Source organism: Mucilaginibacter sp. P2_A5 (assembly GCF_056404995.1).
Map to the genome: position 1 here is coordinate 115,343 of NZ_JBFUCY010000003.1, position 115,343 is coordinate 230,685.

The window sequence follows — 115,343 nt, forward strand, 5'->3', positions numbered from 1 at the left end:
ATAGCCGTCAGCTTTTTATCCGGGTACAATCTTTTTACTGATGATATACAAGCCCTCAATTCCTCAGGATGATGCGCGTAATCATCAATATAAATATGTTCGGGCGTTTTCACGATGTATTCAAACCTACGTTTAACCCCCCTGAATGAGCCAAGCGCCTCTTTAATTGATTCGGCCGGGATATCCAGCCTCAGAACGGCTTCAATGGCTGCTACAGCGTTTTCGATATTGTGCGTACCTGCAATACCCATTTTTATGTTGGGGATGCTGATATCGGCGTTGATAAAATCGAAATAAAAGTCGCCCCCCTCAATACGGATGTTGGCTGCATGCGCATCGGCTGTTGCATCTTCCAGCGCATAAGTATAACCTGTATCTAAAGGCAGGCCTTTTTTGTGTACCAGTGTACCGCCGCTTTTTATCTGCGATGCAAATAGCTTAAACGATTCTGTTAAATGTTCATGGTCGCCATAAATATCCAAATGATCGGCATCCATGGATGTGATGATGGCCACATCGGGGAACAATGTTAAAAACGAACGGTCATACTCATCAGCCTCCACAACCATTACATCGTTTTTGCCATACAGCACATTGGTTTGATAGTTGGATGATATGCCGCCCAAAAAAGCCGAACAATCATTGCCCGATGCCTTCAGCAAATGGGCCACCATGGTTGATGTGGTGGTTTTGCCATGTGTACCTGCAACTGCTATGGTGAAAGAGCTTTTGCTGATTAAACCCAAAACCTGCGAACGTTTAAACAACTCAAATCCGTGATTTTTGAAATAATTCAGCACTGCCGAATCCTTGGGAATGGCCGGTGTATAAATAATGAGTGTATCTGCAGATGGTTCCTGGAAGCTGATTGGGATACAATCGGCATTATCCTCAAAACAAATCTGGATACCCTCGTTATGTAAATCGTTGGTGAGGTCGGTAACTGTTTTATCGTAACCGCAAACAATACAACCCAAATGCTGGAAATAGCGGGCCAGGCCGCTCATCCCGATGCCGCCTATACCCACCAGGTAAACCCTTTGTATGTCGCGTAGTTCCATTTTAATGTTTTTAAAAAAGGCCCTCCCCTTTTTGGGAGAAGGAGGGCCATAACTTTAATTGTTATTTTATTATTTGTAAAAGCTCTTTTGCTATCACCTCATCAGCATTTGGCATAGCCATTTTACCTATGTTGGTGCTTAGTTTTCTTTGTAATGATTTGTCGTTCAATAATTCAATCGCCCTATCCACCAGTTTCTCTCCGGCATCCCTATCGGCTACAAAAACGGCAGCATCTTCCTGCACCAGTGCCAAAGCGTTTTTTGTTTGATGATCCTCGGCCACATTTGGCGATGGCACCAGGATAACCGGTTTTTTCACCACACATAATTCGGCAATGGTGCCGGCTCCTGCCCTCGAGATAATGATATCCGCGGCAGCGTACGCCAGATCCATCCGGGTTAAAAACTCCCTTACTTTAATATCCGGGTGATAATCTTCGCCCAGTTTTTCGATGATCGTTTTATAATAAAACTTGCCGGTTTGCCAAATGATCTGCACATCGGCAGCTATCAGCTTATCCAAACCAGCCATAATGCTGTTATTTAATGTACGTGCGCCAAGGCTGCCACCGGTTATCAGTATAGTTTTTTTAAAGGTTGATAACTTGTACAACTCCAATGCCTGCATATGCTTACCGGCAATATTTACCGAATCTTTACGGATAGGGTTGCCTGTTTTGATAATTTTACCGGCAGGAAAAAACTGCTCCATATTATCAAAAGCTACACATATTTTTTGAGCCCCTTTGCCCAGCCACTTATTGGTAATACCCGCGTAGGAGTTTTGCTCCTGTATCAGGTATGGTATTTTTTTCATTGATGCCGCATACAACAACGGGCCCGATGCATAACCACCAACACCAACAGCGGCATCCGGTTTAAAATCCTTTATAATTTGTAACGCCTTGCGCACGCTGCCTACCAGTTTAACCGGGAACATCACATTTTTCCAGATAGAATCGCGCTGAATGCCACGAATATCCAGTCCGATGATCTTATACCCGGCAGCGGGCACCTTTTCCATCTCCATCCGCCCAAGGGCTCCCACAAACAGGATCTCGGTTTTAGGGTCGATAGCCTTCAAAGCATTGGCAATAGCAATAGCCGGGAAGATGTGTCCTCCTGTTCCGCCACCACTTATGATAATTCTTTTTGACATGCTTTTTATTTAAAACTCTAAATCCTAATTTCTAAACTCTAAACCCTAATTTCTAAACTCTAAACCCTAATTTCTAAACTCTAAACCCTAATTTCTAAACTCTAAATCCTAATTTCTAAACTCTAAACCCTAATTTTCAAACTCTAAAAACCAGGCCAATCACTAATTCACTAAATCAATAATTCACTAATTAAATTAAGCCACACTTATCTCTCCCACCACAACTTTCTTCGGTTCCTCTATGTCCCTGCTTACTGATAGTATGATGCCGAAGGCCACACTTGTGAACAACAGCGACGTACCACCCATACTTACAAAGGGTAACGGCACACCGGTTACCGGGCCTAAGCCTACTGCCACAGCCATATTGGCAAATGCCTGTATTGCTAAGCTGAAGCTTAAACCGCAAGCCAGCAACGCGCCAAACGCCTTGGGGGCCTTGGTAATAATCTTTATACACCTGTACAACAAAAACAGGTAAATGCCTACCAGCGCGAAACCGCCAACCAGGCCGTATTCCTCAACAATGATGGCATAAATTTCATCAGAGTATGACTCGGGCAGGTAATTCCGTTCGGTGCTGTTGCCGGGGCCTTTGCCAAAAAGGCCTCCGCTGGCGATGGCAATCTTGGCATGATCGGCCTGGAATGATTTATCCGTTTTGGTTGAATCGGGATGCAGGAAGGTGCTTACGCGCGAAACATAAGTATGCCGCCTTGGCCCCAAAAATATAACCCCCAATAACAATATAAATCCCGCGCCGCATACAATAGCTATCTGTTTTATGCTGATACGGCCGATAATCAATAACAAAATACTTACCCCAAACAACATCAGGGCGGTTGATAAGTTAGCCAATGCAATCAGGATAAAAACCAAACAAACCGAGCCCATGATAGGCAAAAACGATTCTTTAACATCCTTGATATTTTCCTGCTTGCGCGATAAAGTACGCGCCAGGTAAGTGATCAAAGCCAGTTTGGCCAAATCTGATGTCTGGAAACTTAGCCCTACTATCGGGATATTAATCCAGCGGCTTGCATTGTTGATGTGGCTACCAAATACCAGGGTATATAGCAACAACGGAATAGTCACGATCATCATAATCTTGGACAAGCCGGCATAATACCGGTAATCAAGCTTGTGCGAAATATACATCAGCATAATGCCACCCACAACCATGGCCAGGTGCTTCATCAAAATCGACTCGACACCAACACCACGCTTATAAGCAAGCGTACCCGTTGAGCTGTACACAGCCAACAAGGATATAACAGAAAGCAATATCACTATCAGCCATATCCACCGGTCGCCTTTTGTGTTGTTTAATATCCTATGCATTGAGCCCCCTCTAAATCTCCCCCTAAAGGGTGAGACTTTTAATTTTTAATATTCGTAAATAATCTTCTCTATAATTATTCTTTTTAATCTGCACATCTGAAATTTGAAATCTGCACATCTGCTACAATTCCCTCACTGCCGCTTTAAACTGATTTCCCCTGTCTTCGTAATTTTTAAACAAATCAAAGCTGGCACATGCCGGCGATAACAATACGGTATCTCCTTTTTCGGCCAGGTGAAATGCTACCTGGGCAGCTTCCTGGGCCGAGAAGGTGTTTACAATAACATGCACATCATCTTCAAATGCATCGTGAATGCGCTTGTTGTCTTTTCCCAGGCAAACTATCGATCTGACTTTCTGCTTTACCAAATCTTTAAGCATGCCATAATCATTACCCTTATCAACGCCGCCAAGTATCAGCACCACATCGCTGCTCATACTCTCCAATGCGTACCAGGTTGAGTTAACGTTGGTGGCCTTTGAATCATTGATAAAGCGAACGCCCGATATATTAGCTACAAATTCAAGCCGGTGTTCAATGGCTTTAAAGTTGCCCATGCTCTCCTTTATCGTTCCCTCGCGCAACTCCAGCACCCTTGCTACAATACCTGATGCCATGGAGTTGTAAATGTTGTGCTTGCCCTGTAAGGCCAGTTCTTGAATTGACATTGTAAAATGTTCTTGATTTGTGTTGATGACAATATTGTCGTTATCGAGATATGCTCCCGGTTCAATCTTTTTTTCAATACTAAATGGTAATAGCCGGGCCCCAAACTTCCTGTCGGCCATACCTTTTATGGTCTCGGGATCATCGGCGCAGTAAATAAAACAATCGGCCGCTGTCTGGTTCTGCGCAACCCTGAATTTAGATGCGGCATAGTTTTCCAGCTTATAATCGTACCTGTCTAAATGGTCGGGTGTGATGTTGAGCAATACCGCTATATCTACCTTAAATTTAAACATATCATCCAGCATAAAGCTGCTTAGTTCCAGCACGTACAAATCAAACTTTTCGGTAGCTACCTGGTAAGCAAAGCTTTTGCCTATATTACCCGCCAGGCCAACATTTAAGCCACCATTTTTTAAAATATGGTAGGTTAAGCTGCTGGTAGTGGTTTTTCCGTTTGATCCGGTTATACCTATTATCTTCGCATTACAATACCTGCCTGCAAATTCAATTTCGGATATTACCGGGATCCCTTTTTCTTTAAGCTTTTTGATGATCGGTGCTTTATCCGGAATGCCCGGGCTTTTAATTACCTCTGTGGCATTCAGGATTAAATCCTCGGTATGTTGTTTTTCCTCGAAGCTGATATTCCAGTCTTCCAGTTGTTTCTTATACTTATCCGCAATGGCCCCAAAATCCGACACAAACACATCATACCCCTGCCGTTGCGCCAGGTATGCCGCACCAACACCACTTTCACCGGCGCCCAATATAGCTATCCGCTTAGTTGTGAGTTGTGAGTTGTGAGTTGTGAGTTCCTGTTGGTTCATTACTTTATTTTTTGTGATTTCACTGATCAATTTATGATTTCACTGATTATTTTTCTGTCCTTAATCCTTTTATCCTTATTCGTTCTGTCTTGATTCTTGACTCATGATTCTTGACTCTCCTATCTCAGCTTCAACGTTATAATCGTTATTATCGCCAGCAGTATCCCGATGATCCAAAACCGGGTTACGATTTTGGCTTCGTGGAAACCTTTCTTTTGATAATGGTGATGCAGCGGCGCCATTAAAAACACCCGACGGCCTTCGCCAAATCTTTTTTTGGTGTACTTAAACCAACCCACCTGCATAATCACCGACATGTTCTCGATCACAAATACACCGCATAATACCGGCAGCAATAATTCCTTGCGGATCATGATAGCAAAAACAGCTATGATACCGCCTATGGCCAAACTACCCGTATCGCCCATAAATACCTGCGCCGGGTAGGAGTTGTACCATAAAAAGCCAACGCAGGCACCAACAAAAGCGCCGGCGAAGATCACCAGCTCGCCCGAGTTGGGAATGAACATGATATTCAGATAGTCGGCTATTTCGATATTCCCGGATACATATGCCAGTATAGCCAGCGTGATACCTATAATGGCCGAGGTACCCGTCGCCAGGCCGTCAATGCCATCCGTTATGTTTGCTCCATTGGAAATAAAGGTTATTATGATGATCACAAAAAACAAGAACACCACCAAGGCATAATACTCATATCCGGGACCGATAAACTTTAATACTTTGCCGTAATCCAACTCGTTATTTTTGTAAAACGGCATGGTTGTTTTAGTGGAGTGTACATCCTGTGTATAAACCGGCACATTCTTTTTCAGGTGAAAATCAACAGGCGCATTGGCTATTACCGGCAATTTTACTTCCTGCCGGATAACAATATTGGTGTTAAAATACATTGTCCATCCTACTATCAGCGATAAACCCACCTGGCCTACAATTTTAAAACGGCCAGCCAACCCCTCTTTATTTTTTTTAAATACTTTAATATAATCATCTAAAAAACCAATGGAGCCCAGCCAAATGGTGGTAACTATCATCAATATAATATACACGTTGCCCAATTTGGCAAACAACAAAGTAGGCACCAGGATACCCAGCAAAATAATAAGCCCACCCATGGTTGGTGTACCTGATTTTTGCATCTGGCCTTCCAAACCTAAATTCCTAACCGTTTCGCCCACCTGTTTAAAACGCAGGTAATCAATCAGCCTACGGCCATATACGGTTGTAACCAACAGCGACGTTATTACAGCCAAAGCCGTACGAAACGTGATATATTGAAATACCCCGAGTCCCGGAATGTTGTAGTTTTTATTTAAGTAAGTAAACAAATAATATAACATGCTCTATTTTGATTACACCGATTCTTTATATTGATTTCACCGATTAAAATGAACTCATGGATTCTGCTAATTCTTTAATTCTGTAAATTCTGATTCAGACTAATAATTTGAATTGGTCTTCAAGTTCTTCCATGTCGTCAAAATGGCTTTTTACGCCATGCGATTCCTGGTATTTCTCATGCCCCTTCCCTGCAACCAAAATGATATCTCCCGGATTTGCCAGCATGCAGGCTGTTTTAATTGCCTCTCGCCTGTCAACAATGCTCACCGTATGGCGTTTAAATGCCGGATCAACACCCTCAATCATGTCTTTAATGATCTGGGCAGGATCTTCCGAACGGGGATTATCTGACGTCAGGATCACTTTATCGCTCCACTCGCTGGCCACGCGGGCCATGATGGGGCGTTTAGTTTTATCGCGATCGCCGCCACAACCTATTACAGTTATTACTTTCTCGTTGCCTTTGCGGATGTCGTGAATAGTACTCAGCACATTTTGAACGGCATCCGGTGTGTGGGCATAATCAACTATCCCAATCACTTTATTGGGGGCTACTATATATTCAAACCTGCCTTCGGCGCCGGTTAGCTTGCTCAGGCTGGTTAATACTTTGGCTTTATTCTGCTCCAATAACATGGCAGTAGCGTATACCGCCAGCAGGTTATAAGCGTTAAAGGTGCCTACCATTTTAAACCATACCTCTTCGTTATCAATATGCAATAAAAGGCCGCCAAACTGGTTTTCTAAAATCCGCGCCTTATAATCAGCCATGCTTTTTAGTCCGTAGTTTTTTTTGTGCGCCTGCGAATTTTGCAGCATTACATTCCCATTTTTATCATCGCTGTTAGTTAAAGCGAATGCACTTTTTGGCAAGCCGTCAAAAAAAGCCTTTTTGGCCTTCAAATAGCTATTGAAAGTTTTATGATAATCTAAATGGTCATGCGTAAGATTAGTAAATATCCCTCCCGAAAACTGCAAGTTGGCTATCCTATGCTGCGCAACGGCGTGTGAACTTACTTCCATAAAGCAATAATCGCAGCCTTGCGCTACCATTTCTTCCAGCAACCGGTTAAGCTCTATCGGATCTGGCGTAGTATGGGTTGATGGAATTACATTGCCGTTTATCTGGTTTTCTACAGTTGATAACAACCCGCATTTATAACCCAGATCGCGGAACAACTGGTACAATAATGTAGCAATAGTGGTTTTACCGTTGGTACCTGTAACGCCAACCAGTTTTAATTGTGCCGATGGATTGCCGTAAAAATTAGCAGCCACCAGGCTTAAAGCTTTGCTGGAATCGGCCACCATCAAAAAATCAACTTCGGCTGCGGTGTGGGCGGGCAAATCTTCACAGATAACAGCGACGGCGCCCTTTTTTATAGCCTGATCAATATAATCATGGCCATCAACCTGGGTACCCTTCACGGCAACAAACATCGCCCCCGGGACTACCTGCCTTGAATCGAAGGCGATAGCAGTAATCTCCACGTCGGCGCTGCCCTGCAGTTCTGTAAAGGCCAATCCATCTATTAAATCACTTAAATACCTCATTGCAACTCAATTGTTATGCGTGAACCTTTGGGTATCGAGCTGCCTCCGGTAACCGATTGCGTGGTTACCATGCCGCTGCCGCGTACCGTTACTTTATAACCTGCATTGCCCAAAACATACAGGGCATCGCTAAGGCCCATTCCTGTAACTGCCGGAACGGTGCCTTCTTTATATCTCGTATCTTCAAACGGAATGCCATTACTGGTATCAACTCCACTGCCGGTAATATCGGCTGATGCGTAAAGCGGTTTAACGCCCAATTTGTTGTATACATGCTTTAAGGCTTTCAAATTGCCACGTTTTACTTTCGGCATCGATGTATTACCTACCAATGTAACCGGCGATGGCTGGTTTATTTCCATATCATTGGCATATACCTTATCGGCAATTTCCCTAAAAACGGGACCCGCAACCTTAGCCGCCAGGTACGATCCGCGGGTTGGGTTATTTACCACTACAATCATGGAATATTTAGGATGATCGGCAGGGAAATAACCGCAAAAAGAAGCCTGGTATTTTTTTACCTTATAGCCCTTTGTACCATCGGCCACCTGTGCAGTACCGGTTTTACCAGCTACCGTGTAGCGCGGATTTTTAATTACACGCTTACAATTACCTTCCTGTACAACGCCTTCCAGCATGCTTCTTAATTTGCCAAGCGTAGCATCCGAACACACCTTTTCGTTAATAACCCTGGCATTAAACTGCTCAACAGTGCTGCCCATCCTCCTGATCTCGCGCACAAAAATTGGCGAAATAAGCTTACCGTTGTTGGCTACCGAATTATAAAAGGCCAGCATTTGCAATGGCGTAAGGTTCATTTCATAACCGTAGGCCATTTCGGGCAGGGTGTAGTATTTATTCCAGCTGCGGTTGGCCGGATTTTTTATTACCGGCCTGCCTTCGCCGGCAATTTGCAGGCCCAGCTTATCATTTAAATGATAACTGTACAGCTTATTGATAAATTGCCATGGGTTATCCTTATAATGACCATAAACCAACTTGGCCGCGGCTACATTTGATGATTCTTCAAAAGCCTTTTTTACCGTCATTTCATAGTTGTCATGCTCGGTATCGGTAATGGTTGGCCCCTTGGGGAACTTGTATTTACCACCCTCGGCATTCACTATAGTATTGGTATCCAGTTTATGCTGATCAAGCAGGGTCATATAAGATACCAGCTTGAAGGTAGAACCCGGATCAATTGCGTTGCTGATAGCGTAATTAAAGCTCTCTTTAAAAGTATTTTCTTTTGAGCGGGTAAAATTGGCTATAGCGCGCACCTCGCCTGTGGCAACTTCCATCAGCACCACGCAACCATGATCGGCGGCGCTTGAATCCAGCTGCCTTAATAGGGCCGCCTGGGCTATCTCCTGGAAGTTAACGTTGATGGTAGATATAATATCGGCCCCATCTTTTGTAGGGATCTCATCTTCATCATTATTTACGGGCATCCAGGTACCGCCTGGAATACGCTGCATTAAGCGCCTGCCATTTTCGCCGTTAATATATGACGAGAAAGCACCTTCCAGCCCCACCGGGTTTTTAATATTTTCGTTTTTGTAACCAATGGTACGCGCTGCCAAAGCATGAAAAGGCAAAATCCGTTTGTTTTGCTGCAACACAATGAGGCAGTTTTTAGTCTTCCTGTTTTTGAAGATCGGGAACTCGCGGATCTTTTTCAACTCCTGGTAACTTACCCTGCGGCGTAAAAGCTGATAACGCGATCCGTCTTTACGGGCATCGCGTAGTAACCTGGCATATTCGCGCGGCGTTCTATCGCCATATAATTGCGATAAATCTGTTGCCAGCACGTCAACATTATCATTAAAAATACTATCAACCGCCAGCCCTGCGCCAAACATATCCATATGCAACTCATACTCAGGCACCGATGTAGCCAACAGGCTGCCGTCTGCAGAAAAAATATTGCCCCGCGCGGCCTCTACATCTCTAAATTGGGCTGTCATGTTTACTGCTTTGGCTTTCCATTTTGCACCCTGCACAAATTGCACCCTGCAAAGCTGTACCACAACCGCGAACGAAAAAAGCACAACAAGGCCAAAGGCAATATATACCCTCAACAATATGTTAGTCCTAATTTTCATCCTTGTCCTCCTTCACCGTTATTTTTTTTGGCGGCTCAACGCTTTGCCTTACCCCAAGGGTATCGGCACGTTTGGCCACTTCAATTAATGTACTTTTAAAAGCCATATCGGCTTTTTGGGTTTTAAAATCCCAGCTGCGCTCTTTTACTTCTTTGGTTAGGTCATCAATATCGCGGATGGTTTTTTGAGCCAGGTGCATATTACCAATGTATACCATGCCCAAAAAAGCTATGAACAGTACAAAAGGCAGGGCATTGGTAGCCTTCTCGCTTGTAATGAAGCGCTTGGTGAAAAATTGCGTAAAGAAATTATCGGGGATCTCCCTTTTTCGGGGCTTCTCCTCAACTATAAGCTCTTCCGCTTCTTCCTCCTCCTGAATTTCTGTACGGAAACGATTGCTCATATTTTTACAGCTATCCTTAATTTAGCGCTCCGTGCCCTGTTATTGTTACTTATTTCATCGGCCGATGCTGTGATAGCCCCGCGGCTTACAGCATCAAGCGGCCTTTTATTATTTCCGTATAAATCCTTCTCTACCTCGCCGCTAAACTTACCTTTGGCGATGAAGTTTTTTACCAGCCTGTCTTCCAGCGAGTGGTAGCTCATTACTACCAACCTGCCACCAACGGCTAAAACCTCTGCGCTTTGAATTAAAAATTCCTTCAGCGCTTCCAACTCCTGGTTAACCTCGATGCGCAACGCCTGGAAAACCTGCGCCAGGTATTTATTCTCCTTCCCCTTCGGAATACGGTTAATTATCGCGTTCTTTAAATCGGCTATGGTTACTATCGGGACGTTGAGCCTGGCGGTAACAATAGTTTCGGCCAACGATTTGGCATTCTGAATCTCGCCGTAAACGCCAAAAATGCGGTGCAGTTCGGCACCGGTATAATTGTTTACTACATCCTTAGCCGTAAGCTCGCCACCCTGGTTCATACGCATATCCAGCTCGGCGTCAAAACGGATGGAAAAACCACGTTCGGCCTGGTCAAACTGGTATGATGATACGCCCAAATCGGCCAGTATACCATCAACCGGGATAGCGCCATGCAGCCGGCAAAAATTTTTCAGGTACCTGAAATTCTGATCTATAAAAACAAAACGTTCATCGTCAATTATATTTTGCTGCGCATCGGTATCCTGGTCAAAAGCAAGCAGTTGGCCATCTTTGCTCAGGTGCTTCATGATCTCGCGCGAATGCCCCCCGCCGCCAAAAGTTACATCCACATAAGTGCCGTCCTTTTTTATAGCAAGACCATCAATGCATTCCTGCAACATCACCGGTGTATGGTACTCACTCATCTATCCTCCTTGCTTTACTACCCATTACCGCTTCGGCCAATTCGGCAAAATTATCAGGCTCGTTATTTATCATCTCGGTATGGGCAGCCTTATCCCAAACCTCTATTTTGTTCAATACACACGTTAAAACAACATCGTTGCCAATGCCGGCAAAATCAAGTAAACTCTTTGGCAAAAGCACCCTGCCGGCCGAATCGGGCATCAAAGCCGTGGCGCCGCCGGTGAAATAGCGAATAAAACGCAGATTTTGCCGGTCATATTCGTTAAGTTTGCTCAATTCATCAAGTCTTTTGTCCCATTCGGATTTTGTGTAAATAACCAGGTACTTTTCCAAGCCGCGATTGATCATAAGGCCCTCTCCGTCAGCTTCAGGAAGCTGCTTTTTGAGGCCCGCAGGGATCATCATCCGCCCTTTGGCATCCAGTTTACATTCAAATTCTCCGGTTAAATGCGGCATTATAAGACTATGGCTTAATTTAATAGGTAAAAGTAATTTTCTTTTACCACAAATTACCACTTTTTACCACCAAAAAGTTTTCAACATTTTTGGCGGCTTTTGACGCTATGCGCAGGGAAATCGCTTTTAAAAATTTGGTATAGAAAGGGAGGTAACCCCTACGGGGCATAAAAGGAATCTGACATTTTGTATCTACAAACAGGTAGCCTCTACGAGGCAAACGCTTGTATTTGATTGATGCCTCGTAGAGGCTACCTGTTTGTAGCAATATTTATATAAATTTCTTTTATGCCCCGTAGGGGTTACCTATCTCAGCATTAAAAATGCTCACATGAGGTAAAAAGTTTAAACGCGCTTTCCTGGGGCGATAAGCCTAAATTCAAAAAAGTTGAGCGGCCATTTAAAATCAGAATCAAGACTTAAAATTTTATAAATTTGATTCATAGTGGAAAAGCCGACGATCAATATCCCCGACAAAAAAGGCTCGCTGATAAAACAGATCCTTATCGGGCCCGGTGTCGCTATACAACAGGATTCCCCTACTGATATCATTGCCTACAAAGAAAAACCGGCCAAAATTTCAATATGGTCTGATAGTGATTTGAAGTTTTCAGAAGAAGATAAAAATGCTTTCGAAAGCTTGAGACAGCAACAAAGATTTTAGAACACTAAACCAATGACAGTTTTACAAATTACGGTACCTAAGGATAAAGAAAAGCTGGTGAGATTGCTTTTAAAGGAGTTGGGGGTTGCGATAAAAAAAGTAAGCGTAAAATCATCTATTGCTGAAAGTTTAAAAACCGCAGCAAAAGAGATGAAAGCAATAAAAGCAGGTAAACTGGAATCTATAAGCTTTAATGACCTGCTAAGTGAATTGTAGGATCCAATCAATAGTTGTTATCCCCTCAAAACCGCCACCATCGCCCTTACTTCATCCTCATCGGCAATATAAACATTGCCATAATCGCTCACTTCTTTATTAATATAAGTTAAAGGGTTTGGCGCTATAACGCGTGCCGATGAATGATATTCTGTTGCATTACTTTCGGCTAACAGCTTTTGCAGATTGGTTGATTTAACACCGGCACCTGGCATAATGGAAATGCGGCCGGCGGCTTGTTTAACCAGCTTTCCTAATAACAAACCGGCATCAGGCGCGGCGCTTTTTTGACCGGAGGTGAGTACCCGCCGGCATCCGCAGGCTATTAGTTCTTCCAACGATTTAAAAGGATCGGGCGTACCATCAAACGCACGGTTGCAGGTAACACTCATTGGCCCGGCCCATTCAACAATACGCTTCAGCCATTCGGTATCAATTTCGGCATCTATGGTTTGTGTGCCCACCGAAATGCCACTGCAGCCCAGCTCGCGGCAAATTTGTATATCATGCTTAATAATGGCGTATTCATCCTCATTGTAAAAGTAATTTCCGGACCGCGGCCTGATGATGGGGAACAAATCGATACCTATTTTATCACGCACCTGTTTTATGGAGCCATAGCCTGGCGTAGTACCGCCTTCAATAGGGTTATCGCATAATTCAACCCGCGCAGCGCCCGCGCGCTCGGCTATGATACAGGTTTGAATAGTAAAGGCGCATACTTCGAGGATCCTGGCAGGCATATCTGATTATTTGCTGATTGTAAACATACAAGGATTATTCCTTCACTAACAACATCCCCAATAAAATTCAACCTGTTGCTGTTAAAAGTATTGACTGTTTAAATTGCATACTGTATATTTACAATATACAGTATTGCTTAAGCAGTGATAAAATCTATACAACATAAAGGCTTGAAATTATTTTGGACTAAAGGCGATTCCAGTAAACTTCAATCTGAATATATTCATAAAATTAAAAAACTTTTAAACATTATTGAATATTTGGAAACGGTGCCACAAGATCTGGAAGGCTTTAAAAACTTGCGGCCACATCCATTAAAAGGTGACCTGGATGGTTTTTGGTCGCTTGATGTTTCAGGAAATTGGAGGATTATTTTCAGGTTTGAAAATGGGAACGCCTTTGATTTGGACTATTTAGATACGCATTAAATTCATGTAAAATGGAAAGAGCATTTAACACAAATATCCATCCGGGGATAATTTTAAAAGAAGATATCATAGAAGCAAACGGACTGAGCATTAGTAAAGCTGCAGATTTATTAGGCGTGTCAAGGTTAACCTTATCTAAAATAACAAACGGTAAAGGATCTATTACACCCAACATCGCATTAAGAATTGAAGGAGTTTTTGGAGGCAGTGCAGATTTTTGGCTTAGAATGCAAAGAGGGTATGATTTGATTGAAGAAAAAATAAAATTCCTAAACAATCCCCCCAAGTTAACCCATTTTGAGTTTGCCTGATACTCGGTCTATGTTGCCAGGTATTAAACAAACCATCAACCTCAATTTAAACCAATTCCAGCTTTCTATGCACCTTAGTTTTTTTCCTTGTACGGTTAAGCCACATCATTACCCCTGTTACCGGGAATATGAGCGATAAAAGGCATACTATGAAACTGATTATTTTGGTGGGCAAGCCGTAAACCGAGCCGGTATGTACCGGTTTTACGTAAGCTCTTACCCGCTGGCCTAAACTTTTGGCAGCAAACAACTGCGCTCCTGCTATGCCGCGGCTATACTGATCAACGTAATACGTATCGGCAGTGGTTTCAATAGCGCCTTTGGGTAAAACGTTAATGCTGTAAACGGCCAGTGAATCTTTAGGTACCCGTACTGTATAATAATCTGCCAATGCGGTTTGTGATGCTACTGCCTGCAATGCGGCATCTGCCTTTAAAGCCCGGGCTCCGGGCTGGTATTTTGATTGCGGCGCTTTAGGCTGCTCTTTTACCAGCTTTGAACCGGTTATGGCAAACAATGCCTGGTTGGCCAGCTTAAACGTCATGATTAAACCTGTTAAAGCAATCACAATTAAAAATAACGAAGTATAAAAGCCGGTAACCAGGTGCAAATCATGTACCAGCCGTTTGGTGCTGCCGCCCCACTTTATTTTTAACCGCTGCTTCATAATGTTTTTGGTTTTTGGCCACCACAATATTACCCCGGTTATTAATATAAACAGAAACAGCAATGTCGAGATTGACACCACCCAATCGCCCAAGCTATCCTTACCTGCCAGCAAAAACCGGTGAAACATCTCGACAGAATACAGAAACGATTGCTTCCGGCTATACTCACCCGTTACCTGGCCGGTGTAGGGGTTTACAAAAACGCTCATATTTGCCCGGTCGGCCTCTTTAGCTTTTTTATCCTTATCGCCCTGTGCCATTGCGGGCCTGCTTTTTTCGGCCTGGGCAGCATTACCTTTTTTACTTTTCTTTTCGGGTACAATTAAGCCAATCTCAACGGTTCTGGTGGCATCATTATAAACCATTGCCGAGGCCAGCTTTGCTTTAGGCACCTGTTTAAGGGCTGCCTTAATCATTTGCTCCAGCGGCATCCGGGTGGCTGCTGCCTGCACATAATAAAGTTTAGGGTGCAGGGTATGCTCAATTTCTTTTTCAAAAACCAGCATAGTGCCCGTGAGGCATGAGCAAAAAATAACTATGCCAGCCGCAAGGCTCAAATAAAGGTGTATGGTACGGAAAAATACTTTCATGGCTTTCATTACAAAAACCGGGCATGCTAAGGCACATCCCGGTTTGGTTAATAATATGCGTTAATAAGTCAATAGTCGTAAGTCTAAAGTTGTTTTTTTACTTAGAACTTAAGACTTCAGGCTTAAGACTATCCCTCAATTTATCGTTGATACGACTTTAGTGTATTAAAAACTATAGCTCACCGTAGTTAAAAACTGCCTTGGTGCTATCGGGTTAATACTGTAATTTTCGTGTACATTGTAATTCAACACATTACCGATATTAGAGATCTTACCGATAATGGAAACCTTTTTATAAGTGTAGCCAACCGAGGCATCAACCGTGGTAAAGCCCGGTACATTAACCAACCTTGATATGGTTTGCGTTTGCCCAACAGTATTGGCATTACCTGCTGTACGATTGCCCAGGTAATAAACCGATGCTCCGACTTTAAAGCCTTTTAAATCGCCATTATAAAAGTTATAGAAGGCACTGGCATTGGCAGTGTGTTTAGGTACATTAATTAATGGCTGGCCTGCTATGTTACTGCCTTGTGATGTTGATGTTTTTGAGTAACGCGCATTGGTGTAGCTGTAGCCGGCCATCAAATCGAGCCCCTTTACCGGGTGGCCTGCAATATCAAGTTCAACACCGTCGCTTTTGGTTTGTCCAACAAGCTCCTTGATATTGGTGTTAATGTTCACCGTAGTACCATCGGCCAAAAATGGCGCAGTTTGGGCAAGGTTATTATTGATGATACGGTATGCAGTTACATTTACCGATAAATTACCGTTCAGGAAATCGTTTTTAACACCGGCCTCAAACTGATCTACCAATGATGGCGAAAGTGGCTTATTACTAACATCTACCCCTGTATTGGTGATAAAAGAGTTGGAGTAACTTGCAAATAAGGCGGTATTGGCCACCGGCTTATAAACTATACCAACTCTTGGCGAAAATGCTTTATCTTCTTTACCGGCAGCTTGTAAAGCTAAAGCGGGGGTTGAAATATAATAGTTGGAAACCGATGTGGGTGCTATATATTGATACGACCAGCGGATACCCGCCAACACCTTAACTTTATCTGATATGCTGATTAAATCATTAAAATAAGCGCCAAAGCGGTTTGTTTTTGTTAGGATGCGGTATAAAGGGTTCATCTGCGGTTTATCTGTACGCAGGTTGTATTTGTTTACATTAAAAATATTAATAGTATCATAAACGGCCGGTTTCAATGACGTACCATTATCCCAATAGCTGGATACTTTATTGATGGTAGCTACATAGGTATAAGCAGTGTTGTTGTACCTATCGGCATCAATACCAACTAAAATATTATGTTTTATGGCGCCTGTATTAAACTGACCGGTAACATTAAACTGGCCGGTGTAATAATCTTCCAGTGTTTTTGCACGGTTAAGGGTACGGCCCCAATCGCCGGTAGCATCTGGCAGCACGCGCTCGGTTGTTTGGTATTGCCTGTTAAAATGCTGGTAATTTATACCGCCGCTTATTTGCCACAAGCTGTTAATTTGATGATTAACGGTAATAGTACCGGTTGACTGTTTGGTATTACCGGTAGACCATGAAGCACCCAAATACCGGTTGCGTGGCACATTGGCTATTACATTATTTATTTGCCCGGTTCCAAAATCGGGTGTAAAATCATAGTTCAGGTAATCGCCTTCAAGTGTAATGGTTGTTTTATCACTTACTTTATATAGGAATGATGGATTGATGTACTCCCTTTCGGATTTTACATTATCGCGAAAGCTGTTGGCTTTTTCGTAGGTACCATTTAAGCGATAAGCCAGTTTAGAGGTTATCGGGCCATAAACATCAAACGAAGGGCGGTACAAATCATAACTGCCATACGTCATAGATACTTTGCCGCCTGCTTCAAACAACGGCTTCTTAGTAACCATATTTAAAATACCGCCGGGTGCCACGTTACCGTATAGTAAAGCCGCGCTGCCTTTTAATACTTCAATCCTGTCAAGCGAGCTTACCTCGGGCACAACACCGGAGTTAACGCGGAAACCATTTTTAAACATATTGGTGCTCGAAAAATTGTAGCCGCGTGCACCAAATGTTTCCTGGGTATTGCCACGGGCACTGTATAAGTAAACACCATTAACATTCCTGATTACATCACTTAACCTGATAGATTGCTGCTGGGCAAGCGTATTGCTGCTGATAACCATAACGCTTTGCGGCAAATCCATAGGCGCTACGTTCATTTTACCGATAGTAAGCTTTTTACGGTTAATGGTTTTTGTAGATGAAATCAAAACTTCATCAAGCTGGGCCGAAGTCTCGCTTAAAGTAAAGTTTACCTGGGCAGTTTGGTTAGCTACAACAGTAACTGTTTGCTGTTCGGTTTTAGCGCCCATAAAGCTGGCAACTAAAGTATATACACCTGGCTTAAGGTTAACAAACGTAAACGAACCATCATCAATGGTTGTGGTACTTTTGTTTAGGCCTTTTATAGCTACGGTAACATATGATGCCGGTTTGCCATCGTTGGTTTTTACAAAACCGTTAATTTTACCATTATTGCCGTCATCATCTGCCTTTAGCGTAAGAATATTTATAAATACGAATAGAACGAGAAGTGTTATTTTTTGTAAGTAATTGCGTAAACGATTTGACATATTATTTATATTAAGTCTAATTAAGCGCAAAAATAATAACTTCATCTTAATTCGCAACCTTTATTTAGAATTAGTTTAAATAAGATCAATATTCAGATAAATAACTATTTCGTTACAGGGATAAAGGGAACAACCATCTGTATATATTAGCTTTTGTAAACCCTCCCGAAATGAAAAAGCTATTTATTGCCGCGTTGCCTGTATTACTGTGCGTAAACTATTTAAAAGCACAGCCTGGTAAAACCGAAATAACCAAATGGCAGTTTGGCCGCAATGGCGCGGTATCCATTACCTGGGATGATGGGTCTATCAACCAGTTTAAAGTGGCGTTGCCTATTTTGAACAGGCTGGGAATTAAAAGCACGTTTTTTATTATCACGGGGCAAATACCCGGCTCGCGGTACCAGGCTAAATTTGTTGGCAGGCCTTTAAAGCAAATAATTGCTGAAACTGCCGCCACCCCCACCAATAAAGATAATTTTTATGAACGCGCATCTGCCGCCGCACACCTGGGATTAATTGGCACGCTTGATTACCACTATAAGGCCGGTTCGTTAATTGATGATAACAAACCGGAAGCAGCCTATAAGGTAATAGATGAGTTGTACAGTAAAGTACGCCACGGCGATTTTAAGCCAGGCGTTGAGCACAATACCGAATATCACGATGCGCATGGCACGACCTGGGCGCAAATTAAACAATACGCAACACAGGGGCACGAGTTTGCCAGCCACATGGTAACCCATCCACGCCTGGCCGCGCTTGATGAACCCAATATGCTTTATGAGATGCAGAAAAGCCGGCTGGATATTTTGAACAACCTGGGTATAGGTTACACTTTTAGCGCCGAGGGACCATTTGGTACCGAAAACGAGCGGGTAGTGTCATATTTAAGCAGGGTTTACCCTGCCTTACGCAACCGCATGCCCGAACCGTGGCTGAAAGAGATTAGCCGTGGCAACAAAGATACTCCCGGCAATACCGATAAACCTTATGTACAGTATCAACGCGGCGCCACTACTAAAACGCCGCTGCCCATGATGAAGGCCTGGGTTGATACCACCATGAACCGGAATGATACCTGGCTGGTGCTTACCCACCATGGTGTTGAAGGCATTGGCTGGGAAGCATTACCCAGCACCGAACTTGATGAATATTTTACCTACATCAAAAACCATGAAGACAAACTTTGGATTGCCACATTTGGCGATGTTACCAAATACATGCGCGAACGGCTAAGCGCCAATGTTACCACAGGTGCCGAAAATGGGAAGCTTATAATAAAAGTAAGCTACCCGCTTGATAAGCGTTTTTATAATATCCCGCTTACGCTTAAAACCTATTTGCCCCTTGGGTGGAAAAATGCCCGAGTTACCCAAAATGGCAAAGCTGTTGATGTTAGTTTGATGCATGATAAAAAAGGCGATTATGTACTTTACCAGGTTAAAACCAACACGCCTGCCACACTAACAAAACGATAGCGCCTGTGGTAAATGCTCTTAATCAAATACAATTGTATCCGGCCCGGATATTTTAGATATATGACAGTTGCAGCCACCGGCAATTTTTAAAGTGGCTGTTTTAGTTTGATTGGTTAGGGAATCTGTAGCGGCAATTTTTACATCATCGCCATCAGTCGAAAAATCTTTGATGTTTGCATCCGAGGTTAATAATACAAACCCAGCAACAAAATCAATAGCCGGTGGATATTGCACGGGCGTTAAGGTTTTGCCGGTACGTAAATTAATAGCGCTAAAATTTTTAGGTGTTACAACATGGCCTTGGTTATCGGTAAGCCGGATACCCAGGTAGGCGAAGCTGGCGGTACAGGGTTGCATACCACAGCCGTTGGTATTCCTGTTGCTTTTGCAGGCCGAAAAACAGATTACAATGAATAACAATAAAGTTGAACGTTTCATAAAAGGTTGGTTGAGTTAGACATGATCGGTTATCAGCTTAATCAAAAACTATTGTATCCGGCCCGGAAACTTTGCTGATGTGGCATGCGCATCCGCCTGCAATTTTCACTATGGCTGTTTTAATTTGATGAGTTGATGGATTTGTTGCCGTAATTTTTACATTATCGCCGCCGGTAGAAAACTTATTGATAAGGCCATCGTTGGCAATGGTTTTAAATGCAGGTGAGAATCCCGGATCAATACCCGGAACTACAATAGCAGAGTCGGAACGCAGGTTTTTAGCCGCAAAGTTTTCAACGGCTACTCCGACTCCGTTTTTGTCAACGAAGCGGACGCCAACGCTTACAAATTCCTGCGTACAAGTAGTGATAGCGCAGGCAGGTTGCTGTCTGTTTTTGTTGCAGGATGTAAAAAATGAGGTAATAACTACCAGTACGAATATTCTCCCGATCATGATATTGGTTTTTATATCATTACGGCGGGAAAGGTCAGAATGCTACAATTATTTATCCTTGCTCTTACTATTCAAATATTTTTCCGAAAAGTCTCCGGCTATCCTTTCATTATTTCTAAACACCGCCCAATCTTCAACATTTGTCTTTTTAATGGCAATTTTATCACCGTTTTTGATGTTTTTAAGTTTGAAAGGCGAATCGATAAAAATGGCTTTAAAAATATTATTACTATAACCCACAATTTGCGACCACATATGTTCGTGATCCGTGTCTTCTACAAAGTCAGACTTTACCACAAACCGATAGTTTTCATAATCTGCACCATGTTTTTTTAACAGGTCTAAAAACTCCGGAATATGTTTCTGGGCGGTATCTTTTAGCCTTAAAAATTCTTTATCATCCTTTTTAAGGTTAACCGATTGATACTTTACATCTTTCTCAACCTTAGTTTGCCCGAAAGACCGGGCACTGATAACAACCAATAATAGAAATAGCATCTTCCTCATAAGCATACTGTTGATAGTGTCTGTTTCTCTATTCTATCACCCTAACCTTCAAAAAACTCGGCTCATCTTTAGCTGTATAAACCTTATGGGTTGCCTTTTTAAAATCGGTATCTTTAGCTTTCATGATATCCTGAAATTGTTGGGTGTTCCTGTCAATCAGCGGGAACCAGCTGCTTTGCACCTGCACCATCAGGCGGTGGCCTTTTTTAAAGGTGTGCAGCACATCCTGCAATTCAAAATTAACAGGGGTTACTTTGCCGGGCACAAATGGTTCGGGCTTATCAAAACCGTTGCGAAATTTGCCGCGCATAGCCTCGCTGCGTACCATTTGCTGGTAGCCGCCCAGGTAAACGCCCTTTCCCGTAAATTTATCATTTTTTGTTGAGTCGGGATATACGTCAATAACCTTCACCACCCAATCCGCATCAGTGCCGGTGGTAGACACTTTAAGGTTGGCCCAGATGTTGCCGGCAAGGGTTATATCTTTGTCCAGCACATCAGTTTCGTAAGTCAATACGTCCGGACGTTGTGAGGCAAAACGCTGATCGCCGGTCATATATTCACGTTTCATGTCGTTTTCAATCGTGTTGATGAAAGGTACCGGCTTATTAGGGTCTGATACAAACTCGTCAAAGCTGCCGGTTGCAGCAGGTGCATCAAATGAAAGTTTACCGCCGGGCAGCAGGTACAGACTTTTATCAACAGCTTCCTTTGGCGGCCAGGTTTTATATGTTTTCCATTGGTTAACCCCGGTTTCAAAAGTCGAAATTGGCTCCAGGCTGAGATCAGTGCCTTTCAAGTAATGGCTAAAAAAGACAAATTCAATTTTTTCCCGGTAAAACGGGCCGGTAGGGCCGCCAAACCCAATATCGCCTAAATGATCGCCATCGCCGCGTGCCCAGCCGCCGTGCACCCAGGGCCCCATGGTAAAGTAAACCGGGGTTTTAGGATTTTCTTTAGCCAGCGTTTTATAGGTATTAATGGCACCATACAGGTCTTCGGCGTCATACCATCCGCCGGTAACCAGTACCGCGGTTTTAATATCGTGCAGGTGGTAAAGTACGTTACGATCTTTCCAATGCTGATCATAGTTGGGATGGTCAAGCATCTCATTCCATAAACGGATGGTATCCTTGTAGTACTTAACGTTTGAGTTTTTTACCGATCCCATCCGCATAAAAAAATCGTAGCCATCGTTGGTGCCCGCGTTAAAGCCGGTTCCCCTGCGTTGTGTAGGTTTACCATCCTGTCGGTTGGTAAAGAAAGGGTAAAAGCCAAAGTTGGCGGTAAGCATAAACGCGCCGTTATGAAAAGCGTCGTCACGGTACAAATCGGCCATTGGCGCCTGCGGCGATGCAGCTACCAATGCCGGATGACGACTTAGCAATGCTGCCGTTGTATAAAAGCCGGGGTAAGAAATGCCCCAGACGCCTACCTTGCCGTTGTTGTTTTTAATATTTTTTAGCAGCCAGTTGATTGTATCATAGGTATCAGTACCTTCATCTACATCATTTTTGGTTTTGTGCACTTCCTTTTCGGGTGTCATTTCTTCAAAAACGCCTTCGCTCATCCAGCGGCCGCGCACATCCTGGTAAACAAAAATGTAGCCATCGCGCACAAATAATGATGATGGCCCAAGGCTGCCTTTGTAAGCGTCGGCCCCATAAGGCGCTACGCTATACGGCGTCCTGTCCATCATAATGGGATACTTTTTGGTTTGATCTTTCGGCACATATACCGATGTAAACAGCTTTTTGCCATCGCGCATGGGTATGTTATATTCGTATTTGGTGTAATTTGCCTTAATGTAATCGGCATCGGGGCCTTTGGGCTGGGCATGTGAACAAAAAGCCAAAAGTACAAGGCACAAGGCTATGAGTAGATTTTTTTTCATGTCAACTTAATAAAGCCCTAAAGTAACCAATAAAACAAAAATGGCAACCGGATTGGGTTGCCTATCAAAAACGTTACCTGATAATCATTTGTCGACAAAAAAAACAGCTTAAACCGGTGATGAATCTCAGGCACGGTCTAACGCCACGTAAATGAAGATAACCAGCAGACGGTAAAGGATAGTTGTTAACTATTTTTTTTGTTACATTTGGATTAACCGATTATAAGAAAATTCCGAAGGGTGACTTTTGAGCCAGTTAATGCCGGAATAAATATAGTACCTCAATTTTTTAAGCTATTTGATTCAATATGAAGCCTGAATGCTTTGAGTATGATCTGAAACATGACGATCCGCAGGCCATGGTACAACTTTACAAAAGTTATTGGAAGCCTTTATATACATCTGCCTATAAAATTTTAAAGGACAAACAGGCTTGTGAGGATATCATCCAGGATGTTTTTGTACAGATATGGCATAAACGATCTGAAATTCAAATCAATACTTCACTTCAGGCTTATCTTTCTGCAGCTGTCAGGTATGCGGTATTCCGCAAGATACGTGAGCTGAAAAAATATGAACCCATAGCCGAAGAAATGGCCGATCTGTTTATCGATCTATCAGCCACCAACACCATTGAATATAAAGAGTGCCTGCAGGGAATAGCCCAGGTTGTAGGGCAGCTGCCCGAAAAGTGCCGGGAAGTATATCTACTTAGCCGGGAACAACATTTAAGTCACAAAGAAATTTCTGATAAGCTTTCCATTTCAACCAATACCGTACGCAACCATTTAACGCGTGCACTCAGGCAGTTACGGGTTGAAATTATAGAAATAATACTGATAGCCTTCTGTTCGCGTTTTTTTTGACCGCGCATTTCCAACTACTTCTCTTTGCTGCAGGGCCTGCAAAAATATTTATAAAAAAATTATAAGGTGACTGGGACATCCCTCTTGTTTTTTACTCTTACTATTAAAAACCAATTGTGACCAAACAAGAATTTTTCGACCTGTTGGACCGGTATCATGCCGGTAAAACGTCAGCATCTGAAAATGACCTGCTGTTACAGATATATCAGCATATGGAGGATAAGTATGCGCTGGATAACGATGAGTTAAAAGCGCTTGATGAACTGGAAGATAAGCTCGTTCAGCGGTTAGCCGGTGCTTTACAAACAGACACAAACCATACGTCGGTTCCGGAAACGAAAACCCGTTGGATACTCCCTTTCTATAAAAAAATAGTCGGTATTGCCGCCTCCCTGCTCCTTGTAGCAGGTGTCCTGGCGTTTTATTTTGCCACCAGGCAACCGGGCGTTGAGAATGTTGCTTTTTTAAGCACGGGAAAACCAGGCACGCGCATTACCCATATCAATCATAAGGCCATCCGGGAAAAAATTTTCTTTGCCGACCGGAGTTATGTTGAGCTGGAGAGCGGGAGCAGCATTATGTATGACAGATTGTTCCCTGGAAATAAACGGGAAGTTTATTTCCAGGGCAAAGGCTTTTTCCAGGTGACAAAGGACCATGCGAAGCCCTTTATTGTTTATACAGACCGTTTGGTCACCAAAGTACTCGGTACCAGTTTTGAGGTAAACAGCAGCGGTACAAGCGCAACAGCAAGTGTTACAGTTGTAACCGGGCGGGTGGCCGTATTCAGAAGGCAGGATTTTAAACCGGTAAACGCCGGGGCCAATCTTGATGGGGGAGTTTTGATTACACCGAATCATGCTGTTTTGTTAACAGTAAAAAACGAGGTTAAAAAAGCCCTTGCTCCCAAACCCGCAGTTGTTGCCGAACAGCAAAACGTCAGTTTTGATTTTGATAACACGCCCATTGCCAGCGTGTTTGACCGGCTGGAAAAGGCTTATGCTATAAAGATCATATTTGACCGGGAAAAGTTACGGCAGTGTTCCTTATCTGTAAACATGGGCAATGAAGGCTTTTTTGAAAAGCTGGACCTTATTTGCCATACGCTCAATTTGAGCTACCAGGTGCAGGGTGGGGATGTGTATGTTACCGGTACGGGATGTGCCGATTAATTAGTTGATTAATAAACGAAAGGAGCCATATGAAATAACCTGACAAAAAGAAAAAGCAGCTGATGCGTCAACATCAACTGCCTGATATTGTTCCGCGGTCCCGTCGAAAAGTCCCGCGGATAGTTTTGAACCATTATAAACCGAACAAAACCAAAGTAAAAATATGAAAAAAGGATTACCTTTTTCATTAGCTATTGCTATAATGAAAATTTCCATTGTACCTGCGCTTATTTTTATGTGTTCTTTCTGTGCCTTCGCCAAGAATTCATCGGGACAGGAGATCTATAACAAGGAAATAAGTATCAGTGTTAAAGACAAAAACCTCAAGGCAACGCTCAGTCGGATCTCCGAACTGTCTGGAGCAAAATTCAGCTACAGCCCGGAGCTCATCCAATCTGCGCGTAAAGTTTCGCTGAATGAGAAGAACCAAAAACTATCCGGCGTTTTGGATAAGTTACTTGGCGAATTAAAGATCAAATACTTTTATTTTAATGACTACATCGTTTTAAGCAGGCAGGTTAATAACGCCACCGCCCCAGCGGTCCAGGCCAAAGCTGTGTCGGGGAAAGTAACCGATAATAAAGGACAAACCCTGCCGGGCGTAAGCGTTTTGATAAAAGGGACAACAACGGGCACCGTTACCGATAATAACGGCACCTTCCGGATCACAGTCCCTGATAACAATGCCGTGCTGGTGTTTAAATATATAGGCTTTGTCACCCAGGAGATAGCGGTTGGCGATAAGGTGACGATCGATGTCGCACTAGCTGCCGACGCTAAAAGTCTCGACGAGGTTGTTGTCGTGGCCTATGGTAGCACAACCCAGCGATCGTCTACAGGCTCTTTGCAAAGTGTTAATTCCAGGGAACTTCAGGATATACCCGCCGCACAGTTCACCCAAAAACTGCAGGGAAAACTGGCCGGCGTCCAGATCAACCAAACCACCGGGCGGCCCGGGCAGGGCATGCAGGTCACCGTACGCGGCTCTGCGTCTATTTCCACTTCCTCCTCGCCTTTATACGTGGTGGACGGTTTTCCTATTGTTGGTGATATCAGCAATATTAATCCGGATGAAATTGAAACGGTAACCGTACTTAAGGATGCCGCGTCCACCGCACTTTATGGATCCAGGGCCGCGTTTGGCGTAGTGGTTGTAACAACCAAAAACGCGAAGGCCGGGCAAACCAATATCAGCGTAAATGCCTATACCGGTGTTCAGAAAGTACCTCAAAAAGGGCGCCCCGATATGATGAACGGTACCGAGTGGGCGCAGTTCAAGAAAGAATATTATGAAGACCTGGGCCAACCGATCCCGGCAGCCTTTCAGAATCCGGCCCAATATGGCGCGGGGTATGACTGGTATAACGCCATGTTAAGAACAGCACCAATCAGCGACTATAGCTTATCCATCAGTACCAATAAAGACAAGTTTAGCACCGCCGTTACTGCCGGTTTTTTCCAGCAGGATGGCGTTCTGCGCAACTCCTATTATAAACGGTTTTCGGTACGTGCCAATTCTGTATATAAGATTACCGATTGGATGCGGGTAGGGCTGAATGTGGCGCCAACCTACAGCTACGATAATACACCTTCTTCTGATGGTTTGTTTTTCGGCTCGGGAGGATTGTTATATAACGCCATGCTGACACCGCCGGTAGTCCCTTACCAGAATGCCGATGGCTCTTACCCGGTTGCGGTAACAACGCCTGGCATCACCACGTTTCCAACACCAAATTGGGTACGTTCCATCCAGGATATTAGCAGCAAAACCAATGTCAGCCGTTTATTGTCTAATACCTACCTGGAACTGGAACCGGTCAAGAAGCTGATATTGAAGAGCAGCATTAATGTTGATATGGGGCAAAACAAATATGATTACTTTCAGCCCTCAACAGCCGGAAGGGCCTTTGCGGCTGCGCCAAGCCAGATCAACTCGAACCTGACGCAGAATAATTTCCGTTACTATTCATGGTTATCTGAAAATACCGCCAGCTATGCCCGGCAATTGGGCGATCATGGATTTGATGTGCTGGCCGGCTATACCGTGCAGCGATACCGGAGTGATTTTACCGGCATCAGCGGTTCTAACTTTCCCGATGACCGCATCCAGACCATCGATGCTGCGCTGGTAAAAAACAACCCGACGATGGATATCCAGGAATGGAGCCTTATCTCGTACCTGGCCCGTTTAAATTACAATTTTAAAGGCAAATACCTGCTAAGCGCAAGCATCCGGCGGGATGGCTCGTCACGTTTCGGAACGGATAATAAGTGGGGTAATTTCCCGGCGGTATCAGCAGCCTGGGTGGTTAGCGAAGAGCCTTTTATCAGAAAGATGAATGCCCTCACATTCCTGAAATTGAGGGGCAGCTACGGTATTGTAGGTAACAACAATATTGGCAATTACACGCAATACGCCACGGTTGCCAGTGCTGTCAATTCGCCCTTCAACAATACAGTTGCCAGCGGCATTGCCGTAACCAACCTGGGCAACAGCCAGCTGGGCTGGGAAAAAACCCGTGAACTGGATCTTGGTCTTGACCTGGGTATCCTGGGTAACCGCATCTATTTCACCTATGATTACTACAATAAAGTCACCTCCAATTTGCTTTACTCCGTTCCGGTACCCAGGGAATCGGGATTCTCGACATTTACCGGGAATGTTGGAAAGATCAAGTTCTGGGGACATGAGTTCGGGATCAACACCAATAACCTTACAGGCAAGTTCAAATGGAGCACCAATTTCAATATCGCCTTTACAGACAATAAGGTACTGGCATTGTCGGGCATTTCTGATCAGCTCATTGTTTATACCGGAAGCGCCGAAACAATTACCAAAGTTGGCGGCCGCATAGGACAATTTTACGGCCTGGTGCAGGATGGGGTGTATAAAGACCAGGCAGACTTTAACAGTTCGCCTAAAAATATAAATTCCCAGGTGGGCACAATCAAATTCCGCGATCTGAATGGTGACGGGGTGATTAAATATGGCGATACCGACGGCGACAAAACGGTTATTGGCAATCCCTTTCCTAAATACGTTTTTGGGTTAACCAACTCATTCGCCTACCGCAACTTCGATCTTTCAATTGTGGCCGCGGGGTCATACGGCAATGATATCGCGCGGATGACCGACCAGGGAACCGCCAACCTGGATGGCGTATTTAACGTGCTGAAAGATGTTAAAGACCGCTGGCGTTCTCCCACTAATCCGGGAAATGGCAGATACGGCAAATCCACCGGATCCACCGGCGATGAGCGGGATTATTTCCATAGCCGTTTTATCCAGGACGGAAGTTTTCTGACCATTAAAAACATTGCCCTGGGTTATTTACTCACGCTGAAAAAAATCGATATGATCAAGAGTATCCGGATATACGGCAGCGTTCAGCAGGCCTTTGTGTTCACGAAATACGGTGGCGCCAATCCGGAAGTAAGCACAGACGGCAATGGTAATGGCGCCGGTTCCCTTGCCCGGGGACTGGACTTTTCAGCTTACCCCGTTCCAAGGACTTTTACTTTCGGGCTTAACGTGAATTTGAAATAACCTGATTAAAAGAAGAAGAAATGAAACTGAAAATATTTACAACAGTAATCGTAGCAGCGCTCCTCGGAGGCTGTAAAAAAAGCTACCTGGAGATTCCGGCTAAGACATCCCTGAGCACTTCTGTTTTTTTTAAAACGCAAAGCGATTTCCAGCAGGCCATCAACGGCGCTTATGCCCCTTTACGCGGCCTGTACAGCGGCTCCGGCGGCGCCTGGGCTATGGGCGAGCTTCGTTCTGATAATACCACCTATAAGTTTAATTCCAATGACCGGGGTACTATAGGCGCAGAATTTATAAAGGACTTTACGGATGATAGCAGCAGCCCCGTAACGTCTAATAAATACTATAGCGATTATGCCATCATTGCCCGTGTCAACCAGATTCTTGATCTCATCGATCCGGTTAGTTTCGATACCAACGCCAAAAACAATATCAAAGGGCAGGCTTACTTTTTACGGGCATTCGCTTATTTTGACCTGGTGCAATATTTTGGCAGCGTACCGCTACATTTAAAGGCAGCTACAACACTCGATCAAACGGCCCAGCCATTAAGTACCACCGACCAGGTTTACACGCAGATCATCTCTGACGTGCAGCAGGCCGCGAACCTGCTTCCCAATAAAGCAACACAGGAGGCAGGAAGGGTAACTTCCGGTTCGGCGAATACGCTGCTGGGCAACGTATATATCATACAGAAGAAATGGGCCGAAGCAGAAGCCGCCTTCAAAAAGGTGACAGGTTATGCGCTCTTAAGCAATTATGTCTCCGTTTTTGATCCGGCGCAGAAAAACAACGCTGAATCGATATTCGAAGTTCAGTTTAAAGAAGGCACCGAAGGCTACGCCAGCAACTTCTTTTATACTTTTCTTGTTCAGCCGATCAGCGCCGCGGAAGTTACGGCTGTTACCGGTATCCCGGAAGTAGCCAGGACAGTAGAGGGATATAACATTCCAACACCCGACATAATCAGTGCTTATGAAGCCAATGACGTTCGGAAGAATGCCTCTATAGGGACGCTTACCGCAAGTGGTGTTAGCTATCCCTATATCAAAAAATACGCGCATCCGCACGCCTTAACAAATAACACCAATGACGACTGGCCGGTTTACCGCTATGCCGAAGTGTTGCTGTTCCTGGCAGAAGCCACTAATGAGCAAGGCAGAACAGGCGATGCCCTTACTTACCTGAACCTGGTCCGCAGCCGTGCCGGACTGCCTGGCAGCACAGCATCCGGGCAGCCCTCCCTGCGTGACGCCATCATCCGGGAACGGCGCGTGGAACTGGCTTTTGAGAACAAGAGGTGGCTCGACCTGGTGCATACAGGAACTGCCCAGGCGGTTATGACGGCTTATGGCAGCAGGGTAAAAGCCAATCCGCAGGCCTATTATTTCCCGCCGGGTATTACTGTTGCTCCGCAATCCTATACCACTATCCGCCTGGTGTTTCCGCTGCCTGCCGCAGAAGCAGCACTTAGCCCCTATTTCTAAAAAAAAGATAAGGCAGCGTTAGTTTATAACGCTGTCTTATTCCCTTTAAATTAATACCCGTTCCAATTGTTATTTACATACCCTTATGAAAAGTTACAGCGAGGCATCCGCCCTGAAATTACTTGGGAAATGTTAATAAGGATGGTTTTTTCTTATTAATTGCAAATGAAGTAGTTAAAATAAACTTAAGAATAACCTTTAAACGAAATAAAATATATCTGATAATCAATAGTTGCAATTTTAAATATCTATCATTAAACCCATTTTTATGATAGATATATAGATACATTGAAGACGATCTTTTTTTGATACAAAAAATGCAATGGGATTATGATGATTTTAAATTTCCGAAGAGGGTTTAAATTGCAAAACCCCTTAATTAGCGAATTAAGGGGTTTTTAATTTAAAAAGCCAGGGGCCGGAACCTTTTGACAGCTCCTAAAATATCGTTATGACTATCTACCTTTCAGGTAGTTATAACACCCAGCGGAGAGGGAGGGATTCGAACCCTCGATACCCTTTTGAAGTATACACACTTTCCAGGCGTGCTCTTTCGACCACTCAGACACCTCTCCGTATTTGCTAAATGGATTGCAAAGGTAAAATATTATTGCATTTACAGCTAATAAAAAAAGCGGGCGCCTTTTTACGGGCAACCGCTCTCACAAAACTCTAACTCAACTTATAAAAATTATGGCATCTGTTTGTATTGACGGTTATTAACCCCGTTGGTTTAATTTTGAGTAAAAAATATTCCGCGTTAATGCAGATAAATAATTTTAGCTTATGTTTGCCTCATATTGCCACAAGGCAGTTTTACACCATAAAAGCTTGTTTAGTTTAAATGCTGGGCATCAACGACATTAAGAAACCTATCGCTGCCGATATTGATGCGTTCGAAGAGAAGTTCAAGTCTTCTATGCAAAGCTCGGTGCCGTTACTGGATCGTATTACCCATTATATTGTTAAGCGTAAAGGCAAGCAAATAAGGCCCATGTTTGTTTTTTTTGCCGCCAAAATATCCGGTGGCATCAACGAATCTACCCACAGGGGGGCGGCTTTGGTCGAGTTGTTACATACCGCTTCGCTGGTGCATGATGATGTGGTTGATAACTCTTACCAGCGCCGGGGATTCTTCTCTATCAACGCTTTATGGAAAAACAAAATTGCCGTTTTGGTTGGCGATTACCTGCTATCTAAAGGCCTGCTGCTTTCTATCGAAAACAACGATTTTCAATTGCTCCGTATCGTATCAGATGCCGTTAAGCAAATGAGCGAGGGTGAGTTGATGCAGATTGAAAAGGTGCGCCGCATGGACATTGGCGAGCCCGTTTATTACGAGGTTATCCGCCAGAAAACAGCGTCGCTTATTGCTTCCTGCTGTGCCTGCGGGGCTTCATCTGCTGGTGCAAGCGATGAGGTGGTTGAGAAAATGCGCCTTTTTGGTGAGAAAATAGGCATCGCTTTCCAGATCAAGGATGATATGTTTGATTTTGGCACCGACGATGTGGGCAAGCCCCTGGGCATCGATATCAAAGAAAAAAAAGTCACGCTGCCGCTTATTTATTCGCTGGCCAATACTACGCCGGCTGAAAAGAAAAGGATCATTAACCTGGTAAAAAACCATAACGACGACCCCGCCAAAATTGCCCAGATTATAAAATTTGTAAACGAAACAGGTGGTTTACAATATGCCGAAACCCAGATGAAAAAATACCAGGACGAGGCCTTTGAAATTCTGAACACCTTCCCGCCAAGCGATTCGCGCAGCGCGCTGGAGCAGTTGGTGCGCTTTACTACCGAGCGGAATAAGTAAAGATTCCCGATTTAATTCCCGATATTAAATTGTTCTCTGCTATCTTTATTTTTGAATTAATGGTGCAATCATATGACAGCTAATAAAATCCCTTCGCTTTTTGAATGGGCCGGTGGTATGCAGGCCTTTGAAACTTTGTTTGATAAGTTTTATGATAAGGTTTTGGCCGACGAGCTGCTGGAGCCTGTATTTAAGCACATGTCGTCACAACACCGCCTGCATGTGGCTCATTTTGTTGCCGAGGTTTTGGGCGGCCCCAAAACTTATAGCGAGGAGGAAGGCAGCCATTTTATTATGATAAGCAAACACCTGCAAAAATACCTGACCGAAGCGCACCGCAAACGCTGGATGGAACTATTGCTGCAAACTGCCGATGAATTACAACTGCCGGATGATCCCGAATTCCGGTCGGCGTTTTTGGCTTACCTGGAGTGGGGTACGCGCATAGCGGTGATAAACTCAAAAGAGGGCGAAGCAACAGAGGCTGCCGATGCGCCGATGCCGGCATGGGACTGGGGGGTGCCGGGTGGCCCGTATATACCGGGCGATGACATTAACTAAGCAAGAACAAAAGTGCAAATAATATCGAATAATGAATTTCGAATGTCCGACACCGAAGTTTCTGTTCGTTATTCGGCATTGTATATTCGGTGTTCGATATTTAAACCCTTCTAACTTTCTTAACTTAGCGACTTTACATACCGGAAACTTAATTCATTTACGGCATGCCAATGTTTTAACAGCACTTTTTAACTGACCGAAACTTGTTAACTTCGTAAATGCAATCCTTTTTAAGCAGCCTTAAAATTACGCCTTTTGCCATACTGGATATCCTGTTGCTGGCAGCCATTTTTTACCAGCTGTATACCCTGTTAAGGGGTACCATAGCCGCTAATATTTTTATCGGGCTGGCATTTATATACCTGCTATATTTTATAGTGCCCGAAACCAAAATGCCTTTGCTGGCGGGTATCCTGAAAAAAGTTGTGGATGTGGGCATTATCATTGTAATTATTGTATTTCAGCAGGAGATCAGGAAGTTTTTGCTCTTGGTGGGTAAAAACGCATCTCTGCAGCGTAACAAGGCCTGGTGGCAGTATTTTTTTGGTAAAAAGGAAGTAGAGAAAAACAACTACGCCCGCATTAAACCTATTATTGATGCCTGTAAAAGCCTGAAGCAAACCAAAACCGGCGCGCTCATTGTATTTGCTAAATATTACGACGAACAGTTTTATCAAAATAGTTGCGAGGTTGTTGAAGCCCGGATATCTAAACGATTGCTGGAAAGTATTTTTCAAAAAACAAGCCCCCTGCATGACGGGGCCGTAGTTATTGCCGAAAATAAGATTAAATCGGCCAGTTGTATTTTGCCGTTGACTGAAAAAACAGACCTGCCCGCGCAGTTTGGCCTGCGCCACCGTGCCGGTATTGGCGTAACCGAAGCTAACGAAGCAACAGCCATCATTATATCCGAAGAAACCGGCGAACTATCATATGCCAAACAAGGCCGGGTAAAAATGAATATTAGTTTTGCTGAGCTGGAAAAATTACTGAATAAGGATTTTTAAGCTATATAAATTACTGTTTTTAAACGTTTAATAGAACGATGTTTAAAGGTTTCCATATAGACGATCTAGTCACGGTTTCGAACGTTTTATTTCGCCTGGCTGTACGTTACCTGCTGTTTGCCGGCTCGTTTTACCTGGTGTTTTATGTGTGGAAGAACAAAACCATCTGGCGCGCCAAAATACAGCAACGGTATCCCGAAAACAAGCACGTGATTCGCGAGATTGTGAACTCGTTTATTACGATCATCATTTTCGGCCTTGTTATCATCGGCGTTATTTACGCCAGCAAGGCCGGTTTAACCCGTATTTATCCAAATATCGGCGACAAAGGGTGGGGCTATTACATCTTCAGTATTTTGTTGATGATATTGATGCACGATACCTATTTTTATTGGACCCATCGCGCCATGCACTGGAAGCCTTTATTTAAAGCAGTGCATAAAATACATCACCTATCAACCAATCCAACACCATTTGCGGCATATGCATTTCATCCGCTGGAAGCAGTTATCGAGATAGGCATTGTGCCCCTGATAGCCCTTACCATCCCATATCATGGTACAGCATTAACCCTGTTCTCCTTATATTCCTTATTGCTTAATGTAACCGGGCACCTCGGGTTCGAGCTTTTTCCCAATGGTTTTGCCAGTAATAAGTTGTTTAAATGGCATAATACATCCACCCATCATAACATGCACCACCGCCTGGTTAAATGCAATTACGGCCTGTATTTTAACATCTGGGACAGGCTGATGGGGACTAATCATCCTGACTACGAGAAAAGCTATAACGAGGTAATTGAAAAGCGGAGCGCGGTTGTTGCTGCCGAAGTTAGCGGCGTGGAGTTGGTGGCCGAAGAGCAGGTGAGGTAGAACGGTTTGTATGGTGGCGAAGACTCACCCGCCCGACGCTGCGCTGGGGCACCCTCTCTTCAACTGCGTTGGAAAGAGGGGCTTGAATCTAATAATAACTATCCGAACACCAATAAACCACTTTCGAGCCCCTCTTTCCGGCGAGGCCGATGAGGGTGGCGGGCGCAGCTCGCCAGGTGAGTTTTAACCGGCGTTCTACCTCAATCACGGCGTTGAATTTGCCAAGCTATCCAATTTAGGCGATCCATATCCTTTTATCAGCATGGTATAATGCATACCCGGCTCATCGGTTTTTACTACGGGCATCCTGTCGGTATTGGATAATTTGGCAACGGGCATTAAATAGCGCATAGGTCGGGCATCCGGCATTTGCGGTACGCTGCCTGATAAAAAATCTTTTAACTGCGGTGTTACTGGTTTTGTCGCGAAAAAAGTGGTAACTGTTTTTTGCTTTAAGGTAGGGCTCCAGGTAATTTTATTACTAAAAAATGGGGTAAGGGATATTTGTGCTTTTACCTGGCCGGCACACGTGGCCAAAATAATAAATAACATTGTTTTTTTCATAGCTGCAATAGGTTTATGCTAAGATAAATACAAATGAGCATTATAAATGTTAAAAAAAGTTATTTAACATTTATAACAAAAAACATAGTTGCAAAATTTACGTTAGTTGGCAAACCATAGCGGGAGCCAAATGATAAAACAGATGGCCTGCGGTTAAATGGTAGATTTTATTATTTTTGTGAAAAATTTAAACCGATGAGCGAACTCATTAAAAAACAAGTTACTGATGCAAAGGCATCCATGGATAGGGCCATTGAGCATGCCGATAACGAATTAAATAAAATACGCGCCGGTAAAGCAAGCCCATCAATGCTGGATGATGTTACGGTTGATTACTATGGCTCGCAAACCCCGTTAAGCCAGGTTGGCAGCGTAAACACGCCCGATGCCCGCACAATTATCATACAACCCTGGGAAAAATCATTGCTTGCCCCTATAGAAAAAGCAATTATAGCAGCTAACCTTGGTGTTAACCCGCAAAACGATGGCATCATCATCCGTATAAACGTACCGCCGTTGACCGAAGAGCGCCGCCGCGATTTGGTTAAGAAAGCAAAAGGCGAAGCTGAAACGGGTAAAATTGCTATTCGTAACATCCGTAAAGATGCCAACGAAAAGATTAAGAAATTGAAATCGGAAGGTGTATCGGAAGATGAAATAAAAGTAGGCGAAGCCGAAATTCAAAAGCTGACCGATGCTTATATCATCAAAGTAGACCAGCTTTCAGATGCCAAGGAAAAAGATATCATGACGGTTTAATATTAACCTTATGTCAAATTAAAAGGGAATGAGCTACTTAGCCATTCCCTTTTTTTATTTTTACTGCCGAAACATGAATATACTACTTTCTTATTTAAAAAAGCACCGCTGGGTGGTTGTGCTTGCTTTGGTACTCGCTGGTGTAAACATAGGCTTTTCACTGCTCGACCCTATGATTACAGGTAATATCATGGATACTTATATAATACCCAAGGATCAGAAAATTCACACATTTGAGTATCGTTTTTACGGTTCTTTAGGCCTTGTTGGATTGGCAATTGGCGCTGCCATGGTATCGCGGATTGCAAAAAATTTTCAGGATTATTTTACCAATATTATTACTCAAAAAGTTGGTGCCGAGATGTACGCCGATGGCCTGCGTCACTCGCTCGAATTACCCTACCAGGTTTTTGAAGATCAGCGTAGCGGCGAAACGTTGGGTATTTTGCAAAAAGTGCGCTTGGATTCTGAAAAATTTATCACTTCGTTTATCAGTGTGCTTTTTGTGAGCCTGGTGGGAATGATATTTGTTATTGTATACTCATTAAAGGTAAACTATATGGTTACCGTAGTTTATTTTGCAGCTATACCCATTATTACTTTTGTAAGTATGGCTTTAAGTAAACGAATAAAAGGTATCCAAAAAAATATAGTATCGCAAACTACAGCATTGGCAGGTTCGACTACAGAATCGCTAAGAAACATCGAATTGGTAAAAAGTTTAGGTTTGGCTAAGCAGGAAATAGAAAGACTGAATAACACGACCTACAAGATACTCGACCTGGAACTGAAAAAAGTGAAATACGTGCGCAGCATGAGCTTTGTACAAGGCACCACTGTGAATTTTGTGCGCAGTGCCATGGTTGTGATTTTATTAGTGCTGATTTTTAAAGGCTCTTTAACACCGGGAGATTATTTAAAATTTCTTTTCTACTCTTTTTTCTTGTTTAACCCATTGCAGGAGTTAGGGAATGTGATACAATCGTGGAGAGAAGCCGAGGTTTCACTCGGAAACTTTAAATCTATATTAAGCACTCCCATCGATAAAAAGCCCGAAAAACCTGTCCTTGTAGAAAAAGTTAGCACCCTAACCTTCAGCAACGTTACTTTTAAGCATTTAACTGCCAACCGCAACGCGCTTAATCACATCAGCTTTGAAACTAATACCGGCGAAACCATTGCTTTTGTGGGCCCCTCCGGCTCGGGTAAAACTACATTGGTAAAACTGTTGGTTGGCTTGTATCAGCCTTTGGAGGGCGATGTTTTATACAACAATATTTTAAGCAAGGAGATTGATCTTGATCAGCTGCGCGAAAAAATTGGTTTTGTAACCCAGGATACACAACTATTCTCGGGCACCATCCGCGAAAACCTGCTGTTTGTACGCCCGGATGCGACAGATGAGGAATGCATGAACGTATTGCACCGCGCTGCTTGCCAAACCCTGCTTGCAAGGGCAGATAAAGGCCTGAGCACGGTTATTGGCGAGGGCGGCGTAAAAGTATCCGGCGGCGAGAAACAGCGTCTCTCGATAGCCCGCGCGCTGTTACGCCGGCCTGATATATTGGTATTTGACGAGGCTACCTCATCGTTAGATTCGATAACCGAAGAGGAGATTACCGAAACCATCCGTAACGTATCCGAACACGAAAATCACATTACTATCCTGATAGCCCACCGCTTATCCACCATTATGCATGCCGACTGCATTTACGTGCTCGAAAAGGGCCGCATTATTGAATCGGGCCGCCACCTGGAGCTGATAGCCCAAAAGGGTTTATATTATGCCATGTGGAGGCAGCAAATAGGCGAGAAGATAACCGTGGAAGTGGAATAAAGTTATCTGCAAGCGCTTTTAAACGTTGTGCCCAGGCAGTCGCTGTTATCCCGGTAATAGTTGCCTTTAGGGCTTTAGGGCGCTAATATTTCACTTCCGCTAAATACAGCCCGCAGGCCGGTACGCTCATGCCCGCATTTGAGCGATTTTTGCTTTCAATGATCTGCCTTACGGCTTCGGGTGCTATCTCTTTGCGGCCTACCATCATCAGGGTGCCTACTATGGCACGTACCATGTTGCGCAAAAACCTGTCGGCCGAAATATGGAATACCATACCCTGCTCCGTTTTCACCCATTCGGCGCGGCTTATTTTACAGTTATTGGTTTTTACCTGGGTATTTGATTTACTGAAACAGCTAAAATCGATATAACCCATCATCACTGCCGCAGCCTGGTTCATCAGTTCCATATCCGGCACATCACGCAGCTGCCAGGAATATCCCCTTAAAAATGGATCTTTATTAAAATGAACATGGTATTGATATGAGCGCAACGTAGCATCAAACCGGGCATGTGCACCAGGGCCAACAGGGATAATGTTTTTTATGGCGATATCAGCAGGCAAAATAGAATTGAGGCCTCGGATTTTTTGGTTCATGGCGAATGGGTTCATGGTTGATGGTTCATGGTTCATGGCAGATGGGTTCATGGTTGATAGTTCATAGTTCATGGACGAAGCAGCTTCATCACCATGAACATCCCCCTCCTTACCATGATCCATGAACAATGAACCATGAACTCCTCCCTCCCCACCATGAACATCCCCCTCCTTACCATGATCCATGAACGATGAACCATGAACTCCTCCCTCCCCACCATGATCCATGAACGATGAACCATGAACCTCTTCAACCGCATCAAAATGAGCGAAAAACTCTTTGGCATGTACACCGGTATCGGTACGGCCGCAGCCGGTAGTTTCGATAGGTTGGCGCAGGATGGTGCTTAACGCTTTGTTTAGCGCTTCCTGAACGCTGTGGGCGTTTTGTTGCACCTGCCAGCCATGATAGGCTGTGCCATCATAAGCCAGTTCAATAAAGTAGCGTTGTTTAGCCGTCACGCGGCAAAGTTAATTATTATCGCGGGGTTGGGGTTTCATTAATTTGGTCAAAGCATCCAATAGTTGAAAATACCAAAAGCGTTCCACCGGAACGCGTGGATCAAGTGGAACGCTCTGGAACGCCTTACACCTGATTATCAACACCTTACACTTTAGCAAAAACACAACATGGAACACCTTTATTCCTGATAATCAACAAATTAAATGTTTTTCATTTTTCACCGAAAGCTGTTGCCTAACCGGCAGATGGCTGGGCTATATATTCTTTATAAATCCCTTCAAACATCAGCTTATCTTCAACTGCCTGGTTAAATGGTTTATCTAAAAAAGTGTTGCTGTAACCTATTGCCTTGGCCAGGTTCTTTAGCACTTTAAAATAGGTAACCTCAATCCCTTCAACCAGTTGCAGGTAAAATACAATAAACACATCACGCTCCATAGGCGTTTTGCCCGACCGGATTGCGGTTATATAGGCCTCCAGCGTCATGGCTTTCATGCCCAGCACGCTTATTTTTGATTGATCTTCGCCTATGGCGTTAAATATGCCGTCGATATGCGTTATCTGGTTTTCGGCATCGTCGCTGCAATCCTGTATGGCGTTTTTCAAATATTGCAGTGTCGCCAGTGTTTTTATCTCCTCAAAAAAGTGAATAAGGTGCTGCTTGCCGCAATAAATACTGTTTAAATGTTCGAGGAATATTTTTTTAAGGTGCGCGTCTTCAAACTTTACCTCCTGGGGCGATAGGTTTTTATCAGGGCTTGGGGTCATTACTTAATAGTTATTAGAAAATCTGTTTAAATATACTATAATAATTATCATAAAAAGCAAACTTTACTATTATTAAAAATAACTCAAAACATGCAAAAAGGGATTAGCGCCCAACTAAAAATATCGGGAACCGTGCAAAAAAATTCAAAAAATAACAAAAAGTATACAAAAAATTAGAAGGCTAACTTATAACTCATCGCTACAAACTTTTTAACTTAACAACACTATATTTGCCATTATAATTTTAATATTATGCTACAACGAATACAAAGCATTTACCTGCTTGCTGCCAGCCTGGTTTTATTTGCCCTTTACTTCTTCCCGCTGGCCCATAACGTTTATGTAAATAATGCTTCGGTAACTATTATGGTTACCGGCATTTTTCAGGATGTTAACGGCGTGAAAAAAAGCATCGAATCATTCACTGCGCTTACGGCCATAACTGCTGTAGTCGCGCTTATTCCACTGGTTATAATTTTCCTTTTCAAAAACCGCAAACAGCAACTGGCTTTTTGCTACGGCGCTATACTGGTATTGTTCGGGTACAGCTTCTGGATGGCGCAAACCGTAAAAAAAGCGGTAGGCGAAGGCGTTCAGTTGGATACGCACACCATGGGCATTGGGCTGTTCCTAACGTCAATAAGCATTGTTATGCTGCTATTGGCTACCAAGGGCATTAAAAATGATGAAAAGCTGATTAAATCGGCCGATAGGTTAAGATAGTAAACACCACCACAACTTCATTTTTACAACTTACATACAATACCTTATAATTACGTATTAACGGGTATTCCATTTGGCGTAATAAATCCATTACATTTATATAAAATTATGTAATGGGTTTGTTATGAAATCTGCTAAAAGTAAAAAGTTAAAATTTCTATCTCAGTTGAATTTTAACGCCAAAAGCTCCGGTTATAATCAAATCATTGGCGGCGGTCTGACAATAAGAAGCCTTATACTAATACCTGTTCTAATAATTGCGGGTTGTTCTAATCCAGTACATCAAAACAAGGGGAAAAAACTCACGATTGTTAAGAGTAAAACCAAGCAGACGGAAAGATTATCCCAGGCAGATTATAACAAGATTTTTGAAAACGATATTGTTGATGGTGTCGCGGTTGAGCTTTTCGAAATAGGTAAACTTAATATTCCAACGGGGAGAATTGTCGTTTGTGACCCTCTTGTTCTTCCAAATACACCACCATTGACTAAAACTGTTAGACCAGGAAAATATCCGGTTAAAATATATATAGCGAAAACTAAACAATCGGGAGACAGGTATGCAGTTGCCAAATTAGAGTTCAGCTCAAAAAAGGCAGACAAGTGGGTTCTTGCTACGCGAGACGGCGAAGATATTTCTAAATTGAAACATGAAGATGACTATTTTGGATTTCCTGTTGACGCCGGATTAGCAGGTTTTTTTGATTATAACGCAGGCATTGACTATAATAACTTTGTCAAAAATTTAATGGTTAAGAATCCAGGTGGAGATATTTACGATGATGTCCTTGCAGCTGAATTTAAAAAGAATGCAAAAGAACCAAATAATCCAGACGATGCCGGCGACTGGATAAATTTCAAAATTCCAAATACGAGCAATAATATGATGATGTTTCGATCGGGGTATGGAGATGGAACTTATCCGGCATACTGGGGTATGACGAAGGATAACGAAGTGGTTTCATTAGTGGTTGACTTTTTTGTTTTGCTACTACCCGCCGAAAAACAATGAGGACACAAATCTTCTTTATTTTCATCATGACGTTCCCTCATAATTTCTAAAAACAAGGTAACCAGGGATACATTAAAACGCACTTAACACAATTCACTACCTTAAAGTCGGATTAAAAATTACAAAATCCATAATTAAGTTGCTATTTTAAAGGCCATTAACACCAAAATCAAAATAGATACGGCAAAAGCAATTTTGATTACATATACTTATTGCTTTTGCAAAATATTAACGCTATCTTTGCGCCCGATTTGGCGATGTTGCCAAATTCGTTATTTTAATTCATGAACCCATTTATTCAACTGGGAATCCGTCATGATATTGTTAATGCCATCTCTGAGTTAGGGTTTGAAAACCCAACGCCAATCCAGGAACAGTCAATTCCGGTATTGTTAACAGGCAGCAACGATTTTGTCGGATTAGCCCAAACCGGGACCGGTAAGACTGCTGCCTTTGGCCTACCATTATTAGAGCTGTTGGATTTTGAAGAAAATCATCCACAGGCACTTGTTTTATGCCCAACACGTGAACTTTGTTTACAGATCACGAACGACATTAAAAATTACTCCAAAAAAATGGACAACGTTCACGTTGTAGCCGTTTATGGCGGAGCAAGCATCATGGATCAGTTACGCCAGATTAAACGCGGCGTACAGATCGTTGTGGCCACTCCGGGCCGTATGCTTGATATCATTAACCGTAAGGCGATAGATTTTTCGAAGGTAAAATTTGTAGTATTGGATGAAGCTGATGAAATGCTCAATATGGGCTTTCAGGAAGACATTGATAATATCTTATCTACCACTCCGGACGAGAAAAAAACCTGGCTGTTTTCGGCCACCATGCCAACTGAAGTTCGCCGTATAGCGAAAAAGTACATGAATGAGCCGTTTGAGCTTACCATGGGCACAAAAAACACCGGCAATGCCAACATTGAGCACGAGTACTATATTGTACGTGCCCGTGATAAGTATGCCGCTTTTAAACGTATTGTTGATTTTAATCCTGATATTTTTGGTATCGTATTTTGCCGTACCAAAATTGAAACTCAGGATATTGCAGAAGCCCTGATAAAAGATGGTTACAATGCCGATTCTTTACATGGCGACCTGTCCCAACAACAACGCGATAAGGTGATGAAACGTTACCGCGAGCGCAGCCTGCAATTGTTAATTGCTACTGATGTTGCCGCACGTGGTATTGATGTTAATGATGTAACACACGTTATTAACTACTCGTTACCTGATGAGGTTGAAAACTACACCCACCGTAGCGGCCGTACAGCCCGTGCAGGTAAAACAGGTGTATCTATCAGCATCATCAACGCCAAAGAATTAGGTAAAATACGCCAGATTGAGCGCACCCTGGGTAAACGCTTTGTTAAAGCCGAAATACCAACCGGGTTTGATGTTTGCGAAAAACAATTATTCTCTATTGTTCACAAAGTACATAACGTACAGGTTAATGAGCAACAAATTGAGCAATACATCCCGCGTATTATGGACGAGTTTAAGGACATGAGCAAAGAAGAGTTTATAAAACGCTTTGCATCAATTGAATTTAACCGTTTCCTTGATTATTACAAAAACGCACCAGACCTTAACGCAAGCGTTGAGGAAGGCGGCCGCAGAGACAGAGACGATCGCGGTGACCGTGGCGAGCGTGGTGCACCAAGCGGACCATCTGCTTACACTCGTTTATTTATAAACTTAGGTTCTGTTGATGAATTTAACCGCGGCGACCTGCTGGGTTACATTTGCAACACATCAAAAATTAGCGGCCGTAGTGTTGGTAAAATAGATGTTAAAGGTGTTTATTCTTTCTTCGAAGTTCCTAACGAGGATGTAGAAAAAGTGAGCGCCGGCTTTAAGGATGCCGAATACAAAGGTCGCCCTGTAAGGATAGAAGTATCCGGAGAAGGTACCAGCGACCGTCGTGAAAGCGGTGGTGGTTACCGTGGTGGCGAGCGTCGCGAAGGCGGTGGCGGTTACCGTGGTGGCGAACGCAGAGAAGGCGGCGGTTACCGTGGTGGCGAAAGAAGCAACTCAGGCGGCGGTGACCGTCGTAGTGGTGGCTTCCGTGATTTCTCGGGCAAACCCCGCGAAGATCGCCCGGAACGTAAAAGAAGATTTTAAAGTTAGTATCAAGTAGTAAGTATCAAGTAGCAAGTAGCAAGACAATTGAAAACGATTTGAAGTTGTTTTGTTACTTGATCTTAGTATCAAGTAGTAAGTAGCAAGTAGCAAGACAATAGAAAACAAATTGAAGCTGTCTTGATACTTGATACTAAATACTTACTACTGAATAAAAGATAGTTTTCATGGGCTTCCGTGGTAAGGGAGCGAGTTTTAGTTTAGTTTTGTTAACAAAGCCTTCAATGCCGCCAGCATGAGGGCTTTTGTTTTATGTAAGCCCCCCGTTTCACCTTTCACCTTTCACCTTTTCAATCACCTACCTTGCAAACTCAACCATATCCGAATCGGGATAAAACAGCGTAAGCTTGTGGTCGTCCAGGTTTTTGATCAGGAATTTAGTATAGGGGCGGCTACCCTGGTACGATGTAAAAATGGTATCCTTCAGCACAAAATAATCTTCGGTAACCGGCTGGCCGTCGTCGGTAGTAAAACCTTTTTCTGTAATCTCCAGCTTGGTTGCTCCATCCTTTGATTTCCACTTACCTATCAGCTTTTTGTTAACCGGGTTACTTGCTCCCTGGTTGCTGTTACAGGCAAACGAAAACAACAGGAGGGCGCAAATGGTGCACACAAATGTTAATTGATATTTCTTCATGACAGGTAGTTTGAACTAAAACCCTTACAGGCACCGTTAAGATACAATTTTTTACTGAACAGGCTTATCAATCATCTGAGATTTTTTGATGTACACCCGGTGGCCTTTTTTGTTAATGTAGTAATAATGAGCGTTTTTATCAATATAAACATTATGGTTGCCGGGCGCAACCTTGCCTTCATACTTTTTATCAACTATCCGCGATTCGCCGTTGGCCGCAATTTCAGATGTTTTGTTGCCAACTTTTTTAGCGGTCACTGTGGTTTTGTGCACAACTTTTTTTGAAGTTGTACTTATCTTATCGCCAAGTGTGGTGTCTTTATGGGTTTGTGCAAAGGCCGGGGCTATCATAAATGTACCTGCAGCAAACATTGCAATTTTGAATAGATTTTTCATGGTATGTAAAATTGAGTTAGTGTTGTATCAACTAACTCAATTTTTCTGCCAAATTCCTCATTTCGACCACAGGCGAGCGTTTTTGATACAAAATAGCATAAACGGCATCGCAAATGGGCATATTTACCTTGTACTGCTTGTTAACCTGCTGTAGGCAATTTACTGCATAATACCCTTCGGCTATCATATTCATTTCCAGTTGGGCCGATGTAACCGTGTACCCCTTCCCTATCATATTACCAAAAGTACGGTTACGGCTAAACTGCGAGTAAGCGGTAACCAGCAAATCGCCCAGGTAGGCCGATTCTTTAATATCCCGGTTAATGGGGTGCACTACATCAACAAACCTTTCCAGCTCACGTATCGCGTTTGATATCAGCACCGACTGGAAATTATCACCATAGCCTATCCCATGGCAAATACCACCGGCAATAGCATATACGTTTTTTAGCACAGCCCCCCATTCGGTACCATAAATATCATCAGATACGTTGGTTTTAATATAACGGGTGTTAATCAGGCCTGCAAACTCCGTGGCCAAAGCTGCGTCGCCCGATGCAATGGTAAGGTAGGACAGTTTTTCTAACGCGACCTCTTCGGCGTGGCAGGGCCCGCTTATCACTATAAAATCCTCAAAGGGGATATGATATTTTTGGTTTAAAAACTCGCCGATAATTAAATTCTCGTCGGGCACTATACCCTTTATAGCCGATACAACTTTTTTACCGGCCAAATCTGCGGGGCTAATGCCCGTTAGCGCTTCTTTTAAAAAAGCAGCCGGTACATTTAGCAACACAATATCAGCTGCCTGTATTAATGATTTTAAATCTGTTGATATATTTTCTTTAGGTAACTTAATTTCAACCGAACTTAAATAGTAAGGGTTATGGCCAAACTTATGCAAATGATCTACAGCCTGCGCATTCCGCATCCACCAAAAAACCTCTTTTTCTGTAGTATTATCAACCAACATCTTCACATTGGCTGTAGCCCAGCTTCCGCCGCCAACAACGGTTATCTTTTTCTTATACATTTAATAAACTAAAGTAGTAATGCCCGGTTTAGGTTTTAATGATGGGCAAATTAAGTAATTTTTATTTATATAAGGGGAAAGGCTAAAGGGGAAAGGTGAAAGGTAAAAGGTGAAAGGTGAAAGGCCAAAGGTGAAAGGTGAAGGATAGAAAAAGGTGAAGGGTGAGCGGTGATGAAAGGTGAATGGCAAAGTATTTTTGAATAAGGGTTAAAGATAAAGGACTTTTAAAATGATAAACTAAATTGGTTAAGTTTGTTTATAAGCTCGTAGCTGGAAAGCGCTGTCGTCCTGAGTTGTAAAATCCGGGGATTCTGAAGGGGAAATGACATACAAAAATAAAAGACTGTCATCCTGAGGCACGAAGGATCTATTCGCGAACTTTTCTATCGGTCATGCACAGCTGATAGATCCTTCGTTCCTCAGGATGACAGGAAATTGAATATGCCATAAGTAGGAACGAAGGATCTGTTGGCCAACATGCATCACCGCCCGAAAAGTGGCGAACAGATGCTTCGTTCCTCAGCATAACAGGGGTATTAAACTTTATTTTTTATCTATGAACCCATCAGCCAGGAAAACATTTAACGAGGCCTTTACCGATGCCAAATACCAGGAGTTTTTAACAAAGCTGAATGATGGCTTGCACAATCCTGTGCAATTCCGTGTGGCCGAGACGCCTGTTTTTTTGACTGCAGATTTTCGCGACAGGTTGATTGCCGCCGGTAACGATATTGTAGGCACTATCCTCCGGCCCGATTTTAAGGAACTTACCGAACGGGCAATCCCCGATAAATGGCGTGTTGCCAATGAAAACGATCACCCTCACTTTATAGCGCTCGATTTTGGCGTATGCAAGGATGAAGATGGCAATATTGTGCCCAAGCTGATAGAAATGCAAGGCTTTCCATCCTTATACGGGTTCCAGGTTTTATTGGGCGATGTTTATGCGGATGTTTTTGATATTGCCGCTGATGAAACTACTTATTTTAATGGAATGAACAGGGACGGCTATATTGACCTGCTCAGGAAAACAATTATTGGCGATTGCAACCCAGGCGAAGTGGTTTTAATGGATGTAAATGCCCCCGAACAAAAAACGGCGGTCGATTTTTATCTTACCGAAAAACACCTTGGCGTGCCGGTAGTTTCGTTAACCGACCTGATACAGGAAGGCAACCAGTTGTTTTACAAATCAAACGGCGAAAAAAAATTGATCAAACGTATTTATAACCGTTTGATTTTTGATGAAATTGACAACGATCCGGAAATTTTTGAAAAGGTTGTTGATATCAGGAAACCCTTTGAGGTAGAGTGGATAACCCATCCCAATTGGTTTTACCGCATCAGTAAATTTACGATGCCTTTTTTAAGCGGCGATTACATCCCCAAAACACAGTTTTTGCACCGGATAGATTACCTGCCGGCCGACCTGGAAAACTACGTATTAAAACCCTTGTTTTCTTTTGCCGGCCAGGGCGTAATCATCGATGTTACATTGGATGACATCCGCAGCATTAAAGAGCCCGAAAACTGGATATTACAGCAAAAAGTTAATTATGAACCTGTTGTACAATCGCCCAACGGCGGCGTTAAAGCCGAAATAAGGCTCTTGTATTTATGGCCAAACGGCGATGAAAAACCTACATTGGCCATAAACCTGGCCCGCTTAAGCCGCGGGAAAATGATTGGCGTACGATATAATAAAGATTTTGACTGGGTTGGCGGAACAATTGCCTTTATGCCGCGTTAAACTATATACTATCAACAGCGTTTGTACGTATATATTAAAAATTAAGTATTTTTGCACCATGAACATCCAGGTAATTTTAGTTATTGTTCTTTTTGCCGCCGCTATTTTTTACATTGGCCGTATGCTATATAAAAGCCTTACGGCAAAAAAAAGCTGTGGTGGCAATTGCAAATGCGGCGTTGATTTTTCGGGCATCGAACCTGGCAAAACAAACAAATAACCTGCAACATCCATTCATCATATCTTCATTTGTTACCTATACTTTTAACCAGAAGTAATCTCACTTAATGTCTTCAAATAAGCAAATTTTTCAGGCAGATTCACCAGGCAGATGGAACCGCTTTAAATGGCTTAGCCGTATACTGCTTGTATTTTTGGTAATAGGTATTATTGCTGTAATAGTTACCATTAAATCAACCTATTACCCCAGCCTGCCAAGCCTTGACCTGGCGCCAAAAAAAATGTCGAAGGAGGAGCTTGCACAAATCAAGCGATCAACCAAATACCGGTCGTTCAAAATACAGAAAGGCGAAATTGAGGCCCTTGAACGTGCAAAACGGCAACATCAACGCAAACATCCCAACAATAAAGACCGCCTGAACGTTGCCTTTTACCGGCCATGGGAGCCGCAGGCCTACTATTCGTTACTGGATAACATGCCAAAGCTGGATATGGTGGTAAGTGAAGGTTTTTCTATCCTTCCGGGTGTTGATACGGTAATTACCAAAGTTGATACCGGGCTCATCAATGTCAATAAAAAATACAACAGGCCCATTGTACTCACGCTATCAAACTACGTAAATAAAAACAACCAGGAAGGTGGTTACGATAGCTATGATGTTGAACGCATTTTTAAAAGCCCTGCTTTGCGTACCGGCTTTATCAACAGCATCGCAAACGCGCTTACAAAATATAAGTTTAAAGGCATCAACGTCGATCTGGACGAAATTAAAGACCGCAACAGCAAAACTTATATAGCTTTTCAAACCGAGCTTTATAAAACGTTAAAGGCTAAGGGTTTCCTGGTTACGCAAAACGTAGTACCCGAAGACGAGGCCTATGATATTGTGAGACTGCAGCATGTTAACGATTTCCTGTTCATTATGGCCATTGACGAGCATAATGAATTGAGCAATCCCGGCGACTTATCAAACCAGCACTGGGTTGAGCAGATACTGGATGAGGTGTGCAGCAAAGTACCCAGCGAAAAAATTATATTAACCTTTGCAGGCGGCGCCTATGACTGGCGCGAAACCAGCATCGGCAAATCTATAGGTTATCAGCAGGCTATCAGTACCGCCGAAGAAAACCAAAGCAAGATCACGTTTGATCCGGCTTCGGCCAATTCTCATTTCACCTATATGGATAAGGATAGCCTTGACCATACCATTTATTTTGCCGACGCTGCTACCAACTTTAACGTCATCCGCATGGCCGATGACTGGGCAACCGGCGGCGTGGCCTTGTGGCGGATGGGTACCGAAGACCCAAGACTATGGTCGTTCTTCCAGAAAAACCTGTCTATTGATTCGCTGCGTAAAACGGGCGTCGACCTGAAAAAGTTGACCTCAGTAGGTTTAAACAACCGTAAAAACGTTGAATATGATGGCGATGGTGAGGTGCTCGACCTGATAACAACACCACAAACCGGAGAAATTACGGTAAGGCTGGATACCATCAGTTATAATATAACCTATCAGCAATATAAAAAGCTACCCACCAAATACATGATCCGTAAGTATGGGTACAAGCCAAAAAAAGTTGTTTTAACCTTTGATGATGGCCCCGACCCGGATTTTACCCCGCGCATTCTTGATATCCTTAAAAAAGAAAAAGTGCCGGCCTCTTTCTTCGTGGTGGGCTCCATGGCCGAAAAAAATATAGCCATTCTCAGGCGCATTTATGAGGAAGGTTATGAAATTGGAAACCACACGTTTTTTCACCCGGATATATCAACCGTAAGCCTGCAGCGCGTGGTGCTGGAATTAAATGCCACCCGCAAAATCATCGAATCGGTTACGGGCCGCAGTACCATATTGTTCCGCCCGCCGTTTAACGCCGATGCTGAACCCGAAACGCTTGCCGAAGTTATCCCTGTTGCCGAAAGCCGCAGGCAAAGCTACATCACTATTGGCGAATCTATCGACCCGTGGGACTGGCAGCCCGGTGTAACAGCCGATAGCATTGTAGCCCGTACCATAAGGCAGGCAGGCAACGGATCGATGATATTGCTGCACGATGCCGGCGGCGATACCCGCGAAGAGACGGTAAAGGCATTGCCCGCCATTATTCATTACTTTAAAACGCATGGCTACGAGTTTACCACCATTGCCGATGTGCTCGACAAAACCAAGGATGACCTGATGCCCGTTGTAAAAGACGACCATACGGGCATTTTTGGCCCTTTGTATGATGTTGCGGTGCATGCCTATTATTATTTCAACTGGTTTTTGATATATGTGTTTTTATCGGCTATATTCCTGGCCATTGGCCGTATTGTTTTGATTGCTATACTGGCGGTAAGGCAAAACAGCGAGAACAAAAAAACGGTAAAACTGCGCGGCGATAATTTGCCGCTGCCCCCGGTAAGTATTATTGTACCGGCCTATAACGAAGAGATAAATGCGGTTGCCACCATACAAAGTTTATTAAAAACCGAATACCCCGTTTTTGAAATTATTTTTGTTGACGACGGATCAAAGGATAAAACGTTTGAAGTAGTATCTGCCGCTTATGAAGGCCATCCGCTGGTTAAAATATTCACCAAGCCCAACGGCGGTAAAGCATCGGCCCTAAACTTTGGTATAACCCATGCCACCAGCGATTTTGTAGTTTGTATTGATGCAGATACACAACTAAAAAACGATGCCATTTATCATTTGATGAGCTACTTTACCGATGAGGAAATTGGCGCTGTGGCAGGTACCGTAAAAGTTGGAAACGAAACTAATATTATTACCCGCTGGCAATCAATAGAATACATTACCGCCCAAAACATGGATCGCCGCGCTTTTGATTTGATCAACAGCATCACTGTTGTACCGGGGGCTATCGGGGCATTCCGCAAATCGGCCATTTTCCGTGCCGGGGGCTTTACTTATGATACCCTGGCCGAGGATTGCGATTTAACCATGCGCATCCTTAAACAGGGCTATATTGTAAGAAATTGTGCCGAGGCTATTGCTTATACCGAAGCGCCGGAAACCATTAACATGCTGCTTAAACAACGTTTCCGCTGGAGTTTTGGGGTTATCCAAAGCTTTTGGAAAAACCGCGACGCGCTTTTTAACAAAAAATATAAATTCTTCGGGATGGTGGGCATGCCCAATATCCTCATCTTCCAGATTATATTACCACTGTTCTCTCCGCTGGCAGATTTGATGATGATTTTTGCCCTTTTTGGCGAGAAGCCGGAGAAAATGCTCATTTATTATCTCGCTTTTGTTGTTATCGATTTTATAGTGGGCATCATAGCCTTCCGTATGGAAAAAGAAGATTACAGGAAGCTTGTCTACATCATACCGCAACGTTTCCTGTGGAGGCAGCTGATGTATTATGTATTGTTTAAATCGATGCGTAAAGCCTTAAAAGGCGAACTGAGCGGATGGGGCGTATTAAAGCGGACCGGGAATGTAAATGTTAAAGGCAACCAAAAGAGTAACCCCATAATATACATTATTGTGAGCGTGCTGATAATTGCCGCAATTGTATTCTGGCTGGTAAAAAAGTGGTATATGTAAGGTAAAGTGCGATAGCCAATGCCTCATAGCAATGGGCTGCTTTATAAGCCAGACTTGCGAAGTTTCAAAAACTTCGCAAGTCTTTTTTGAGATTTTCCAATGATCCTGCTTTAAAGACGATTTTCCTGCTGCCTCAACAACTTTTCAAAGTCCTCTTGTTCAAGAGTGGCGCCAAAGCTGTGATTTTCAAAAAACTTAAATCCATCTACAATCGCATTTGCAAACCCAGCGCTTTCAATTAAACATTTAGTCATGGTGGCGTTTGTCAGGTTTGCACCTTCTAAATCTATTTCTTTTATGTTACACTGAATAAATTGAGCGTTAGTTAAGTTACTATTGCGAAAGTCTACCCATAAAAAGCAATTCTCAAAAACAATGCCTGTAAAATCCTGATTGGCAAATCCATCTTCACACTCAAAATCAAGTTTTGAAAAGTATCTATTGCCATCTTTATAAGATTGTAAAAAGTCAGATACCGTCATAAGCTAATTTAATCCCGTTCAATCAAACAAACCGCGTAGGCAACAACCCCTTCCTGTCGGCCTATAAAGCCCAGTTGCTCATTAGTGGTAGCTTTGATAGAGATATCATCCTCGCTGATAGATGCCGCTTTAGCTATATGAACCTTCATAGCCGGGATGTGCGGGTTTATCTTTGGCGCTTCAAGGCACACCATAGCATCAATGTTGCCAATGCTAAAGCCTTTCTCTTTTATCAATTCCACAACGTGCTGAAGCAGGATGAGGCTGCTGATGCCTTTCCAACGATTGTCGGTGTTAGAGAAATGAAAACCAATATCGCGCATGTTAGCAGCACCAAGCAAGGCGTCGCAAATGGCATGTAAAAGTACATCGGCATCTGAGTGCCCGTAAGCGCCTGAATGGTGCTCTAAATTAACCCCGCCTAAAACAAATGGGTGCTGCTCACGCAACTGGTGAACGTCAAAACCAAACCCTACTTTAATTTTACCCATTATTATTTTGACACATTGGAAGTACCGCCAAAACTTGCCGACAAACTAAAACGCAAGGTATTGGCCAAAGGACTATTTTGCTGGCTGGCTGCCAGGTATGAGAAATCGAACTTAAAAATATCATATTTAACGCCGAAACCGAGGGTTACATAACGCCTGTCGCTTTTGCTTGGGTTTTCATATAAATAACCTGCCCTTATAGCAAATTGGTTGTTATACCAGTACTCGGCGCCGGGCGACAGGCTGATTTCTTTCATCTCCTCACTAAAACCACCGGGAGCATCGCCAAATGACTGAAAAATACCCGATGGTACCGATACATCATCATTTTTACCGCTTATAATTGTGCCGTTGGCATCTTTTATAGGAGGTGTAGGCGCTAGCAACTTGTTGATGTCAAAAGCAACTGTTATCTGGTTATTTTCGTCAAGGTTCCAGGTATTGGCAGCGCCTAACTTTAAATTGGCAGGTAAAAAATACTTAGGGCCATTGGTAGTGTAGCTAATTTTTGTGCCGATGTTGGATATGTTGGCGCCAAAAGCAAACAAGTTATCATCGCCATAGGTCGATTTATAAAACATCGATATGTCCGCAGCCAAAGCATTGCCCGCCCTGCCTGTTTGGGTTGACCCAGCTGTAGCAAACGACACACTGGAAATGCTTGAATGAATATAGCGGGCGGTTAAGCCTAATGAAAAATTCTCGCCAAACTTACGTGCAAAGCTAACATCGAGCGAAAATTCATTGGGCGTATAGGTACCCTGGCTATTTGAAAAATCATCATTTAATTGCAGCGATCCGTAGTTAAAATAACGCAATGAGGCACCCAGCGTATTACGATCATCTATTTTATGGGCATAACTCAGGTACGACAAACTAATATCGGGCACCAGGTGCCTTAACCATGGAGAATATGACAGCGAAAGGGCATCGTTACTTTCAACAAAAGCAAGCTTCGAGGGGTTCCAGAAATTGGCGTTAACATCCGGCGAAATAGCAACACCGGCCTCGCCCATGGCGCCCGAACGCGAATCGGGCGTAATGTTTAAAAAAGGCACTTCAACGCGCGATCCCCTGTACGTGCTTCCATCAGTACTGGTTTGCGCCACAACAGCAAATGGCAGTAAATACAATGATAAGAAGGCTATATTCCGAAATGTAAAAAACTTCATTGGGTGCAATTTAGCTTTATTATTTTAATTGATAAATATACGCTCATAATTTACATCCGATTTTTTTGAGGGACATTTTGTTGCAAGCGGCTTAAAAAAAACAAAACATTGCAACCAACGTTGTACCATTTTCGTTAAAAGCATCAATAATTGTTTGATTTATTTAGAAGAAGATGCATTTGCGTTAGCATTATACTCATTTTTTTCTAAATTTACGTCATTAATATAATTGAAAAATTATGAAAATACTTTTTACTAAAACTGCTTTAGCCCTTGCGGCTGCATGTGCATTGGTAAGCAGCTGTAGTAAACCATCGGTATCGCAAAAAACCGGTTTAGTTTATAATAACAAAAATAACGGTGGTTATGAACGTTACAGGCAAACACACCCGGCACCAGGCCCCGGCCTTGTACCTATTGAAGGTGGTACCTTTGTAATGGGCGGCAGCGCCGATCAGGATGTTACTTATGATTATAACAATGTACGCCGCAGGGTAACAGTGCCGTCATTTTATATGGACGAAACAGAGGTTGCCAACCAGGATTGGCTGGATTATCTGCATTGGTTAAGCATTACCTTCCCGCAAGACCGCGAGCTTTATTATAATGCGTTACCCGATACATTGGTTTGGCGCAAACCGTTATCATATAACGACCCTTACGTAGATAATTATCTGCGTCACCCCGCATTTCAGGATTACCCGGTTGTAGGCGTTAGCTGGGACCAGGCGCAAGATTATTGTGCATGGCGTACCGACCGCACCAACGAAAACATTTTGCGTGAAACCGGACGTATGGTAACCTGGAAAGATCAAAACGCGAAAGGCAAAAACGCCGGCGCTACAGCAGCCGGAGCCTCGCAGCCTTTTAATACCGATATATACCTGAACGGCCAGATGAAGGGCGCCGGCATCGACGGTAAAAAAATGATGCCTAACTTAAGCCCTAACGCTGCGGCAGGAACCGGAAAAAATGCAAAGCCTGTAAGGCCGGTGCGTATGGAAGATGGTATATTAAAGCAAGCTTACCGTTTACCATCAGAGGCCGAGTGGGAATATGCTGCTTTGGCGCTGGCAGGCAACACTCAATTTGAAAATATTGACGACGGCAAAATGTATTCATGGAATGGCATGGGCGTTCGTTCGGCAAAGAGCAAAACCCGTGGCTTAATTTTAGCCAACTTTAAAAGAGGCGCCGGCGATAACATGGGTGTGGGTGGCTATCTGAATGATAAAGCCGACATAACCGCCCCTGTGCGTACCTATCCACCAAATGATTTTGGCCTTTACCAAATGTCGGGCAACGTAAACGAGTGGGTACAGGATACCTACCGCCAAACATCTTTTGAGGAGTTTGAAGACTTTAACCCTTTCCGCGGTAACCAATACAGCAACAAACGCCTGGCCGATCCATCTAAAGGCTTATACGCCAAAGACAAATATGGCAAGCCTATTAAAGATCCTGCCAAGTCAAACAAAAAAATGAAATATGCCGATTACCTGGCATTACAGCAAGGCCAGGATCCGAATACTGTTAACAGTGCACCGGCACAGGGTACACCTGCCAACGGCGCGCCAGCAACTCCGGGAGCCCAGCCAAACGCGGCGGCTCCTAATACTACCGTTAGCTCATTGGTTAAAGATTCCGGCAAAAAATACGATCCTGATTTCAGGGGCGAAAAGGATACGGTAAACACAGCCCTGTATGGTAACACATCATTGGTAAACGATCATTCGAAAGTTTATAAAGGTGGCTCATGGAATGACCTTGCCTATTGGATGAACCCCGCAACCCGCCGCTTTATGGACGAGGAGGAATCAAGTGCCGAAGTTGGCTTCCGTTGCGCAATGACCTTAGTAGGCGCTCCCGAAGTTTACCCTAACGGCAAGCCACACTATCCGGTTAAAAAAGCAAAGCCATTTAAGGCTAAATAAAAATACCCAATTTTAAACTTAAGTATCAAGGCCGTTCAATTTGAATGGCCTTGTTTGTTGTGGCAAATCGCCGTCGTAATTACCCACAAATAAAATAACGCACATATCACTTACAGCAGAAACTTTCCTCCACCGGATACTATTCCCTATATGGGAGGTAATTACCTTCTGCCTTCTCCCATATAAAAATCAGTATGACAACGTTACAGTACAATTTATTACGTACAATAAAAGCCCCGATAGCATGAAACTGTCGGGGCTTTTAAAACTATATGTTGATTTAAGTTAATAACCTTCGTTTTGCGTAAGGTTTGAGTTTGCATCCATTTCACGTTTTGGTATCGGGAATACCAATTTTGGCGAGTTCCATACAAATGCATCTACGTGGTTACCGTCACCATCAATTGAATAGGTGGTTTCTTTGTAGCGCTTTAAATCGCCGAGACGCTGGCCTTCAAACGGAAGCTCAACACGGCGTTCCTGTTTAACCGCGGCAAGCAAACCAGCAGCTGTTATTGCCGTAGTATTGCCCAACAATGCACGGTGCCTTATAACGTTAATGTCGGCTGCTGCACCAATTAAATCCGGCACTGTCTTCCGTATCCGCGCTTCGGCCCTTATCAGGTAAATTTCGGCCAGGCGAATAGTTACTACGTTACCAAAAGCATTATTAAACTTTGATGTGAAAGAATCATCTGTAAATTCATTTGCCCTATCATCACCTGCTTCATACCGGTCAAAATGCTGCTGGTTGATGTAGGTTTCTTCCCGGCCAGCAAAAGCCGATGACGCGTATACCTCGTTAAGCGCATTAAAACCGGATTGGTTTGATATCTGAATTGCAAAAATATCCTCGGACGTGTTAAACACACGGGTTGCCTGTTCTTTTACCTGAAATTCATCGGTAAAATGTTCAACAAGTGCATAGTCACCGCTTGAAATAATCTTGGTAGCTTCTGTTTCTGCCAGTGCATAATTTTCTTGTGTTAGATAAATTCTTGCTAAAACTGCAGATGCGGCAGCCGAACTTGCGTAGGTTGACTTTGAAGGAAGATTTGCTTCCGCTATTTTAAGATCGGATATTGCCTGTGCATAAATTTCGGCCACAGTATTGCGTTTAACCTTCTGAATACCCGCAATAGTTGTAGTTGGCGTTAATATCAATGGTACAGCCAGGTTTGTTGTTGGCGATCCATCATTCCAGGCCTTTCCAAATACACGCGCCAAATCAAAATAAGTCATGCCACGCAGAAATTTAGCCTCCCCTTCAACTTTGCTCTTTTTAGCAGTCACAACCAGGTTTAAATTGGCTAATACGGTATTACATACACCTATTGTATTATATCCACTGTCCCATACGCCTTCAACAAAAAAATTATTAATAGTTATCGCTTTATTATTTAATTCGGTATAATCAGAGAATGTACCAAAATAAGAGAAGTCTCCATCATCTGCTAAAAAATCTGTAGACGATTGTAATCTTCCACCATATAAGCCTCTTAAACCGGCCGCGGTATAAGCGCCTACAAGTACACCTTCAACGTCTTTTGAGGTTTTTAAAGCCAAATTCGCTTCAACAGAATTTTGTGGCTCAATATCCAACTGCTTTTGACAGCCGGAGTTATACAACATTGCTATTGTACCTAATGCTATAATTGAATATTTTATTTTTTTCATCTTCTTCAGCTTAAATTAAAATCCCACGTTTATTCCAAAAGTTATTGTTTTAGCTTGCGGAGCTGCATAAAAATCGTAGTTCTGGGTAATATTACCAGAAAATGCATCTGAATTCAGTTCCGGATCCCAACCTTTATATTTGGTCCAGGTGGCTAAGTTTGTAGCCTGCGCATACACCCTTAAGCTGCGCAATTTTATTTTCTCAAGAAGAGCCTTAGGGAAGTTGTAGCCTAAAACAATATTTTTCAAGCGGAGATACGATCCATCACTCAAATATCTTGAACTTGGCGACACCCCATTACCGCCAAAAAGCCGTGCTTCTGGCACCATGGTGATATCACCTGGCTTTTTCCAGGACTGAAGCTGATCAATCGTTTGGTTATCTGCGCCATTGTTAAAGCCAACAGACATATACTGGCCGCCTCCATTATAAATTTTGTCACCATTAACCTCCTGTAATAAAAAGCTAAACTCAATCCCTTTATAAGTAACTGTATTATTTAAACCAGCGATAAATTTAGGGTTAGGATCGCCTACAACAACAGGTGTTGCCTCATTGTAATCATTAGTGGTAGCCCTGTCGCGCTTACCGTCACCAAGGTCAGTATTTTTGTAATAAAGGGCATCGCCGTTAGCCGGGTCAGCACCTGCAAATTCTACCGTGTAAAATATCCCAAGCGGCTGGCCTTCAACGGCGCGGTTCACCGCATCTCCGCTACCGGTAATAACCTGCCCTTTCAAATCGGTAATCTTATTGCGATTTAAAGAAAAATTAAAACCTGTTGACCAGGTAACTTCTTTACCTACAATATTTTTAGAATCGATCTGCATTTCGAACCCTTTATTTTGCAGCTTACCTAAGTTTTGAGTGATTGTTGTATAGCCCGACGTTGCCGGTACTTGTACGTTTAATAACAGATCTTTTGTTTTCTTGAGGTAAACATCAAACTGTCCAGATAAACGGCCATTGAAAAAACCTATATCCAAGCCGATGTCTGATTGTGCTGTAGTTTCCCATTTCAAATCAGGATTAGGTAATTGCGTTGGCCTCGCACCAGCTACCCCGGCATAGCCAAATTCGGTAAACAAACCACGTGACGGAAAATTACCAATTTCAGAGTTACCGGTTAAACCGTAGCTGGCCCTGATTTTCAACTCAGATACCAATTGCTGTTTTTTCATAAACTCCTCTTGTGAAACAACCCAACCTACTGACGCCGCCGGGAAGAAACCGTAACGATGATTGGCTCCAAACCGTGATGAACCATCAATACGACCACTTAAAGACAACAGATACTTCTCATCATATTTATAGTTTGCCCTTGCGAAGTATGAAAGTAGTGAGTAAGCTGTTGATGACGACGATGCCCCGGTAATATCTGCCGAACTAATCAGTTTTTTATAGGCGTCACTTGGAAATTGATCACCACTGATAGAATTAAGATCGTTTTGTTGACGCTGGTAAGTCATACCGCCCACTGCATTGATATTACTTTTGCCAATGTCTTTTATAAACTGCAAAAAGTTATTGGTATTAAAATTCACCGATGTTACAGATGAGTTAAACCCTAGTCCATTTCCGGTACCGGAGTTACGTAAAGTTAAGCTACCCGCATAACTATCCTCACTTGAATTCAATATATCAACACCAACTTCCGAGCGAAAATTTAGTGATGGTAGCAACTTAACTTGCGCAAATACGTTACCAAGGTTTCTATAATCCACCGTGTTAAAATATGCGTTTTCGGCGTTGATTAACGGATTGAAATAAACAGGAAAGTTAGTGTTAGGTAAACCTGTCGCGTTATCCAACGCGCCACTCGGTAAACCTGTACGTGGATCTATAACGGGGGTTATTGGCGAAAGCGCCACAACTTGCTCAGGAGTCGAAAACTGGTTGTCATTTGACAAGCGATAGTTTTTAGTACGCGATACACTTAAATTAGCTCCCACTTCTAACCACTTATTGGCCTGGTTGCTAACATTTGTGCGTAAACTATACTGATTAATGGCGTTACCTATCAGGAAACCCTTTTGGTTATTATAAGTGCCCGAAATGTAAAATTTTGTTTTCTCGGTACCACCGGCTAAAACAAGATTATAGTTTTGAACCGGTGCATGCTGGGTAATTTCTTTTTGCCAATCGGTATTTACCTTATAGGTTTTATAATCATCACTTCCAGCTGCATACCTTTTTAGTCTTGCTTCAACAGATGTGGTAGAATAGCCGCCAGCTGCCCCTGCCAATCTTAGCAAAGTAACATATTGTTCGGAATTTAAAAACTCACGATCATTGGTTGGTTTGCTAAAACCGTAATATTGGTTATAAGTTATTTTGGTATCACCGGCTTTACCCTTTTTCGTAGTCACCAAAACCACGCCATTTGAAGCCCTCGAACCATATATAGCAGCGGCTGACGCGTCTTTTAATATGTCGATAGACTCTATATCATTCTGATTCAAATCTACCAAGGGATTAGTTGATGCGCCGTTGGTCGAAAAGTCATCAACAGTAATAGGCAACCCATCAACAACGTACAACGGCTGGCTACCTGCGGACACCGAAGATGCACCACGTACACGCACCTGAATGCCTTGCCCCAGCTTACCATTCTGCGCTTGGATGTAAACACCCGGGGTACGGCCTTGAATGGCAGACTCTAAACTTGGTACAGGTATATTTTCAATATCAGCACCCTTGATTTTAGATACTGATCCCGTCAACGATGCCCTGCTTTGCGTACCATAGCCTACCACTACAACCTCGTTAAGTTGCTTAGAATCAACGGACAGACTAGCGTTTATTACCGGGCCGCTTATTGTGATTTCAATAGGCGTATAACCAATAAACTTAAAAACTAAAACGTTTGCGGTGGCTGGTACGGAAAGCTTGAAAGTTCCGCCTACGTCTGTTTGAGTGCCAACACCAGCCGCCCCTTTCACGGTTACGCTTACCCCAGGTAAGGGCGAACCATCCTTTTGATCTGTTACTTTACCTGTAATAACCCGGTTTTGCGCAAACACGAATGAAATGCAGGAAAATAACAACAAAATTGTTAGTAGATTTTTCTTCATAGAGTTAAAATGTTAATTAAAAAAAGGTAAGTTATTAACAAAAAGGCAATAAAACAATTAAAGCAATTAACATTGCCTGCGTTTTTTACAAAATCAATACAAAAATTAACGTGAAGAATAAATGAATTTTAAAACTCAATTAAAATCTGGCCTTTCTCTACTTTATCTCCGCTCTTTATCCTGATTTTTTTAATTGTTACATCAGCCGGGCATTTGATAATGTTCTCCATCTTCATGGCCTCAAGTATAAAAAGATTGTCGCCTTTTTTTACTTCATCGCCTTCTGTTACCAATACCCTGAGTACAAGCCCCGGCATTGGCGCTTTAATTTCGCTTAGCGCAGTGCTGTTTAGGCTGCCAAGGCCAAGTTTATCAAGCAAAATGTCAAACTGATCTTTTGCTTTAATAGTGTAGATATTATTGTTTACTTTAATTTGCGCAGTTTTATCGGCGCTGTTAAAATACACCACATCGGCGTTATAGGAATAATCGCCTTCAATAATGTGATAAATGCCCCCGCCGATATGTTTGATATCGGCCACAGTGTTTTTATCATTAATAAGCAGGCTTTCGCCACTTCTTACTGCATCAAAATCATACTTGTCGTTTATTTTTATTTGATACATTGTGGTGCGGGGTTTGAGTTGCCAGGGTCGTGTGTTTTTTATCTGATAATAATCTAAAGTTAAATAAATATCAGCATTGCGGGTAATGCCAAAATAAAATTGTTGCCGCAAAAAAATGGGTGCAAACCGCAAACTTAACCTGCTAATAAAAAACTACTGCGTAAAAACATACTGCACCATATTGGCGCCCATTTTAAGGGCTTTTATCCGGGTTTCCTGGGTATCGCCGGCATAGGTGCCATAATCTTCCCAGCCGTTGCCCAAATCGCACTCATAGTCGTAAAAGCATACCAGCCTGCCTTTATATATTAATCCAAAACCCTGCGCACGGGTGCCATCGTGCTCGTGTATTTTGGGCAAGCCATTAGGGAAACTATATTTTTGGTGATAGATGGGATGATTAAGCGGCAGTTCAACAAATTCAAGTTCGGGAAAAACCTTTTTCATTTGCGGGCGGATAAATTTATCCAATCCGTAGTTATCGTCGATATGCAAAAAACCGCCTCCGGTGAGGTATTTGCGCAGGTTGCGGGCTTCCTGGTCGCTAAAAATTACGTTGCCATGCCCCGTCATAAAAACAAATGGATAGTTAAATATCGATGCGCTGCCAACCTCAACAACCTCATCATCGGTATCAAAATTAGTTTTCAGGTTTTGGTTGCAAAATTTTGCCAGGTTAGTTAAAGCTGTGCGGTCGCCATACCAATCGCCCCCGCCGGCGTACTTAAGCCGCGCCATTTTGTATGATGGCGCACTGAAGCCACACATTACAACAAATGCAATAAAAGCTATAATGGTATAAGTGAGTTTCTTCATAGCCGGTTTAAAAAATTAACCTCGAAGCAGGCCTCCAATGCGGCGGTTTCGGTACGTAGCCTGGCCTCACCCAAAGTTATGGGTTTAAAGCCGTTTTCCAAAGCCAGCCCTATTTCGGCAGGGCTAAAATCTCCTTCCGGGCCTATCAATATTAAATAACGGCCTTGCAGGCTTATTTCTTTACGCAGGTCAAATTTCTCTCCCGGTTCACAATGTGCAATAAACTTTTGTCCATCAAAAGGTTGGGTTAACAACTGATTAAGCTTAACAGCATCATTTAATACAGGATGGTAAGCCTTAAGCGATTGTTTGATGGCGGCCGTAATGATCTTGTTGAGCCTGTCAATCTTGGCCTCCTTACGCTCCGATCGTTGGGTGATGATAAGCGAAATCTCGTCGATGCCAATTTCTGTGGCTTTTTCTAAAAACCACTCCAGGCGTTCGATATTTTTGGTAGGCGCTACTGCTATGTGGAGGTAATGGTTCCGTTTATTAAACTCAGGGGTAACAGAAGTAATATTAAGAATGGTACGTTTAGGATGCGCATCATGAATAACCGCATTATAAAACCCTCCGCGCCCGTCAATCAGCTGAACCTCATCGCCGGCCTCCAGCCTCAAAACACGGATAGCGTGCTTACTTTCTTCTTCACTAAGAAAATATTGGGGATGCGAGGGGGCAATATCAGGAGTATAAAAAAGATGCATTGGCTAAGCAGATTAATGTAAATCTACTGCATCTTCTTCATTTATCAGCAATTCGAGCTTAACAGATTCAATATTCTGATCTGATTTGCGTAGCACGGTGATATTATAGCCATTTGATTCTTTTTGCTCGCCAACGTCGGGAATTTTACCAAAGATGTGGCCCAGCCAGCCACTTACGGTATCAAAATCGCCGTCTTCGGGCAGGTCATGGGGCAGGTGTTCGTTCACATCATATATGGGTGCAAGCGCGTTTACAATAAACTCGCGCTCGTTTACTTTTTCTACTATTGGTTTTTCCTCATCGTATTCATCCTGTATCTCGCCTACCAATTCCTCAACAATATCCTCCAGGGTAACCATCCCTGCCGTTCCGCCAAACTCATCCAGCACTATGGCTATCTGGATACGTTTTTGTTGCAGCTCGGCCATCAGATCATTAATCTTTTTGGTTTCGGGGATAAAGTATGGTTTGCGGATTATATTTTTCAATACAATTTCCTCGTTCCGGGCCAGTAGCGGCAAAATATCTTTGGCGTGTACAATGCCTACAATTTTATCTATAACATCGTCATAAACGGGCATCCGCGAATAACCCTCATCAATGATCATATCCAGCAACTCCTGCCTGGTTGAACTGATGTCTACACCCGAAATTTTGGTACGCGGCACCATGATGTTTTTAACCACACGTTCGTTAAAATCAAAAACGTTCTGAATCAGCTCATGCTCGTTTGAATCCAGCGCGCCCGACTCTTTACCTTGTTCCAACAAGTATTGTAATTCTTCAGAACTGTGGTGTGCCTCGCCGCCCTCTAAGGTACTGATACCTAAAAGCCTTAAAATAAAATTGGCAAAGCCGTTTAATACCCATATCAAAGGCTTAAAAAACACAAAGAAAAACCTAAGCGGCAAAGAAATCGCCAGCACCGTGCGAACCGATTTTTGAATGGCGATAGATTTGGGAGCAAGCTCACCAAATACAATATGCAATACAGTGATAAAAGTAAAGGCCAATATATGACTGGCGGTGATAAAGCCACCCGACAGCGTTATGCCTACAGCTAAAAATGCCCTGATAACAATATTGGTGGCAACTTCTTCGCCCACTACACCAAGCGCCAGTGAGGCAATAGTAATACCCAACTGCGTAGCAGCCAGGTACCCATCAAGGTTATGCAATATCCCGCGTGCAACTTTTGCTACTCCGCTGCCCGATTTTGCTTTAATTTCAATTTGTGAACCCCGTACCCTCACCATGGCAAATTCCGCGGCTACAAAAAAACCGTTGAGCAAAACCAAAAATACGGTTGCAATTAAGTAAAAGGTGCTTATTTCGTAATGCCCGGGGTCCATCTAATATTTATTGGGTTACAGGAAAAGTAGACTTATACAATTCCAAACTCTCTTTTATTACTTTATGCGCATATCGTACGCCTAATAAATGTTCGATAGTTACGTTTTTGCCTTCCAGTTTTTTATAATCTTTAAAGAAACGTACAATCTCGGTCATGGCGTGTGGTGGCAGTTCATTCAGGTCGTTAATATAATTAACCGACATATCATTTTTTGCTACCGCGATTATTTTGTCGTCCTGTTCACCATTGTCAACCATGTGCATCACACCAACTACTTTTGCTTCTATTATCGACATCGGGAAAACATCAATGGAACACAGTACCAATATATCCAACGGATCTTTGTCGTCGCAATAAGTTTGCGGGATAAAACCGTAGTTAGCAGGGTACATTACCGATGAAAACAACACGCGGTCTAACTTCAATAAACCAGAATCTTTATCAATTTCATATTTGGCTTTTGAGCCTTTAGGTATTTCAATTATCGCGTTAACAATTTCGGGCATGTTATCACCGGGAGAAACCTGGTGCCAGGGATGTTGTGTACTCATTTGGTATTTGTGGTATATTTATTATGTAATATTTTCTTCTTTATTCTCTGCAATTTTCTTCCGGATGTAAGCAACAACAAGTGGTATGGTAGTAATTATTACCAGCCCCAATACCACATACTCCATGTAATCCTTTAACTGCGGGAATTTTTTTCCTAAAAAAAAGCCGCCCAACGTAAAGGTGCATACCCAGGCTACGCAGCCAATAAGGTTGTATAAAGCAAACTTTTTAAGATTAACTTTAACAACACCTGCAAATATAGGGGCAAATGTCCTAACAATAGGGAAAAATCTGCCTAAAATCAAGGCCATGCCGCCATATTTATTATAAAAATCGCTGGCCAGTATCACATACCGCTTTTTAAAAAACAGCGAGTCGTTTTTGTTAAATAGTACAGGCCCCGTTCGGTAACCAAACCAATAACCCGTAAAATTTCCTAATATGCCTGCTGCAATGAGCGATAACACCAATGTAGATATATTTACATCAACCTTGCCTGCCGAACACAGCAAGCCTGCCATAAAAAGCAAATAGTCTCCTGGTAAAAAAAAACCAAAAAACAACCCGGTTTCAGCAAAAACAACAACAAGCAGGAAATAAAAACCTCCCCTGCTTATGATGGATTGAGCGTCCGTTAAATTTTGAAGGTAATCCCAAAAACTTTCCATTCACTATATCTGTAAAACTACAAATATTATATCAATTTGCAGTACCCAGTTGTTATTAAATGAAATAGGAGATAAAATCAGGGTAAACGCCGATGACGATAGTTACTAATGCCGAGATGGCAAAAACAATTTTATAGTAGGCCGGCACCACCAGTTCGGCCCTATCTGCCGACCGGAAATACATGGCCACAATAACCCTGAAGTAGTAAAAAATGCTGATGATTGCGTTTACAACAGCTATAATAACCAGCCAGAACTGGTATTTGGCCAGCGCCCCCGAAAACATGAAAAACTTACCTATAAAGCCGGCAGTAAGCGGGATGCCTGCCAATGAAAGCATTGCAACAGTAAGCACCAACGCCAGGAAAGGGTTCTTTTTTGCCAGGCCGTTAAAACTTTCAAAATTGTCGCTGCCACTCTGTTGCTGAACCAGGATAAGGGCGCCAAAAGCTACTATTGAAGAAACTGAATAGGCAGTTGCATAAATAAATACCGAATTGGCCGAACTTGCACCTAAAGCTACAATTGCAAAAAGCAGGTACCCGGCATGCGAAATACTTGAAAAAGCAAGCATCCGTTTAAAGCTTTGCTGATACAATGCGGTGATGTTGCCAATAAACAGTGTTGCTATAGTGATAACCAGTAAAATTGGCGTCCAAAAATCAGACAATGGCGCAAAGCATACCGAGAATAGGCGCAGAAATGCTGCAAAACCAGCTGTTTTTACTACTGTAGACATGAAAGCTGTTATCAGCGTTGGCGAACCTTCATATACATCCGGCGTCCAGAAATGGAAAGGAGCGGCGCCTACTTTAAAGCAAAGGCCTACAATAATGAGCCCGATACCGGTATAAAACATAGGATCGGCGTGTGGATGCGCAACAACCCAATCATTAATAACCTCCAGGCTAAACGAACCGGTTGTTCCATAAAGCAGGGTGATACCAAACAATAAGAAACCTGTTGAGAACGCCCCCATCAGGAAATATTTTAATGCCGCCTCGTTTGATGCAAAATCGCTTTTCTTAATACCTGCCAGGATATACAAACTTACCGACATGATTTCGATACCGATAAACATCATGGTTAGGTTGTAATAGGAAACCATTACTATAATTCCTGTTAATGAAAACAGGATAATGGCGTAATACTCGGCCACGTGGTTGCTTATCTTCTCAAAATAACCGGCTGATAACAGCAGAATTAAAATGGTTGTTATAATAGCTATAGATGAAAATACAACAGAAAAGTTATTGAACATCATCATACCATGAAAAGTAGGCATTGCGGTATCGGGCCGTTTGTACTCAGCAACAGCGCAAGCCAAAGCAGCAAGCAAGCCAATCACGGTAACAGGTAATAATGCCTTTGAAGCCTTGTACAAGCCAAGGTACAACAACACTATTGGTAAAACAGATATGATGATTAAAGTAGTCATGTTTTTATAAATCCTAAAACCTAAATTCTAAACTCTAAATAGAACCCTTAAAGCTTCGTTAAAATTCAAAAACCCGGGTTAGCTGTTAATTAGTATTCTTTATTTTTTCAAGCATTGCTCCAAAGATTTTTGTCAATTCCATCGTTTCCTGAATTAACATATCCCTGGAGTTTGCCAGTTGTTGTTCATTTATATCTATTAGTCTGAGCCATAAACGACTCTCTTTTGCCTCTTTTCTACAGATCTTTATCCCGTGCGAAAAATCGTTCCTGCTAAAGCTTTCGTTAGCTTCTATAAAATTCGCCGCTACCGAACCTGACGATCTTACAAGTTGCTTGTAGTATTCAACATTATGTATATTTTTCTCTATCTTCTTTAAAAACTCTTTACAATTATTGGCGAAATCAAATGTTCTATCTTCCAGATTAAACTTTTTAGCGTTGTTATCTCCGGTTTCCATCTACTTCATTCAATATTTTGTTCTTTTCTTTTTAGAGTTTAGAAATTAGAATTTAGAGTTTATATTAAAAGCTTGGTTTTGTATTTAAAGTATTTATCAAATTAGTAACAGCCGCTTCGGATATATGCAAAATAGGCTGCGGGTATACGCCAATAACGATTATCAATATGCAAATAACACCAAGCACCAATTGCTCAGATCCGCTGATGTCTTTAAAATTAGTGGTTAACTCATTGGTTTCGCCCTGCATTACATTTTTATACATGCGTAACATATAAACCGCGCCAAAAATAATCGTAGTACCGGCAATAACAGCCAGCGCTATGTTCATGTAATGAAACGCGCTATACTGAAAAACACCATCTAACAGTAAAAACTCACCCACAAAACCGTTGGTTAACGGCAAGCCTACTGTCCCTAATACAATAATTAAAAACGCTATCGAAAATTTGGGGGCCACTTTGGCAATACCACCAAGATTGCCTATTTCGCGGGTGTTTAAACGGGTGCTGATGATATCCCAGATAAAAAACATACCTACAACATTAATACCGTGGTTGAGCATCTGCACCATAGCCCCTTGTACGCCCTGCTGGCTCCATGTAAATATGCCTGCGGCAATTAACCCAACGTGGGCAATAGATGAGTAAGCAACCAAACGCTTGCCATCAGTTTGTTTAAAAGCGATAATGGAGGCGTAAACAATACCTATAACTGCCAATGTAGTTATTATGGCCTGCCAGTGGTCGAGACCTGCCGGCGCATTGGGGATCATCCAGCGGATAGCGCCATAAACACCCATCTTAAGCATAATGCCCGAAAGCATCATGGTACCGCCGGTAGGGGCCTCGGTATACGTATCAGGTTGCCAGGTGTGGAACGGGAATACCGGCATTTTAATGGCAAACGCCAAAAAGAATGCTAAAAATACCCATGATTGCTGCGTAGCACCCAGCTTTAAAGCGTAAAAGCTATGAATATTAAACGTGCTATCCGGAGATTGCAGATACAGATAGATAATAGCTATCAGCATAAATAACGAACCGGCAAACGTGTAGATAAAAAACTTAAGCGTAATACGGATGCGGTTTTCGCCTCCCCAAAGGGCACATATAAAGTAGATGGGGATCAACGCTGCTTCCCATCCAACATAAAATAAAAAGCCGTCTAAAGCAGTAAATACAACCAGTAAACCGGCTTGCATAAACAATATCAACGCGTAAAACGCACCCGAATTTTGTTGATCGCGCTTAAACGTGGTAAGTATGATTAAGGGGACAAGCAAGGTGGTAAGCAACACCATAATCATGCTGATTCCATCGATACCGGCGCTGAAATAAATATGGAATTTTTTGATCCATAGCATATCAACACCAAACTGAGTTGTTGCATCGGGCACAAACTTGCTCAAAAACAAGCCCGCCACGGCCAGCTCGGCTATTGCAAAAAATAAAGCGGCATATTTGGCGGTGTTACCTTTTAAAAAGGCGACAATAACTGCGGCAATTACCGGTAAAAAAATTAATATACTAACGGTCATTTTATGTTTTAAACGCTATCGTTTATACTTTAGTTAATCCAAATACGGTATACAGCAACACGCCTATAATACCCAGTACCATTACAAATATGTAAAACCCAACATTACCGGTTTGCAGTAAGCGTAAGCCCTTACTGGTTTCAATTGTACCTCTACCAATACCGTTTACCAGGCCATCGATGCCCATTTTATCTACTACTTTGTAGAAAAAGGTTGACAGGAAATCCAAAGGCTTACGGAAAAGAAAGTCGTACAGCTCATCAACATAAAATTTATGGTATGATAAGCTGGTTAACGCCGGGCGTTCTTCAGTATCAGCTGCCGGAACACGGCCGTTTTGTACATATTTAATATAAGCGTAAACCAATGCGACTAATGCTACTGTTACAGAAATTCCCATCAAAATCCATTCGGTGTTTGACGATAATTCATGCATAGGCAATACCGCTGTTGAGGCCTTAAATACAGGTGCAAGGAATTTTGCCAGTTCATGATGGCCGCCTAATACCTCAGGTACACCTATGAAACCACCTATGATGGATAAGATGGCTAATACAATTAAAGGAACAGTCATGGTAGCAGGTGACTCATGCAGATGATGTTCCTGCTCATGCGTTCCGCGGAACTTGCCCCAGAAGGTAAGGTACATCATCCGGAACATGTAGAAAGAGGTTAACATCGCTGTAAAAACACCTATTACATAAAATGTTGTGCTATGTTCGTAAGCGTGCGCTAAAATTTCGTCTTTTGAAAAGAAACCAGAGAATGGCGGGATACCAGATATCGCGATAGTACCTATCAGCATCGTTATAAAAGTAACAGGCAATTTGCCTCTCAGGCCACCCATTTTACGCATGTCCTGCTCACCGCTTACCGCGTGAATAACGGAACCCGCACCAAGGAATAATAAAGCCTTGAAGAAAGCGTGAGTTAACACGTGGAAGAAAGAACCTGTGTAAGCACCAACGCCCAGCCCTAAAAACATATAACCCAACTGCGATACGGTTGAGTAAGCCAGTACCTTTTTAATATCAGTTTGCGTAAGGGCAATTAGTGCAGCAAACAAGGCCGTAGCCAAACCTACTATCGCTACCGCTTCCATGGCAAATGGCGATAGTGTATAAATAATGTTTGAGCGGGCAATCATATAAATACCGGCTGTAACCATTGTGGCAGCATGTATTAATGCCGAAACCGGTGTCGGGCCGGCCATTGCATCCGGTAACCAGGTAAATAAAGGTAACTGTGCCGATTTACCCATAGCACCTACAAACAGCAGTAAAGCTATAGCCGTAAGCGGCGCTACACCAACTTTCATTGCGGCTACCTTAGGGAAAAGGGTTGCAAATTCAACGGTGCCAAAAGCGTAGATGATGAGGAATACGCCCATCAAAAAGCCAAGATCGCCAATACGGTTCATGATGAATGCCTTTTTAGCAGCATCCGCGTAGCTGGGATTGGTGTACCAGAAACCTATCAACAGGTATGAGCATAAACCAACGCCTTCCCATCCTATAAACATAATGATGTAGTTTGAACCCATCACCAGTAAAAGCATGAAAAACACAAACAGGTTCAAGTAAGCGAAAAACTTACCGAACCCTTTATCATCATGCATATAACCAATAGAGTACAGGTGTATCAGGAAACCTACACCTGTAATAATCAACAGCATGATAGAACTCAGCTGATCTACAAGAAACGCGAAAGGAACTTTTACAGGGCCTGCGTTGATCCACTCGAAATAATTAACGTTCATTACTCCGGTTGCTTTTACCTGGAAGAAAACAGCAATGCTTAAGGCAAAAGATGCCAATACAAGCGCACTGCCAATAAAGCCTATTACGCCTTTTGATAATGAATTACGGCCAAGTCCGTTAATAATAAAACCGGCTAACGGTAATATGGGAATAAGCCAGATGTATTGATTCATAAGCCCCCTCTAAATCTCCCCCAGTAGGGTGAGACTTTTATTTTTTAATTGTTCTATTTATAAACTTCTCCTGCGAAAAGCATTGAATACTCATTTTCTAACCCTCCCCCTTTAGGGGCCGGGGGGCTTCTACCACTTCAGCCTGTTCAGCACGTTAATGTCTATCGAATTTGTGTTCCTATAGATCATCACGATGATAGCCAAACCTACGGCTACTTCAGCCGCGGCCAACGCCATAATGAAGAATACGAAAACCTGGCCGGTAGCATCGCCCCTGTAAACAGAGAATGCGGTTAGCAACAGGTTTACCGAGTTCAGCATCAGCTCAACCGACATAAATATTACGATGGCATTGCGGCGGATTAATACGCCCATTACGCCTATCGAGAAAATAATAGCACTTAATAGTATGTAATGATTAAGCGGCACCGCGTGCATGGTATTTGTTAAACTTTCCATTATGCAGTTTTAGGGTCTTTTGTAGCCAGTAAAACAGCGCCTACCATTGCCGATAACAGCAATACAGACGATACTTCAAATGGCAATAAAAATTCGTTAAACAATACTTTACCCAGGTTTTTTACCAGGCCAAGGTCTGGGTTTTGCAGTACCACCGGGTTTGATGTAGCAACCAGTTTTAGTGATGAGGCAATTGCAACTGCAAGGATGCCGCCGCCAAATACACCGGCTATTTTAATCATAAACGGCTTAACCGGCTCACTTTCCTTGTTCAGGTTAATGAGCATCAGGGTGTACAGGAACAATACCAGGATAGCGCCCATATACACTATAAAATTTACGATTGCCAAAAACTGGGCATTCAGTAAAATATAGTGAATGGTGAACGTAAAAAAGGTAAGTATAAGATAAAGGATACTATGTACCGGATTTTTGGCCGAGATTACCAATATCGAAAAGAATATGGACAAAAACGCGATGAAGTAAAATGTACTCATGTTTATATTTACAAAATACCTTTGCCCTGCTTTAAGGTTGGGCAAAGGTATAAAACTTCTTTATTGATTTAAGGGTGCCTCTACTAATTTGTCTTTACCGTAAATAAAATCCTTCCTCAAATAATCGGCAGGTACAATATCTCCGTCAAGGTAAATGGCTTCTTTAGGGCAGGCCTCTTCGCATAAGCCGCAAAAAATACAGCGCAGCATGTTTATTTCGTAAACAGCAGCGTATTTTTCTTCACGGTACAGGTGCTCTTCGCCTTTCTGGCGCTCGGCGGCCGTCATGGTAATAGCTTCTGCGGGGCATGATAAAGCGCACAAACCACAGGCGGTGCAACGTTCTTTACCATCCTCATCGCGCTTAAGCGAGTGCATGCCGCGGAAGTTTTCAGAAAACTCGCGCTTCTCTTCAGGATAACTGATGGTTACCGGCTTCCTGAAAAAGTGCTTCATTGTAGTGGCCAAACCGCCAACAATGGCAGGCAGGTAAGCACGCTCCAGAAAATTGAGCGGCTTTACTTCCAATACTTTTTTCTTATTGCTTAATGATTCCATTTAATTAAAATCCAAGGTGTTTAAGTCCTGTGCTCACCACACCGGTAAGCACTATGTTGGCAATTGCCAATGGTATCAATATCTTCCAGCCCAGGTCCATCAACTGATCATAACGGAAACGTGGAATTGTCCAGCGTACCCACATAAAGAAGAAGATGAACAGGAATATTTTTGCAAAAAGGACAACGGTACCAATCAGCGGGCCAATTGCCGGGCCTACATGTGCAGTAACCCAATCCATACCCGGGTAGTTATAGCCGCCCCAATAAAGGGTAGCCATTACCGCCGATGAAATGAACATATTGATATATTCTGCAAATAGGTAGAAACCTAATTTCATTGATGAGTACTCAGTATGGTAACCACCAACCAGCTCGGTTTCGCACTCGGGCAAGTCAAACGGTGTGCGGTTAGTTTCAGCAAACGCACATACGATGAATATCAAAAAGCCTAACGGCTGACGCAGTATATTCCAGTTCCAGCCATGTTGCTGCTCGGCAATCTCCTTCAAACTTAATGTACCGGTAAGCATCAGCAAGGCAATGATGGATAAGCCCATCGAAATTTCGTAGCTGATGTTTTGCGATGCAGCACGGATAGCGCCAAGCAACGAGTATTTATTGTTTGATGCCCAACCGCCAATCATTACGCCATAAACACCTAATGACACCACGCCGAAGATATATAATACACCAACGTTAATATCGGTAACCTGCAAATCAATTGTGTGACCGCCGACAACCATTTTTTGGCCCCATGGAATAACCGCCGAACCTATACAGGCCGTTAATATAGCCAAACATGGGCCTACAATGAACAGAAAAGGTGTAGCGTTTGTGGGGATAATCTCTTCTTTCAAAAACATTTTACCGCCATCGGCAAGCGGCTGCAAAATACCCCACGGACCGGCACGGTTAGGGCCTATCCTATCCTGGAAAAACGCCGCTATTTTACGCTCGGCATAGGTTGAGTACATGGCCACAACCAAACTGATCAGGAAAATGATAACGATCAGTACAATCCTAAATATTAAATCGGTTCCCATTATAAGCGTGTATCCCTTTCAAATTGTTCTTTATTGGCTTCCAGTAATACCGGGTTGGTTTTAACAACCGGCAGCGGCGTAAACTCGTAATGATTTGAGCTGATAACCGATTTATGCGATATCTTCCGCGGGCCTTCAATTACCCAATCGGCCGTTTTCTTTTTATCAAAGCGGCAGGTATTGCAAATAAATTCTTCTACCTCGCCATAAACATCTTTACGGCCGGTTACCCTGATCACATCCTCGCCCTTATACCATAAAGTTACTTTACCACAGCATTTATCGCAATCGCGGTGCGCATCTACCGGCTTGGTAAACCATACACGGTTTTTAAAGCGGAAAGTTTTATCAGTTAACGCGCCTACCGGGCAAACATCAATTACGTTCCCTGAAAAATCGTTATCAACAGCTTTGCTGATATAGGTGGATATCTCAGAATGATCGCCCCTGTTCAGGATACCGTGCAAACGGGTATTGGTGATCTGGTCGGCAGTGAAAACACAACGGTAGCAAAGGATGCAACGCGTCATGTGCAGCTGAATTTTATCACCTATATCAATTTTTTCAAAAGTACGGCGATCAAATTCGTAACGGGTTTTAGCCGCTCCGTGCTCAAAGCCCAAATCCTGCAGGTGGCATTCGCCGGCCTGGTCGCATACAGGACAATCCAACGGGTGATTGATCAATAACATTTCAACTACACCTTTGCGGGCCTCAATAACTTCGGGCGATGTAATGTTTTGCACTTCCATGCCATCCATAACACCGGTACGGCATGATGCTACCAGTTTAGGCATAGGGCGCGGGTCTTTCTCAGATCCTTTGGTCACCTTAACCAAACAGGTACGGCATTTACCGCCACTGCCTTCCAGCTTGGAGTAATAGCACATAGCAGGCGGAACAATATCGCCACCTATCTGCCTCGCGGCATTAAGTATGCTTGTTCCTGGTTCTACTTCAACGGGTATTCCGTCTATGGTTACTTTCATCGACATTTTATATAACGTCCTTTGTATAAACTCTAAATCCTAATTTCTAAACTCTAAAGTTTAGAAGCGTTTTGTTCTCCGATATGTCATTGCGAGCGTAGCGTGGCAATCTCGTCGTATGCATAGTCGTCACCATTCCTATGAGATTGCTTCGTTCCTCGCAATGACATAGTGGAGTATTTATTGTATTATGCTAAAACCTCCGGTTTCGGCAATGGGTCCGCATAATGTGCCAATCCGAAATTACGAATTGTCGCTTCAGCTCCATTAGTTACGTGCCATTCAAACTCATCCCTAAAGTGGCGGATAGCGCTGGCTACAGGCCAGGCAGCCGCGTCACCAAGCGGGCAAATTGTATTTCCTTCAATTTTCTTAGATACATCAACCAACAAATCCATATCGCTCATTTTGCCATGGCCATGTTCTAAACGGTGCAATACTTTTTCCATCCATCCGGTACCTTCACGGCAGGGCGAACATTGTCCGCAGCTTTCGTGGTGGTAAAAACGGGTGAAGTTCCAGGTATTACGTACTATGCATTGGTCTTCGTCATAGGCTATAAAACCGCCCGAACCCATCATCGTTCCGCTTACAAATCCGCCATCGGCCAATGATTCATAGCTCATCAGGCGTGGTTCGTTGTTAATGGTTTTCAGGAACAGGTTAGCCGGTAAAATCGGTACAGATGAACCGCCCGCTACAACCGCCTTTAAGCGTTTGCCGTTGGCAATACCACCACAATATTCGTCGGAGTATAAAAATTCTTCAACAGGTAAGCCCAGGTCAATTTCGTAAACACCTGGCTTTTTAACGTTACCGCCAGCCGATATCAGCTTAGTACCCGTGCTTCTGCCTATACCTAATTTGGCATATTCGTCGCCACCTTCGTTAATAATAGGTACTACAGCGGCAATTGATTCCACATTGTTTACCACTGTTGGGCAGCCATACAAACCGGCAATAGCAGGGAATGGCGGTTTAATACGCGGGTTACCACGCTTGCCTTCCAATGACTCTAACAGGGCGGTTTCTTCTCCGCAGATGTATGCACCACCACCCGGTTGTACGTACAGCTCCAGGTCGTAACCCGATCCTAATATGTTTTTTCCTAAAAATCCTTTTGCTTTTGCTTCCGCGATGGCCCTTTCCAGGATGCGGATCTGCGGCATCATTTCGCCACGAACGTATATGTATGATGTCTTGGCGCCCAGCGCAAAGCTGGCCACAATCATCCCTTCAATTAATAAGTGAGGGATGTAAGTCATCAAATAACGGTCTTTAAAAGTACCCGGCTCCGATTCATCGGCATTACAAACCAGGTAACGTTCCACACCCTCGGGTTTAGCCAAAAAGCTCCACTTCATGCCGGTTGGGAAACCCGCACCACCACGACCGCGTAAGCCCGATTTTTTTACCTCTTCCACAATCGCTTCGGGCGTCATGGTTTTTAAAGCTTTCTCTACAGATGCATAGCCCCCCTTTTGGCGGTATACATCAAATGTATTGATGCCTGGTACGTTTATATGTTCTAAAAGTAATTTGCGTCCCATAGCTTTAATTTTTTGCTTTTGCCCTTAAATCGCTAACCAGCTTATCAACCGATTGGTTAGTTAAATTCTCGTAAAAAGTATATTCGGGGCCAATTTGTAAAACAGGACCATAGCCACAGGCTGCAAGGCACTCCACGCCCCTCCAGCTAAATAAGCCATCGGAAGTAACTTCGCCTTCGGGTACACCAAGCGTTTGCTCAATATGATCCATGATCTTATCGGCGCCTACAACGCCACATGGGCCTGTACGGCATACTTCCAATACATATTTACCACTTGGCTTAAGCAGGTACATGGTATAAAATGTAGCTACTTCATAAACCTCAATAGGTAATATATCCAAATAGGCTGCAACCTTATCCATAGCCTGGGGGCTTACCCAGCCAAATTCGGCCTGTACATAGTGCAGGATAGGCAACAATGCCGATTTTTGTTTACCTGCAGGATAGCGGGTAACCACATCAGCAAATTTATTCAGCAGTTCCGGGCTAAACTCAACCGAAACCTGAGTATCTTCAACTCTAAGCATCTAACTCTCCGGCTATAACGTTTAAACTACTCATATTAATAATCGCATCTGATAATAACATACCACGGCTCATGGGTGCATACATCTGGTAATTGATGAAGCTTGGCCTGCGGAAATGCAAACGGTATGGGCTGCGCCCGCCATCATTCACCAAATAAAAACCTAATTCGCCATTGGCACCTTCAACCGAATGATAAACCTCGGTATTAGGGGTTGGTATCTCGCCCATCACAATTTTAAAGTGATAGATCAAGGCTTCCATATTATTATAAACTTCTTCTTTTGGAGGCAGGTAAAACTCAGGCACATCGGCATGGAAAACATCCGATGGCTCTTTGTCAAGCTTAGTTAAAGCCTGGTCAATAATGCGTAAGCTCTGCCACATTTCCTCGTTGCGTACCAAAAAGCGGCTGTAAACATCGCCATTGGTACCAACAGGCACTTCAAATTCAAAATCTTCGTATGATGAGTATGGGTTCATGGCCCGTACATCGTAATCAACACCGGTGGCACGTAATATCGGGCCTGTCCAGCTATAGCTTAAAGCATCCTCGGCAGTAACAGCAGCCACGTCTTTTGTCCTGTCGACAAAGATGCGGTTACGGTTAAACAGCGATTCAAACTCTTTTAATGTTTTAGGGAAATCAATCAAAAACTTACGCAGTTTGGCAAAAGCGATTGAGTTAAAATTCCTTTCGAAACCACCAATACGACCAATGTTTGTAGTTAAACGACTGCCACAAACTTCTTCGTAAATTTCATATATGGCTTCGCGGAATTCCATCATGTAAAGGAAACCTGTGAAAGCGCCGGTATCTACACCCAATACACCGTTACAAACAATGTGATCGGCAATACGTGCCAGTTCCATTACAATTACACGCAGGTAATCAACACGTTTTGGAGTAGTGATCCCCAACAGTTTTTCTACCGTCATATGCCAGCCCATGTTGTTGATGGGTGATGAACAGTAGTTAAGCCTGTCGGTTAACGGGGTTATCTGATAAAAAGGGCGGTGCTCGGCAATTTTTTCAAATGCGCGGTGAATATACCCAATGGTTGATACGCCGCTCACAATTCTTTCACCATCCAACTGCAGCACGTTTTGAAACACACCGTGGGTTGCAGGGTGAGTTGGGCCGAGGTTTAAGGTAGAAAGCTCGTTTTGCGGATCGTTATCTGTATATACAGGATGGTTTTGCATCAGTATAATTTAATTTTCTTTTATATCGTGATACCGCTTAAGGTTTCCCTTTGCGGCATATGTTATCTTCCGAAAAAGTAATCCTTTTTGTCAACACGGTTAGGATCTTCCAACGGGAATTCTTTTCGCATCGGGAAAGCGGTCATGTCGTCAACGTTCAAAATACGACGCAGGTCAGGGTGACCATCGAAGATCACTCCAAAAAAGTCGTAAGTTTCGCGTTCCATCCAATTAGCACCTTCCCACAACACCGTAGCTGTTGGGATATGTACATCGCCATCAACCAAAAATACCTTTATCCTGATACGGGTATTGGTAGTAAGGCTGTGCAAATGGTAAATAATGCCAATCTGCTTTTCCTGCTCAGGATAGTGGATGCCGGTAATATCTGTTAAAAATATAAATTTAAGGGCCGGATCGGTTTTCAGGAAAGCAAGCAGGTCGATGATCTGCTCCCGGCTTGTTTCTACAGTAAGTAAACCGTATGGTTCACCCACTAAAGTCACCTGCTCACCAAATTTTTCGCCGATTCTTTTTAAAAGCTCTTCGTTGGGTATCTGGGCCATTATTATTGAATTCCGTATTTAGCTAATAATTCCTGGTATTTAGGCTCATTTCTTCTGCGCACTGTTTCAGTTTTCACCAGCTCCTGTATGTTCATAAACCCATCAATAATGGCTTCGGGACGTGGCGGACAACCAGGCACGTAAACATCAACCGGGATAATCTCGTCAATACCCTGCAAAACAGAATAAGTATCAAATATACCACCGCTTGACGCGCAGGCACCAACAGCCATAACCCAACGTGGTTCGGCCATTTGCAGGTAAACCTGGCGCAGTACAGGAGCCATTTTTTTAGCTATAGTACCCATAACCATCAGCAAATCTGCCTGGCGTGGCGAAAAGCTTAAACGCTCGGCGCCAAAACGCGAAAGATCATAATGTGAAGCCATTGTTGCCATAAATTCAATACCACAGCAGGATGTGGCAAAAGGCAGTGGCCATAGTGAATTGGCGCGGGCAAGGCCAACCGCTTTATCAAGCGAGGTAGCAAAAAAACCCGAACCCTCAACCCCTAAAGGAGCGTTAACTATTTGAATATCACTCATTGACTAATGTTAATAGAAAACATTACCTGCTATAACAGGTAACGAGTGCAAAATTACGTAAATAACGATGTAAATGGTACACTATGACACTTCAAAGGCTATATTTAGAATCGTTCTAAAGAGCCAACCCCCTATAAATCTCCCCCGGTAGGGGAGACTTTAAAACAAGATTTTAAAGCAGCATATCCAAGTCCTCCCTACCGGGGAGGATTATTCACATTTTAATTTATTTAATAAATGTGTTCATGCTGCTCCGCAGTTAGGTGGGGCTTAATCCCAGTCTAAGGCGCCCTTTTTAATAACGTAGATAAAGCCCAGCAAAAGTGTGGCCATGAAAATGAACATCTCTATCATTCCCTGCTCGCCCATGGCTTTAAAATTAACTGCCCATGGGTACATGAAAATAACCTCCACATCAAACAATACAAACAGGATGGCTACCAGGAAATACTTGATCGAAATAGGTGTACGGGCATTACCCACCACCTCGATACCCGATTCAAAGGGCGTAAGCTTATCTTTTGTTTTACGTTTAGGGCCAATTTTATGTGTTACAAACATGGTAGTAACAACAAATCCTAACGCCACCAGCATCTGAAATATAATGGGCAAATAGCTACCCGGTAAACTGTGTGCTTCCATGCTGCAAATATACTAATGGATTGATAATAAAAAAGCCTTATTAGATTCAAGAGTCAAGAATCAAGAGTTAAGACAAAAAATCAGCAGTTTGCGTACCGTAAATCAAACTTGCGAAGTTTTAAAAACTTCGCAAGTTTCCAGGCGACAACATCGCCCGCTTTTTGTGTTAACGCTTAAGCCTCGCGCAAAAAAAGAGTCAGGACGAGAACTGCTGTGCAATTCCATCCTGACTCTTGAATCTTATCTCTTGATTCTAAAAACTACTTGCTTTTACCAGCTCCACCTTTACGGGAGAAGTAAGCGGCAGCTTGTTTATTAGTAGGATCGTTATCCCTTGCTTTAGTATAGTTTTCAGCGGCTTTAGCGTCGTCCTTCTCCTTAAACTCATAGAAGGCACCTAAATAAGCATAAGCCTCGGCCAGGTTCTTTTTATCTGCATCGGCAACAGGGCTTTTAGCTGTAACTATTTGGATATATTGCTCATAATATGGCTTTGCAAATCCTTTTATGTTATTACGATCAGCCTCTTTGTAGTCATTAGCACGAGCCTGAAATATAGCCACAGCCCCTATAGGATTTGCAGCTTTATGCTGAATATAGCTAAATGCCGAATCGGCTTTGGTCAGCAAGGTCGAATCTGGTGTAGGTTTTGGCGTAGCTTTGCTAAAATATTGATCCTGATAAGCAAAATAGTAGCTTGTTCCTTCACGTAAATAATCGTTAAGGGTGGCTTTTCTTGATTTAGCGATAAAGGCTGCATAAGCGTCACCTGCCCCTTTATATTTCTTTTGGCCATAAAGTGACTTAGCAATTTCGCCATAAACATCAGTCTGCGTTGAGTCGAGTTCTAAAGCCTTCTTTAAAGTATTGATACCAACGGAATCTTGACCAGATGCCATTTGAATACGGCCAAGGTATAAATAATCACGTGGTACAATCCTTTTTGGCTCTGCCTTTGCTAACCAGGTATTCATCGCGGTTAAAGCTGTCGGATAATCTTTATTCTCGTAAGCTGCATAAGCCTGGTAACGATAAGCCCTTAAGTTTGATCTTACTGATTTAACCAGGTCAGCAGCCACAGGCTGTAACTCGGCGTATTGACCGGCACTAATCAGGAAGTCGGCATAACGCATTTGCGATTCTGGCGACTGATCTGTTAAGCTGATGAATTTTTTGTATTGCTCAACCGCGGCTTTGATTTTTTCAGATGCCATTTTAGGGTCTGTACTTGCCCAACGGTTATCTGTTTCGGCCCATTCCCTGTAAGCAGGACCATAGTTAGGATCGATAGCCAATGCATCTTTAAACTGTTGTTCCGAATCTGTAAAGTTATTGGCATATCTCCACAAAACACCGGTTGCTACTTTGGCAGCAGCGTTTTTAGGATCAATAGTTGATGCATCTGAATAAGCCTGGTAAGCCTCGTTACTTTTAATTTGTGAAGCATAGGCATCACCTAAAGTAATCAATAGCTCCACATCCTTAGGAGCAACTACCTTGCCTTTTTGTAGCACCGCAATTGCAGCGCTCGCATCGTCAACAGATACTTTACCATCCGCAGTTACCGGCAGTAAATAAGCCTTACCCACAAATACGTAAGGCTTCGCGTTTTTACCTGCAAGGGCTACGGCCTGGTTAAAGTTTGTTGTTGCGCCTGCTTTGTCTTTATCTAAACGGGCAACAGCACCTAAACCGGCATAGTTTAACCCCGATTTTGGGTTTACGGCAATACCTTTGTTAAAGGCCGCCTTAGCCGAGTCGGTGTAATCCTGTTTGATGTACACCCAACCCAGGTAAAAGAAATTCTCGTCCTTATCGGCCTGCGTGGTCGTAAGGTTTTTAAGCATCGATTTGGCTTTTTGATATTGTTCGGCGTCAATAGCTTTTTTGGCGTCGGCTAGACTTTGCGCAAAAACTGATGATGAACCTATTAATACCAGTCCTAATGTTGCCTTAGCTATTTTACTGATCATTTTCATCTAATTTAGTTATTATTTACTTTTTAAAATTATCTCTCTCGGTGGTATCGAATCGGGTAACAAACCCGATCTCAATATTATGCGCTGGCCTACATCGCTTCCTAAAAATGTTGCAAAACCGAGGGCCAAACCAACTTTGCTTGAACTATTAACCAGGTACAACCCTCTACTCAAGGGATACTGCTTTAAGACAAGCGATTCCTGCGAAGGTTTAAAGTACTCGTTGGGGTACTGCTTATTGCCCTCATCCTTAACTGCTACAATCTTAACATTGTCTGCAAAAGCAGCAATATCTTCACCCGGGTCATTCAGCCAGCTAAAACCAGTGATGCCTAAGGCGTCCGGGTGTTCACTAACGTATTTAATAACCTCTTTGTTTGATTTAAGGGCGTAAATGTTTTTTTGTTTAAACTCCTTGTTACCAGAAAACTCTTTCAAATATCTTACCAAACTCGAATTTGGGTTATCAAAAACAATTATTTTATTCAAATCGCCCTGCCCATTCAACATTTTCTTTAACGTGCTTACAGTAATTAACGTATCAGCTGAAGTTTTATTAACTATTAATGCTATAGCATCAACGGCAAAACGTTGTGAATTTACACTTAAACCATGCCTTATGATAACATTTCGCTCAGCGGTATCCAAGTCACGGGCCAAAAAAGCCAAACGGACACTGTCGTTTAGCAACATGTTAATTGCCTGGTTTTCCGGACGGTACAAAAATATCGGGTTGGCATCGGCATGTCTGCTCTTAAATACAAATTCCTCTTGTCCGATGATTGGTGCAAAAGATTCATCGGTAACAAACTTAACCGTGCCTGTATAAAAAGTATCGCTACTCGATTTTTCTTTAACCCGGGGCTGGCAGGCTTGTATCACCAATACCGCAAGAACAAAAAAAACGCATTTAATTGTAAAGCTATTCTTCATCTTTATCTTTTCTAAACACCCTTGAGAAACGCAAAACGGCGTATATAATTATAAAACCCCCGAAAAGCTTCCGCTGGTATGGCTCCAGTTGTAACGGGAGCCTGTCCCACAACATGATCATTAAGCCTAAAACTATAAAGCAAATAAATGCGGCAGTTCCTAAAATAAGCAAAAACCGCCTTTTGGGCGATTTTTGCTCTTTATTGAAATTAATTGACATTGTCTTAATTATCGGCAGCTAACGCAAAGCTTACCGGTACACTATATTGTACACGTACCGGGCGGCCATTCTGAATACCCGGTTTCCATTTTGGCGATGATTTTAACGCACGAACAGCTTCGGCATCAGTACCAGGACTAAGGCTTCTTGAAACCTTAATATCAGTTAACGAACCATCACGTTCCACAACGAAAGTAAGAATTACACGTCCTTGTGTACCGTTTTCACGGTCAACAGCAGGGTAACGGATAGTTTTGCTCAGGTAAGCGATAAATTTATCCTGGCCTCCAGGAAACTCAGGTAAATTTTCAACTGACGCGAAGATCTTATTAGGGTCTTCCTCAACAACCTGCTTAATATCTGAATTACCTACCGGCTCATCAATTCTGATGTCCTGGTTAGGATCACCTTTCTGATCTTTCTGACCAGGGTCGGCCACCTGGAGTTCCTTCACCGTTGGCGGATCTTTTTCCTTAACCTCATTGTCTGGTTTTACAATCGGAGGCGGGAAACGCACCTGGTCAACTTTTGGTTTTGGTGGTTCTGGTGGCGGCGGAGGTGGTTTTTTGGTTTGATCCACGGGTGGTGGCGGTAACAGCACTACGTCTGTTATCTTCACCTTGTCATCAGCCTTGGGGATAAATCCCTTGATCTTCGCTATAATAGTAGGCATAGAAACAACCAAAACAAAAAACACAATGGCATAAATAAGTGCCCTTGAAGTGGTCTTTGAATTTTCTCTTCTTAGAATATAAGCACCGTAGTTCTTATTCCTGCTATTAAAAACAACGTCGATCCATTTCTGATCTAATATGTCTAATTTTGATCCGAACATCTGTTACGCTTTAATAGTAATTAACGTTATTTAAAATTATTTGTTATCGTTGTAAATATTCTCCCTTTTCAGCAATTCAATTTCAGGAGCTGTTATATCAACGATACCATACATTGTTATGTTAGTGATAGCCATTTCATCCAAAACACTTACCATATTTTTGTATTTTGATTTATCGCTTGGTTTTATCACAACAAACATAACCTTGCCTGTTTTTGCCTGCACATCTTTACCTTTTTCAATCAGCAGCTTACGCAAACCATCCGGTTTGTAATTCGTAACTTCCGGAGCCGATTTTCCTGGCTCGCCCAGGTACCACTCCAGTTTATCATCGCTGCCTAACAAAAGGGTTAATGAACGTGAAGCTGCGATAGGCAACTGATCTTTAGTTTTCTCATCCTTATCAGGCATTGCAAGGTCCATCGCTTTTGATTTGGCCAATGTTGTGGTCATGATAAAGAAAGTAATCAGCAAGAATGCAAGATCAACCATTGCGGTTAAATCTACACGGGTTGATTGCTTTTTACTTCTAACCTTCCCGCCTTTGTGTTTGCCTCCCCCGGAGGTATCTAATTCTGCCATGACTCTTTATTTTTTAGGCGCGCCGCCGGCAGCACCCAGATCTGTTATTAAACTAAACTTGTTAACTTTTTGCTTTTGCAAAATACCTACAACATCCTTAATAACCGGGTACGCTTCTTTGCTGTCACCTTTAATAGCCACGCGCAGTTGCACGTTGTGCAATGCAACGGTAGCCTTACGGGCCTCACGGATCCAGTTAAACAATTCGTTGCTTACAGAATCCCTTGGGATACCTGGCTGAACATACTTTTTCTGCTGATCTGCACTTAAAGCAATAAATTGTTTCATTTGGTTAAAGGGCACACCTACAGACGTCATAGTTGAAAACCTGTTTAACTCCTCGGGGGTAAAAGAAACTTTGTAGATCTCTCCCATTTGGGTTAAAGTTTGTTTGCGTATATCTGTTCCCTCAACTCCGAAAAACGCTTTCTGAGATCCTACAGATATTGTAGCAAAGTCAGCTTCAGGCACCGGCTGCTGGATAGAAGATCTTGGTATATCAATAGGTACCGGATCTTCGGTTTTTGGTTTTGCAGTTAATATAAAGAAAGTTAGCAACAGGAACGCCACGTCGCACATGGCGGTCATGTCGATTGCTGTACTCTTTCTTGGGACTTTTATCCTTGCCATTTTAATTTCTTTTAAAAATATATAGTATTAAACTTTTACAAAATCTTTTGCCGGATACTTATTAATTAGGGCAAAAAACTAAATACTTATATATTCTTATTTGTTTTTATGTGACGAAGCAAATGTTTGCACGATGCTGAAACCAGTTTCGTCGATAGCGTAAGTCAGTTTATCAATTTTTGATGTAAACACATTGTACATGATAATTGAGATAGCTGAAGTACTGATACCAAATGCAGTGTTAATCAACGCTTCAGAGATGTGGGCAGATAGTTCAACCTGGTTAGGCACACCAGAAGTTGCTAACGCCGAGAACGCACCAATCATACCTACAACCGTACCTAACAAACCTGTTAATGTACCGATAGATACTAATGTAGCAATAATGGTTAAGTTTTGCTCTAACATTGGCATTTCTAAAGCTGTTGCTTCTTCGATGTCTTTTTGGATAGCTAATGTTTTTTGATCTACATCCAGGTTTGGCTCAGCTTCCATTTCGCCATATTTTTTCAATGCCGATTTGATAACTGCTGCTACAGAACCTTTTTGTTTATCGCACTCAGCCGATGCAGCTGCGATATTGCCTGCGTTAAGGGCTGCCTGTACTTTTCTAACAAATGAATCTACGCTGCCTGTACCTGATGCTTTGCCAATTACCACAAAACGCTCGATAGAGAAAACGATAACCATTAATAAAAAAGACATGATCAAAGGTACAATCACACCACCTTTATGTATGGTACCATAGATATCTGTAGGTTCAGCTTTGGGATCGCCGCCTTTAAAGTGACTCGGATCGCCAAGTATGAATATAAAAATACAAATTGCTACTACTATACAAATTGGAATAGTTAAAGAAGCAAATATGCCAGATGCACTTGAGCTTTCTTGTTTAACAGGAGTAGTTGGTTTTGTTGGTGCGTTTGCCATTACTTTTAAAATTTTAGTTTTAGTTTTTGTTTATGTTATAAGTTAGTTAAATGTGCTTTTAAATGCGAATAACAAAAATAGAATTTTATTGAAATAAAAAAACCATTTATATTATTCTTTACAATTTTTTAATACCAAATTACATTTTGTGTGCAATTGGATATAAATAACGTAATACCGATAAATTATTGTGTGTTGCCACTACAATTATTTGCAATGAAAACCATTTTTTTTAATATTATCAAGCAATAGTGATAAAATTTATGCTACTATTTCGTTACACACATGTTATGTGCTTTAATTGTTATGTTGCAATAACCGGTTTAAAATGATGTTTTAGTGTATAAAATACGCTATGATGCCGCCTAATATATAGGCTATGAAGCACTTATAAACTATCCGCCCGCTTTTTTTACTTTATAGCCATCGGTTTGTAACAGTATCAGTATTTTATCCCTGAAATCGCCCTGTATCAATATTTCAGCATCTTTTACCGAACCGCCTACCCCACATTTTGTTTTTAATTTTTTGCCAATGGCCTCCAAATCGGCATCGGTGCCTATAAAACCGCTCACCCTGGTTACCAGTTTGCTGCCGCCTTTACGGTCGAGGTATATTTTCAGGTTTTGTTGTTGCGGAGGCAGCGTTTGCGCGTTAGGCCCGCCATTTTCCTGGTATTCAAAATCGGGGTTGGTGGAATAAACCACCCCTGTAAAATTCTTTTTTGCCATGATTATTAATTTTTATAGCCCGGCCCTACAATAACCTTTAACGACTTTGGCACTATATTAATATGTAAACCGGCCTGCATCACCTGCGGCTCGCCGTCCAGGTGTATTGGCCCCGGGCCCAGCCTTGTAATATGAATGTCCTTCCCTTTTATAATTTCGATATATGTTGACGCCTCAATTGTTTTCAGCATTAACCGCGCACCAATCTCAGGCAGTCGCCAAACCGGGAATTTGCTGATTACGCAAATATCCAGCAAACCATCCTGTACCGATGCCCTGGGGGCAATATGCACATCGTTGCCCCATTGCGATGAATTGGCTATACTTATAATAAAAGCATCGCGTTCATATTTTTTGCCATCAATTTCGAGCCAATATTTTTTAGGCTGGTAACTCATGATCTCCTGCATGGTTGATTTGATGTAGGTTAAAAAACCCCGTTTTTTGCCATGCGAAAATACTTCGGCTATGTGGGCGTCAAACCCCATGCCAGCCATATTAAAAAAAGGCTGGCCGTTCATCAGCCCCGAATCGATGGTTTCAACCTTATAACCACCCAGTGTTTTAATAGATGCCGCAGTATCCATGGGGATGCCTAAAAAACGCGCCAAACCATTACCCGAACCAAAAGGCACAATGCCCAGCGCGGTAGTGCTGCCTACTATAGCCGATGAAATTTCATTAACAGTACCATCGCCGCCAACAGCGGCTACAATATCAAACTTACCCGCCGCTTCGGTGGCTATCTGCTGCGCGTGCGAAACACCATCGGTGTATATTATATGGTAATCAAATGCATTTTTATCAAGGTGTTGATCTATCAGCTCCGGCACCCCATCCTTCTTCTTGCCCCCTGCTATGGGGTTTATTATAAACAACGCTTTACGTTTCAATTATCTGTATTATTTAAAGTATCAAAAGTAAATGTATTTTCGGCTTTGTAAAATTTGTTTTATTTTTGCCACCCGAAAGTGGACTGATTTAATACCCTTTATCAAAAGGAAAGGATTGCAACCACGTAAAAAAGTGCTAATACCCATGCTTCTTTTTACTACGATCCCTCAAAAATCCCCGCTTGGCTGTTTCAAATTAATTGTATAAAAAGTTTATATGCCATATTTATTTACCTCTGAATCCGTATCAGAAGGACACCCGGATAAAGTTGCCGACCAGATTTCAGACGCGCTGATTGATCATTTTTTAGCATTCGACCCCAATTCAAAAGTAGCCTGCGAAACACTGGTAACTACCGGGCAGGTAATTTTAGCCGGCGAAGTAAAATCAAAAGCCTATTTAGATGTGCAAAAAATAGCCCGTGAGGTAATTAACAAAATTGGTTACACCAAAGGCGAATATATGTTTGATGGCAGCTCGTGCGGCGTACTATCAGCCATTCACGAGCAATCGCCTGATATTAACCAGGGGGTTGAACGCAAAGCACCTGAAGAACAAGGTGCCGGCGACCAGGGCATGATGTTTGGCTATGCCACCAACGAGACTGACAACTATATGCCCCTGGCATTGGATATTGCCCATGCTTTATTAATAGAGCTTGCCGCCATCCGCCGCGAAAACAATGAGATCAAATACCTTCGCCCGGATGCAAAATCGCAGGTTACGCTGGAGTATAGCGATGACAACCAGCCACAGCGTATAGATGCCATCGTAATATCAACCCAACACGACGATTTTGACGAAGAAACAGCGATGCTGGCCAAAATCAGTTCGGATATTATCAGCATCCTGATCCCTCGCGTTGAAGCAAAATATCCAAAATATGCGCACTTTTTTAACGATCAGATTAAATATCACATTAACCCAACCGGTAAATTTGTTATAGGTGGCCCACATGGCGATACCGGCCTAACCGGCCGTAAAATTATTGTGGATACTTATGGCGGCAAAGGCGCACACGGTGGCGGTGCTTTTTCTGGCAAAGACCCTTCAAAGGTTGATCGTTCTGCTGCTTACGCAACCCGCCATATAGCCAAAAACCTGGTTGCTGCCGGTGTGTGCAGCGAAGTTTTGGTACAGGTATCATACGCCATTGGCGTTGCCCAGCCTATGGGTATTTACGTAAACACCTACGGCACTGCCAAAGTTGCTTTGCATGACGGCGAAATAGCGAAAAAAGTAGAAGAGGTATTTAACATGACCCCTTACGCTATTGAAACCCGCTTTAAACTGCGTAACCCTATTTATAGCGAGACCGCAGCTTACGGCCACTTTGGTAAACCAAATGAAACCGTAACCAAAACCTTTATTGCCCATGACGGCAGCGAGTTGGTACGCGAGGTAGAGTTGTTTACCTGGGAAAAGCTGGATTACGTAGATAAAGTAAAAGCAGCTTTTGGCTTGTAAACACTTGATTATCACAAATGATTAGCGGCCGTTTCGACTAAAACGACCACTAATCATTTGTGATAAAATTCAATAAAAATAAATACCAACCCTGTTTATTTATTCACATACACCACGCCGTCCTTCATCACAAAATGTACGTTCATGATGGCATGGATATCTGTATCTACATTACTATCTACCGCAATAATATCGGCCAGGAAGCCTTGCCTCAGATTACCTATCTTGTTAGGCATATTAAGTTGTTTGGCAGCATTGATAGTAGCAAACTGCAGCAGTTGCGGGATGCTTACACCCTCCTCATGATAACCGATAAGCGTATGCTTGGAAAATGCCGAATAAGGCAGATGCACATCAATATAATCATCAGACCCTGCGGCCACTGTAACGCCAAACTTTAATGCTCGCTGCAGCCGGTTGGCCTGGGCATCTGTCATCTTTTTTAATTGGGGTGTTACATTTTTATCGCCGGGATAGGCTATCGCCGCGTAGTTGGCATATATGGTACTATCGCCATCGGTAGGTACCAGGATCACTTTCTTTTTAGCCATAAGCATAAGGGTGCTGTCATTTACCTTGTAACCATGTTCAATGCCATCAACTCCGGCAATTACCGCGTTATATACCGCCTGGTTATCCGTTGCGTGGGCGGTAACCCGCAAATTATAACGATGCGCTTCCTTTACAATCGCGCGCATTTCATCAACAGAAAGCGCAGTACGGTTTGGGGTATTGTTAGAGTAAATTTTAATTACATTGGCTCCCTGGGTAACGTTTTCGCGTACGGCCTGTATGGCATCGTCGGCGCTGGTTATAATTCGGTATTCGTCATCGGCTATATTCCTGTGCTGGTAAATCAATCCAGGTAACTGTCCGCCCTCGCTGGATAATCCCTGCCCGGCGCAACTCATCCGCGGACCAATAACCAACCCGTCTTCAATAGCTTTGCGTAAGGCGATATCTGCAAACTTACCCGAGTTACCCAAATCCTGTACAGATGTTATACCCGCTTCCAGATAAGCCTTTGCCCTTACAGCACCATAAATGGCCCGGTATGCATCGCCCTGCTGAGTTAATACTTTCTCTAAAGATAAGGTCGAAAAGTCCATGCCTGCCTGCAACTCTTCCCTGAATAATAAATGCGTGTGTGAATCGATAAGGCCGGGAAGAATTGTGTATTTAGAAAGATCTATCAGTTCGCGGTCTTTCTTATCTTCACCGGATAAATCCCTGTCGGCTTTTACCGCTTCTATTTTATTGCCGTCAACCAATACATCCAGTCCTATTTTAAATTGACCGGTTTCGCTGTCAAATAGCTTCCCCGTTTTGATAAGGTATTTCTGCGTGGTTTGTGCCGAAGCAAAGTAAGGGACTACTGATAAGGCAAGGACGATGAGTTTTTTCATTGTAGAATATAGCAAATTATCTTCCCGGCAGCCTTATGTTAAAACGAGCTTAGGAACAACGCAAGATAACATTTAAAATGCGTTCCTCTTTTGTTTACTTTTTTACAGCCCCATGCCGGCAGTCAGCTTGAAACAGCAGAAGCGGCCTTAGCAACCATAGCGCGAAAATAGCGGTAACGCCAGGCTATTTACCCGGCAATCCCGCCCGTATTTTTCCAACTTCAGATGCGGAAACCAAACTGCTGTTGTTGCCAAAATTGCTCCTGATATAGGTAAGTACACTGGCTATATCGGCATCGCTTAAAAAATCATGTTTGGGCATAACGCTGTTATAGGGTTTGCCTTTAACTGTAACCGGCCCCTGCAGGCCACTTAATAATACCCTGATAGCAGGCTCCTTTTCCATGTATTTGCCACCTGTTACCCATTCGGAGCCACTCAGCGGAGGGAAAAGATTACCATCGCCCCGGCCATTTTTTTGGTGGCAGCTGGCGCAATAAGTTGTGTATATTTTGGCCCCGCCTTTAAGCATCCCGGTTGCAATATTACCGCGTGCCTGGTCGGGTATTTTAAAATTGGGCAGTTTTTTGCGCAACTCCATTTTGGCAAGCATGGCATTAGTGAATTTGGTTTTATCGTCCTGGTAAAAAATGCGCCATACCCTACCCTTTTCGGTATCGCTTACATATAATGAACCATCGGGGCCCATTGATAAACCCATGGGGCGGCAAAGTGCGTCGCTTACGCTTACCACGGTATTGCGGCCGGCAAAACCATCGGCAAATATTTCCCACCTGCCGGTTGGCACGCCATTTTTAAAGGGCACAAAAGCAACAAAAAAGCCCGCCTGCGGATATGGCGACCGGTTGGTTGAACCATGAAAAGCCACAAAAGCACCGTTCCTATATCGTGCCGGAAACTGGTTGCCGGTATAAAACAACAAATCATTAGGTGCCCAATGCGCCTGGAAGGCAATCAATGGCTGGGCGTACCTGGCGCCATTACCCGCTTTTATACCGTCGCCGCCATACTCGGGGTTTAATAGCTTTTTGTGTTTAATGGGATCGTAGTAATAATATGGCCAGCCTGCATCGGTGCCTTGTTTTATCTTTAAAAATTCCTCGGCAGGCATAACAGCGCTTTGCCAGGCGCTGAATTTCTTAGGGAACAACAAACGCAGGTCGTCGCGGCCATGGGCAACAACATACAGGCAATTATCGGCCGTGTTCCAATCCATAGCCACTACACTGCGCAGGCCGGTAGCATACTTTACCCCGTCTGTTTGTTGCTGGTTGGGTTTAGCCTCATCAAACTGCCAGATGCCGCCATAGTCCTGCAGCAAAGGGCAGCCTTTAATTCCCGGCGAACCGGGTACCCTGTTTTGCTCCTGGCAGGCGTTGGATGGCGCGCCAAAGGCCACGTACATGTGCCCGGCATCATCAAAAGCCAGTGGCTTGGCATCGTGCTCGTGCTCGCCATGGGTATCATGCAATATTAATTCCAGCGGGCCATCGGGCACCAGTGTATTGGGATTTAATTTGGTGCGGTAAACGTTTATTTCCGAGCTAAAATACAGGTAGCCCTTATGCACCCGCATACTGGTACCATAAGACCCTTTATCATCATAGTTGCCAAATTTTTTTATCGTATCTACCTTGCCGTCATGATTGGTATCCCGTGCTGCCACGTTGCCCCCAACAGAATCGGGAAAACGGAGTTTTACATAAATATCGCCATTGGTATTTACGGCCAGGTGACGTGCCCTGCCGGCCAGGCTATCAATGGCTATTACAGCCTTAAAGTTACCGGGCAAAAATAAGCCGCCGTTGTCAGGATCGGCAGTTAACATTTTATCAGTAGTGTTGGTTAAAACGAAGCCAAGCGTTATCACCACAATTGCTGCCATTAGCAGCATGCCAGCCGTTTTTTTCGCTCCTAAAAAATTACAATTCTTCATGCAGGGATTATGCTGACTATAATCAGCAGCAGGTATTTGCCGGTAGTAAAAGGAATTTGGGCTGGAAATGTTTAAAGAAAATTCAGGTTGCTATTTGGTTTGCTAGTACAGGCGGCCAAACAGTATATGTTTTTATATAGTTATGGCCGCTTATCCAAATCAACAACCGGCCAAAGTCAACCCTCCCATTCAGGGAAATCGGCTTTAAACTTTTTTACCTCATGTAGTCGCATTTTTTAATGCTGAGAAAGGTAACCCCTACGGGGCATAAAAGAAATTTAGATATTATTTCTACAAACAGGTAGCCTCTACGAGGCACCCACCTTGGTTAGCATTGTTTTGCCTCGTAGAGGCTACCTGTTTGTAGAACATGATTAGTTTAACCTTTTTTGCTCCATAGGAGCTACCCTTCTTCAGGATCAACTTTTAAAAGCTATTTCCCTTCCCTCACATTCAATTACTACAGCAGTATTTAATAAAAACCCTATCTTATCATCCTCAATTTTATTTACAACAATGCCCAACTCCCCAAAAAAATTAGGCCTATGGACAAGCACCTCCCTGGTGGTGGGCAATATGATAGGCGCAGGTGTTTTTTTAATGCCTGCCGCTATGGCCGACTTTGGGAGCATCGGATTGTTGGGTTGGGTATTTTCGGCAGTGGGCTCGTTTTTCCTGGCAAAAGTTTTCAGTAACATGAGTAAGCTAATGCCGCATGCTACAGGTGGCCCTTATGCGTTTACACGTTATGGGCTGGGCGATTTTGCCGGCTTCCTGGTGGCCTGGGGATATTTTCTATCTACGTCATGCGCCTGCGCTGCCATTGCCAAATCGCTGGTAAGTGCGTTAAGTACGTTTTTCCCGGCACTGGCAAGCGGCCTGCCTGCGGTGGCAACCGGCCTTTGTGCAATATGGTTGCTTACCTATATTAACACAAGGGGCGTTGTAACCAGCGGCAAATGGCAACTGGTAACAACCATACTTAAGATTTTGCCACTGGTACTCGTAGCATTTGGCGGCTTGTTTTTTATACAGGCCAAAAACTTTACCCCATTTAACAGCAGCGGCACAACTACCTATAACGCCATCAGCGCCACTGCGGCCATGACGCTGTTTTCGTTCATCGGCATCGAATGTGCCACCATACCCGCCGGAAGCGTTGATAACCCCGAAAAAACGGTACCCCGTGCTACCTTGCTGGGTTTGTTAATTGCAACCCTGGTATATATCTTAGGCAGCGTAAGCGTAATGGGCCTTATCCCTGCCGCTTTACTGGAAAAATCGCAAACACCTTATGCCGATGCAGCTGCTATAATTTACGGCAATAACATTCGCTATTGGGTAAGCGCGGGGGTTGCTATTGCCGCTTTTGGCGCGCTTAACGGATGGACACTGATGCAGGGCCAAATGCCCTTTGCCGTTGCTAAGGATAAATTATTCCCTGCCATATTTAGCAAACAAAATAAAAAGGGCGTGCCTTATATGGGCATCCTGCTCAGCAGCACATTGGTTTCTATTTTTATGAGCATGAATTACGCTAAGGGATTTGTTGAGCAATTCAGGTTTTTACTCTTGCTATCGCTGCTGTCAATGCTTATTCCCTACCTGCTATCGGCAGCATCCTACCTTATCATCAGGGTAAAAAACAAACAGGCAGATGGCTGGTTGGGCGCCGTAGTTTTGGCCATGGTAGCATTTGGCTACGCACTATGGAATATTGTTGGCACCGGCAAAGACGCCGTTTATTACGGCTTTGTTTTGCTTATGATGAGCGTGCCGTTTTACGTTTGGGCAGCCTATCAAAAAAATAAGGAGCGATAGGTAATATCGCTCACTGACGGATAATACTTAATTAAAAGCCAAAAAATCGGCTTTACGACTTATTACTATCAACTTACGTAGCACCCAGCTGCCACCTATACTCCTTTGTACCTTCACTATTAGTTCCTTAGCTATCGGTATTAAATAAATTGTAATAATATTATTACACTGCAAGCCAACATCCGTTATTATCTTGAAAATCAATTGTCTACATATTTTTAAAAAATATCAAGTGTTAAATTGCGAGCTTTAAATGTTAAATATACAGGTGCAAATGTTAAATCGTTTTGATTACTAAAAACTTAGTTATACCTTGGTTTCCATAAATAACCTTATGAAAATCACAATTACTGCACTAATAATACTCCTGCTTGGTACAGCTTCCGTTTTTGCACAAAATACCTATTCTATCAAAGGCGCGGTTGCCGATACGGCTTCAAATTCTAAATTAACCAACGCTACAGTTGCTGTTTTAAATGTCAAAGATTCTATCCTGCAAAAGTTCACCAGGGTAAGCGATGGCCAGTTTGCCATCAATAACCTAAAAAAAGGTAAATTCATTTTGCTGATAAGTTACGCTGGTTATGCCGATTTTGTGGAGCGTTTTACACTCGATTCGGCACATACCACACACGATTTTGGCCGCATAGGCATGATACTTAAAACGCAGCTGCTTAAAGAGGTTATTATAAAAGCCCAGGTAGCGGCGGTTAAAATTAAAGGCGACACCACCGAATTTAATGCCAAGGCATTTACCGTGCAACCGAACGCCAAAGTAGAAGACCTGTTGAAGGAGCTTCCGGGCATCCAGGTGGATAAGGATGGTAAAATTACCGCCCAGGGCCAAACGGTAAGCAAGGTTTTGGTTGATGGCGAAGAATTTTTTGGCGATGACCCTACCCTGGTTACCAAAAACCTGCGTGCAGATATGGTAGATAAAGTACAGCTTTACGATAAAAAAAGCGACCAGGCCGCATTTACCGGTATTGACGACGGGGTAAAGAATAAAACCATCAACATTAAGCTTAAAGAGGATAAAAAGAACGGCTACTTTGGCAAACTGGACGCCGAAGGCGGTACCGATAAATATTACCAGGAACAACTGATGTTTAACCGCTTTAAAGGAAGGCAAAAGTTTTCGGTTTACGGTACTATAGGCAATACCGGTAAGATAGGCCTCGGCTGGAGAGACGAAAATAAATACGGCGGCACCGGCCTGGAGTTTAGCGACGATGGCGGCTTATTCTTTAACGGAGGTGGCGGTGAAAGCGACCTTGACAGCTGGAATGGCAGGTTTGAAGGCGAGGGTATCCCATTGGCACGCACCGCCGGTGCACATTATGATACCAAATGGAATGCTGATAAACAATCCATCAACGCAAATTATAAAATAGGCTCGCTTGATGTGGATGGGACGAAAAACATCTTAACCCAAAATACACTGCCGGGTAATTTTATCAACAGCAACTCCGACCAGAGTTTTCATAAATATATGTTTCGTCAAAAGCTTGATTTAACGTACCAGGTAAAGCTGGATACAACATCAAATTTAAAGCTGATGGTAGACGGAACTGATAAACACAGCAAGGTTGATAATACTTACGCCTCGACAAGCTTACGCCAAAACGGTACTAAGCTGAACACCAACAACCGCACTGTAAACAATGATGTTACTGACAAAATATTTCATGCAAGCGCTTTTTACACCAAAAAATTTAAAAGAGTAGGCCGCACGCTATCTGTAAACATCAGCGAAGCCTATAATGAAAGCGACGCGAAGGGCTTCTTAAAATCGAACACCGCGTTTTTTGATACACTGGAAAATGCAACCAGTACGCAGGCCATAGATCAGCGTAAAACCACCCAAACTAAAAATAATGTATTAAGCTCGACGGTAACCTACACCGAGCCGCTATCTAAAAAGTTTTCGGCGGTAATCAATTACGGCATCAACGTGAATAACGGCACCTCAGACAGGCGCTCTTATAACCAATCGGCCCCGGGCGTTTACAACGTGCAAATTGATTCGCTGAGTAATAATTATAAGCTGAACCAACTCTCGAACCAGTTTGGCTTAAATTTTAACTATAAAAGTAAAAAGGCCACTTTCAACTTTGGCTCAAAAGTAGCGACAGTTAATTTTAAACAGATTGATTTGTTTAATGATGCCAATTCACGTACCCGGAATTTTGTGAACTGGTTTCCGCAGGCCACCTATCAATACCGTTTTTCGCAGCAGCAATCCATCCGCATCAGCTACAACGGTAATACCTCGCAGCCAAATATCGACCAGATTCAGCCGGTAAGGGTAAATACCGATCCGCTCAATATCACGCTGGGTAACCCCAATCTTAAGCCGTCATTTACCAACCGTTTTTCATTGTGGTACAACTCGTACCAGGTAATCAGCGATCAGTCGTTGTATGTAGGCGGCTCATACAGCAACACCATGAACCCAATTGTGAGTAACGTGCTTACTGATACCCTAACCGGCAAAAGTGTTTTTCAATCGTCAAACCTCAATAAGCAAACGGTTAATATGTATGCCAATATTTACTATGGCCGCAAAATTCCAATTGGCGATATCAACGCCGGAATAAGTGCCGATGCCAATGGCAATACCTATTATAACATGTCGAACAATAAACTCAATAAAACCACTTCGTACACCTACTCGGCCAATTTTAACTTATCAAAGTACAAGCAAAAAAAATATAACGTGTGGGCATCTGCCGGCCCATCTTATACGCTTAACTCATCATCACTTTTATCAAACGTAAATAATAATGGCAGCGGGTTTAATGCCAATGGCGGGTTTAATATTTATTTACCTGCAAAATTCGGCATAGGTTCCGATTGTAATTACCAATACAACGCCAAAACGCAATCGTTCCCCGAAGATTTTAAACGTACTACACTGAATGCCAACATCAGCAAAGCGTTTATGAAGGACGAAAGCATTAAAATAACTTTAAGCGGCAACGACTTGCTTAACCAAAATAAAGGGTACAACCGGTCGGGATCTGCCGGGATACTAACGCAGGAAAGATATACCGCGATTAAAAGATATTTTATGCTATCACTTACCTGGGATTTTAACCATGTTGGCGGCGGGGCAGCACCTAAAAAATAAGCGCTATGAAAAACCTTATAATACTTACCACCTGTATAATTGCCTTTGGCAGCAGCACCGTTTTTGCTCAAAACAAGCATTTTACCATGAACGGCACCATCGAGTTTGAAAAGACTGTAAACATGTTTGCTTTTTTTGAAAAGCAGATCAATAAAAACAATGAAGACTTTCTTCGATCTGCTTTTGACTCTTATAAAAAAACACAACCACAGTTTAAAAAACTTAAAAGCACGTTAACTTTTGCCAATAACAAAACATTGTTTACGCCTATAGAATCTGATGCGCCCGATAATGGTTTTTTTGGCGAAAGCCCTGTAGTAAACCAGGTAAATACCATTGCCGACGATTTAACCACGGGCTTAAGCATCAATCAGAAAAAGGTTTTTGAGCAAAACTTCCTGGTAAAAGACACCCTGCGCAAAATAAACTGGAAGATAACCAGTGAAACCCGCGAAATAGCCGGCTTTACCTGCCGCCGTGCCAACGCCCTGATTATGGACTCTATTTATGTGGTAGCGTTTTATGCCGACGACATTGCCGTACCTGGCGGACCAGAAAGCTTTACCGGCCTTCCCGGGATGATATTGGGCCTTGCCCTGCCGCATGAAAACGTAACCTGGTTTGCCACCAAAGTAAACGAAGTGCCGGTGGACGACAAAGCGCTTACGCCGCCCAAAAAAGGAAAAGTGGTAAACAACCAGCAACTGACCGCTACTCTAAAAAATGTAATGAAAGATTGGGGCACTTATGCCAACGCTTATTTAAAAGCCTTCGTCCTATAACCTGATCATAAACTTAAGCAACACCCTGTTATGCCCGGCATAGCGGGGTGTTTGTGTTTTACATGCTATACATGCAGCCCCACCATTGGCCATACAACCTGCTTAATAAATGGCGGATGAAATAGCAAGGGCATTGGCACTAACGGCCAACAACAAATGGAAGTATTTACGATATTATTAAATAAAATTTTGAAAGCTTGTTTTAAAGTCACAACTTTAAACAACTCTTTGTACATAAGCCAGATTGAAAAAATTTATTGCCTTGATGTTACTAAACGTTCACCTGCTAAATATTGGCGGGCAGCTGGCATTTCACCAATATTTGGTTTACAAAACAGATAAATTTTATACCGAGCAAACCCGTAAAGGTCTTTACAATATCAAAGATCTGACAGAGATAATTATTCCGGTTAACCTGCCTAATATTCACGATTGGAAAAACTTCGAGAACATTGCAGGGCAAATCCAGTTTGGGAATACCAACTATAATTACGTAAAAATGAAGATGACACGCACCGGTTTACACCTCATGTGCATCCCCAATTACGAAACTACCCAACATATTGATAAAAATGTAGTTAACGCTAAAGGCGTTAAAGATATCCCGGTACCACAAAAAGATCATGTGCCATACGGCAAAACTATTGTGCAGGAAAACATCAGTTTCTCCTTTACACAAATTGAGTTTAATTGCCCTATAAAAACTTTACAAAAAAGCGTTGTACAACCCGTACAGCCCTTGGTTTATTACTACCAGGACATTCCTGAACAACCGCCAAAAGCCAACTGCTAATACCCTCTTTTTAATTCATTTTTTCCGGATGGTGCTGTTAGTACCATTGATTTGCCTTTATTGAATCTGGCCGCCAGTTTTAACACTGTTTGCGCTCCTCGTATTTAGCCAGGGACACAAACGCGACAATGGCGCTGTAAGAACCTCAATAGGTTAAATCTCCTTCCGGCAATTTTCAAATTCTCAAATTTTCAAATCCTCAAATTAAAATGCCTTATATCCCTCTTGAATCTCATTTACCAGGCATTACCGGCCTGTTGGAATACAGCAAAGAAAGTGCTGCACCTATTCGCGACCTGACCCAAATTTTGCTTCGCGGCCCGTCTACCCTATCCGAGGGTGACCGTGAGCTGATAGCTACCATTGTATCGCACGGCAACCAGTGCAAGTTTTGTACCACTGCCCACACTGCCGCTGCCGACCTGTATTTAGGCGAAAATGATACCGCCCAAAAGATCAAAGAAAACATCGAGACCGCACCTGTGAGCGAGAAAATGAAAGCCCTGCTCACCATTGCCAAGTTAACCGGCCAAAGCGGTAAAAATGTAACCTCCGCCGAAATAGACCGGGCTAAAGCTGCCGGTGCAACCGACATCGAAATTCATGATACCGTACTGATTGCTGCTTTGTTTTGCCTATACAACCGTTATGTTGACGGCCTGGCCACCGCGCTGCCCGCCGATGCCGGGTACTATAACATCCTGGCCGACCGCCTGGTTAACCATGGTTATACCCGCCTGCCACAGGGCTATGATCACTTAAAAAAATAAACCGTTATCCTAATTAGTTTAAAACCAAATCACTGTGAAAAAACTTTTATTTATCATATTACTGCTCTCGTCTGTCAACCTGTTTGCGCAGGAAAGCAAAATAACCGGTACCCTAACTGACGCCGCAACCGGCCAGGCCGTTGTGGGTGCCAGCATCACCGTTAAAGGCAAATTAACCGGTACTATTACCGACTCAAAAGGTAATTACTCCCTTTACCTCAATAAAATTAAGCCGCCCTTTACGCTCATTATATCGGCTGTGGGATATGAGCAAATAGAAAGCAATGTTACATCCACCGGCGAAGTAAGCCTCAAATTACAGCAAAAATCCATCGTACTAAACGAGGTTGTATCTTCTGCTACCCGTATTAACCAAAGCATCCTGCAATCGCCGGTTAGTATCGAAAAAATGAGCCTGAAAGCCATTAAAGAAAACCCTTCGTTCACTTTTTATGACGGCCTGCAAAGCTTAAAAGGGGTAGCGGCCGTAACCAGCAGCCTAACCTACAAACAGGTGAACACCCGTGGCTTTAACAGCACCGGCAACGGCCGCTTTTTGCAACTGGTTGATGGTGTTGATAACCAAACACCCGGCCTCAACTTTTCGGTAGGTAACCTTTTTGGCGCATCGGATATTGATATCGAGAGCGCCGAAGTTATACCAGGTGCGGCATCAGCTTTATATGGTCCGGTGGCCTTTAATGGTCTTTTGTCATTAAAAACAAAAGATCCCTTCAAATACCAGGGCTTAACTGTACAGGTAAAAACGGGGCTTAACCATTTTGGCGAATCATCTGTAAAGCCACAGGGTTTGTATGATTTTGCCGCGCGATATGCCAAATCATTCAACGACAGATTTGCCTTAAAAATTAACGCTTCGTATTTAACCGGCAGGGATTGGTATGCCGAAAACTATACCGATGTAAGTGCATCAACCCCGGTTGCCCAACGTGGCCCTAACAACCCCGGGCGCGACGCGCTGAATATTTATGGCGATGAAGTATCGCGCACGCTGCCTGGCATCGGCCTGGTATCAAGAACCGGTTACGAAGAAAAAGAACTGATGAATTATAATGTGTACAGCCTTAAACTAAACGGCGCTTTGCACTACCGCATTAGCAATAACCTGGAGGCTATTTACCAGTACAACTTTGGTAAAGGAACCGCCAGCTATACCGGCAGCAGCCGTTTTGATTTGAACAACTTTGTACTGCAAACGCACCGGGCAGAACTTAAAGGCAGCAACTTTTTTATCCGTGGATACTCCGTTGCCGAAAACTCGCATGATTCATATAACACCCGTTCACTGGCCCAGTTCATCAACCGCGATTGGGTACAGGATTTAAGCGGTAAAACCGTAACGCCGGATAAAGCCGACGATACCTGGTTTACCCGCTATTCAACAGCATACAACGGCAACGCCAGCGGCGTAACCGCCCATGATAATGCAGCAGCACGTGCGTTTGCAGATCAAGGCCGTTTTTTACCGGGTACAGCTGCCTTCAACGCTGCCAAAGATGCATCTATCCATAACTATGGACTAAGCGGCGCGGGGGTATTTAGTGCAAGTAAATTTTACCATGCAGATGGTCAGTATGATTTCTCGAGTGCTATTAAAGTGTTTGAGTTGCTGGCCGGCGGCAGTTACCGCGATTACCGCATGTTTACCAACGGTAGTTTGTTTGATGATAAAACCAACCGGGTAACCATTGCCGAATATGGCGCGTTTATGCAGGCCGCAAAAAAAATGTTTGACGATAACCTGAAGCTAACGGCCTCTATCCGTTATGATAAAAACGAAAACTTTAAAGGCAGTTTTACGCCTCGTTTCTCGGCTGTGTATACAGTTGATAAAACCCATAACTTCAGGGCATCGTACCAAACCGGTTTCAGGAACCCTACCCCTGTTGATCAGTTTATCCACCTTAACGTAGGCCCTATCACCATTTTAGGTGGCGCGCCCAAAAACAGTGCAGGGTTAAACGTGTATGAAAACTCGTTCACCGCATCATCAGTAAGTGCGTTCGGTGCGGCATTTGGCGCGGCGGTTGCCGGCGGAACACCTTTTCCGCAGGCGGTTGAGCAAAACAAAGGTTTACTGCAAAAATCAAATGTGGCCTACATTAAGCCCGAGCAGCAAAAGGCTTTTGAACTGGGCTATAAAGGTTTAATTATGGATAAATTACTGGTTGATGTAAATTATTACTACAGCAGCTATACTAACTTTATCCTTAACACGGTAGTAATACAGCCACAAGACCAAATATTGGGTGCCGATGGTAAAGTTACCACAGCATCGGCAAGTGATATTCCTGGTGGCAAGGTGCATGCCTTCCAGCTATACACCAACGCGCCCGATAAAGTATCGGCACAGGGTGCAAGCGCGGGTTTAACTTATTTGTTTGATAAAGGATATGCCCTGGGCGCCAATGCTACGCTGTCTACATTTAATCTGCGCAACGCAAATCCAAACAACATTGCAGCCTTTAACACGCCTAAATGGGCTACCAATACCACTTTTGGCAACAGCAATTTTGCCAACAACTTTGGCTTTAACCTGGCCTGGCACTGGCAAAGCGCGTTTGATTGGTACGGTACCTTTAACGGTACGCGTCCGGGCCGTGTAGGTGCGTACTCGGTGGTTGATGCGCAGATCAGCAAAAAGCTACCAAAATTCAAATCGACAGTTAAGCTGGGCGGCAGCAATATTTTCAACCAGCACATCTACCAGTCGTACGGTTCGCCGGCCATTGGCGCTATTTATTATGTATCCATAGTATTTGATGACCTATTAAAATAAATAACATGAGCACACTTGTAATTGATAAGCCGGGTTCAAAACCGCAAACAGATATCAGCGTACCCTACCGGGTAATACTATTTGCTATTTGTTTTCTGAGTAGCGCCCTCGGCGGTACGGTATCAACCCTGATGTCGGTTTATTTGCCGGTGGTGGTTAAAGATTTGCAGGGCAATTTGCCTCCAAACGAAATCAACTCCATTAGTGGCTATATTAACGCCATCTTCATTTTTGGCTGGGCATTGGGCGGCTTTACCTGGGGCGTTATCAGCGATAAAATGGGCCGTAAAACCGCCTTGCTGATGGCCATTAGCTGTTATGGCATATTCACTATTTTAACCGGCCAAATGCCCACCTGGTGGGGTGTTGTATTATGCCGTTTTATGAGTGGTTTTGGCGTGGGCGGTGTATTGGTAACAACCATTACGCTGATAAGCGAAGTTTGGCCGACAAAAAGCAAAGCGGTTGTTATCGGCATCCTGTCTATCGCGTTCCCGGTAGGTATTTTCTCAGCCGGGCTTATCAATTACGTGGTGTCGTCATGGCGGTCAGGCTTTCTGATCGGCGTTATCCCGCTGGCTCTGGCGCTGATTGGTGCCTGGGTTTTATCCGAATCGCCAAACTGGCTTAGCTATCGTAACGATATTGCCAACCGCAACAACCCACTAAATAAATTACTATCACCCGCCCATCGCCGCGAGCTGGTAGTAGGCTCGTTAACCTTTGGCACCATGTTAATAGGCTTATGGGCAATATTTTCCTGGCTGCCTACCTGGGTGCAAAGCCTTATTACCACTCATGATGCTCCCAAAGAGCGTGGCCTGAGCATGATGTTTCTGGGTATGGGTGGCTTAACTGGTGGTTTCCTTTCGGGATGGCTGGTAAACCTGCTTACTTTACGCCGGTCGATGCTGATTTGTTTTGCAGTTTGCGCCGGCTTATCATTTGTGTTGTTTAAAACCAACAGCAGCTTCAGCCCTATTATCTATGCCGAGATCTGCGTACTGGCTTTATTCTTCGGCGCCAGCCAGGGTGTATTATCAGCCTACATACCACAGCTATTTTCAACCGGCATCCGTGCCACAGCAACTGGATTTTGCTTTAACATCGGCAGAATATTTACCGCTACAGCTGTACTGTTTGTAGGCATACTGGTATCGGCCCTGGGCGGCTATGGCAATGCGATATTCATTTTTTCGCTTGTATTTGTAGTAGGCCTGCTGGTCATATTATTCGGCCACGAAAGGGAAGCTAAAAGCTGAAAGCCGAAGACTTAAAGCAAAAAAATTAAAGAGAATCAATTCAATAAATCACTAATTCAGTCATCACTAATTCACTAATTAAAATATGGCACACATCAATGTACCCGAAGGCGTTCCGGGCATCCGCTCGCTGGTAATGTTCAGGCCCGAAACAGGTAAGCCTTTATATGAGCTGGCGCAGATACTATTGCGTGGGGAATCTACCCTATCACCCGCTGAGCGCGAACTGATAGCCGCATATGTATCGTACCGCAACAACTGCACCTTTTGCTACAGCAGCCACGCCGCCGCGGCAAGGTGCCTGTATGAAGATGATGCCCTTATTGTTGACGAGGTGTTAAGAGATATGCAACAGGCCCCGGTAAGCAACAAGCTGAAAGCACTGTTAAACATAGCCGGCAAAGTGCAGATCCTGGGTACCGAAGTTAAGCAGGCCGATATTGACGCCGCCAAAAATCTTGGCGCTACCGACCGCGAATTGCACGATACTGTGCTGATAGCCGCATCGTTCAGCATGTTTAACCGTTATGTAGATGGCCTGGCCAGCCTTACCCCTACTGATCCCGAAGCGTATGCCGAAATGGGCGTGCGTATGGCAAAGGGCTATACCCTGCCACCCAATGCGCCTAAGTGATGAACGAAGATTGATTTAAATATCGAACACCGAATATCCAATGTCGAATTTTGAAGAAAAACTTCGGTGTTGGATATTCGAAAAATTCGTTATTCGATATTATTTGCACTTCTGTTTTTAGTTTAATGAATTACCTATCACCAAAGCAATAATTATTCACCCTAAAAAATATACCATGGCACACATTGAATTAAATAACGACTTGCCGGGCATAAGAGGCCTGATGTTTTACCGGCCCGAAACCGAGGCCCCCTTGAATGCTCTTGCCGAATTTTTGCTGCGCTCGGATAACTCGCTAACCCGCGGCGAGCGGGAGTTGATAGGCACCTACGTATCGTACCTGAACGACTGCTTTTTTTGCCAGAACGTGCATGGCGCGGTAGCCGGCCACTATCTTAACTGTAGTATAGACGATATAGATGCTATCAAAGCCGATTTTACATCAGCCGATATATCGCCTAAAATGAAAGCTTTATTAACCATTGCCGGATGTGTTCAAAAAGGGGGCAAAAATGTAACCATCGAACAGGTAGATGCCGCCCGAAGCGAAGGCGCTACAGATAAAGAGATACACGACACGGTACTGATAGCCGCATCTTTTTGCATGTTTAACCGCTATGTAGATGGCCTGGGCACATGGGCGCCGCAAGACAGATCGTTTTATGTTAACCGCGCCCCTCAACGGGCGGTTGAAGGTTATGTGGGCAGTATTTTAAAATAATTTCAACCGATCTGCTTTATAATACCAAGGCCCCGTGTAGTAACGCGGGGTCTTTTGTTTACACTACCAGACTTAACGCTGTCCCGCAAACCGGCCGGTTAAATCGTAGCCTGCTCTCCTGCTGCCCATAAGTTTTATCAAAATACCTTTCTTGCAAACCGGCATTTCGGGGTGTTCTATCCAATCTTAACGCTAAAAAATTATACAATATTTTCAGTCAAAATCTGCTAAATGACTGTGCAACACGCAAAAGCGTGGCTAAAAACGCGTATCCATGCTGATATATTGTTCAAACATCCAACTAAAAATTTCGCTTTTTAACCGGCAATTTCTTTGTCGAGTTTTTTAGTCTGTTCATCGGCACATTATGCCTCCTTGAGCGCACACCTCCCATATTTGAGTCATTGTTTCACCACTTAAAAAAACGCTATGATCTCACATCGACTATTTTTTTTTATTTAAAACCCCGATAAGTCAATTATGAGATCGTCAATTCAAATTACAGGCTTGCTGCTAATAGTGCTCAGCTCCTGCCAGTCAAAACTATACAATACCCCGGCCACCCGTGCTGTTTCCGTAAAGCGCCTCATCCCTCCGGCAGGCATGGTGTATATTCCATCAGGCACTTTCCAATACAAACTGCAGGATGATGATAAATCCGAAAAACGTAATGTAAGCGTAAGCGCTTTTTTTATTGATAAAACCGAAGTAACCAACAAGCAATACCAGGCCTTTGTAAACTGGGTTGCCGATTCGGTAGCTATTACCGATTACCTGCACGATGATTCCTTTTACCTGCCATCCACAGGGGCAACCGTTGGTAAAAACCGCAAGGAGATCAGGCTGATAGACTGGGATAAAGTGCACAAGATTTCGCCACTATGGAAACGCGCACCGGCAGACGTAAAGGAAAAGCTGGCCGGTATGATGACCCTGCTCAATGGCCAGCGCATGCCCGACCCGGCATTAATGAACTACCGGTTTTACTATGTGCGTATGGATGGCGAAAAAAACAACCAATATGTAATGGATACGGTTGGCGTTTATCCTAACGAGCAGGTATGGTCGACGGATTTTCCGAACGCGCAAATGACGGTGATGGATGCCAACTACTTCAGCAATAAAATTTACGAGTATAACCCCGTAGTCGGGGTAACCTGGAAACAGGCCCGTGCTTATGCCGACTGGCGCAGTACGCAGTTAAAGGTGCTCATCAGGAACAATCCCAATCTTAAAAACTTTAAACTAAGTTTTGGTTTGCCTACCGAAGCGCAATGGCAATACGCCGCCGAAGCCAAGCTCGATCCGTCCGATACCGTAGAGCGTACGGTGAAAACCACCATTGATAAAGCTACGGGTAAAGAAAAACTTTCGCTCAACTTTAAACAGGGCGAGGGCGCTTACTCCAGCGATGGATCGACATTTACGCTGCCGGTTACCTCTTATACGCCCAACGCGTTCGGCATTTACAATATGGCCGGCAACGTTTCCGAATGGACGATGGACGCCTTTAGTCCTTCGGCATCGCAACTGGTAAATGATTTAAACCCGGCATTGCTGTATGATGCTACCGATAAAGACTCGCCCCTGCTAAAACGAAAGGTAGTGCGCGGCGGATCATGGAAAGATAACGGCGAGATGCTGAACAGCGATACCCGCAGTTTTGAAGACCAGGGCAATGCCCACTCCTACATAGGCTTCCGCTGCGTAATGGCCGCCTTTGAACTCCCCGGCGAGCAGGTAAAAACAAGAAAATACGCTAAACGATAATTTTATGAAAAAGATAATAATAGTGATTGAAACCCTTCTGCTGATCGGTTTCGGCAGGGGTATGGCCTTTGCGCAGGCAATAGTGGCCGATAGTACGTTAACAGATACCCTGCCCGCATATGATAATTTAATTAAATCGGCCGATTTAGGAAAAGCAAAGCCTTTCCCCTATCCAAAAGCCAATGCTGCCAATATCAGGTTATACGCACAGGTTTGGCGGGATATCGACCTTTCCGATTCGGGCAACAGCATCCTTACCATCCCCGGTAAATCCCTTATGGAAGATATCATGAAAGGGATAAAAGCAGGCAAGCTTACGCCTTACGAAAAAGAGGACCTGAAAAAGAAACTCAGTGCCAAACAAGGGGAGCTGCGTTTTGCCGACTCGGTGCTGATTCCAATTTTTGATAAAGATGGCAACCAAACCGGCTCAAGAATGGCGCTTAATGAGTTCAACCCCGATAAAGTACGCCGGTTCCGGATCAAGGAAGATGTGTTTTTTGACAGGCAGCGCGGCCGGGTTGATACCCGCATTGTAGCGCTGGCCCCCATGATGCACATCAGCACATCGGCCGACCTGGCAGATAACCTGGCATTTACGCCTGCCTTCTGGCTGTATTTCCCGCAGTTGAGGTATACACTGGTACAGGAGGATGTGAGCAACCCCGATAAGGACATTTTTGATTTTACGCTGGATGATGTGTTTATGCAGCACAAGTTTTCGGCCTACCTGGTAAAACAAGCATCGCCGGGCGGGGTACAAAGCGGGCAACTGGAGCCGGGCAGCACCGAAGCTATACTGCTTGAACAAAAAATTGCCGATCTGAAAAAACATATCTGGGAAAACCCTAAGGGGGTAAACGCAAAAAATTTAGCACAAACAGGTAGCAAAAAGGAGGACAAGCTATGACAACGCAAGCAAAATTATTGAAAGAGTTTTTATTGATGATGATCATATCGGGGCTGTTGTTTTGCTGCGGCAAGGCGAGCGCCCAGGTACTGCCCGAGTACAGTGCGTTCCCAACATCATCATTTGGCGTACAGGTTGGTACTCAGGGATTAGGCATCCAGGGATCCTACAGTTTTTTGAAATCATTTAACGCCAGGATAGGTTTCAATGCCTTCCCGGGGATGACGGTGCAATACAACGGCCGCGACGCGCAGTTTAACCGCACATCGGTATTTGCCATTGCCGATTGGCAACCCCTATACGGCCAAAGCGATTGGCTGGCCCGTAAGTGGTACATATCTACCGGTATTGCTTACTATTTTTCAAATAATGTATACAGGGAAGGGATAGGCACTACGCCCAATTATACTATCTACATGTCGAAGGTAAGACCCTATATCGGCACCGGGCTGGGTAATATCCACCTGTTCAAAAACATAGGTATGCGTACGGATCTGGGTTGGTTTATACCAACCAGTTCGGCCACATCAACCTATGACGATAAGGCCAGCAAAGTAAGCAGCGGGTTACGGGGCCTGCTGCCTGGCCTTAATTCGGCTGTAACTATTTATGTAAAATTCTGATCTGTAAAACCATTAAAAATTAAATATCATGTTAAAGAGCAAAAAAATCAACTGGCTGCATGTAGCCATTTCCTGGGGTGCCAGTATAGTTATCCTTGGTGCCATGTTTAAAATTAATCATTGGGGTGGCCAGCTTGGCACCTATATGATAGGGCTTGGCCTATCGGTAGAAGCCCTGCTGTTTTTTACCCTTGGCTTTTTCCCTCCGGCCGAAGAGCCGGAATGGGAAAAGGTATATCCGGAACTGGCTGTTGATTATGCCGGCGAATTCCCAAGACATAGCCATAGGCCGGTTCACCAAACCAATGGCGTTACCGCCGCCCTTGACGGCTTGCTTACCCATGCCGACCTAAGCCCCGAAAAGATTAACAACCTTGGGGAGGGATTAAAACAATTTTCGGATAAAATGAGCCGGATAAACGCTATAGCTGATGCTTCATTAGGGACAGACGAATTTGCGGCGAAGCTAAAAAATGCTTCGTCCAAGTTTGATCTGTTGGGTACCATGTTCGAAAAAGCATCGGCAGGCTTTGCCACCATTGCCGATAGCCGTGATGATGCCCATGCCTACCAGCAACAGGTTTTAAAGCTGACCCATAACCTGGCACATTTAAACTCACTATATGAGAGCGAACTGAGCGGAGCTGATAATAACCTGCGCCGCATTAACCAATTTTACCAGGGCCTTACCGGCACCCTGAATAGTCTGCATGAATCGGCTGGCGAAACCCGGGTGTTTAAGGATGAGGTGAACAAACTGGTGCAAAACATATCATCGCTGAATGTTTATTACGCCAATATGCTTTCGGCTATGAACCAGCAACGGATGCAGTAAAACTTTTCAGGTTAGAATGCTGGTGGAGGATGGTGGATATGTAGGGCGGCGAAGACTCACCCGGCGAGGCTGCGCCCGCCACCCTCTCTTCACCTGCGGTGGAAAGAGGGAATTGAACGGGGAATATCCTTACTGGAAGTAAACAAAAAAGCTTTCAAGCCCCTCTTTCCGGCGAAGCCGAAGAGAGGGTGGCGGGCGCAGCCTCGCCGGGTGAGTCTTAACCAGCGTTCAAAACCGATAGTTCTAATAACCCCAATACACTACAGGTAACAACATCCCACAAGATGTGTACACCTGGCAACCCTATCAAACAATTAATAAATCAATTTAAAACTTTAAAAAAATGGCTGCAGGAAAAGAAACCACCAGGCAAAAGATGATCAATATCATGTACCTGGTTTTATTGGCAATGCTGGCCCTGAATGTATCAGAAACCATATTAGACGCGTTTAAAACCATAAACGACAGCTTAACCGCCTCGGCGGCAAATGTGGGTAATTCGGTACAGCAATTATTCAGCACTTTTGAGCAAACCCGCCTTAAGGAATCGCCCGAAAGGGCCAAACCTGTATATGAAAAAGCAAAACAGGCAAGGGAAGCAACAACAGATCTGGATACTTACATCAGGGACATCAAAGCAGAACTTAGTAATCAAAGCAACGGGTACGATCTTGTAACAGGCGACCTCAAACAGCGCGACAACCTTGATATCGGCTTTGATGTAATGATTAACAAAAAGCGGGCTACTGCATTAAAGCAAAAGATTAACGATACCCGCGAAAGGTTGCTCACCTTGTTAGGCCCGCAGGATAGTAAAACGGTATCATTCAATCTTAATGCTGATGACCCAGTAAAACGAGGCCCCAGCCACCGCAACTGGGAAGAGCTGAACTTTGGCGAGGGCGTGCCCTTAACCGCTACGTTCACGATACTTTCCCGCATCCAGGCGGATAACAAAAATGCCGAATCGGAAGTGGTAAAAAAGATACTGGGCAAAATGGACCAGGCAGTAGTGAACCTGGATAAATTTGAGGCTGTGGCCGTGGCGCCAACATCGTACCTGATACAGGGGCAGCCTTACACCGCGCAGGTATTTTTAACTGCTTATGATTCGCGCTCCACCCCGACCGTACAGGTTGGCGGCAGCCCCATATCAGTTAAAGATGGCCGGGGTGTGTACAATGTAAATACCAGCCGCGAAGGCGTATTTAACTGGAAAGGCACCATCAGCGTAAAACAAACGGATGGTACTATAAAAACCTATACCACGCCCGAGCAGCGTTACATTGTTTCAAGGCCATCGGCAGTGGTATCGCCCGATAAGATGAACGTATTTTATATTGGGGTGGATAACCCGGTATCGGTTTCTGTGCCGGGTATTCCCTCAAAAAGCATCAGGATAGGTATTTCGGGCGGCACGCTCAGTGGTTCCGAAGGGAAGTACGTAGCCCGGGTGACTACTCCAGGTACAGTTACCGTTTCGGTATCGGCAGAGATTGCGCCGGGTAAAGTACAGGTATTAAGCCATACCCAGTTCAGGGCCAAACGCATTCCCGATCCGGTTGCAAAATTCTCGGGCCGGTCAAGCGGCAGCGTACCTACCGTGGCTCTAAAAGCTCAGAATGCTATTTTTGCCATGCTGGATAATTTCGACTTTGACGCCAGGTTCAAAATCACCCGGTTTAGCCTTATTATAGCCAATCCTCGCGAAACCGCATCGGTGCAGGTTGGATCGGGCAATACCCTGAATGATTCCATGACAGCATCCCTTAACAGCATTAAGCCGGGCTCAAGGGTAATTTTTGATAATATTATAGCGGTTGGGCCCGATGGTTCGCCAAGGCAACTGGCGCCGGTGGCGCTCACGGCCAATTGATATTATATAGTTTCAGATATCAAACAATGTATAAGCCTTAGCCTTGTGCATTCTGCTTTTGGCTTCTATAATATTGACTATTCAATGCCATGGGTTCGGCATTGGGTAGTCAATATTTGTTGTTAAGTTCCAGGTCATACCGCCTTTCGGTAAGCTCTTTATCAAACCCGTTGGATACCTTTTCTTCGGTTAACCGGAAGCCATAACGGGTATACAATGAGATGGCTGCATGCTGCTCGTTGGTTGTCCATAAATATGATTTGTTTATCTGCGATTCCTGCATGTAGTTTATAAACCCATCCATCAGCTTTTTGCCCAGGCCCAGCCCCCGGTATTCGGGCCGGAAAATAAAATAGCGTAGTTGTATACTATCTCCGCGGTCAACGCCAACCAGCACCCCTATCATTTGCTGCAGGTGCTCGCAAATCCATACCCTGTCTTTACCGGCGTTGTATTGGCTGGCAAAATCGGCCAGGCCCTGTAATACATAGCGCTCAAAGTTAAGTCCGTAGCCACATTCCCGCGCATAAATATCTCCGTGCAGGTACGCTATATAACCCAGGTCGCCGGGCTGTAATACTGTCCGTATGTTAATATCGCCGATGTTTAACGTTGCGGTCTTTTCGTTATTCATTGTTTATTTTAAAATAGTCATAATCTGTTGCATATGCGCTACCAGTTCCAACTGCCTGGCAGCAGGTAAATCTTTTATCAGCTGATTAATTTGCTTATCCGATGCCTGGTTAAGTTTTTCAAATTCAGCCATTCCCTTATCTGTAAGCGAAAGCATCATTGCCCTTGCGTCATGTTCCGAAGGTTTCCGGGCAATCAGCTTATCCCTTTCCAATTTCTTCAATAACCGGCTTAAATAGCTTTTATCGATATACATGGCCGAGATGATTTGGGAGGCCTGCATACTTTTGGCCGCATGGAGCTCGTATAAGATACGCGCCTCGGCCAATGAGTAATCACTTTGCAGCAGGTGTTTATCCAGCAAGCCTATAATATCTGTATAAAAACGGCTAAATGCCCGAATTTGCTGAACCGGTGACGATTTTATTTCCATTTAAATGTGATGGTGCAAAGCTAAGTTCACAAATATAGTTGACTATGTCAACTATATTTGTGATTAATTTTAATTTTTATGGCAATTAAAATCCTACCTTGTATCAACCAATTAGTTATGAAAAGAAAAACTTTTATCCGTTTAGGCGGCACACTTATGGCTACACCTTTTTTATCTCCTGTTATCAGCCTCGCCGGCCAGGCACCTTTGCAAAACTGGGCGGGCAACCTTACTTACAGCACCGCTAATGTGCAGCATCCGGCTACAGTGGCCGAGGTACAGCAATTGGTAAAAAAGCACAGCAAGCTTAAAGCTCTTGGCACAAGGCATTGCTTTAACCACATTGCTGACAGCAAAGACGACCTGGTATCAACCAAAGAACTAAATAAAGTAATCTCCATCAATAAAAAAGCCATGACCGTTACTGTTGAAGGCGGCATTAAATATGGCGAACTGGCCCCCTATCTGCATAAAGAAGGTTTTGCTTTACATAACCTGGCTTCATTGCCGCATATATCCGTTGCGGGCTCTATCACCACGGCTACGCATGGCAGTGGCGTTAAAAACGGCAACCTGGCCAGCGCCGTAACAGCGCTTGAAGTGGTTGTTGCCGATGGCAGTATAGTCCATTTTTCAAAAGCTGCCGACCCGGAAAAGTTTAACGCGGTAGTTGTTGGGCTGGGTGCCATAGGGATTATAACCAAAGTTACATTGGCTATTGAGCCCACTTATATGATGCGCCAGCGCGTGTTTTTGAAACTGCCCATGGCACAGGTTAAGCAACATTTTGAGGCGATAGTATCTGCAGGTTACAGTGTAAGCCTGTTTACCGATTGGCAAAACGACTACGTAAACGAGGTTTGGATAAAAAGCCGCATGACCGAAAAAGACCATGACGGCCCCGAATTTTATGGCGCCAGGGCAGCCACCAAAAACCTGCACCCCATTTATGATCACCCCGCCGAAAGTTGCACCGACCAGTTAGGTGTACCCGGACCATGGTACGAGCGTTTGCCTCATTTTAAAATGGGCTTTACCCCAAGCAGCGGTAAAGAACTGCAATCAGAATTTTTTGTACCGATAAAACATGCCGTAGAAGCTATTGAAGCCGTTGCTAAATTGGGCAAACAAGTTGGCCCGCATTTATTTATCACCGAGATTCGTACTATAGCCGCTGATAATCTTTGGATGAGCCCCTGCCATAACCAAACGTCGGTAGCCATCCACTTCACCTGGAAACCCGAAACCGAGGCTGTCACCAAATTACTGCCTGTTATTGAAAAAGCCCTGGCCCCCTTTAATGCCCGGCCGCATTGGGGTAAAGTGTTTACCCTCGATCCGAAAGTGCTGGCCTCACGTTATGAAAAAATAGCCGATTTTAAAAAGGTAGTTGCCGAATATGACCCACATGGTAAATTCAGGAACGCATTTTTGGAACATAATATTTATGGGGGATAATAATATCCCATAATAATGCTATTTATTATTTGCCAGAAGGTATTTTTTGAATAGGAATTGTTTTATATTTATGTAATCTATAAACCCAATTTTACGCCTATGAAAATCCTTACTGAACCTATCGGGAGCATTCCGAGGTCACCTGAGCTTGTAACGGCCATTACCACGCAAGCCAATGCCGATGAGTTAAATAAACTTTATGCCGATGCAATTGCCGACACCTTAAAGGAGTTTGAAGAAACCGGCTCACCCGTTATTACCGATGGTGAGCAAACCAAATCAAGCTTTGTTACCTACCCGCTTGAAGGCTTAACCAACCTAACATCCGGAGGCATGACCATCAATTTTGAAGATGGCCACTCGCGCCAGTTACCTTTACTTACCAAGGGGCCTTTCAGATATGGCAATTATGCATCAAAATACCTTGCCGCGGCTCAAAAACTAACCAGCCTGCCCGTTAAGCAAGCCATCATTTCGGCATCCGCACTTAGTTTAATTTATCCCCCAGAGGGCATCAAAGGCTATCCGCAAGCTGAATTTATTACCGACCTGCTGAATGAATGCGAAAAAGATATCAGGCTTTGCCTGGAACAGGGCGCATATAAAGTACAAATGGATTTTACCGAAGGACGGCTGTCGTTAAAGCTCGATCCATCCGGCGGCGTATTGAAACACTTCGTTGGCCTTAACAACCAGGTTTTTGACCGTTTTACGCCAGAAGAACAGCAAAAACTGGGCGTACACGTTTGCCCCGGCGGCGACCACGACTCGACCCATAGCGCCGATATCGATTATGCCGCTTTTTTACCGGATTTGTTTGAACTGCACGCAGGCAGTTTTTATTTGCAGCTGGCCAGCGAGCCCGACAGGGTAAAAGTTTTGAAGATCATTAAACAATACCTTAAGCCTAATCAGAAAGTATTTATTGGCGTGATAGATGTACTTAATCCGGTAATAGAAACCGTAGAGGAAGTGCGCGACAGGGTACTTGAAGCTGCAGCCTTTATCAACACAAACCAGTTGGGCACCACCGACGATTGCGGCTTCTCGCCATTTTGTGATGACGTATCAACAACCCGAGAAACTGCTTTTGCGAAGATAAAAGCAAGGATTGAGGGAACGAAACTGGCGGAGACGGAGTTGACCGCATAAAACAAATTTGCTCAATTCTTAGGCCTTCCGGTATTTGCGGAAGGCTTTTTAATTTATCCGATCAATAATCGCAGATCTGTTCAATGGTGATCCTAACTTATGAAAACAAAAAAATTCATCCGCAGCGGCCCTCATTTGCCGGTAAAAAGCTTAAAGCAAACCCTTGATTATTATCGCGAAGCCCTTGGTTTTTATGATGAATGGACAGCCGGCGATAAAGACGGTGGAATAAGACGTGACGACATGCGCCTGCTTTTTGGCGAGGACGCCGAATTTACCGCGGCAATTAATAATACCACACACCGCCTGCCCCTGATGTGGTTTGTAACTGATATCGACGAGGTTTATGCCGAACTGCAAGGCCGGAAAATTGAAATAGCCGATAGCTTAAAAACACACTCATATGGGTTAAGGGAATTTGCTTTTATAGATATTAACGGGTATTATATCAGGGTAGCAGAAGGTATTTAGGAATAATAGTTACACTGGCGCGGGGTTGCTGCCACCGACAGGTCACCGTATATCTAAAACTCATTTTTTTAAGTCGTTTTTGGTGATAAACATCCATAAAGGATGTGGATCTTTTGCCGATCTGTATAGGTACAGGATATCGCGTTTTTTTATCTGTGAAATAGTTGTATCTGGCTTTATGATGCCAAATTTAAAGTAATCGGGGGTTGAGGTTTTAAACCTGATAGTGTCGTTAATAAGAGTGTAATTACCGCTAACTTTGCTAACACCGAAACAAATACTTTTAATATAAAAACTCATATCCTTTTTCAGCTTGATATAGCTCTGACAGCCTGCAACCCCCTCCCTGTCTGCCAGTAATACATCTTTGCTTTCCATTTTTTCAAAATCTATAATTCCGTAAGGTTGTGTAATTATGCATCCAAGCAAAATAGCTACACAGAGCATGGAGTAAATTCTTCGCTTATCGCTAAACTTTTCTTTTATGACTAAATAAAGTTGCCTAAACCAAAGTATAACCGTAATTGGCATCGAGATAATGAACACAAAAAGCATCGGAAACATCAGGAAACCCAGTGATCCTTCCCAAAAATAAGAGGTATTTATTCCCAAAAAGCATATGGCAGCCCAAATGAGCAAACCTTTATTTTTAATCATGACCAGGTTTTGATATTGCTAAATATACATAGTATCGTGCAAAAACAGCGAAACCGGTCCGTCCCTTTTAAAAAAAGATCTTTAACTCCTAATTATACATCACAATAACCTTATCAACCATCCCATCACCATTAAAAAATAAATTTTCGACGGCATTTTTGCCGCTATCGGTGTTATGGTAGTATATGCTGATGCTGTTTACGCCGGTAAGCACTTCTATCAGTTCAAAATACAGGTTGGGCAATTTGCTCAGGGCGGTTTCCCAATAAAGTCTTACATTATTTTTGCCCGATATGATACCGCCGCAATCGGGGTATATTTTCAGGGCATAGGGTGTTTGGATGCTAAAATCATCGGTATAATGTGCCATCAGCGTATCCAAATCCTGTTTATTCCAGCAGTTTATCCAATCGGCGGCAAACTGTAAAGCAAATTGATTATCTATCATACCTATTTTGAATCTGATTAAACACCGGTGTTTATAGGGCAAAACTAAACTTTCCCATCAACACCTTTGGATTGTTACCTATGGCGATGGGTTCGCCGCATAAAGCTTCATTGCCCAACAGTGCAAATAATATCGCCTCTTTAGCATCCGGGTTGATCCCCAAACTGCCGGTATCTTTAATGTTAGCAAACACCTGCCTCAACCGGGCTATCACAAAGGGGTTTCTTGCCCCGCCGCCGCTTACAAATATCTTTAGATTATCAGCCCCGATATTGGTTTTGATAAAATTGATAACGGATGCGGCTGTAAATGCGCTTAATGTACTTACCAAATCTTCGTGCGCCAACTCCTTTGTTTGTGACCGTTGTTGCGCCTCTTCAACAAATGCCAGGTTAAACAATTCCGGCCCGGTAGTTTTTGGCGCAGCCTCGTCAAAAAACGGGTGGTTGAGCAGGGCGGTAAGCAAATCGTGGTTTATTTTGCCGCTGTTGGCAATGGCAGAATCCTCATCAAAAGCTTTGCTAAAATACTTGCGGCAGGCGGCATCAATCAATGTATTACCGGGGCCAATATCTGTGCATAAAACTTTGTTTGTATCACTATCGGCGGGTAAATAAGTAAGGTTAGCAATGCCGCCGATGTTTAGCAAAACCCG

Annotated in this window: 105 protein-coding genes and 1 tRNA gene (2 of these 106 running past the window's edge); 40 read left to right on the forward strand and 66 right to left on the reverse strand. The window is 43.4% G+C overall.

Going from position 1 to position 115,343, the window contains the following annotated elements; genetic code table 11:
• The 10 genes from murC to mraZ all read right to left on the reverse strand — a co-directional run.
• A protein-coding gene (gene murC / locus AC1DXF_RS03715) for a UDP-N-acetylmuramate--L-alanine ligase (RefSeq protein WP_477446246.1) crosses the window boundary here: on the reverse strand, window positions 1-1,061 show its 5' portion. Its footprint begins 298 nt before the window's first position; 1,061 of the gene's 1,359 nt are visible here — the first part of the coding sequence; it begins with the start codon at window positions 1,059-1,061; its stop codon lies off the left edge, out of view.
• 61 nt (window positions 1,062-1,122) lie between these two features.
• Window positions 1,123-2,220 carry an undecaprenyldiphospho-muramoylpentapeptide beta-N-acetylglucosaminyltransferase gene (gene murG, locus AC1DXF_RS03720; protein WP_477446248.1) on the reverse strand — a complete coding sequence of 366 codons (1,098 nt, stop codon included), beginning with the start codon at window positions 2,218-2,220 and terminating at the stop codon, window positions 1,123-1,125.
• A gap of 195 nt (window positions 2,221-2,415) precedes the next feature.
• A complete protein-coding gene (locus AC1DXF_RS03725) occupies window positions 2,416-3,561 on the reverse strand; it encodes an FtsW/RodA/SpoVE family cell cycle protein (protein WP_477446250.1) in 1,146 nt (381 codons plus the stop codon).
• Between the two features lie 121 nt (window positions 3,562-3,682).
• Window positions 3,683-5,059, reverse strand: coding sequence for a UDP-N-acetylmuramoyl-L-alanine--D-glutamate ligase (gene murD, locus AC1DXF_RS03730; RefSeq protein ID WP_477446252.1), 1,377 nt, complete (start codon window positions 5,057-5,059; stop codon window positions 3,683-3,685).
• A 119-nt stretch (window positions 5,060-5,178) separates the two neighbouring features.
• The gene (gene mraY, locus AC1DXF_RS03735; protein ID WP_477446254.1) at window positions 5,179-6,420 is read right to left on the reverse strand and encodes a phospho-N-acetylmuramoyl-pentapeptide-transferase; all 1,242 of its coding nucleotides are present in this window, start codon (window positions 6,418-6,420) and stop codon (window positions 5,179-5,181) included.
• 94 nt (window positions 6,421-6,514) lie between these two features.
• Window positions 6,515-7,975: a UDP-N-acetylmuramoyl-L-alanyl-D-glutamate--2,6-diaminopimelate ligase gene (locus tag AC1DXF_RS03740; RefSeq protein ID WP_477446256.1), complete on the reverse strand. Its 1,461-nt coding sequence runs from the start codon at window positions 7,973-7,975 to the stop codon at window positions 6,515-6,517.
• Window positions 7,972-10,083 (reverse strand): penicillin-binding protein, encoded by a 2,112-nt coding sequence (locus tag AC1DXF_RS03745; protein ID WP_477446258.1) that lies wholly within the window; start codon window positions 10,081-10,083, stop codon window positions 7,972-7,974. Before AC1DXF_RS03745 ends, AC1DXF_RS03740 begins: the two co-directional genes overlap by 4 nt.
• Window positions 10,073-10,486 (reverse strand): FtsL-like putative cell division protein, encoded by a 414-nt coding sequence (locus tag AC1DXF_RS03750; protein ID WP_477446260.1) that lies wholly within the window; start codon window positions 10,484-10,486, stop codon window positions 10,073-10,075. The genes AC1DXF_RS03745 and AC1DXF_RS03750 overlap by 11 nt, the downstream gene beginning before the upstream one ends.
• Window positions 10,483-11,385 carry a 16S rRNA (cytosine(1402)-N(4))-methyltransferase RsmH gene (gene rsmH / locus AC1DXF_RS03755; RefSeq protein ID WP_477446262.1) on the reverse strand — a complete coding sequence of 301 codons (903 nt, stop codon included), beginning with the start codon at window positions 11,383-11,385 and terminating at the stop codon, window positions 10,483-10,485. Before rsmH ends, AC1DXF_RS03750 begins: the two co-directional genes overlap by 4 nt.
• Window positions 11,378-11,842: a division/cell wall cluster transcriptional repressor MraZ gene (gene mraZ, locus AC1DXF_RS03760; RefSeq protein WP_090652428.1), complete on the reverse strand. Its 465-nt coding sequence runs from the start codon at window positions 11,840-11,842 to the stop codon at window positions 11,378-11,380. Before mraZ ends, rsmH begins: the two co-directional genes overlap by 8 nt.
• Before the next feature lie 445 nt (window positions 11,843-12,287).
• Between mraZ and AC1DXF_RS03765 the strand changes: the two genes are divergently transcribed.
• Window positions 12,288-12,506 (forward strand): hypothetical protein, encoded by a 219-nt coding sequence (locus AC1DXF_RS03765; RefSeq protein ID WP_477446264.1) that lies wholly within the window; start codon window positions 12,288-12,290, stop codon window positions 12,504-12,506.
• A gap of 12 nt (window positions 12,507-12,518) precedes the next feature.
• The gene (locus tag AC1DXF_RS03770; RefSeq protein ID WP_477446266.1) at window positions 12,519-12,722 is read left to right on the forward strand and encodes a hypothetical protein; all 204 of its coding nucleotides are present in this window, start codon (window positions 12,519-12,521) and stop codon (window positions 12,720-12,722) included.
• A 17-nt stretch (window positions 12,723-12,739) separates the two neighbouring features.
• Here the strand turns inward: AC1DXF_RS03770 and AC1DXF_RS03775 are convergent, their stop codons facing one another.
• Window positions 12,740-13,465 (reverse strand): copper homeostasis protein CutC, encoded by a 726-nt coding sequence (locus AC1DXF_RS03775; RefSeq protein WP_477446268.1) that lies wholly within the window; start codon window positions 13,463-13,465, stop codon window positions 12,740-12,742.
• Between the two features lie 144 nt (window positions 13,466-13,609).
• Here AC1DXF_RS03775 and AC1DXF_RS03780 point away from each other — a divergent pair, with 144 nt between their 5' ends.
• Together AC1DXF_RS03780 and AC1DXF_RS03785 are read left to right on the forward strand one after the other, a co-directional pair.
• A complete protein-coding gene (locus AC1DXF_RS03780) occupies window positions 13,610-13,894 on the forward strand; it encodes a type II toxin-antitoxin system RelE/ParE family toxin (protein WP_477446270.1) in 285 nt (94 codons plus the stop codon).
• 11 nt (window positions 13,895-13,905) lie between these two features.
• Window positions 13,906-14,205: a HigA family addiction module antitoxin gene (locus AC1DXF_RS03785; protein ID WP_477446273.1), complete on the forward strand. Its 300-nt coding sequence runs from the start codon at window positions 13,906-13,908 to the stop codon at window positions 14,203-14,205.
• 46 nt (window positions 14,206-14,251) lie between these two features.
• Here the strand turns inward: AC1DXF_RS03785 and AC1DXF_RS03790 are convergent, their stop codons facing one another.
• Entirely contained in the window at window positions 14,252-15,463 is a 1,212-nt protein-coding gene (locus tag AC1DXF_RS03790) for a PepSY-associated TM helix domain-containing protein (RefSeq protein WP_477446275.1), read from the reverse strand.
• 165 nt (window positions 15,464-15,628) lie between these two features.
• Window positions 15,629-18,097: a TonB-dependent siderophore receptor gene (locus tag AC1DXF_RS03795; RefSeq protein ID WP_477446277.1), complete on the reverse strand. Its 2,469-nt coding sequence runs from the start codon at window positions 18,095-18,097 to the stop codon at window positions 15,629-15,631.
• 170 nt (window positions 18,098-18,267) lie between these two features.
• Between AC1DXF_RS03795 and AC1DXF_RS03800 the strand changes: the two genes are divergently transcribed.
• On the forward strand, window positions 18,268-19,578 hold the full coding sequence (locus AC1DXF_RS03800; protein WP_477446279.1) for a polysaccharide deacetylase family protein: 1,311 nt from the start codon (window positions 18,268-18,270) through the stop codon (window positions 19,576-19,578).
• An 18-nt stretch (window positions 19,579-19,596) separates the two neighbouring features.
• Here AC1DXF_RS03800 and AC1DXF_RS03805 read toward each other — a convergent pair whose 3' ends face one another.
• The 4 genes from AC1DXF_RS03805 to AC1DXF_RS03820 are packed head-to-tail and all read right to left on the reverse strand — an operon-like array spanning window position 19,597 to window position 22,871.
• Window positions 19,597-20,016 carry a hypothetical protein gene (locus tag AC1DXF_RS03805; RefSeq protein WP_477446281.1) on the reverse strand — a complete coding sequence of 140 codons (420 nt, stop codon included), beginning with the start codon at window positions 20,014-20,016 and terminating at the stop codon, window positions 19,597-19,599.
• Window positions 20,017-20,053: 37 nt separating this feature from the next.
• Window positions 20,054-20,470 (reverse strand): hypothetical protein, encoded by a 417-nt coding sequence (locus AC1DXF_RS03810; protein ID WP_477446283.1) that lies wholly within the window; start codon window positions 20,468-20,470, stop codon window positions 20,054-20,056.
• A 48-nt stretch (window positions 20,471-20,518) separates the two neighbouring features.
• The gene (locus AC1DXF_RS03815) at window positions 20,519-20,977 is read right to left on the reverse strand and encodes a DUF2314 domain-containing protein (RefSeq protein WP_477446285.1); all 459 of its coding nucleotides are present in this window, start codon (window positions 20,975-20,977) and stop codon (window positions 20,519-20,521) included.
• A 28-nt stretch (window positions 20,978-21,005) separates the two neighbouring features.
• Window positions 21,006-22,871 carry a CocE/NonD family hydrolase gene (locus AC1DXF_RS03820; RefSeq protein ID WP_477446287.1) on the reverse strand — a complete coding sequence of 622 codons (1,866 nt, stop codon included), beginning with the start codon at window positions 22,869-22,871 and terminating at the stop codon, window positions 21,006-21,008.
• Window positions 22,872-23,179: 308 nt separating this feature from the next.
• Here AC1DXF_RS03820 and AC1DXF_RS03825 point away from each other — a divergent pair, with 308 nt between their 5' ends.
• The 4 genes from AC1DXF_RS03825 to AC1DXF_RS03840 all read left to right on the forward strand — a co-directional run bounded on the left by AC1DXF_RS03825 (window position 23,180) and on the right by AC1DXF_RS03840 (window position 29,943).
• A complete protein-coding gene (locus AC1DXF_RS03825) occupies window positions 23,180-23,737 on the forward strand; it encodes an RNA polymerase sigma-70 factor (RefSeq protein ID WP_477446289.1) in 558 nt (185 codons plus the stop codon).
• A gap of 116 nt (window positions 23,738-23,853) precedes the next feature.
• Window positions 23,854-24,909, forward strand: coding sequence for a FecR family protein (locus tag AC1DXF_RS03830; protein ID WP_477446291.1), 1,056 nt, complete (start codon window positions 23,854-23,856; stop codon window positions 24,907-24,909).
• Window positions 24,910-25,072: 163 nt separating this feature from the next.
• Complete coding sequence (locus AC1DXF_RS03835; protein WP_477446293.1) at window positions 25,073-28,456, forward strand: TonB-dependent receptor; 3,384 nt, start codon at window positions 25,073-25,075, stop codon at window positions 28,454-28,456.
• A gap of 20 nt (window positions 28,457-28,476) precedes the next feature.
• Window positions 28,477-29,943 carry a RagB/SusD family nutrient uptake outer membrane protein gene (locus tag AC1DXF_RS03840; RefSeq protein WP_477446295.1) on the forward strand — a complete coding sequence of 489 codons (1,467 nt, stop codon included), beginning with the start codon at window positions 28,477-28,479 and terminating at the stop codon, window positions 29,941-29,943.
• A 487-nt stretch (window positions 29,944-30,430) separates the two neighbouring features.
• On the opposite strand, the gene AC1DXF_RS03845 is transcribed toward AC1DXF_RS03840, so the two are convergent.
• A tRNA-Ser gene (locus AC1DXF_RS03845) sits at window positions 30,431-30,518 on the reverse strand.
• A gap of 269 nt (window positions 30,519-30,787) precedes the next feature.
• On the opposite strand from AC1DXF_RS03845, the gene AC1DXF_RS03850 reads away from it, so the two are divergent.
• The 4 genes from AC1DXF_RS03850 to AC1DXF_RS03865 all read left to right on the forward strand — a co-directional run bounded on the left by AC1DXF_RS03850 (window position 30,788) and on the right by AC1DXF_RS03865 (window position 34,199).
• Window positions 30,788-31,759, forward strand: a complete 972-nt coding sequence (locus AC1DXF_RS03850; protein ID WP_477446298.1) for a polyprenyl synthetase family protein — start codon at window positions 30,788-30,790, stop codon at window positions 31,757-31,759.
• Window positions 31,760-31,831: 72 nt separating this feature from the next.
• The gene (locus AC1DXF_RS03855; protein WP_477446300.1) at window positions 31,832-32,320 is read left to right on the forward strand and encodes a group II truncated hemoglobin; all 489 of its coding nucleotides are present in this window, start codon (window positions 31,832-31,834) and stop codon (window positions 32,318-32,320) included.
• A gap of 218 nt (window positions 32,321-32,538) precedes the next feature.
• On the forward strand, window positions 32,539-33,327 hold the full coding sequence (locus tag AC1DXF_RS03860; RefSeq protein WP_477446302.1) for a diadenylate cyclase: 789 nt from the start codon (window positions 32,539-32,541) through the stop codon (window positions 33,325-33,327).
• A gap of 38 nt (window positions 33,328-33,365) precedes the next feature.
• Complete coding sequence (locus tag AC1DXF_RS03865) at window positions 33,366-34,199, forward strand: sterol desaturase family protein (protein WP_477446304.1); 834 nt, start codon at window positions 33,366-33,368, stop codon at window positions 34,197-34,199.
• A 204-nt stretch (window positions 34,200-34,403) separates the two neighbouring features.
• Here AC1DXF_RS03865 and AC1DXF_RS03870 read toward each other — a convergent pair whose 3' ends face one another.
• A complete protein-coding gene (locus tag AC1DXF_RS03870; protein WP_477446306.1) occupies window positions 34,404-34,763 on the reverse strand; it encodes a hypothetical protein in 360 nt (119 codons plus the stop codon).
• Window positions 34,764-34,958: 195 nt separating this feature from the next.
• Here AC1DXF_RS03870 and frr point away from each other — a divergent pair, with 195 nt between their 5' ends.
• Together frr and AC1DXF_RS03880 are read left to right on the forward strand one after the other, a co-directional pair.
• The gene (gene frr / locus AC1DXF_RS03875; protein ID WP_477446308.1) at window positions 34,959-35,522 is read left to right on the forward strand and encodes a ribosome recycling factor; all 564 of its coding nucleotides are present in this window, start codon (window positions 34,959-34,961) and stop codon (window positions 35,520-35,522) included.
• A gap of 73 nt (window positions 35,523-35,595) precedes the next feature.
• The gene (locus AC1DXF_RS03880) at window positions 35,596-37,359 is read left to right on the forward strand and encodes an ABC transporter ATP-binding protein (RefSeq protein WP_477446310.1); all 1,764 of its coding nucleotides are present in this window, start codon (window positions 35,596-35,598) and stop codon (window positions 37,357-37,359) included.
• A gap of 82 nt (window positions 37,360-37,441) precedes the next feature.
• Here AC1DXF_RS03880 and AC1DXF_RS03885 read toward each other — a convergent pair whose 3' ends face one another.
• Together AC1DXF_RS03885 and AC1DXF_RS03890 are read right to left on the reverse strand one after the other, a co-directional pair.
• A complete protein-coding gene (locus tag AC1DXF_RS03885; protein ID WP_477446312.1) occupies window positions 37,442-38,419 on the reverse strand; it encodes a tRNA pseudouridine synthase A in 978 nt (325 codons plus the stop codon).
• A gap of 235 nt (window positions 38,420-38,654) precedes the next feature.
• Window positions 38,655-39,188 (reverse strand): DUF892 family protein, encoded by a 534-nt coding sequence (locus tag AC1DXF_RS03890; protein ID WP_477446314.1) that lies wholly within the window; start codon window positions 39,186-39,188, stop codon window positions 38,655-38,657.
• Between the two features lie 252 nt (window positions 39,189-39,440).
• On the opposite strand from AC1DXF_RS03890, the gene AC1DXF_RS03895 reads away from it, so the two are divergent.
• The 3 genes from AC1DXF_RS03895 (at window position 39,441) to AC1DXF_RS03905 (ending at window position 43,058) form a co-directional block, all read left to right on the forward strand.
• Entirely contained in the window at window positions 39,441-39,911 is a 471-nt protein-coding gene (locus AC1DXF_RS03895; protein ID WP_477446316.1) for a DUF4293 domain-containing protein, read from the forward strand.
• Between the two features lie 124 nt (window positions 39,912-40,035).
• The gene (locus tag AC1DXF_RS03900; RefSeq protein ID WP_477446318.1) at window positions 40,036-40,923 is read left to right on the forward strand and encodes a DUF4241 domain-containing protein; all 888 of its coding nucleotides are present in this window, start codon (window positions 40,036-40,038) and stop codon (window positions 40,921-40,923) included.
• Window positions 40,924-41,207: 284 nt separating this feature from the next.
• The gene (locus tag AC1DXF_RS03905; RefSeq protein ID WP_477446320.1) at window positions 41,208-43,058 is read left to right on the forward strand and encodes a DEAD/DEAH box helicase; all 1,851 of its coding nucleotides are present in this window, start codon (window positions 41,208-41,210) and stop codon (window positions 43,056-43,058) included.
• Between the two features lie 316 nt (window positions 43,059-43,374).
• On the opposite strand, the gene AC1DXF_RS03910 is transcribed toward AC1DXF_RS03905, so the two are convergent.
• Genes AC1DXF_RS03910 through AC1DXF_RS03920 form a run of 3 tightly spaced genes read right to left on the reverse strand, consistent with a single transcriptional unit; the run spans window position 43,375 to window position 45,142 of the window.
• Window positions 43,375-43,713, reverse strand: a complete 339-nt coding sequence (locus tag AC1DXF_RS03910) for a hypothetical protein (RefSeq protein WP_477446322.1) — start codon at window positions 43,711-43,713, stop codon at window positions 43,375-43,377.
• A 51-nt stretch (window positions 43,714-43,764) separates the two neighbouring features.
• Entirely contained in the window at window positions 43,765-44,109 is a 345-nt protein-coding gene (locus tag AC1DXF_RS03915; RefSeq protein ID WP_477446324.1) for a hypothetical protein, read from the reverse strand.
• Between the two features lie 31 nt (window positions 44,110-44,140).
• Entirely contained in the window at window positions 44,141-45,142 is a 1,002-nt protein-coding gene (locus tag AC1DXF_RS03920) for an NAD(P)H-dependent glycerol-3-phosphate dehydrogenase (RefSeq protein WP_477446326.1), read from the reverse strand.
• A 556-nt stretch (window positions 45,143-45,698) separates the two neighbouring features.
• Between AC1DXF_RS03920 and AC1DXF_RS03925 the strand changes: the two genes are divergently transcribed.
• The 3 genes from AC1DXF_RS03925 (at window position 45,699) to AC1DXF_RS03935 (ending at window position 50,632) form a co-directional block, all read left to right on the forward strand.
• A complete protein-coding gene (locus AC1DXF_RS03925; RefSeq protein ID WP_477446328.1) occupies window positions 45,699-46,892 on the forward strand; it encodes a hypothetical protein in 1,194 nt (397 codons plus the stop codon).
• 58 nt (window positions 46,893-46,950) lie between these two features.
• Window positions 46,951-47,112 (forward strand): FeoB-associated Cys-rich membrane protein, encoded by a 162-nt coding sequence (locus AC1DXF_RS03930; protein WP_477446330.1) that lies wholly within the window; start codon window positions 46,951-46,953, stop codon window positions 47,110-47,112.
• Between the two features lie 67 nt (window positions 47,113-47,179).
• On the forward strand, window positions 47,180-50,632 hold the full coding sequence (locus AC1DXF_RS03935; protein WP_477446332.1) for a trifunctional glycoside hydrolase family 18/polysaccharide deacetylase/glycosyltransferase family 2 protein: 3,453 nt from the start codon (window positions 47,180-47,182) through the stop codon (window positions 50,630-50,632).
• Window positions 50,633-50,742: 110 nt separating this feature from the next.
• Here the strand turns inward: AC1DXF_RS03935 and AC1DXF_RS03940 are convergent, their stop codons facing one another.
• From AC1DXF_RS03940 to porV, 3 genes are read right to left on the reverse strand one after another with little or no spacing between them, the layout of a single operon-like run.
• Window positions 50,743-51,114: a pentapeptide repeat-containing protein gene (locus tag AC1DXF_RS03940; protein ID WP_477446334.1), complete on the reverse strand. Its 372-nt coding sequence runs from the start codon at window positions 51,112-51,114 to the stop codon at window positions 50,743-50,745.
• An 8-nt stretch (window positions 51,115-51,122) separates the two neighbouring features.
• Window positions 51,123-51,605: a 2-C-methyl-D-erythritol 2,4-cyclodiphosphate synthase gene (ispF, locus tag AC1DXF_RS03945; protein ID WP_477446336.1), complete on the reverse strand. Its 483-nt coding sequence runs from the start codon at window positions 51,603-51,605 to the stop codon at window positions 51,123-51,125.
• A gap of 2 nt (window positions 51,606-51,607) precedes the next feature.
• Window positions 51,608-52,777, reverse strand: coding sequence for a type IX secretion system outer membrane channel protein PorV (gene porV / locus AC1DXF_RS03950; RefSeq protein WP_477446338.1), 1,170 nt, complete (start codon window positions 52,775-52,777; stop codon window positions 51,608-51,610).
• Window positions 52,778-53,016: 239 nt separating this feature from the next.
• On the opposite strand from porV, the gene AC1DXF_RS03955 reads away from it, so the two are divergent.
• Complete coding sequence (locus tag AC1DXF_RS03955) at window positions 53,017-54,711, forward strand: SUMF1/EgtB/PvdO family nonheme iron enzyme (protein ID WP_477446340.1); 1,695 nt, start codon at window positions 53,017-53,019, stop codon at window positions 54,709-54,711.
• Between the two features lie 285 nt (window positions 54,712-54,996).
• Here the strand turns inward: AC1DXF_RS03955 and AC1DXF_RS03960 are convergent, their stop codons facing one another.
• The 32 genes from AC1DXF_RS03960 to AC1DXF_RS04115 all read right to left on the reverse strand — a co-directional run bounded on the left by AC1DXF_RS03960 (window position 54,997) and on the right by AC1DXF_RS04115 (window position 85,875).
• The gene (locus AC1DXF_RS03960) at window positions 54,997-56,388 is read right to left on the reverse strand and encodes a RagB/SusD family nutrient uptake outer membrane protein (RefSeq protein ID WP_477446342.1); all 1,392 of its coding nucleotides are present in this window, start codon (window positions 56,386-56,388) and stop codon (window positions 54,997-54,999) included.
• A 15-nt stretch (window positions 56,389-56,403) separates the two neighbouring features.
• Entirely contained in the window at window positions 56,404-59,463 is a 3,060-nt protein-coding gene (locus AC1DXF_RS03965) for a SusC/RagA family TonB-linked outer membrane protein (RefSeq protein ID WP_477446345.1), read from the reverse strand.
• A 128-nt stretch (window positions 59,464-59,591) separates the two neighbouring features.
• The gene (locus tag AC1DXF_RS03970; protein WP_477446347.1) at window positions 59,592-60,089 is read right to left on the reverse strand and encodes an acyl-CoA carboxylase biotin carboxyl carrier protein subunit; all 498 of its coding nucleotides are present in this window, start codon (window positions 60,087-60,089) and stop codon (window positions 59,592-59,594) included.
• 153 nt (window positions 60,090-60,242) lie between these two features.
• A complete protein-coding gene (locus AC1DXF_RS03975; RefSeq protein WP_477446349.1) occupies window positions 60,243-60,905 on the reverse strand; it encodes a DUF4159 domain-containing protein in 663 nt (220 codons plus the stop codon).
• The gene (locus AC1DXF_RS03980) at window positions 60,902-61,612 is read right to left on the reverse strand and encodes a 16S rRNA (uracil(1498)-N(3))-methyltransferase (RefSeq protein ID WP_477446351.1); all 711 of its coding nucleotides are present in this window, start codon (window positions 61,610-61,612) and stop codon (window positions 60,902-60,904) included. The genes AC1DXF_RS03975 and AC1DXF_RS03980 overlap by 4 nt, the downstream gene beginning before the upstream one ends.
• Window positions 61,613-61,624: 12 nt before the next feature.
• Complete coding sequence (locus AC1DXF_RS03985) at window positions 61,625-62,965, reverse strand: hemolysin family protein (RefSeq protein WP_477446353.1); 1,341 nt, start codon at window positions 62,963-62,965, stop codon at window positions 61,625-61,627.
• A gap of 7 nt (window positions 62,966-62,972) precedes the next feature.
• Window positions 62,973-63,518 carry an inorganic diphosphatase gene (locus tag AC1DXF_RS03990; RefSeq protein ID WP_477446355.1) on the reverse strand — a complete coding sequence of 182 codons (546 nt, stop codon included), beginning with the start codon at window positions 63,516-63,518 and terminating at the stop codon, window positions 62,973-62,975.
• A 21-nt stretch (window positions 63,519-63,539) separates the two neighbouring features.
• A complete protein-coding gene (locus tag AC1DXF_RS03995; RefSeq protein WP_477446357.1) occupies window positions 63,540-64,187 on the reverse strand; it encodes a DedA family protein in 648 nt (215 codons plus the stop codon).
• 55 nt (window positions 64,188-64,242) lie between these two features.
• On the reverse strand, window positions 64,243-65,625 hold the full coding sequence (locus AC1DXF_RS04000) for an NADH-quinone oxidoreductase subunit N (protein ID WP_477446359.1): 1,383 nt from the start codon (window positions 65,623-65,625) through the stop codon (window positions 64,243-64,245).
• Between the two features lie 85 nt (window positions 65,626-65,710).
• Complete coding sequence (locus AC1DXF_RS04005) at window positions 65,711-66,085, reverse strand: four helix bundle protein (RefSeq protein ID WP_477446361.1); 375 nt, start codon at window positions 66,083-66,085, stop codon at window positions 65,711-65,713.
• Window positions 66,086-66,149: 64 nt separating this feature from the next.
• On the reverse strand, window positions 66,150-67,625 hold the full coding sequence (locus AC1DXF_RS04010) for a complex I subunit 4 family protein (protein WP_477446363.1): 1,476 nt from the start codon (window positions 67,623-67,625) through the stop codon (window positions 66,150-66,152).
• A 22-nt stretch (window positions 67,626-67,647) separates the two neighbouring features.
• Window positions 67,648-69,558: an NADH-quinone oxidoreductase subunit L gene (gene nuoL, locus AC1DXF_RS04015; protein ID WP_477446365.1), complete on the reverse strand. Its 1,911-nt coding sequence runs from the start codon at window positions 69,556-69,558 to the stop codon at window positions 67,648-67,650.
• Window positions 69,559-69,687: 129 nt separating this feature from the next.
• A complete protein-coding gene (gene nuoK / locus AC1DXF_RS04020) occupies window positions 69,688-70,017 on the reverse strand; it encodes an NADH-quinone oxidoreductase subunit NuoK (RefSeq protein WP_090651799.1) in 330 nt (109 codons plus the stop codon).
• Window positions 70,017-70,514, reverse strand: coding sequence for an NADH-quinone oxidoreductase subunit J family protein (locus tag AC1DXF_RS04025; RefSeq protein ID WP_477446367.1), 498 nt, complete (start codon window positions 70,512-70,514; stop codon window positions 70,017-70,019). The genes nuoK and AC1DXF_RS04025 overlap by 1 nt, the downstream gene beginning before the upstream one ends.
• A 60-nt stretch (window positions 70,515-70,574) precedes the next feature.
• The gene (locus AC1DXF_RS04030; RefSeq protein WP_090651798.1) at window positions 70,575-71,072 is read right to left on the reverse strand and encodes a NuoI/complex I 23 kDa subunit family protein; all 498 of its coding nucleotides are present in this window, start codon (window positions 71,070-71,072) and stop codon (window positions 70,575-70,577) included.
• A gap of 4 nt (window positions 71,073-71,076) precedes the next feature.
• Window positions 71,077-72,117: an NADH-quinone oxidoreductase subunit NuoH gene (gene nuoH / locus AC1DXF_RS04035; RefSeq protein ID WP_477446370.1), complete on the reverse strand. Its 1,041-nt coding sequence runs from the start codon at window positions 72,115-72,117 to the stop codon at window positions 71,077-71,079.
• Window positions 72,117-73,106, reverse strand: a complete 990-nt coding sequence (locus AC1DXF_RS04040) for an NADH-quinone oxidoreductase subunit G (RefSeq protein ID WP_439699265.1) — start codon at window positions 73,104-73,106, stop codon at window positions 72,117-72,119. Before AC1DXF_RS04040 ends, nuoH begins: the two co-directional genes overlap by 1 nt.
• Window positions 73,107-73,294: 188 nt before the next feature.
• A complete protein-coding gene (gene nuoF / locus AC1DXF_RS04045) occupies window positions 73,295-74,656 on the reverse strand; it encodes an NADH-quinone oxidoreductase subunit NuoF (protein ID WP_477446372.1) in 1,362 nt (453 codons plus the stop codon).
• A gap of 4 nt (window positions 74,657-74,660) precedes the next feature.
• Window positions 74,661-75,185 carry an NADH-quinone oxidoreductase subunit NuoE family protein gene (locus AC1DXF_RS04050; RefSeq protein ID WP_477446374.1) on the reverse strand — a complete coding sequence of 175 codons (525 nt, stop codon included), beginning with the start codon at window positions 75,183-75,185 and terminating at the stop codon, window positions 74,661-74,663.
• Window positions 75,178-76,389: an NADH-quinone oxidoreductase subunit D gene (locus AC1DXF_RS04055; protein ID WP_477446376.1), complete on the reverse strand. Its 1,212-nt coding sequence runs from the start codon at window positions 76,387-76,389 to the stop codon at window positions 75,178-75,180. The genes AC1DXF_RS04050 and AC1DXF_RS04055 overlap by 8 nt, the downstream gene beginning before the upstream one ends.
• Window positions 76,390-76,451: 62 nt before the next feature.
• Window positions 76,452-76,955: an NADH-quinone oxidoreductase subunit C gene (locus AC1DXF_RS04060; protein ID WP_477446378.1), complete on the reverse strand. Its 504-nt coding sequence runs from the start codon at window positions 76,953-76,955 to the stop codon at window positions 76,452-76,454.
• Between the two features lie 2 nt (window positions 76,956-76,957).
• Window positions 76,958-77,500: an NADH-quinone oxidoreductase subunit B gene (locus tag AC1DXF_RS04065; protein WP_477446380.1), complete on the reverse strand. Its 543-nt coding sequence runs from the start codon at window positions 77,498-77,500 to the stop codon at window positions 76,958-76,960.
• Window positions 77,501-77,770: 270 nt separating this feature from the next.
• Window positions 77,771-78,142, reverse strand: a complete 372-nt coding sequence (locus tag AC1DXF_RS04070) for an NADH-quinone oxidoreductase subunit A (protein WP_090651790.1) — start codon at window positions 78,140-78,142, stop codon at window positions 77,771-77,773.
• Window positions 78,143-78,402: 260 nt separating this feature from the next.
• On the reverse strand, window positions 78,403-80,121 hold the full coding sequence (locus AC1DXF_RS04075) for a tetratricopeptide repeat protein (RefSeq protein ID WP_477446382.1): 1,719 nt from the start codon (window positions 80,119-80,121) through the stop codon (window positions 78,403-78,405).
• Between the two features lie 12 nt (window positions 80,122-80,133).
• Entirely contained in the window at window positions 80,134-81,054 is a 921-nt protein-coding gene (locus AC1DXF_RS04080; protein WP_477446384.1) for a PstS family phosphate ABC transporter substrate-binding protein, read from the reverse strand.
• Window positions 81,044-81,274 (reverse strand): hypothetical protein, encoded by a 231-nt coding sequence (locus AC1DXF_RS04085; protein ID WP_477446386.1) that lies wholly within the window; start codon window positions 81,272-81,274, stop codon window positions 81,044-81,046. The genes AC1DXF_RS04080 and AC1DXF_RS04085 overlap by 11 nt, the downstream gene beginning before the upstream one ends.
• 4 nt (window positions 81,275-81,278) lie before the next feature.
• Window positions 81,279-82,109 (reverse strand): energy transducer TonB, encoded by an 831-nt coding sequence (locus AC1DXF_RS04090; RefSeq protein ID WP_477446388.1) that lies wholly within the window; start codon window positions 82,107-82,109, stop codon window positions 81,279-81,281.
• Window positions 82,110-82,145: 36 nt separating this feature from the next.
• Window positions 82,146-82,691, reverse strand: a complete 546-nt coding sequence (locus AC1DXF_RS04095; protein ID WP_477446390.1) for an ExbD/TolR family protein — start codon at window positions 82,689-82,691, stop codon at window positions 82,146-82,148.
• A gap of 6 nt (window positions 82,692-82,697) precedes the next feature.
• Window positions 82,698-83,321, reverse strand: a complete 624-nt coding sequence (locus AC1DXF_RS04100; RefSeq protein WP_477446392.1) for an ExbD/TolR family protein — start codon at window positions 83,319-83,321, stop codon at window positions 82,698-82,700.
• Between the two features lie 96 nt (window positions 83,322-83,417).
• Complete coding sequence (locus tag AC1DXF_RS04105) at window positions 83,418-84,251, reverse strand: MotA/TolQ/ExbB proton channel family protein (protein WP_477446394.1); 834 nt, start codon at window positions 84,249-84,251, stop codon at window positions 83,418-83,420.
• A gap of 395 nt (window positions 84,252-84,646) precedes the next feature.
• Complete coding sequence (locus tag AC1DXF_RS04110) at window positions 84,647-84,982, reverse strand: translation initiation factor (RefSeq protein ID WP_477446396.1); 336 nt, start codon at window positions 84,980-84,982, stop codon at window positions 84,647-84,649.
• Window positions 84,983-84,987: 5 nt separating this feature from the next.
• Window positions 84,988-85,875, reverse strand: coding sequence for a diacylglycerol/lipid kinase family protein (locus AC1DXF_RS04115; RefSeq protein ID WP_477446398.1), 888 nt, complete (start codon window positions 85,873-85,875; stop codon window positions 84,988-84,990).
• A 217-nt stretch (window positions 85,876-86,092) separates the two neighbouring features.
• Between AC1DXF_RS04115 and metK the strand changes: the two genes are divergently transcribed.
• Window positions 86,093-87,343, forward strand: coding sequence for a methionine adenosyltransferase (metK, locus tag AC1DXF_RS04120; protein ID WP_477446400.1), 1,251 nt, complete (start codon window positions 86,093-86,095; stop codon window positions 87,341-87,343).
• A gap of 95 nt (window positions 87,344-87,438) precedes the next feature.
• Here metK and AC1DXF_RS04125 read toward each other — a convergent pair whose 3' ends face one another.
• A complete protein-coding gene (locus tag AC1DXF_RS04125; RefSeq protein ID WP_477446402.1) occupies window positions 87,439-88,749 on the reverse strand; it encodes an amidohydrolase family protein in 1,311 nt (436 codons plus the stop codon).
• A 184-nt stretch (window positions 88,750-88,933) separates the two neighbouring features.
• Window positions 88,934-90,706 carry a PQQ-dependent sugar dehydrogenase gene (locus tag AC1DXF_RS04130; RefSeq protein ID WP_477446404.1) on the reverse strand — a complete coding sequence of 591 codons (1,773 nt, stop codon included), beginning with the start codon at window positions 90,704-90,706 and terminating at the stop codon, window positions 88,934-88,936.
• 516 nt (window positions 90,707-91,222) lie between these two features.
• Here AC1DXF_RS04130 and AC1DXF_RS04135 point away from each other — a divergent pair.
• The 14 genes from AC1DXF_RS04135 (at window position 91,223) to porM (ending at window position 109,436) form a co-directional block, all read left to right on the forward strand.
• A complete protein-coding gene (locus tag AC1DXF_RS04135) occupies window positions 91,223-92,527 on the forward strand; it encodes an amino acid permease (RefSeq protein WP_477446406.1) in 1,305 nt (434 codons plus the stop codon).
• Between the two features lie 334 nt (window positions 92,528-92,861).
• On the forward strand, window positions 92,862-95,660 hold the full coding sequence (locus AC1DXF_RS04140) for an outer membrane beta-barrel family protein (protein WP_477446408.1): 2,799 nt from the start codon (window positions 92,862-92,864) through the stop codon (window positions 95,658-95,660).
• A gap of 5 nt (window positions 95,661-95,665) precedes the next feature.
• Window positions 95,666-96,442, forward strand: coding sequence for a GLPGLI family protein (locus AC1DXF_RS04145; RefSeq protein ID WP_477446410.1), 777 nt, complete (start codon window positions 95,666-95,668; stop codon window positions 96,440-96,442).
• Window positions 96,443-96,707: 265 nt separating this feature from the next.
• Window positions 96,708-97,235: a hypothetical protein gene (locus AC1DXF_RS04150; RefSeq protein WP_477446412.1), complete on the forward strand. Its 528-nt coding sequence runs from the start codon at window positions 96,708-96,710 to the stop codon at window positions 97,233-97,235.
• 209 nt (window positions 97,236-97,444) lie between these two features.
• Window positions 97,445-98,005, forward strand: coding sequence for a carboxymuconolactone decarboxylase family protein (locus AC1DXF_RS04155; protein WP_477446414.1), 561 nt, complete (start codon window positions 97,445-97,447; stop codon window positions 98,003-98,005).
• Window positions 98,006-98,039: 34 nt separating this feature from the next.
• Window positions 98,040-100,805, forward strand: a complete 2,766-nt coding sequence (locus AC1DXF_RS04160; RefSeq protein WP_477446416.1) for a TonB-dependent receptor — start codon at window positions 98,040-98,042, stop codon at window positions 100,803-100,805.
• A 5-nt stretch (window positions 100,806-100,810) separates the two neighbouring features.
• Complete coding sequence (locus tag AC1DXF_RS04165; protein ID WP_477446418.1) at window positions 100,811-102,067, forward strand: MFS transporter; 1,257 nt, start codon at window positions 100,811-100,813, stop codon at window positions 102,065-102,067.
• Between the two features lie 85 nt (window positions 102,068-102,152).
• Window positions 102,153-102,701 carry a carboxymuconolactone decarboxylase family protein gene (locus tag AC1DXF_RS04170; protein ID WP_477446420.1) on the forward strand — a complete coding sequence of 183 codons (549 nt, stop codon included), beginning with the start codon at window positions 102,153-102,155 and terminating at the stop codon, window positions 102,699-102,701.
• Window positions 102,702-102,876: 175 nt separating this feature from the next.
• Window positions 102,877-103,422, forward strand: coding sequence for a carboxymuconolactone decarboxylase family protein (locus AC1DXF_RS04175; protein ID WP_477446422.1), 546 nt, complete (start codon window positions 102,877-102,879; stop codon window positions 103,420-103,422).
• Between the two features lie 480 nt (window positions 103,423-103,902).
• Window positions 103,903-105,192 (forward strand): T9SS ring complex lipoprotein PorK/GldK, encoded by a 1,290-nt coding sequence (gene porK, locus AC1DXF_RS04180; protein ID WP_477446424.1) that lies wholly within the window; start codon window positions 103,903-103,905, stop codon window positions 105,190-105,192.
• Window positions 105,193-105,196: 4 nt separating this feature from the next.
• On the forward strand, window positions 105,197-106,102 hold the full coding sequence (porN, locus tag AC1DXF_RS04185; protein WP_477446426.1) for a type IX secretion system ring subunit PorN/GldN: 906 nt from the start codon (window positions 105,197-105,199) through the stop codon (window positions 106,100-106,102).
• Window positions 106,099-106,725 carry a hypothetical protein gene (locus AC1DXF_RS04190; protein ID WP_477446428.1) on the forward strand — a complete coding sequence of 209 codons (627 nt, stop codon included), beginning with the start codon at window positions 106,099-106,101 and terminating at the stop codon, window positions 106,723-106,725. Before porN ends, AC1DXF_RS04190 begins: the two co-directional genes overlap by 4 nt.
• Before the next feature lie 28 nt (window positions 106,726-106,753).
• Window positions 106,754-107,560 carry a type IX secretion system motor protein PorL/GldL gene (gene porL, locus AC1DXF_RS04195; protein WP_477446430.1) on the forward strand — a complete coding sequence of 269 codons (807 nt, stop codon included), beginning with the start codon at window positions 106,754-106,756 and terminating at the stop codon, window positions 107,558-107,560.
• Window positions 107,561-107,903: 343 nt separating this feature from the next.
• On the forward strand, window positions 107,904-109,436 hold the full coding sequence (gene porM / locus AC1DXF_RS04200) for a type IX secretion system motor protein PorM/GldM (protein ID WP_477446432.1): 1,533 nt from the start codon (window positions 107,904-107,906) through the stop codon (window positions 109,434-109,436).
• A 109-nt stretch (window positions 109,437-109,545) separates the two neighbouring features.
• Here the strand turns inward: porM and AC1DXF_RS04205 are convergent, their stop codons facing one another.
• Together AC1DXF_RS04205 and AC1DXF_RS04210 are read right to left on the reverse strand one after the other, a co-directional pair.
• Window positions 109,546-110,070, reverse strand: a complete 525-nt coding sequence (locus AC1DXF_RS04205) for a GNAT family N-acetyltransferase (protein WP_477446434.1) — start codon at window positions 110,068-110,070, stop codon at window positions 109,546-109,548.
• Window positions 110,071-110,073: 3 nt separating this feature from the next.
• The gene (locus AC1DXF_RS04210) at window positions 110,074-110,502 is read right to left on the reverse strand and encodes a MarR family winged helix-turn-helix transcriptional regulator (protein WP_477446437.1); all 429 of its coding nucleotides are present in this window, start codon (window positions 110,500-110,502) and stop codon (window positions 110,074-110,076) included.
• 117 nt (window positions 110,503-110,619) lie between these two features.
• Between AC1DXF_RS04210 and AC1DXF_RS04215 the strand changes: the two genes are divergently transcribed.
• From AC1DXF_RS04215 to AC1DXF_RS04225, 3 genes are all read left to right on the forward strand, one after another.
• Window positions 110,620-111,960, forward strand: coding sequence for an FAD-binding protein (locus AC1DXF_RS04215; RefSeq protein WP_477446439.1), 1,341 nt, complete (start codon window positions 110,620-110,622; stop codon window positions 111,958-111,960).
• 99 nt (window positions 111,961-112,059) lie between these two features.
• A complete protein-coding gene (locus AC1DXF_RS04220; protein WP_477446441.1) occupies window positions 112,060-113,112 on the forward strand; it encodes a cobalamin-independent methionine synthase II family protein in 1,053 nt (350 codons plus the stop codon).
• Window positions 113,113-113,211: 99 nt separating this feature from the next.
• Entirely contained in the window at window positions 113,212-113,583 is a 372-nt protein-coding gene (locus AC1DXF_RS04225; RefSeq protein ID WP_477446443.1) for a VOC family protein, read from the forward strand.
• Between the two features lie 60 nt (window positions 113,584-113,643).
• Here the strand turns inward: AC1DXF_RS04225 and AC1DXF_RS04230 are convergent, their stop codons facing one another.
• The 3 genes from AC1DXF_RS04230 to AC1DXF_RS04240 all read right to left on the reverse strand — a co-directional run.
• A complete protein-coding gene (locus AC1DXF_RS04230; RefSeq protein WP_477446445.1) occupies window positions 113,644-114,240 on the reverse strand; it encodes a hypothetical protein in 597 nt (198 codons plus the stop codon).
• An 88-nt stretch (window positions 114,241-114,328) separates the two neighbouring features.
• Window positions 114,329-114,688 (reverse strand): nuclear transport factor 2 family protein, encoded by a 360-nt coding sequence (locus AC1DXF_RS04235; RefSeq protein ID WP_477446447.1) that lies wholly within the window; start codon window positions 114,686-114,688, stop codon window positions 114,329-114,331.
• A 31-nt stretch (window positions 114,689-114,719) separates the two neighbouring features.
• Window positions 114,720-115,343, reverse strand: the 3' portion of a protein-coding gene (locus AC1DXF_RS04240; RefSeq protein ID WP_477446449.1) for an anhydro-N-acetylmuramic acid kinase. 564 nt of this gene lie beyond the right edge of the window; 624 of the gene's 1,188 nt are visible here — the last part of the coding sequence; its start codon lies beyond the right edge, outside the window; the stop codon is at window positions 114,720-114,722.

Excerpts from the sequence above, each read along its gene's own strand:
- murG (WP_477446248.1), bottom strand. The coding sequence starts at position 2,220 with ATGTCAAAAAGAATTATCATAAGTGGTGGCGGAACAGGAGGACACATC.
- AC1DXF_RS03725 (WP_477446250.1), bottom strand. The coding sequence starts at position 3,561 with ATGCATAGGATATTAAACAACACAAAAGGCGACCGGTGGATATGGCTG.
- murD (WP_477446252.1), bottom strand. The coding sequence starts at position 5,059 with ATGAACCAACAGGAACTCACAACTCACAACTCACAACTCACAACTAAG.
- mraY (WP_477446254.1), bottom strand. The coding sequence starts at position 6,420 with ATGTTATATTATTTGTTTACTTACTTAAATAAAAACTACAACATTCCG.
- AC1DXF_RS03740 (WP_477446256.1), bottom strand. The coding sequence starts at position 7,975 with ATGAGGTATTTAAGTGATTTAATAGATGGATTGGCCTTTACAGAACTG.
- AC1DXF_RS03745 (WP_477446258.1), bottom strand. The coding sequence starts at position 10,083 with ATGAAAATTAGGACTAACATATTGTTGAGGGTATATATTGCCTTTGGC.
- AC1DXF_RS03750 (WP_477446260.1), bottom strand. The coding sequence starts at position 10,486 with ATGAGCAATCGTTTCCGTACAGAAATTCAGGAGGAGGAAGAAGCGGAA.
- rsmH (WP_477446262.1), bottom strand. The coding sequence starts at position 11,385 with ATGAGTGAGTACCATACACCGGTGATGTTGCAGGAATGCATTGATGGT.
- mraZ (WP_090652428.1), bottom strand. The coding sequence starts at position 11,842 with ATGCCGCATTTAACCGGAGAATTTGAATGTAAACTGGATGCCAAAGGG.
- AC1DXF_RS03770 (WP_477446266.1), top strand. The coding sequence starts at position 12,519 with ATGACAGTTTTACAAATTACGGTACCTAAGGATAAAGAAAAGCTGGTG.
- AC1DXF_RS03775 (WP_477446268.1), bottom strand. The coding sequence starts at position 13,465 with ATGCCTGCCAGGATCCTCGAAGTATGCGCCTTTACTATTCAAACCTGT.
- AC1DXF_RS03785 (WP_477446273.1), top strand. The coding sequence starts at position 13,906 with ATGGAAAGAGCATTTAACACAAATATCCATCCGGGGATAATTTTAAAA.
- AC1DXF_RS03790 (WP_477446275.1), bottom strand. The coding sequence starts at position 15,463 with ATGAAAGTATTTTTCCGTACCATACACCTTTATTTGAGCCTTGCGGCT.
- AC1DXF_RS03795 (WP_477446277.1), bottom strand. The coding sequence starts at position 18,097 with ATGTCAAATCGTTTACGCAATTACTTACAAAAAATAACACTTCTCGTT.
- AC1DXF_RS03800 (WP_477446279.1), top strand. The coding sequence starts at position 18,268 with ATGAAAAAGCTATTTATTGCCGCGTTGCCTGTATTACTGTGCGTAAAC.
- AC1DXF_RS03805 (WP_477446281.1), bottom strand. The coding sequence starts at position 20,016 with ATGAAACGTTCAACTTTATTGTTATTCATTGTAATCTGTTTTTCGGCC.
- AC1DXF_RS03810 (WP_477446283.1), bottom strand. The coding sequence starts at position 20,470 with ATGATCGGGAGAATATTCGTACTGGTAGTTATTACCTCATTTTTTACA.
- AC1DXF_RS03815 (WP_477446285.1), bottom strand. The coding sequence starts at position 20,977 with ATGAGGAAGATGCTATTTCTATTATTGGTTGTTATCAGTGCCCGGTCT.
- AC1DXF_RS03820 (WP_477446287.1), bottom strand. The coding sequence starts at position 22,871 with ATGAAAAAAAATCTACTCATAGCCTTGTGCCTTGTACTTTTGGCTTTT.
- AC1DXF_RS03825 (WP_477446289.1), top strand. The coding sequence starts at position 23,180 with ATGAAGCCTGAATGCTTTGAGTATGATCTGAAACATGACGATCCGCAG.
- AC1DXF_RS03835 (WP_477446293.1), top strand. The coding sequence starts at position 25,073 with ATGAAAAAAGGATTACCTTTTTCATTAGCTATTGCTATAATGAAAATT.
- AC1DXF_RS03840 (WP_477446295.1), top strand. The coding sequence starts at position 28,477 with ATGAAACTGAAAATATTTACAACAGTAATCGTAGCAGCGCTCCTCGGA.
- AC1DXF_RS03850 (WP_477446298.1), top strand. The coding sequence starts at position 30,788 with ATGCTGGGCATCAACGACATTAAGAAACCTATCGCTGCCGATATTGAT.
- AC1DXF_RS03855 (WP_477446300.1), top strand. The coding sequence starts at position 31,832 with ATGACAGCTAATAAAATCCCTTCGCTTTTTGAATGGGCCGGTGGTATG.
- AC1DXF_RS03860 (WP_477446302.1), top strand. The coding sequence starts at position 32,539 with ATGCAATCCTTTTTAAGCAGCCTTAAAATTACGCCTTTTGCCATACTG.
- AC1DXF_RS03865 (WP_477446304.1), top strand. The coding sequence starts at position 33,366 with ATGTTTAAAGGTTTCCATATAGACGATCTAGTCACGGTTTCGAACGTT.
- AC1DXF_RS03870 (WP_477446306.1), bottom strand. The coding sequence starts at position 34,763 with ATGAAAAAAACAATGTTATTTATTATTTTGGCCACGTGTGCCGGCCAG.
- frr (WP_477446308.1), top strand. The coding sequence starts at position 34,959 with ATGAGCGAACTCATTAAAAAACAAGTTACTGATGCAAAGGCATCCATG.
- AC1DXF_RS03880 (WP_477446310.1), top strand. The coding sequence starts at position 35,596 with ATGAATATACTACTTTCTTATTTAAAAAAGCACCGCTGGGTGGTTGTG.
- AC1DXF_RS03890 (WP_477446314.1), bottom strand. The coding sequence starts at position 39,188 with ATGACCCCAAGCCCTGATAAAAACCTATCGCCCCAGGAGGTAAAGTTT.
- AC1DXF_RS03895 (WP_477446316.1), top strand. The coding sequence starts at position 39,441 with ATGCTACAACGAATACAAAGCATTTACCTGCTTGCTGCCAGCCTGGTT.
- AC1DXF_RS03900 (WP_477446318.1), top strand. The coding sequence starts at position 40,036 with ATGAAATCTGCTAAAAGTAAAAAGTTAAAATTTCTATCTCAGTTGAAT.
- AC1DXF_RS03905 (WP_477446320.1), top strand. The coding sequence starts at position 41,208 with ATGAACCCATTTATTCAACTGGGAATCCGTCATGATATTGTTAATGCC.
- AC1DXF_RS03910 (WP_477446322.1), bottom strand. The coding sequence starts at position 43,713 with ATGAAGAAATATCAATTAACATTTGTGTGCACCATTTGCGCCCTCCTG.
- AC1DXF_RS03915 (WP_477446324.1), bottom strand. The coding sequence starts at position 44,109 with ATGAAAAATCTATTCAAAATTGCAATGTTTGCTGCAGGTACATTTATG.
- AC1DXF_RS03920 (WP_477446326.1), bottom strand. The coding sequence starts at position 45,142 with ATGTATAAGAAAAAGATAACCGTTGTTGGCGGCGGAAGCTGGGCTACA.
- AC1DXF_RS03925 (WP_477446328.1), top strand. The coding sequence starts at position 45,699 with ATGAACCCATCAGCCAGGAAAACATTTAACGAGGCCTTTACCGATGCC.
- AC1DXF_RS03930 (WP_477446330.1), top strand. The coding sequence starts at position 46,951 with ATGAACATCCAGGTAATTTTAGTTATTGTTCTTTTTGCCGCCGCTATT.
- AC1DXF_RS03935 (WP_477446332.1), top strand. The coding sequence starts at position 47,180 with ATGTCTTCAAATAAGCAAATTTTTCAGGCAGATTCACCAGGCAGATGG.
- AC1DXF_RS03940 (WP_477446334.1), bottom strand. The coding sequence starts at position 51,114 with ATGACGGTATCTGACTTTTTACAATCTTATAAAGATGGCAATAGATAC.
- ispF (WP_477446336.1), bottom strand. The coding sequence starts at position 51,605 with ATGGGTAAAATTAAAGTAGGGTTTGGTTTTGACGTTCACCAGTTGCGT.
- porV (WP_477446338.1), bottom strand. The coding sequence starts at position 52,777 with ATGAAGTTTTTTACATTTCGGAATATAGCCTTCTTATCATTGTATTTA.
- AC1DXF_RS03955 (WP_477446340.1), top strand. The coding sequence starts at position 53,017 with ATGAAAATACTTTTTACTAAAACTGCTTTAGCCCTTGCGGCTGCATGT.
- AC1DXF_RS03960 (WP_477446342.1), bottom strand. The coding sequence starts at position 56,388 with ATGAAAAAAATAAAATATTCAATTATAGCATTAGGTACAATAGCAATG.
- AC1DXF_RS03965 (WP_477446345.1), bottom strand. The coding sequence starts at position 59,463 with ATGAAGAAAAATCTACTAACAATTTTGTTGTTATTTTCCTGCATTTCA.
- AC1DXF_RS03970 (WP_477446347.1), bottom strand. The coding sequence starts at position 60,089 with ATGTATCAAATAAAAATAAACGACAAGTATGATTTTGATGCAGTAAGA.
- AC1DXF_RS03975 (WP_477446349.1), bottom strand. The coding sequence starts at position 60,905 with ATGAAGAAACTCACTTATACCATTATAGCTTTTATTGCATTTGTTGTA.
- AC1DXF_RS03980 (WP_477446351.1), bottom strand. The coding sequence starts at position 61,612 with ATGCATCTTTTTTATACTCCTGATATTGCCCCCTCGCATCCCCAATAT.
- AC1DXF_RS03985 (WP_477446353.1), bottom strand. The coding sequence starts at position 62,965 with ATGGACCCCGGGCATTACGAAATAAGCACCTTTTACTTAATTGCAACC.
- AC1DXF_RS03990 (WP_477446355.1), bottom strand. The coding sequence starts at position 63,518 with ATGAGTACACAACATCCCTGGCACCAGGTTTCTCCCGGTGATAACATG.
- AC1DXF_RS03995 (WP_477446357.1), bottom strand. The coding sequence starts at position 64,187 with ATGGAAAGTTTTTGGGATTACCTTCAAAATTTAACGGACGCTCAATCC.
- AC1DXF_RS04000 (WP_477446359.1), bottom strand. The coding sequence starts at position 65,625 with ATGACTACTTTAATCATCATATCTGTTTTACCAATAGTGTTGTTGTAC.
- AC1DXF_RS04005 (WP_477446361.1), bottom strand. The coding sequence starts at position 66,085 with ATGGAAACCGGAGATAACAACGCTAAAAAGTTTAATCTGGAAGATAGA.
- AC1DXF_RS04010 (WP_477446363.1), bottom strand. The coding sequence starts at position 67,625 with ATGACCGTTAGTATATTAATTTTTTTACCGGTAATTGCCGCAGTTATT.
- nuoL (WP_477446365.1), bottom strand. The coding sequence starts at position 69,558 with ATGAATCAATACATCTGGCTTATTCCCATATTACCGTTAGCCGGTTTT.
- nuoK (WP_090651799.1), bottom strand. The coding sequence starts at position 70,017 with ATGGAAAGTTTAACAAATACCATGCACGCGGTGCCGCTTAATCATTAC.
- AC1DXF_RS04025 (WP_477446367.1), bottom strand. The coding sequence starts at position 70,514 with ATGAGTACATTTTACTTCATCGCGTTTTTGTCCATATTCTTTTCGATA.
- AC1DXF_RS04030 (WP_090651798.1), bottom strand. The coding sequence starts at position 71,072 with ATGGAATCATTAAGCAATAAGAAAAAAGTATTGGAAGTAAAGCCGCTC.
- nuoH (WP_477446370.1), bottom strand. The coding sequence starts at position 72,117 with ATGGGAACCGATTTAATATTTAGGATTGTACTGATCGTTATCATTTTC.
- AC1DXF_RS04040 (WP_439699265.1), bottom strand. The coding sequence starts at position 73,106 with ATGAAAGTAACCATAGACGGAATACCCGTTGAAGTAGAACCAGGAACA.
- nuoF (WP_477446372.1), bottom strand. The coding sequence starts at position 74,656 with ATGGGACGCAAATTACTTTTAGAACATATAAACGTACCAGGCATCAAT.
- AC1DXF_RS04050 (WP_477446374.1), bottom strand. The coding sequence starts at position 75,185 with ATGCTTAGAGTTGAAGATACTCAGGTTTCGGTTGAGTTTAGCCCGGAA.
- AC1DXF_RS04055 (WP_477446376.1), bottom strand. The coding sequence starts at position 76,389 with ATGCAAAACCATCCTGTATATACAGATAACGATCCGCAAAACGAGCTT.
- AC1DXF_RS04060 (WP_477446378.1), bottom strand. The coding sequence starts at position 76,955 with ATGGCCCAGATACCCAACGAAGAGCTTTTAAAAAGAATCGGCGAAAAA.
- AC1DXF_RS04065 (WP_477446380.1), bottom strand. The coding sequence starts at position 77,500 with ATGAGTGATATTCAAATAGTTAACGCTCCTTTAGGGGTTGAGGGTTCG.
- AC1DXF_RS04070 (WP_090651790.1), bottom strand. The coding sequence starts at position 78,142 with ATGGAAGCACACAGTTTACCGGGTAGCTATTTGCCCATTATATTTCAG.
- AC1DXF_RS04075 (WP_477446382.1), bottom strand. The coding sequence starts at position 80,121 with ATGAAAATGATCAGTAAAATAGCTAAGGCAACATTAGGACTGGTATTA.
- AC1DXF_RS04080 (WP_477446384.1), bottom strand. The coding sequence starts at position 81,054 with ATGAAGAATAGCTTTACAATTAAATGCGTTTTTTTTGTTCTTGCGGTA.
- AC1DXF_RS04085 (WP_477446386.1), bottom strand. The coding sequence starts at position 81,274 with ATGTCAATTAATTTCAATAAAGAGCAAAAATCGCCCAAAAGGCGGTTT.
- AC1DXF_RS04090 (WP_477446388.1), bottom strand. The coding sequence starts at position 82,109 with ATGTTCGGATCAAAATTAGACATATTAGATCAGAAATGGATCGACGTT.
- AC1DXF_RS04095 (WP_477446390.1), bottom strand. The coding sequence starts at position 82,691 with ATGGCAGAATTAGATACCTCCGGGGGAGGCAAACACAAAGGCGGGAAG.
- AC1DXF_RS04100 (WP_477446392.1), bottom strand. The coding sequence starts at position 83,321 with ATGGCAAGGATAAAAGTCCCAAGAAAGAGTACAGCAATCGACATGACC.
- AC1DXF_RS04105 (WP_477446394.1), bottom strand. The coding sequence starts at position 84,251 with ATGGCAAACGCACCAACAAAACCAACTACTCCTGTTAAACAAGAAAGC.
- AC1DXF_RS04110 (WP_477446396.1), bottom strand. The coding sequence starts at position 84,982 with ATGGCAAAAAAGAATTTTACAGGGGTGGTTTATTCCACCAACCCCGAT.
- metK (WP_477446400.1), top strand. The coding sequence starts at position 86,093 with ATGCCATATTTATTTACCTCTGAATCCGTATCAGAAGGACACCCGGAT.
- AC1DXF_RS04125 (WP_477446402.1), bottom strand. The coding sequence starts at position 88,749 with ATGAAAAAACTCATCGTCCTTGCCTTATCAGTAGTCCCTTACTTTGCT.
- AC1DXF_RS04130 (WP_477446404.1), bottom strand. The coding sequence starts at position 90,706 with ATGAAGAATTGTAATTTTTTAGGAGCGAAAAAAACGGCTGGCATGCTG.
- AC1DXF_RS04135 (WP_477446406.1), top strand. The coding sequence starts at position 91,223 with ATGCCCAACTCCCCAAAAAAATTAGGCCTATGGACAAGCACCTCCCTG.
- AC1DXF_RS04140 (WP_477446408.1), top strand. The coding sequence starts at position 92,862 with ATGAAAATCACAATTACTGCACTAATAATACTCCTGCTTGGTACAGCT.
- AC1DXF_RS04145 (WP_477446410.1), top strand. The coding sequence starts at position 95,666 with ATGAAAAACCTTATAATACTTACCACCTGTATAATTGCCTTTGGCAGC.
- AC1DXF_RS04150 (WP_477446412.1), top strand. The coding sequence starts at position 96,708 with ATGTTACTAAACGTTCACCTGCTAAATATTGGCGGGCAGCTGGCATTT.
- AC1DXF_RS04155 (WP_477446414.1), top strand. The coding sequence starts at position 97,445 with ATGCCTTATATCCCTCTTGAATCTCATTTACCAGGCATTACCGGCCTG.
- AC1DXF_RS04165 (WP_477446418.1), top strand. The coding sequence starts at position 100,811 with ATGAGCACACTTGTAATTGATAAGCCGGGTTCAAAACCGCAAACAGAT.
- AC1DXF_RS04170 (WP_477446420.1), top strand. The coding sequence starts at position 102,153 with ATGGCACACATCAATGTACCCGAAGGCGTTCCGGGCATCCGCTCGCTG.
- AC1DXF_RS04175 (WP_477446422.1), top strand. The coding sequence starts at position 102,877 with ATGGCACACATTGAATTAAATAACGACTTGCCGGGCATAAGAGGCCTG.
- porK (WP_477446424.1), top strand. The coding sequence starts at position 103,903 with ATGAGATCGTCAATTCAAATTACAGGCTTGCTGCTAATAGTGCTCAGC.
- porN (WP_477446426.1), top strand. The coding sequence starts at position 105,197 with ATGAAAAAGATAATAATAGTGATTGAAACCCTTCTGCTGATCGGTTTC.
- AC1DXF_RS04190 (WP_477446428.1), top strand. The coding sequence starts at position 106,099 with ATGACAACGCAAGCAAAATTATTGAAAGAGTTTTTATTGATGATGATC.
- porL (WP_477446430.1), top strand. The coding sequence starts at position 106,754 with ATGTTAAAGAGCAAAAAAATCAACTGGCTGCATGTAGCCATTTCCTGG.
- porM (WP_477446432.1), top strand. The coding sequence starts at position 107,904 with ATGGCTGCAGGAAAAGAAACCACCAGGCAAAAGATGATCAATATCATG.
- AC1DXF_RS04205 (WP_477446434.1), bottom strand. The coding sequence starts at position 110,070 with ATGAATAACGAAAAGACCGCAACGTTAAACATCGGCGATATTAACATA.
- AC1DXF_RS04210 (WP_477446437.1), bottom strand. The coding sequence starts at position 110,502 with ATGGAAATAAAATCGTCACCGGTTCAGCAAATTCGGGCATTTAGCCGT.
- AC1DXF_RS04215 (WP_477446439.1), top strand. The coding sequence starts at position 110,620 with ATGAAAAGAAAAACTTTTATCCGTTTAGGCGGCACACTTATGGCTACA.
- AC1DXF_RS04220 (WP_477446441.1), top strand. The coding sequence starts at position 112,060 with ATGAAAATCCTTACTGAACCTATCGGGAGCATTCCGAGGTCACCTGAG.
- AC1DXF_RS04225 (WP_477446443.1), top strand. The coding sequence starts at position 113,212 with ATGAAAACAAAAAAATTCATCCGCAGCGGCCCTCATTTGCCGGTAAAA.
- AC1DXF_RS04230 (WP_477446445.1), bottom strand. The coding sequence starts at position 114,240 with ATGATTAAAAATAAAGGTTTGCTCATTTGGGCTGCCATATGCTTTTTG.
- AC1DXF_RS04235 (WP_477446447.1), bottom strand. The coding sequence starts at position 114,688 with ATGATAGATAATCAATTTGCTTTACAGTTTGCCGCCGATTGGATAAAC.